Raw genomic sequence first — 107,534 nt, 5'->3', positions numbered from 1 at the left:
AAGAGACAGCCCCCATGACGTCCACGGCGTGCTCGATGTGCCGGACCACGTCATCCACGGTGTCACCGCCCAGATAGACGGGGGCGAAGATGATGCCCACCACCCCGCCCCTGTCTGCGATGAAGCGCAGGGATTCGTCGGAGAGGTTGCGCCAGCCGCCGCCCGCCGCGCGAACGCCCGTGTGCGAGCAGAAGAACCGGACCGAGGGGTGAGTGAAGAGGTCCTTGAGGGTGGACTCCGAGGCATGCGCCACATCCACGCTCATGCCCAGCCGGGCCATCTCCTCCATGACATCCCGGCCCAGCGGTGTGAGGCCCCGGTTGCCCATCATCGGAAAGGAGGATCCGCCCAGGTCGTTGTTGGACAGGTGGGTGAGGCCCATGAAGCGCACCCCACGCTGGTGAAGCTCCGTCAGGCGCGCCACCTGGCCTTCGATGGCGTGCCCCCCTTCCACACCCAACACCGCGGACAGCCGCCCCTGCGCGAGGTTGTCCTCCAGCATGGCGCCGGTCGTGGTGATGCGGGCGGCATCCCCGGAGCGCGCACAGAAGGACGCCATCTGTTCAATCTGCCAGAGCGCCCGGGTCCACTCGCTCGCCCGGGCCTCCCGGGGCCACCCACGCCACGCTGCGAACACCGGGAAGCCTCCGATGAAGGGGAAGCCCCGGGTGACGATGGTGAAGCACTGAAGCTTCACCCCCGCCTCCCGCAGGCGGGGGAAGTCCACATGGCCCTCTTCAGAGCGTGCACACAGGTCGCGGTTCCACATGAGGGAATCCGCATGGCCGTCCGCGATGCACCACCGCTGGTGGAACTCTTTCACGTCACCCATGCGCGCAAGTCTGCCCACCCGCGTGCGCGAAACAAGCACCACCCGCGTCCCAGGGCTCACTCAAGGTCCCTGCCCCGACCCCTTCGCCCCCGCAGTCCCTCAAGGCCCCGACCCGGATGTCGTGCGCGGCGGGGCCTCCGGACGCACGGAGTCCTCCCACCGCAGCACATCCGCCATCTGCCGGCGGCAGCGGGCGTCGCGGCGGACCTGGGTGGCCTCCCGCATGGCTTCGGTCGGTCCGTAGGCGTACCCCTGACCGGCCAACACGGCGCGCAGGGCGTCCGCCAGTTCCTGCCCGGACTGGAAGCGCTCTGAAGGCTCCCGGCGCAAGAGCCGGCCGAGGATGGCCCGCATGGCCGGGGACAATCCCTGGGTGGCGCGTTCCACATGCGCCGGAGCCAGACACGCCATGCGCGCGGCCATCAAGGGCGCGGGCAGCCAGGTGGGCACCTCCGCCAGCAGCACCTCCGCGTCAGGCAGCGGCCCCGCAGCAAGCGCGGCCCGCTCCACGTCCTCCAGATCCAACAGGTGCAGACAGGTGAGCACCTCCAGCAGCACCACCCCCAAGGAGAACAGGTCGGCGCGGCCGTCCAGCGGCTTTCGCGCCAGCGCTTCCGGTGAGGCGTAGGCCAGGTCGCCCCGGACGACATGGGTCTCCGTGACGATGCGCCCCGGCAGCTTCGCCCAGGCCATGGCGAAGTCAGACAGCTTCACATGGCCCCGCGCGTCCAGACGCAGGCTCCGCGGCGACACATCCCGGTGGACGATGCCCAACGGACGGCCCCGGGCGTCTTCCAGCGTATGGGCATGGTGCAGCGCATCCGCCACTTCCGCGCCCACGTAGGCGGCGAACGCTTCCGAGAAGGGCCGGCGCCGCAGGGCCGCGTAGCTGATGAGCGTCTCCAGGGACTTTCCGTCCACGTGCTCCATGACCAGGTGGGGCATTCCTTCGTGCACCCGCACCAGGAACACCTGCACGATGGCCGGGTGGCTGAGCCGCATCAGCAGCTTGACCTCTTCGCGCAGGCGCGCGCGCCCCTGCGCGTCTCCGACGTCCTGCAAACGTTTGATGAGCACGAGGTCGCCGGGGACGCCCGCATAGTGCCGCCGGGCGAGCAGCAGCTCTCCGGAGCCCCGTGCCCCGAGGTAGCGGATCAACTCATACGCCGTGGCCCCGGTGGTGAAGAGGATGAATGGCTTTGAAGCGGGTGGCTCTGGGGGGTGAGTGGACATCTCGGGTGATGCCTCCTGAGCAGGAAGTCCTCCCCTGGGTTGGGAAGGCGTGAGAAAACCTCACGCATCCCTCCTACCACCCACGTCCGACACACTCTTCCAACCTCCCAGCACGGATTCAGGGAAAAAAGGAAACGGCCCCCACCGAAGCGGAGGCCGTCCCTGAGCGGTCCATGAGGAAACGAGCCGCCCGCTGCGCTCGACGCGTTGACTACTTCTTCTTCTGCACCGGCTGCGTCACGGTCAGCTCGCGAACCACCATGTCCTTACCGTCCTGGACATACGAGGCGCGGACCTGGGCACCCTCCTCGATGTCATCCAGCTTCAGCGGCTGGTTGTTGTGCAGGATGCGCGTCTGGTCGTTCGTCTTCAGCTCGAGCTGCTTGTTGTTGCTGGTGTCGACCACGGTCAGCTCATCGTTGCCGGTAGAGAGCACGCGGCCGCTGACGCTGCTCGCGGCAGCGGTGGCACCCGCCGCGCCGGAGCCACCCAGGGCCATGTCGTCATTCAGGTCCGTCCGGCGATCAGCCTCGGCCAGGTCCTGGCGCTCGTCCTGGACGTCCTGCTGCGCGCTGGCGACCTCTTCCGCGGCCTCACGCTGCGTCCCAGCGATGTCCTCCTGGGCCTCCATTTGCGTGCTGGCGATGTCCTCCCGCGCGTCCTGACGGATCTCCGCCGTCTCCTGCTGCGCCTCCACCTGAGCCTCGGCGACGTCCTGGCGCTGCGACTCGACGTTGTCGCGCTTGCTGCAGCCAGTGACGACCAACGACATACCCGCAACCGCAGTGACCGCCATCATGAGCTTGCGCATTTGTTCCTGCTCCTTTCACGTGGAAATGGGAGAAGGTTCTCCCCCTCACTCACTTGCGGCCGAGAGAGCGTTTCCCCCGGCGTTGGGCAGAAACTGGGTGCTCCCCCCGCCCTTGAACAGGGGTTGTCTGGCGCACACGGATGCCTTAGGGGCCCACGGCGGACCACGCGGCGCATGGCCGCCTGCCTGCCCTATCAGGGAACAAGGGCAGAAAACGGAGATACCGGGCCCAGCCGCAAGAACGGCTAGAGACCGCCGCCCACGCCACCGTCACCGGGCACCACTTCGGAGCCAGCCTCCGCGCACAGCGGCGCGCCTTCTCGCGCCCACCGCGCGATGCACTCGCGCGCCTGTGCCGTCGGCGTGGGTACCCGGACTCCCCGGCGGCGGCATGTCCTGGAACACGTACGCGCGCGCCTGGATTCGTGCCGGAAGCCACGAGCATGCCCCCGAGTATACCGGTGACGGTAGCGGGCGTACGGGCCTGCGAGCGCGTTGACAGCGCGGAGTCACCCTTGTAGTGCGTGCCCAGGTCCCCGTCGTCGCAAGGAGCCGTGAGGCCATGCAGGTCTGGGTCAACGGAGAGACGCACGAGGTGCCGGAAGGCACCACCCTTTCGGCGCTGCTGGAGTCGCTTCAAGTGGGCGGCCCCGGCGTCGCCGTGGAAGTGAACGCGGAGGTGGTGCGCCGCGCCCGCCACCCCGAACACCACCTCCATGCGGGAGACCGCGTGGAAATCGTCACCTTCGTCGGCGGCGGCTAGCCAGGAGTCCGCACATGAGCATCCAGGACAAGCCTTTCACCATCGCCGGAGTGACGTTCAGCTCCCGGCTCATCCTCGGCACGGGGAAGTATCCCAGCCACGACATCATGAAGCGCTGCCACGAGTCCTCCGGCACGGAGATGGTGACCGTGGCCGTGCGCCGCCTGGACCTCAAGGCCACGGGCGAGGCGTCGCTGATGAACTGGATTGACCGCAACCGCCTGCGCCTGCTCCCCAACACGGCGCTCTGCTACACGGCGGATGACGCGGTCCGCACCTGCCGGCTCGCCGAGGAGCTGGGCATGAGCAAGTGGGTGAAGCTCGAGGTGCTCGGCGACGAGAAGACGCTCTACCCGGACGTCGAGGAGACGGTGAAGGCGGCCCGCATCCTGGTGAAGGAGGGCTTCACCGTGCTGCCGTACACCAGCGACGACCCCATCACCGCCCGCAAGCTGGAGGACGCGGGCTGCGCGGCCGTGATGCCGCTGGCGGCGCCCATCGGCAGCGGCCTGGGCATCCGCAATCCGCACAACATCCGCCTCATCCTGGAGACGGTGAAGGTCCCCGTCATCGTGGACGCGGGCGTGGGCACGGCGTCCGACGCTGCCATCGCCATGGAGTTGGGCGTGGAGGCGGTGCTGATGAACACCGCCATCGCCGGCGCGCAGGACCCGGTGCGCATGGCCGTGGCCATGAAGAAGGCGGTGGAGGCCGGCCGCGACGCGTATCTGGCGGGCCGCATCCCGCGAAAGGCCTACGGCTCCGCGTCCAGCCCGATTGACGGGCTCGTCCACCACTGACGGCCGGGGGCGTACGGTGGTGCCTTCCACCCTTCCCCGGCTCGTCGTCATCACCGACTGGCGCCTGCCGTCCGAACGGCTGAGGTGGGCGCTCACCCGGGCGCTCGACGCCGGGCCCGAGGTGGCCGTCCAGCACCGCCACCCCGAGGCCACCGGGCGACGCTTCCTCGACGAGGCGCGAGAGCTGGCCGCGTTGTGCCACCCACGTGGCAACCCGCTCTTCATCAATGGGCGTGTCGACGTGGCGCTGCTCGTCGGCGCCCATGTCCACCTTCCCGCCCATGGCCCTTCCCCCATGGACGTCCGCCCGCACCTTCCCGCCGGGAGGTGGATCAGCGCCGCCGTGCACGACGTGGCGGAGGCCCATGCGGCCCGAGGCGCGGACCTCGCCTTGGTGAGCCCGGTGTTCGCTCCCGGTTCCAAGCCGGGAGACACACGGCCTTCCCTCGGGCCGGAGGGGTTCAGCGCCCTGGCCGCGGCGTTGCCCTGCCCCGCGCTGGCCCTGGGCGGAATCACCCCCGCGCGCGCGGTGACGCTGCCGGACGCGGCGGGCTTCGCGGTCATCTCGTCCGTCCTGGAGGCCGACGACCCGACGGCGGCGGCTCGGAGCCTGCTGGCCGCGTGCGCCGGGCAGGCTATGCTGCGCACCCCGTGAGCTCCACTCCCGCTGCCGCCGCGCTGCGCCCCCTCGCCATGGGGGAGATGATTGACCGTGCCGCCACCTTCTGGCGCTCCCACCTGAAGCCCCTCTTCCTGCTGAGCTTCGGCTTCACGCTGGTGAACTACATCGTGACCAAGGCGACGTTGGTGATTGGTCAGCGATTAGCGCCGCTGCTCTACATGGGAGACGCGGAGTCGCGCGCCCAATTGGACCCGGCGGTCATTCTGCCGCAAGCGAGCATCACCATCGCGCTGTGGATGGGCCTGTTCCTGTTCCTCGTCTGGGCGTACTGGCTGGCCACCCTGGCCGCGTCCCGCTACGTCCTGACCGCCCAGTTGGGAGAGCCGGTCCGCCCCGCGGATGCACTGCGCCGGAGCTTCTCGCGGCTGGGCACGCTGACCGGGGTGTACCTGCTGTCGCTCGGCTGGTCCGCGCTGGTGACGATGGCGCTCATGGTGCCCGGGCTCATCCTCGCGGTCATCGGCATCGCCGTCGGAGTGGCCTCCGGTTCCAACACCCTGGCCGTCGTGCTGGGCGTGGTCGGTACGGTGCTCGCGTGCCTGGGACTGCTGGCCGCGGCGCTCTGGTACATGCTGCGCTTCCTGCTGGTGCCCCCGGTGCTGGCCATGGAGGACCTGGGCGCCTGGGAGACGTTCCGGCGCTCCGGTCAGCTCCTGTCGGGCCGCGTGGAGCCGGGCTTCATGGGACGGGTGATGGTGCGGGCAATGATTCTCTTCACCGTGGTGAGTCTCATCCTCATCTCCGTCCAGCTCGTCTCCGGGTTGCCCTCGTGGCTGGTGATGATGCCCTACGGCAGCCCCTTCGACCCGGGGACCATGGCCCGCACGCCGCAGCTGCTGCTCGTCCCGGTGGAGCTGCTGCAGACGGTGGCGCAGTCCTTCTTCACGCCCATCAACTTCGTCTTCTGCGCGCTCTTCTACCTGGACATGCGCGTGCGTCGCGAAGCCCTGGACCTGGAGCACCAGCTCAACACGATGACGCCCGCCATTTGACGACGGCCCCCGGACTCCACCGTGCCGAGCCTGCCCCTCCTCCTGCTGCTGGCCTCCCTGCCCTGCGCCGAGCGCGAGGACATCACCCAGGACCTGCGCGAGACAGCCGAACACCGCCCGGCCGGGTTCGCCGATGAAGTGAGCACGCTGTCAGCACGCCTGGGCGGAATCCCGCTGCCTCCCGCCCAGGTTGGGGACACCTCGCCCGAGCGCGCGGAGCAAATTGCGCGCTTCCTGAAGGAGGCCTGCGACGTCCAGGCGTTGGCGAACAATCCCAGCGCCGTCCCGCCCCCACCGACAGAACCCGAGCGGCTGGAGGCCATTCTCGACCGGCCCGAGTTCGCCCGCGCGCGACAGCGACACGGCGATGCCCTGAAGCGCATCATGCGGGAGGTGACAGCGTGGCTGGAGGGCCTCTTCGAATCGAGGGAGGCCCAGGGCTTCGCGGTGGCCACGCGCGCGGTGATGCTGGGGCTGGCGCTCGCGCTCATCCTGTGGAGCGTGCTCCGGCTCCGCGCGCGGCGTGGACGCAAGGCGGCGCATGTCTCCGCCTCCTCCGCAGCGAACGCGGAGCCGTTGGTCCTGGACTCTCCGGCCGAACACCTGCGCAGGGCCCGGGCGGCGCTCTCCACGGATGCACGCGAAGCCATCCGGGAAGGGTTGTTGAGCCTGCTGTCCTCACTGGAGGAGCGGCGGCTGGCCCGGCCAGACCGTGTGCGAACAAACCGTGAGCTGGCGGCGGAGCTGCCGGGTCGCGGCGCGTCCGCGGCGCTGGTGCGCGAGGTGGAGCGGCTGATGGGCTGGTACGACCGGACCTTCTATTCGCTCGCGCCGGTGGCGCCGGAGGAAGCCGCCCGCTTCGTCACCGAGGTTGAGTCGCTGAATGGAACCCTGGCCACGGAGGGCGCACGGTGACGAACTCCCGGACCGTCGTCTTCTTCGGAGTGCTCATCTCGCTGGCCCTGGCGGTGGGCCTGTCCACGCGCAGGGACGCGCCTGACTCACCGGTGCCCACTGTGGAGAACACGGCGCCGCAGGGTGCTCGCGCGCTCTATCTGTACCTCCGCGAGGGGGGCCGAGCCGTGGGCACGCTGCTGACGCCGCTCGAAGCCATTCCCCCTGACACGCGCACCCTGGTGCTCGCGGCGCCCGAGGGGCGGCCCGTGACGACGGAAGAAGTCACCGAGCTGGAACGCTTCGTCCAGGAAGGCGGGACGCTCGTGTACCTGTCGCCCCGCGAGTTGGGGAAACATCAAGCGGCGCTCGAGGGCTGGCTGCATCTGGAGTCCGGGCTGATGCTACCCGCCAGCAGCCGCGGCATGGACTCGACGCTGTCCGACGTGGGCGGAACCACCGTGGACGTATGGCTGCCCGTGGGTCCCCTCCACGGGCTCTCCCAGCTTCGAGTCTCCCAGGACCGGGGCCTGCGCATGGGCCACGATGACGCCGTGCCCGTCGCCGGCATGGGCGGCGCGGTGGCGGTGTGGCGCAGGGCCATGGGCAAGGGCGAGGTGTACGTGCTGGCCGGCTCGGACCTGCTGGAGAACCGGCGCCTGGAGCTGCTGGACAATCTGCGCTTCTGGGAAGCACTGGCTGCCCGCGGGCCCCTGCTGTTCGACGAGTACCACCACCAGCTCGCGCCGCCGCCCCCCTTCTCCCGTGGCATCTGGGTCTTCACGGCGCAGGTGCTGGCGGTGGGTCTGCTCTACGTCGTGTCGCGAGGCACACGCTTCGGAGCGCCGCGCCCGCTGCGCGTGGAGCGGCACCGGTCCGCGCTGGAGTACGTGCGCAGCATGGGCTGGCTGATGCGCCGCGCGAAGGTGGAGAAGGAGTTGCTACCAGAGCTGGACCAGGGCCTGCGCCAGCAGATGCAGGAGCGCCTGGGCATCCCCATGGGCCTGTCGGACGAGGACGCCGCGCGCCTGATGGAACAGGACGGAGGCGTCTCCGCCACCGAGTACCTGGAGGCGAAGGCCGACCTCACGCGGACCCACGCGCAGCCCACCGTGGCACCGGCGGACTACGCGCGGGTGGCCCGCCGCTACGCCCACTTGGAGCGGGCGCTGGCGGGCCGCGAAGCCCGCGCCTAGGCGGGCGGTACGTCAGAGCGCCTTGCCGTCCGCCATGAGCGCCGCGCCCACGTGATGGCGAATCTCATCCACGCGCGTGTCCCAGCTTTCGCCGAAGATGCGCTCGGCGCGCTCGCGGTTCGGACCGGGTTTGTCCGCCAGACACTCGTCCACCTTGCGCACGAAGTCCTCGGTGTCCTTGGCAATCTTGCAGAGCCCCACCTTGCGCACCTCCGGCAGATCCGTGGACACCACGGGCAGGCCGGACGCCAGGTACTCACGCACCTTGAGCGGATTGGCGTTGAGCGTCAGTTCGCTGACCTTGAACGGCATCAGCGCCACGTCGAATGCCTTGCTGTAGCCGGGCAGGTCCGCGTACGGCTTGCGGCCCAGCATGTGGATGTTCGGCTCGGCGCGCAGCGCGGAGTCGTCACAGTCCGGCGTCGTCTTGCCGATGATGACCACCGAGCCTTCCGGATGGGCGCGGGCCGTGGCGATGATGGCCTCCTGGTCCACCCAGTCCGCCACCAGCCCGAAGAAGCCGATGATGGGCTTGGGCAGACGGGCGATGTCCGCGGGAATCATCGTGGCCGGGTCGCACGCCTTCACGAAGTGGGTGAAGTCGGTGCCATGCCGCACCAGCACCGTGCGCGGATTGACGCGGGCCTTTTTCTCACGCAGCCGCTCGGCGGAGGTGATGCAGAGGTCGGCGCGCTTGAGCAGCCGGTCCTCCAGCTCAGCGATGTGACGGCCATTGGTGTCGCTGAAGGCGGAGAACTCGTCCACACAGTGGTAGATGACGAACTCCTCGCCCAGCGTGCCGGACACCGGCGCGGACGCGGGCAGGAAGCTCCAGGAGATGGGCTTCTGGAAGCCCAGCTTCTTCATCGCCCGCAGCACCTGGAGCCGCAGCAACTGCCGGTTGGCGCCGCGCACCAGCTCCGAGCCATAGAAGGGAATGGCCAGCGGCGACAGGACGTGGATGTTGGGCTCCACCTCGCGGACGCCTTCGGTGAAGCGGCCCAGCTTGTCGAAGATGCGCTTCACGTCATGCGCGTTGGCCTTCGGCGCGCGGTTGCCGATGCTGTTCACCCAGAGGATGCGGTTCTCCCGGGAGAGAATCCGCATGATGTGGACCTTCGACAGCGGGTCCCCATCCCAGTCGTTGGAGAACACCACCAGGTCACGTCCGCGCAATGCCCTGCGCGCGAGGTCCAACTCTTCACTGCGCCGCATGTCTCGTCTCCCCCAGGCCTGAACCTTGTTCGTGTGACGACTTCAAACCGTTGTTGGAGGACAGCTCCCCGTACAGCGAGAGCAGCTCCGGCCCCGCATCCACCTGGGGCACATGCATGGGCCCTGCCGCCACGGCCTCGCGAATCACCCGCGCCAGCTCCCCGGCATTGCCCGCGGCGAACACGCGGGTGGGCTCGGGCCGGACGCAGACATCGCTGGCCACGCAGGGCACTCCCAGCGTCAGCGCCTCGCGCACGGAGATGGAGTCCCCGTCATGTGTGGTGGGCCGAACGAAAGCGTCGCTGCGCGCGATGAGCCCCAGCGCAGCGGAGTGCTCGAGTTCCCCCAGCACCTCCAGGTGGCCCGCCACGCGCGCTTCACGGACGTCGCGGATGAACGCCTCGGATTCCAGGCCCGGACCGAAGAGCGCCAGGCCCACGTCCGGCCACGCCTGCGCCAGCTCGCGCAGGGCCCGGAACATCAGCGCGCGCCCGTAGACGGGCGATGGATGGTGCGCCATGGACAGCAGCACCCGCCGCCGGGAGCGCGCGGCCTCCGCCGCCGCTGGAACGGGCCCCGGCCGCACCTGCGAGGCGCAGAAGGCCGGGAGCACGTCGATGTTCACCGCGGGCACGCCGCAGCCCACCAGCGCGGACTTCACCGCGTCGGACACGGCGACCACCCGCGCGTAGCCCGCAAGCGCCACGCGCGCGATGTTCCGACGCGTGCCGGACGCGGCGAGGTAGTCCGGCAACAGTCCGGAGTGGAGGGTGATGACCCGGGGAGACTTCGGCCCGGGCAGGCTTCCAACCATCCCCGCCAGTACCCAGGACTTCGGGTTGTTGCCACTGGTGTGGACGTGAATCGTCCACCCGGTGGCAACGTGCCGCGTGAGCCGCAGGGCGAACGGAGCGGCGCCGCGAGCCGGGATGACATCCGGAGCCGGCCGGCCCCCCTTCCCGATATCGAGCACCTTCACGTCGACCCCGCAGCCGCGCAGGTAGCCATGAAGCTGTTGAACATGAACCGCGACGCCACCATGCGGCGGCGGGTAATCCCCGACGAGGAGAACACGCATCGATGTGACTCCCGCGGACTACTGGCGCAGCGTGGAAGACGACGGCACGGACACCAGCGACACACGGGGCGGCAGCTCCCCCATCTCGCGCTGGTACGTCCCGAGCGGATCCGGGTCCTGTCGGATGACCCGCGCGGGCACCCCGGCCACCACCGCGCCCGGAGCCACGTCCTTCACCACCACCGCGTTGGCGCCAATGACGGCGAAGTCACCGATGTGGATGTTGCCCAGGATCTTCGCGCCCGCGCCCATGCGCACGTAGTCACCAATGACGGGAGCGCCCTCGATGCCCGAGCGCCCGCCGATGGTCACCTGCTGCGAGATGAGGCAGTTGCGTCCAATCCGCGCGGCCTTGTGGATGACCACGCCAATGCCGCCGTAGCCCAGCTGTGTCCCCTCGCCGATCTCCGCGTCCTCGGGGATGTACGAACTGTGCAGATAGTAGATGGCCTTGCGCAGCACGGCTGGCAGCAGGGGCACGCCCCGCTTCTTCAGCCCGCGCGCGAGCCGGTAGAACGTCATCGCGTCGACACCCATCACGTCTCCCAATCCCCTTGTTCCGACCCGCACCAAACTAGGTACCACCCCACAGGGAGGGAAGTGCGCTACCCCGCCCTTCGCGCTCGCAGCCCCGCGATCAGACTGAGCGGTCGCACCCCCGTGAAGTGCAGCACCACCAGATAGCCGATGAAGAACAGTGCCCCGGCCACCGCCAGCGGCAGCACGCGCCACAAGAAGCCCGTGGGCAGGTGCGCCCAGGCCCCGTGGGCACCAGCCCGCAGCACGAACACCGCCGCCGCCGCCGCGCACGCCGCCAGCGTGGCCTTGCCCAGCGACTGCCAGGGAATCACGTCCGCCACGCCCAGCTTCCGCTCCGGCGTGGACAGCGCCGCGGGCACCCGGGCCAGCAGCATGGCCTTGCCCACCACCTCCGCCACCGCCCACGAGCCGATGCCGCCCATCAGCCCGAAGTGCTTCACACCCAGCCACACCAGCGGCACCGTCACCGCCGCCTTCACCGCGTAGGACGCGAAGATGGCCCGCGTCTGCCCCCGGGCGCGCAGCGTCCCGTCCATGGGGAGGATGGAGAGCACCACGCCCAGCACGCTGATGCGGAAGACGGGCACCGCGGGCAGGAACTTCTCACCGAACATCGCCCCGATGAACTCCGGCGCCGCCGAGAAGAGAAACGCCGCGAAAGGCAGGAAGAAGTAGGCCAGCTTCCCGGCCGCTTCGCGGAAGGCCTCCACGCCCTCTTCCAGGCGGCCCTCGCGCTCCAGTTCGCCAAGCCGCACCATCAGCACCTCGCTGGTGGGCGTGTACAAGAGGTCCACCACCGGCAGTTGGAAGCAGCCGACGCGATAGAGCGCGTACAGCGCCGGCGCCACCGCGCCCGCCACCGCGTACAGGTGCGCGTTCTGCTGGGGAATGGCCAACAGCATCGCCGCGCCGAACGGCGCCGCGTAGGTCAGTTGCTCGCGGAAGCGCTGACCGTCCACCCAAGGTCCGGTGGCACCGCGCAGCGACACCACCCACGTCGCCAGGTAGCGGAGGCCCGCGAAGGCCGCCACCGCCATCATCATTCCGTAGAGCGAGGCGCCCAGGAGTGGCGGCACCACCATCACCGAGGCCCGCACCGCATCCGATATCAGGTACACGACCGCGGACGCCTTCGTGCGGCCCTGCGAGGTGAGGGACACCTCCAGCGGGAAGCTCCCCAGCAGAAAGGCGGTGTACGCGGCCAGCGGCAGGCGGTACTCGGCCAGCGCGGGATTGGAGAACCAGCCCGCCACATACCCGAGCAGCGCCCACACCGCTCCCGCGCCCACCAGGCCCATGGCGGACATGAACAGCAGCGTCTGCCCCAGGAAGGGCCGCTTCGCGTCCGCGCGAGGCAGGAAGTAGTAGAGGCTCTGCACCACGCCGAACGGCAGGACGTAGTAGAGCGTCGTGGCGATGAGGAACAGCTGGTAGTACGTCCCGTAGTCGTCCAGGCTCAGCACCCGGGCGAGCACGAGGGGAATGGACAGTGTCAGCCCGGCGGTGAACAGCCGGGCCAACACCAAGGGGCCGGCGCGCCCGAGGAACGAGCCCCCGGACACGGCCGACGTGGAACCTCCTCTCACGGAGCCTCCTGGATGGTCGTGGCGGTCTCCGGACCCACCACGATTTCGTTACTGGTCGCTGGCTTGGGGCTCACCCGTCCCGGGGCATTGCTCAACTGGTTTCCCACGGTGGGGGAGCTGATGAAATGGGGGCGCTTCCCCGACACCGGGCTGCTCATGCCCAGCACCCCGAAGCAGTCATCCAGCTGGCAGCCGGTGAGCGCCGACGAATAGTCGCCGAGCATGCCCAGGCTGAAGTTCTCCCACAGCACCTTGCGCTTGAGGGTGAACGGGTCACCGCCAATGCGGTTGGGCATGTCCTCCGTGGTGACACCGGAACGGAAGCCGTTGGCCGACAGCACGCGAATGACCTCGTCCGAGTACCAGCCGTTGCAGTAGGCGAAGTCGCGCACGGTGATGCCCACCTCGCGCTCGATGGCGCGCTTGGACTCCAGGATTTCGCGCTCCACCACCTCCTGCGGCTCCAGGGTCAGCACCGTGTGGCCCAGCGTGTGCGCGCCGAACTCGAAGCCGTCGCGCACCATGCGGCGCACCTCGTCCCAGTTCATGACGTCGCCCTGCTCCGGCACCAGGTCCGCGCCGCCGCCGAGCTGCTGCTCCAGCGCGTCGATGATCTCCGTCAGCACGCGCGTGGGGTGCTCACCGATGAAGTCGTCCAGCGACGCCGACACCGTCTTCTGCCCGGAGAGGATGGGCCCCAGCAGCTGCAGCGCGGGCGCGGGCAGCGAGTCGTAGAACGGCCGGAAGCGGCGCTCCTGGACACGGCGAAGCAGGTGGAACAGCCGGTCGTGGTTGAAGCGCTTGTCGGTGTTGATGAACGCCGTGGGCAGATAGGTGATGGCCGGAACGCCCATCTCCTTGAGCACCGGATAGGCGTACCGGTAGACGTCGCGGTAGCCGTCGTCGAACGTGACGACGCACAAGTCCTTCTTCGCCACCCGGCGGCCATTCATGACGTCCACCGCGTCACCGATGGGGGCCAGCTCGAAGCCCGCCGCGTGCGCCTCCTCCAGGTGCCGGCGGAAGGTCTCCTGGGAGATGAGCAGCCCGGGAATCGAGCGCTGCAGCTCCCCGGTGAAGTCGCTCACCACGCGGTGGTAGCTCACGATGAGGATGCGCCTCCCGCCAGACTGGGAGCGCCGATACGCGGCCATTGCCCGCCGCATCCCGCTGTAATGGATCATCCCCGCCGCCGCCGCCTTGACCGCTCTACGCAACACCTTGCCCGTCGCCATTCACGCCCTCCGCGCGGATCAGCTGAATCCGCCTCGCCTGCCCGCGCACCGTTGCAGGGGAGGTGCCAGGAGGTTGGGCACCCCGGACCGGGCAGTCGAGAGGGCCATCCGTCCGAACGGGTCGCGTGGTGAGCAGTGGACGTTCCCCTCCGTGGAACCCCAGAGGCCCCCGGCGGGCACCTCCCACCACATGGGGAGGAAAACCTTTCCTCCCGACGGGCTCGCCCTTTCTCCATCCAGGCCACCATCTTGGGTTTCACTGGTGGACGTTCTGGTTTCCGGATACGAACGCCCCCGCCGATGCCTCCCCTCTCCGCCGCCCCCGCGCTTGCCCTGCATGACGTCAGCAAGCGGTATGGCCGCCGGTGGGCCCTGGCGCGTCTCACGTACGCGCTCCCCGCCGGACGCTCGCTGCTGCTCACCGGCCACAACGGTTCCGGGAAGACGACCCTGCTGCGCCTGCTGGCCACCGCCCTGAACCCCACCGCGGGCCGGGTGGAAGTGCTCGGCCGCGACGCGGTGGTGGAGCGCGACGCGGTGCGCCGTGACGTGGCGCTGCTGTCGCACGCCAGCTTCCTCTACGAGGACCTCACCGCGCACCAGAACCTCACGGTGCTGGCCCGGCTTCTGGGACTGCCCTCCCCCGCGGACGCCGCCAGCGCCGAGCTGTCCCGGGTGGGGCTCGACCGCCGCTCCGATAGCCCGGTCCGCAGCTTCAGCGCCGGCATGCGCAAGCGCTTGGCGATTGCCCGCCTGTTGCTCAAGGCGCCGTCCATCGCGCTGCTGGACGAGCCCTTCGGCGAACTGGACCCCGCGGGCATCCGCGACATGGAGGCCATCATCGCGGAGCTCAAGGCCAGCGGCGTCACCGTCATCCTGGCCACCCACCTCATCGAGCAAGGCCTGACGCTGTGTGAAGAACGCCTTCACCTGCAGGAAGGCCGGGCGGTAGCGGCATGAGCACCTCGCGTCCCCGACCCATCGGCCTTTTGACGGCGACCCTGGCGCTGCTGCGCAAGGACCTGCTCATCGAGTGGCGCACCCGCGCGCGCCTCAACGCCATCATCTTCTTCGCGCTGGCCACGCTGCTGATGTTCTCCTTCGCGCTGGGCCCCGACACGAAGCTGCTGGAGAAGAACGCCGGCGGCTACTTCTGGTTGGCCATCCTCTTCGCCAGCGTGCTCGCCCTGGGCGAGTCGTTCCGCGTCGAGTCGGAGAACGCGTGCATGGACGGCATCCGGTTGGCGCCCGCTGACGCCCGCGCCATCTTCCTGTCCAAGGCCCTGGGCAACACCCTGCTGCTGACGGCCCTGGGCGTCCTGCTGGTGCCCGTCATGGTGGCCCTGTACGGGGTGCGCATCGTCACCAGCGTGGTGGACCTGGGGCTCATCCTCCTGCTCGGCAGCCTGGCCTTGAGCGCCCCAGGAACCGTCTACGCTGCGATTTCAAGCAATGCCCGGGCACGGGATGTGCTTCTGCCTTTGCTATTGTTCCCGCTGGTCATCCCCGCCCTCCTCTCCGCGGCCAAGGCGACCACGCTCGTACTTCAGGGAGACCCCATGCGTCAGTTTGACTCATGGGCGGGGCTTTTAGGCGGATTCAATCTGATTTATTGGGGCGTAGGCTTCTTGCTGTTCCCGCGGATCATCGAGGACTGACGGATGGGAAAATTCATCAAGTGGGGCCTGCCGGCGCTGGCGCTGGTCGTTCTCGCCGCGGGGTGGTGGCTGGGCCTGGTGTGGGCACCGCCGGACCGCGAGATGGGTGATGTGCAGCGCATCATGTACGTCCACGTCCCGCTCCAGTGGGTGGCCATGGTGGCCATGGCCATCAACTTCGTGGTGGCCATCAGCTACCTCATGAAGGCGAGCTGGAAGCTGGATGCCGCTGCCGAGGCGTCCGCGGAGATTGGCCTGGTGCTGGGCACCGCGGGGATGATCACCGGCGCCATCTGGGGCCGGCCGACCTGGGGCGTCTACTGGTCGTGGGATCCGCGCCTGACGTCGCAGGCCATCATGCTGGTGACGTACACCGGCTACCTGGTGCTGCGGCGCTTCGTGGAGGACCCGGAGAAGCGCGCCACGTGGAGTTCGGTGGTGGCCATCATCGGCGCCATCAACCTGCCCATCGTGTGGTTCTCCGTGCGGTGGTGGCGCAGCCTGCACCAGGTGCAGTCCACGCCGAAGACGGTGGACCCGGAGATGACGCTGGCCCTGCGCGTGTCGGCGTTCGGCATGCTGTTCCTCACCATCTGGTTCCTGGTGCAGCGCTACCGCCAGGCCCTGGCCGAGCGCCAGGCGGAGGTGGCCCTCCCGGATGCGCTGCCGTCGGACCTCGCCGCCGCGGGTGGTGCCAACTCCTCGAGGGTGGCCTGAACATGATGACGCTTTCCACGCAGATGCTGTGGATCCTCGCGGCGACGCCCGGACAGGTGGGCAGCGGCCGCATCGTTGGCGGCTGGGGCTATGTCTGGGCTTGCTACGGCATTACAGTCGCCATGCTCGTTCTCTACGCTGTGTCCCTGTGGGTTCGTCGGCCCAAAGCCCCCACCGACGCCAAGGAGTGAGTCGCCATGTCCCCCGTCGCTCGCAACCGTCTGATTGCCCTGGGGGCCCTGCTCGTCGCGGGGGCCGGCCTGGGATTCGTGGCCTTCGGCAACATCGGTGAGAACCTCGTCTACTACTGGAGCCCGTCGGAGATGCTGGGCCAGGGAGACAAGGCGTACTCGGCCACCATCCGCCTGGGTGGCGTGGTGGAGGCAGGCAGCATCCAGTGGAACGCCGAGCACACCACCCTGCAATTCCGCGTGGCGGATGACGTCAAGGAAGGCGCGCCCAGCGTGCTGGTGCGCGCCACGGAGACGCCGCCGCAGATGTTCCGCGACAAGATTGGCGTCGTCGTGGAAGGCACCTACGACAAGTCCGGCGTCTTCAGCTCCAACCGGCTGATGGTGAACCACTCCAACGAGTACCGCGCCCCCAAGGAGGGTGAGGATCCGCGTCAGTGGCAGGAGACGCTCTCCGACGCCACCGCCATGGGTGCGAAGTGAACGGAACCGTTGGCTACGGCCTGGTGCTCGGAGGGCTCGCGTTCGCGACCTTCGGAGCGCTCGTGGGCCTGGTGAGCGGCCTGCGTCGAAGTGACGCGGGCTTCCCGTGGGTGCTGCGCGCGGTGTGGGGCTTCGCCGCCTGCATGGTGGGCTCCAACCTGGTGATGGTCCACGCGCTCGTCACGCACGACTTCAGCGTGCGCTACGTGGCGCAGGTGGGCAGCCGGGCCACGCCGCTGGTCTACACCATCGTCTCGCTGTGGAGCGCCCTGGAGGGGTCCATCCTCTTCTGGGGCCTCATCATGGGCGGCTACATCGCCGTCTTCGCCTACATACACCGGCGCGAGCACGCGCGGTACATGCAGCTGGCGCTGGGCACCATGCTGGCGGTGGGCGTCTTCTTCGCCTTCCTCATCGCGGGCCCGGCCAACCCCTGGGGCGCGGTGTCCCCGGTGCCAGCGGACGGCCCCGGCCCCAACCCGTTGCTGCAGAACCACATCCTGATGGTCATCCACCCGCCCATGCTTTACCTGGGCTACGTGGGCATGACGGTGCCCTTCGGTGTCGCGGTGGCGGGCCTGCTGCGCGGCGAGATTGGCGAAGCGTGGATGGCGCCCCTTCGGCGCTGGACGCTGGTGGCGTGGCTCTTCCTGTCCATTGGCATCATCCTGGGCGCCTGGTGGGCCTATGCCGTGCTGGGCTGGGGCGGCTACTGGGCGTGGGATCCAGTGGAGAACGCGTCATTCCTGCCCTGGCTGACGGCGACGGCGTTCATGCACTCCACCATGGTGCAGGAGCGCAAGCGGATGCTGAAGCTGTGGACGCTCAGCCTCGCGCTCGCGTCCTTCGTGCTCACCATCCTGGGCACGTTCATGACGCGCTCGGGCATCTTCAACTCGGTGCACTCGTTCACCCAGTCCGACATCGGGCCCACCTTCCTGGTGTTCCTGGGCTTCCTGCTGGTGCTGTGCGTGGGCCTGCTGGCGGTGCGCGGTCCGCTGCTGGTGCCGGAAGGCCAGCTGGCCTCGCCGCTGTCTCGCGAGGCGAGCATCCTGGTGAACAACCTGGTGTTCGTCGCCATCACCTTCACGGTGCTGCTGGGCACGCTGTACCCGCTCATCTCCGAGGCGGTCCGCGGCGTGCGCGTGAGCGTGGGCGAGCCGTACTTCAACAAGATGGCGGTGCCGGGTGGCATCGCGGTGCTCTTCCTGATGGGCGTGGGCCCGGTGCTTCCCTGGGGCAAGCCGGATCCGGCCACGCTGCGCCGGCAGTTCATCATTCCCTCCGTGGTGGGGCTGGTGGTGACGGCGGCGTGCTTCGCGGTGGGCCTACGCGGCGTGTACCCGCTGATGACCTTCGGGCTGGCGGGCTTCGTCACCGTCATCACCGTGCGGGAGTTGCTGGCGCCGGTGCGGGTGCGCATGTCCGAGCGCAAGGAAGGCTTCGTCGCAGCGCTGACCACCAGCGCGCTCAAGGCCCAGCGCCGCTTCGGCGGCTACGTGGTGCACCTGGGCATCGTGCTCATCATCGTCGCGGTGGCCGCGTCCTCCGCGTACGTGAAGCACACCTCCGGCACGCTGAAGAAGGGGCAGGTCATCGAGCTGGGCGGCTACCAGATGAAGTACCTGGGCCTGGTCAGCGGCGAGGAGCCCCACCGCACCTACGTGGCGGCGCGCATTGAAGTGACGTCTCCGGGCGGCAAGGTCTCCGAACTGAAGCCGCGGCTCAACTACTACGAGCGCAGCACGGACCCCATTGGCACCCCCGGTGTCCGGGAGACGCCGGCCGAGGACCTCTACGTGTCGCTGATGGCCTTCTCCGAGCAGGCCGGCACGGCGAGCATCAACATCTGGGTCTTCCCGCTCGTCGGGTGGATCTGGTGGAGCATCCCCCTGCTGGTGCTGGGCACCCTCATCGCGCTGTGGCCGCGCCGGAAGACCGCCGTGGCCATGGCGGGCGCGCCGACGGTGGGCGCGTCCCCGCTCACGGGTGGTGACGCCGAGCGAGGGGCCGCCTGATGAAGGGCTGGCGCTACACGCTGGGCTTCGTGGTCCTCTGCGCGGGCCTGCTCTTCGTGTTGTTCAAGGGCTTCGGGCGCAACCCGCACGAAGTCCCCTTCATGATGAAGGGCAAGCCGGCCCCGGACTTCGGGCTGCGCGCGCTGGACAGCGGAGAGAAGGTGAGCCTGGCGGACCTGAAGGGCCGGCCGGTGGTCATCAACTTCTGGGCGTCCTGGTGCGGCCCGTGCCGCGTCGAACACCCCGTGCTGGAGTGGGGCGCGCGGCAGTACGGCTCGCAGGCGGTGTTCCTGGGCGTGGTGTTCCAGGACACCGACGACAACGCGCGCGGCTTCCTCCAGCAGTACGGCGCCAGCTTCCCGCAGCTGGTGGATCCGCGTTCGCGGATGGCGCTGGACTACGGCGTGGCGGGCGTGCCGGAGACGTACTTCATCGACCCCAACGGCATCATCAGGGGCAAGCATGTGGGCCCTATCGACCCGCAGACGCTGGCCCTGCGCATCCAGGAGCTGTCCACGCCCTCCGCCCCCACCGAGGCAGCGCGGAAGTAGCCCCTGTCGTCCCAACGAGGTGGCGGTATGCGGTGCCTGGAGTGTGGTGAAGACTCCAATTCCCGGTTGCGGTACTGCGAGAACTGCGGGGCGACCATGCCCGAGCCGCCCAAGGGAACGGGCGCCCGGGCCGCGCTCCGCCCCTCGCGCCCCCAGCGCGACCTGGCGGAGCCCGCCTATGCGGCGGACATTCTCGAGGAGGCGGATGAGCACTCGCGGCCCTATGTCGTGAGTGGCGCGCCCGAGCTTCCGCCCGAGGACAAGACGGACCCGGGCCAGTCCGCCCCGACCTACGACGGGCCGAAGTGGCTGGCGCACGTGCCGGCCCACTCGCCCACGGTGCTGGGCGTCATCGTGGTGGGCTGCGCCGTCTTCCTGTCCGCCCTGCTCGCCTCCTCTGGCGTGGGCCTCCTCGGGACGCTGCTGGCGGTGGTGAGTGGCACGGTGTTGGTCGCGCGCGAGCTGCGCGCCGCGGAGCAGTCGCCTGGCTTTACCGAGCGAATGCCCGCGGTGCTGATGACGCCGGAGGCCGCCGCCACCGCCACCGCGGTGATGGTGGCGCTGGCGCTGCGCTCACTCAGCCTGGGCTTGCTACCGCTCCTGATGGTGGCGGGCGTGGGGCTGGTGGCCCATGACCAGTACCGCAAGGTCATCGCGGGAGAGGACGGCGTGGGCGTGTACTTCGAGCCCCGGCAGCTCCTGGCGATGCCCCAGTTGGTGGGCCTGGGTGGCGTGGTGGTGTGCCTGCTGGCGCTGTTCGCGCCGTGGGGCACGGTGAAGCTGGACCTGGGCCTGCCGGACAACGCGCCGGTGCCCCAGGGCCCGCCCGAGCTGCGCGTCATCGCCACGCAGCGGCCCACCGACGACATGCTCTACAGCTACGGTGGCGGCGTCACCCACCTGCGGGGCTGGGATTTGCCGGCGTCGGTGGTGGTGGAGCTGGCGCTGCTGGCCGTGCTCGCCCTGCTGGCGCTGCGGCCGGAGGTGGAGCGCCCATCCTGGACGCGCTACCTGCCCGCGGGCGCGGTGGCCCTGTCGCTCGCGTTCGCGGGGCTCAACATGCGCCTGCTGCCCGGGCCCTTCGTCTTCGTCTTCGGCCTGGGCGCGGTGGGCTTCCTCGCGGTGCAGCACCTGCGCGCGGCTCGCGCCGCCGAGCTGCCCCCGCGGCAATACGAAGAAGCAGTCGAAGAGGAAGGCTGAGCCGGGTCAGCCCGCGAAGGGAACCGGCGCGACGCCGCGGACGCCCGGTGTCAGCTCGAAGAGCCCACCGGCCAGCGGCTGGGCCTCGAGTTCCTCCGCGCTGAGCCCATCCCGCCCGGTGGTGACGAACAGCCGGTCCAACGCGTCCCCGGCGAAGGCGACACTGGTCGTCTTCGCCACGGGCAGCCGGTACTCGGCCAGCCACGCGCCGTCCGGAGAGAAGCGGCGCACGCAGCCCCCTCCGTAGAAGGCAATCCACAAGCCGCCCTCCGCGTCGACCGTCATTCCGTCGGGGAAGCCGTGGGGCTCGTCGAAGCGGAGGAACTCCCGGCGACGAGTGGCCGCGCCGTCCGGGCCCAGGTCGAAGGCGTAGGTGACGCGCCGGGGCGAGTCGTTCACATAGAGGGTCCGCCCATCGGGGCTGAAGGCGGGGCCGTTCGTCACGGTGTAGCCCTCATCGATTCGAGCGAGGTGTCCCTGGGCATCGAACCGGTAGAGCCCGCCGGTGGGCGCCTTCTCGCGATCATCCATGGTGCCCACCCAGAAGCGGCCTTGTGGGTCCACCTTCCCGTCATTGCAGCGGTTGTGGGGGCGCTCAGGCTCCGGGTCCAGCAGCCGCTCCAGGCGCGCGCTCCGGGGCTCGTAGAAGGCCAGGCCCCGCTCCGTCCCCGCGATGAAGCCTCCACTCCGCCGGGGCGCGAGCGAGGCGATACGCAAAGGGGTGTCCCAGCTCGCCTGGGCACCGCTCTGGAGCTCCAGCCGGTGCACCTTGCGGCCCGGGATGTCGAGCCAGTAGAGCGCGCCCTCGGTGGCCATCCAGAAGGGGCCCTCGCCGAGCACGGCTCGTGCGGGCCAGATGCACCTGGCTTCGTCGTGCCTGGCAACGTCCGTGGTGCGCATGCGTGGCTCCTCCAAGAAAGCGAGACTCAACGTCCGTGGCCAAAATAAGCACGCCGCACGCACCGGGCATGCACGCGGCGGCGGACCTGGCCTCGTCGCGCAGCGATCACTCCGGCTCGCCCGGCTGGCCATGCATGCGTCCTCTGACTGACCCACCAGGTTGAGGTCCGTTAACCCGACGCACAGAACAGGGTTATCCCAGAACTTCCGGTGATAGAGGGCGCTCCGGGTTCCCGTACCTTGGGCACGCCTTCAACGATGCACAGACACCATCGCGAATCCAGGCACGGGGGGAGCGCGGCATGGTCAGTCCGAGGACGGCACCAATCCGGACAGGAAACACCAGTACCTTCATCTTGAAGCAGCGACGGCTGCACCTGGTCCTGTTGGATCCACAGGAAGTGCCCTACGCGGATACGGAATACGTGCTCACGGTCGGCCGCACCGAGCACTGCGGCAGGACGGCGGCGGATGGCTCGCTGAGCCACGAAGTCCCGGGCCTCGCCGCGGGTGAGTTGCTGGTGCAGCTGTCCAAGCCGCCAGCGCCACCGCCCCGCCGGAGCGTGCCTCCCGCCGCCGCGAAGAGCGTGCCACCGCCCTACCCACCCGCCGTCACCGATGAGGACTTTCCGGACGCCACGCCCGCCGCCGCGTCCGAGCCGGTGACGCTCCGCTGGGCGCTGCAGCTCCAGTCGCTCCCGGGATTCGAGTCCGACGCCCTCCGGGCCGCGCAGGAGCGGTTGCACAACCTGGGCTACGCCATTGAAGGTGAGCGCGGGTCGCCCGGAGCCTCGACGAAGTCCGCCGTGCGAGCGTTTCAGCGCCGCCATGGCCTGCCGGAAACGGGACAGCTCGCGGACATCTCCCGCGAGCTCATCCGCCTGCACGACGCCTGAGGCCCCCACATATGGCACGCATCTCACTGACGGCCAGTGTCGCCCTCGCTGCGCCCGGAGGACGCAACCGCAACCGCCTCCGTCCCGCCAGCCATGGCGTCGCGGACTTCCGGCTCCGCAGCCCCGGAGGTCCCCAATCCCGCTGCCACCGCCCCGTGCCCTTCCCCGCGCTGACAGGGGGTGATGACGGCTTCCACTTCGCGCCCGAAGTCGAGCCGGTGGAGTTGACGTGGCGCCTGCTCAATTCAGGCGGGCTGGTGCGCGCCGGAAAGCTGGAGCTCTTCACGCGCTACCGCAAGGCGCCGCTGTGGTCGCGCGAGCTCAGCCGCGAGGAGCTCGTCCAAGGCGAGCATCGGTGGACATGGGATGGCCGCGTGCCCGAGTCGGAGACATTCCCGGATGGCGTCGTCACGGTGGAGCACTCGCCGTACAAGCTGAAGCTGACGCTCCAAGGCAGTGGACTGGCGCAGGCGCCCATGGCGTGGACGTTCTTCCACGTCCTGGTGGCGGACGTTGACCTGGAGCTGGGTGAGCCTCGGGTGCTCTCGCGACCACGCGACCGTGAGCTGACCCAGTTGTTGAAGCGGCTCCCCGCGCCCGGCGAGAAGGCCGAAATCCGGCTGGTTGGGAACGTCTTCAAGACAAGGCCATCGGAGATGGCCGATGACACGGACCACCAACTGCATCGCAAGCACTGGGGTAACGGACCGGAGATTCCGCTGTTCGCCCGAGCCTGGCTGAAGGACTCGCGAGGCAACCGGGTAGATGCGCCGAAGGCCCTGGGCCGCGTGCGCTTCCTCTGGGACTGGGAGGACGAGACAGAGGCCATCGAGCACCATGCCCCCACGGCCCGGGCCTTCCTCAAACATGCGCTGGACCGTCACTGTTCGACGTCACAACCCAAGGGCGACAACGCGCACCGGGATGTGGGCGGCAAGCGCGGTGCGCCATCGTCGGCGGTGTTTCCCAGACAGGCCGGCTATGCGCCCCAGGCCGAGCCCCGTGACGGCGCGTTCCCCTTCCGCGTCACGCCCTGCAACAAGCGCGGTTGGGCGGCCTACAGCCAGGCCTGGACCACAGGGGCTTTCGCGGGACGCACGGGCGTGGTGTTCCAGCCCTCCAGCATCGCGGGAGACGCCTGGCGAGTCACCGTGCAGCTTGCCTATGACCGCCGCAGGGATGGCGGCGTGGTGCTGGACGTGAACGATGATGGACCGCTGCCCGCCGCCGTGCGCGCCGCCACCGGCATCTTCGAATCCTGGCGCGAGGTCCACATCTCCCGCCTCTTGTGCAAGGACACGGGCGCCTCCGGGTTCTCGCTCTCCACCGTGCAGGGCCATTTCGAACGGGCCTTTCTGCGACTGGAGGACCGCACGGGCGGCGTCTCGGGATGGTGCGCTCGGGAATACAACGCGTGCATCGCAGCGGCCGTGGCGGCGTCCCGGCACTGGGAGCTCCGGGCGGCCATCGACCCTGCGGTGGACCAGTTCGCCGAAGGCGGCCACGCGCTCACCTTCCGCACCCACGAGGAGTTCCTGGCCGAGGTGAAGCGCGTGAAGCACTGCGGCGATGCGGACCTCCCCCGGTGGCTGGCGCCCACGCGAGAGCGCAGGCTGCCCCTGCTGGAGGCACGCGAGTACCACCGGCAGTGCAAGGACTGGGCAAAGGCGCTGCTCACCCGGGCGCTGGACTCGGCGCTGGGGACGGCCGCGGGCATCGCGCTCTTCCAGTTCTCCGGGCTCTACAACCTGGAGACGACGGTCGGCGGCATTCGCGTCAACGGTTTCGCGTCGGAGTTCCCCTCGCGCAAGCGGGACCGCTGCGCCGTCATCCAATGCGCCGCGCCGGGCAACTACCGAAACTCCCTCAACTCGCTGGAACAAACGCTGGCGCATGAAATCGGGCACCAGCTCTTCCTGCCGCATGCCCCCTTCCCCGCGCACCGCGAGATTGGCGGTGCCCAGGCGAAGCGCCACGACGTCGACGGGAATGACTGCCTGATGGGCTACGACTTCACGACGGAGCGGCGCTTCTGTGGGCTCTGTCTCCTGCGCCTGCGGGGATGGAACACCCACGCCCTGGACCACGACGGTGCCCGGAACGCGCGGCCATGAGCGCCTCCGTCCTCTCCGGGCCGTGGCTGCTCGTGCTGACCCTGTCGGCGGCAAACCCCGTCCCCACGCCGTCCCAAGTCAAGACGGCACCGTCCCCACCCTCTGGAGGTGTGCCCATGCGCATCCAACTCAGATTGTCCAAGGCGCAGCTCGTCACCTCAGAAGACATGGACGTGCGCATCGCCCTATCCAACGAGAGCGCCACACCCCTGGAGTTTCCCGACCCCTTCCGGCACTCGGACCAATCCCTGACGTACACCGTCACGGGCCCCGAGTACCCGAAGGGCCATACCGTCAATCACTACACAGTCATCGAGCGTGAGGGCACGCAGCCGCTCGGTGGCGTCGTCGCACCCCAGGTCCGGCTGGGCTCGGGACGCGTACTCGAGTCCGTCGTGCCGCTCCAGGAATGGGCGCCCATCCGCCAGCCCGGCCGTTACCGCCTGACCGCGAGACTTCAGGCCGCGGGTATCGACACGGTGTCCGCGCCGGTCGAATTCGACGTCGTGACAGGACGGCCAGACTCCGCGTCGGCGGGAGTGATGATTGGAGGCGGGGCGTACTCCGGGGTTGGCACCGTGTGGCTCCAGCACATGGAGGAGCAGACCCTGCTGATGCAGGCCGTCTTCGTGGACGAGACGGACGAGGCCGGACGCGGCGTCTCCCGGCGAACCTCGAAAGTGCTGGGAGCGGTGGCGCCAGGTGCATCCGACGCGCTGGCGCCGTGGACGAACGATGCGCCGGGCGGTGAGGCCGTGAGCTGGGTCCTGTGGCGCCAGGGTGCGTCGATTCTCGCCCTGGCTCCGCCCGCGACGCTCACGGAGCCCTTCCGCTTTGACCTGGAGGCGCCGCCAGAGAGGCTCATCCGTCCGCCCCTGGAGACACATGCCGGAGAGCTCTTCGTCCCCATCGTGGAGGCTGGGGGAAGAGGGCTCCGACTCTTGCGATTTCAGTCGAGCATGGATGCCCTCAAAGTCACACCCGGAAAGGAAGTGGGGCGCGTGAAGCTCCCATCCGTGCCCCTGAGCGCTCGCGCCACGCTGCAGCCCGGGTCCGTGGGAAATGGCATCAGCATCGTGCTCGTGAGCGAGGCCGCAGGAGGGCTGGAAGTCCAGCACGTGCGAGCCACGAGCGCCGGTCGTCTGAGCCGAGTGGCGAGCACCCTCCTCCGAGGGCTAAGCGCGCTACCTGATTCCGAGCCGGGCGTCTGGATTGATGATTCGGGCCACGTCCATGCGGCCCTGGTAGCGGCGTCGCTGAAGAACCCTCGACAGCCCATGCTGGCGGAAGTTCGCTTCCATTCCAACGGAAGGCTCGTGGCGCCCCCACGCATGACGCCGCTGCCCGAGCTCCCCACGAGTGCACGCGCCGCGGTGGCGCGACACTGTCATTTCCCCCACTCCGACAGAGCAGGCGAAGTGCGCTGGGCCATTCTCCTGGAAGATGGGAGGTTGATGCATTCGGGGCAACGAGGTCCCCCCTCGTCCCCGAAGCAGCCTGTGGTGGGCCCACTGGAGTTGATTGAAATGCTCCAGGGCACGTTCATCCTCACCACAGACCCCATTCGGGGCCCTGAGTTTGAATGGCTTTAGGCCGCGGGGCGATTCCCAAACCTGCCCGAAGAGGCAGCCACGATTGTCTGTCCTGATGCATTCGACGTGAACACGTCGACTGTGAACGTTTGCCTCAACGATGCACTTCCACCGATACGTTCCCCCGGAACAAGTGAAGACGTCCCACCCGGTTTTCTCCCGGCATTCGTGGTGGTGGACTACCGTCCCGCGTGCTCGGGTCGTCGGTCGACCTGGAATGGGGCCCCTGTGCTTCGCAAGGTTCAGATCTTTGCCGTGGTGGTCGTTGTAGTCGGGTTCGTGGGCACGGCCCTCGCATCCCTGGCCTTTCGTTACTTCGGAAACGGCACGCTACACGTCGTGACGGTGGGAGGCGGCGCCGTGGAGTTGGTCGTGGACGGGCTCCCGACTCGGGAGCGAAGCCGGGAAGATGACCACTTCAACTTCGAGGTCAGCCGGGGCCATCACGAGGTGAAGCTGACGGACTCCACGTCCGGCACTGTCACCGCATACTCCGTCGACGTGGCCAACGGCTTCTCCGAAATCCTCCTGCCGACGCGCAAGGACCAGTGTTTCCTTCGCTTCGACATGACGGATGCCGCATATTCGCGCCAGAGTGCCCGGCGCAAGGATCAGTCACCGCCGCTGGAGGACACCTACCCGAACACCGGCGAGCCCATCACCGTCCCCACCCACACGTACCTCACCTTCGGTGAGCTGCCTGACGAGATCACCTCCAAACAGCGAGTCTACCTGCTGCGCGACATGCCCTGTGCCTTCACGGTCGACGGGGCCAACCCGAGGTTGCTGCGCCTGGCGTTGTCGGAGCGCGCCGACGAGCTGTTCACAAACCCGGACGCGCTCGTCAACGACGACCAGGAATAGCTGCCCGAGCAGGAGACGCCCAACTGGCGGCACATGAAGGCCACCGACGTTGAGGCCTTCTTCGCGTGGATGAAGCGGAAATTCACTTCATCTCCTTCGCGAAGAAAACCGCTGCATTTCTTAGCAGGCCTCGCTCTATCTCGAGCTGGCACACGCGCTTGCGCAGCCTGGAGAGTTCCGCCCGCTCCTCGCTGGAGAGCGCGCCCGGCTTGCCCTGGCCCGTGTCCGTAACACACTTCCATCACATCAGCGATATCCAAGGAAACAGGGGACTCTCATCTTTCCAAGAGTAAGGTCGAACCTCGTTCTGACTGAGGAGAAACCCCCTTGCGCTTTCCCGTTGTAGCAGCGCTGTTCACCCTCATGGCGTGCTCCCGCACCATCGAGGGGCCGACCCCGACCGTCTCCGGAGCCACCAGCCCGCGGCAGCCCGACCTCCTGCCCGCCCGCGTCTGCAACGCGCAGGGAGGCACCACCGGCTGGCGTGTGTCGCTGGCCGGTAGCGGCTTCGCCCCCATGCCCCAGGACGTCCTCACGGACTCACCCCGAGTGGGCCTGTCCGAGGTGACGCTGCGGGGCCCCTCCACCGCCACGCTCCCCAGAGAGCGCGTCTTCTTCGTCAGCGCCAACCAGCTCGGCCTGGACGTGCCCACGCGCGACACCTCGCCCGCTCAGGAGCTGGCGCCCGGCAGCTACACGGTGGAGGTGAAGAACCCGAGCGGCACCACCGGACAGCTCGCCGACGCCCTGCTCGTGGTGCCTCCTCCCACGCTCACCAGCGCCACCGCGCCGGAGGGCTTCACCCAGACGACGCCCTTCTCGGTGGAGCTCGTGGGCACGGGCTTCCGCACGGGCGAGGTGCCCACCGTGGTCATCCGCGGCACCAACCGCCCCGAGGTGACACTCACCGACGCAGCGGTGGTGTCCGCGACCCGGGTGACGGCGAAAGTTCCCCCCAACACCCCCGAGGGCACCTACGACGTGGTGCTCACCAACCCCGACGGCTGTGCCTTCACCTTGCCCCTGGGGCTCGACGTCAGCTTCGCGCGCCTGGGCACGCTCAACATCGACCCGCGCTTCGGCTGGCGGCGGCAGAACCAGCCCATCACCCTCTTCAATACGCCCTCCAACAATGACGAGCAGCCCTTCTCCGGAGGCCTGCCGGAGATCGCCCTGTTCGCGCCGCTGAAAGCGGCCCCCACGAAGCTCGTGGAAATTCCCCTGCGGCGCGCGGCCTTCGTCAACGGCAATACCGTCACCGCGGTGGTGCCCACCTGCTCAGGCGACGCGGCGCTGCCCCTCACCGACCCCGAGTGCCCCAACGGCATCGTCCCCGGCGGCCCCTACACCTTGCGCGTGAAGGACCCGAGCGGAGCCATCGGCGAGGTGTCCGCGGAGAACGGCTTCACCGTGTTGGAGGACCCGCCGCCCTCCATCTCTTCCATCGCGCCGAGCGCCATCACCACCAACGGCCTGACCGACTCCGCCAACCCGCTGGTGGTGACGGGCAGCAACTTCGGCGCCAACGCCAAGGTGCAGCTCCTCCTCAAGCCCATCGGCAGCCAGAACATCCGCGCGTGTGAGCTCACCGCCACCGGCACGGCGAGTACCACCGAGCTGCGCGCGCTCGTCACCAACGTGGCTGCGGACCAGTGCGTCGAGTACACCCCCATCGGCACCCAGGTGGCGGCCACCGGAGGCTTCAGCCTCTCCGAGGGACTCTACGTGGTGCGCGTGCAGAACACGAACAACCCGGCCTACGCCAACTACTCGGGCCTCATCGTCACCGACCCCTCCGCCAACCCGACGAACGAGGCGAGCAAGGTCGCGCCCCTCACGACGAAGCTGACCGGACCGCGCGCCAGCTTCCCCCTCGTGGTCGCCACGGATGACCTCGGCCAGCCGTACCTGTACGCACTAGGCGGAACCAACGGCACCACCGCTCTCGCCTCCGTCGAGATGGCCCCCGTCACGCTCTTCGGTGAGCTCGGCGGCCAGTGCACCGGGCTCACCTGCACCTTCCGCACGCTCGGGCGCTCACCGCTGGGCGCGGGCGCGGCCCCGGCGCCCCGGAGCGGCCACACCGCCGTCGTGCGCACCGTCCCCGGAGACACCTCCTACCTCGTCGTCATCGGCGGCATCCGGGACGCAGGCACGACGATGGACACCGTGGAGCGCGCCCAGGTCCTCAAGGTGGCGGATGCCCCCGCGCTCCTGCCGCCTACCCCGGGCACGGGCGGCTCCCTGCCCGCGGGGGCCTTCTACTACCGCGTGTCGGCCCTCCGCGCCGCCGATGACCCCAAGAACCCGGGCGGAGAGACGCTGCCCTCGGACGAGCACCCGGTGAAGATCAATGCCGCAGGCGGAGGCTCCACCACGCTCGCCTGGCCCTGCATCCCCGGCGCCGCGAGCTACCGCGTCTACCGCACTGTGGCCGCCAACGCGGTCTCGGGCAGCGAGCTGCTGCTCGACGAGGTGCCCGCCGCGGCCTGCACGGGCTCGCCCCTGCCCGAGGTGAGCTACACCGACAATGGCTCGAAGACGCCAGCGGGCGATGCGCCGCTGCCTCCCGGAGCCCTCGGCAAGTGGGCCAGCGTGGCCCCCCTGTACCAGGGGCGCGGCAACACCGCCGCCCGGCTCGTGGACGACACCGTGTACGTGGTCGGCGGCTTCTGCTCCCCGGCGGGCCCCCGCTGCCCCAGCGCCGGCGCGAGCCTGACGTCCCTCGAGTATGCCACCTTCGCCGCCAACACCGCGGACCTGAGCTCCTTCGGGCCCGTGGGCCACCTCAGCCGGGCGCGCCAGCGGCACTCGCTCGCCGTCGCCAGATCGCTCACCGCCCCCGATGCCTTCCCCACCACCTCGCCGGAAAACAACCATGACGCCTGGCTCCTCGTGGTGGGAGGCGACGCGGGCGGCGCTCCGCTCACGGGTGCCGGCATCATCGAGACGACCCAGGTGAAGATGCTGGGGTTTCCCAGCCCCGCGCCCATACTCTTCACCCAGGCCACCTACAACACCACCAGCACGCACGGAGGCTGGACCGAGGTCGTGGCCAACTACCTCTTCCAGGCGGGCGCCACGGGCGGCACGGGCTTCGCCGTCCACTCCAACCTCGTCTGCGGCAGGGCTGGGCCAGTGCCCGCGAAGTGCACGGAGTCCACCAGCTTCGACGGCCCCCTCGACGCCGCCTCGGTGTCCTACCTGAGCGGCGGTCCGCGCTACCTCTCCGGCAACGTCCTCTTCCGCGCCTTCGTCTACGCCGCGGGCGGCTTCCCCAATGACGCGGGCGGCACACCCACCGACACCGTCGAGCGCCTCGTCTACTAGGCCCCCGGGAGCGCACCACCATGAACGCCCTTCCCCTTCTCACCCTCCTGGCGCTCGCCCAGACGCCCGCGCCGTCGCAGGCGCCCCCCACGCCCACCCAGGAGAGCGCCGCCACGGCCGCCCAGGAGCCCGGAGGCCGCCTCCTCCTGGCTCCCAAACTGGGCTTCTTCAAGACGACCACCCCGCTCAGCGGTGCCGTCTTCCTTGGCGCCGAGGCGGGCTACATCACCCCTCTGCTGGGCAACCGCCTGGCCATCGTCGCCGAGTTCAACTTCCACCAGCCGCAGGTCAGCGGCACGCTCGGCGACCCGCAGCTCCCGGCGGACGCCCCCTACACGCTCACCGAGCGCGAGATGGCCATCCTGCTATCCGCCGTCTACCGCTTCGATGGAACCCTCCTCGAGGGCACCCTCACCCCCTACGTGGGCGCCGGCCCCGGCCTCTACCTACATCGCGCGGAGACAGAGGCCTTTGACAGCACGTACACCGAGTCCGAGGCCACCGTGGGCTTCCAGTTCCTCGGCGGCGCCGAGTACAAGCTCGGCCCCGGTGGCATCTTCGCCGAGGTCCACTACCACTTCACCCGCGTGGACTTCCTGACCACCGGTGACACCAACCTCGGCGGCTTCCTCGCCGCGGGCGTGGGCTACCGGCTGCACCTCTGAGCCCACCTCCGAGCCCATGGGACGCTGGAGGGCCCAGGCCACGCGCCGAGGCCCTCCAGTTGGAGACGAGCCTCTCAGGCTACGCCGCACCTCCTGAAGATCGTCTCGACGTCCACCTCCGTCCAGCGCAGCCGCGATTTCGGCCGGAGCCTCGGCCTGCGGGTGTCCACCACGCCCGCCTACTCCCCGGAAAGCAACGGCATGGCCGAGGCGTTCGTGAAGACGTTCAAGCGCGACAACTGGTTTGACGACGACAACCACTGCCACCCTCATCGCGCATTGAAGATGATGTCACCCCGCGAATTCCGTATTGCTAACTCCCAAGCCTGAGCTGTCCGATTTGACGGGGGCAACTCCAGGGGCTTCCGGCGAGCTGAATCAGAGAGCTGCTTTGTAGCATCCCGTCTGCTGATAAATCTGGGAACCGCAGTCGCTCGTGTGAGCAGGCCGCTCGCGCTCACGACGAAGCTCGGCGAGGCAGTCGGACGGTGAACGTCGTGCCATTCTCCCTGCTTGAGAACACCTGGATGGTGCCTTCGTGAGCACGCACGACCTGATTGGCGATGAAAAGGCCCAGCCCAATACCTCCCTGGGGCTTGCCCGGCACGCGGGGCCCTCGCGACAGTCGCTCGAACAGGTACGGGAGTTCACCGGGAGGAATCGGCTCGCCCCAGTTGTGGACCTCGATGTCCACGCTGTCATCAGCGTCCCCTCGGGTTATCAGTCGCACGGGGCGGTCACGCGCTCCATACCTCAGCGCATTGATGAGGAGATTGACGAGCAACTGCGCAATACGGTCCAGGTCCCAGTCCCCCGTTCCATCACCGCTGTGTTCCATCTGTACTTCTCTTCCGGGATTGCTCAGGCGCACCTCTTCCACCACCTGCAGGGCAAGCCCTTGAAGGTCGGTGGGTCTTCGATGGATGGCCAAGCCATCCCCGAGGCGAGCCTGGGTGAAGTCGAGCAGGTCGCCAATCAGCCGCGCCGCTCGCTCCGCCGATGAGACGATTCTGACGAGGCCCCGGGCCTGTAGGGCGTCGATGCCCTGACGACGCAGGAGCTGGGTGGCGGAGAGCAGGATCGCGTTAAGGGGACTGCGCAGGTCGTGGCTCACGATGCCAATGAGTTCCTTCTCGAATTCGATGCGCTTTCGTTCGGCCTCCTGGGCTCGTCTGCGCTCTGTGATGTCCCGGGTCACCTTGACGAAGCCACGAGGTTGGCCGGCATCGTCCAAGATGAGTCGCAGCGTCACCTCCGCATCGAAGCGAGAGCCATCCTTCCGGACGCGTACACCCTCGCCCATGTAGACGCCTCGTTCGAGCGCCAAGCGCATCTCGCGCGCGGGTTGCCCGCTCTGGATGTCCTCGGGCGCAAAGAGAATGCTGAAGGGCTTGCCGACAACCTCCTGCGCGCTGTAGCCCTTGTTTCGCTCCGCGCCCGCGTTCCAACTCGCGATGCGCCCCTCAAGGTCAACCATGAAAATGGCGTAGTCCTTGATGTCATCCAGGGCGAACTGGAGCGACTCTCCATCCGTGACTTGCGCGGCCATCGTGCCCATTGTCATCGCTCAACCCATCCTCCGGACTTGCGTCGCACCTTCGTCACGCCCAGTTGATGGCGATGAACGTAGGACGCTAGTGACAACGATGACGGCCTCGTGCCACGGGACGGTCCGAAAGCGGTGAGTCATGCACGGCCGGTCGCGTTCTTCACTCAACGAAAGGCGCGGGAGATGTGCACTGGCAGCGTCGGCATCTGCCTTCGAAGACCCGTCCCCCCAATCGATTCAACGCTTCGCCGCTCGCGCCTCTCTCGAACCAACCACTCCTCCAGAATCTTCCGCGGCACCCACGTCCGCCCAGACAGCGCGATGCCGAAGGCTGGTTTCCGCGCTGCGGCCCCTGGGCTCCGTGCAACTGAGCCGGGCTAGCGTCCAGCCCCCATGCTTCGCGGCGCAGAGGGCGCCGTCACCCACACTCCACGTAGACTCCGGGGGATTGTGGCCCCGTGCGCTTGTAGCAATAGACCACTTCGTTCGAGGCCTCGGAACATTCATCGTGATACTGCACCGCACCGGACGGGAGCGTGACCTCCTTCCCACAGTTCCGAGCCCGCTCCCTGAGCCTGAGTCGGCGAGGGAACTCCTTCCCCTCCGCGCTGATGCTCATCTCGACGGAGGTACTGACCACGGCTGATGCAATGCCGGTCAGCACCCCTAACTTAAAGATCTCCTCCAGGGTGCCCTTTTGCGCCTCCCAATATGAAATCACGGACTCCTCCGTTCGAGAGGACTCCCGATAGAAGTCGACCTTGAAGACCTGACGTACGGGGTCGGTGAGGTTCTCGAACGCGAAGACGACCCTGGGGGGAGAGCTCGAGTACGAAGTGTCCAGCCCCGGCAGGAAGGGCATGCCCGTGAGGCAATAGACGTTCTTCTCCGCGAGCGGATGAAGCACCGCGCCAGCGAGCAACGGCAGGTATTCACAAACATTCCCTCGCACCTGGAGAACGACATCCACCGTCTCCGAGGACATGATGCGCGCACGGAAGACATCGAGCGTCACGGCCGCAGGGGCGCTCTCCGCCTTGCACGAATCGGCCTGGTCCCACCCGAGCTCGAAGTGCAGTGGCGCGAGCAGCTTCTTCACCTCGGCGGTCGTCGTCGCGGCGCGCAACTGCTTCTTCAACGTGTCAGGAGACACCGTGACGCGACGTTCGGCAGGGCAGATCGGTGCCTGCAGTGGCGGAACCACGGGCACCGTCGTTCCCGCATCGCCACCTCCCTTGCCGGCAGGAATGGTCGGTGGCGTCTGGGCGAAGCCCGCCAACGGGCCCACAGCGACGAGGAGGGGCAGCAGGAGATGATGCGCCGCGCGACGAGCCAGTCCCGAACCTCGGCCGCAAGACGGGGGGGCGCCGTCCGCAGATGCGTCCCTGTCCACAATAATCTGAAAGGAATCACCCATGAGAGGCAAGGTATCCGCACAACCAGTGCACGGGCAATCCCTCTCTGCCAACGCAAGTGAGACAGTTCGTACCCAGCAGTTTAGTGTGCAGGGCGCCCCAGGCAGGGACGATGAGCGCAGTGGTGGAAGAGGCTCCGGCTCGGGCACGGTTGCCGCGACGAACACCACGAACGAGCGGTACGCAGATTGGGATGGCCGCCTGAGCGCGCCGGACAACCAGGGGCCCACGCACCTGCCGCGGCTCGCTGAGCATTCTCCTCGGGAACCACGGGCTCACCTCTGGAGAGGGCCAGGAGCGCGAGTGCGCCCTCATCCAGGACGACGTGCCTGGCCAGCGCTGTCAGAACCGGGCGTTCTACAGCCTCGCGCACGCGGGGTGGGACCAGTCGACGGGGTGGACTGGCGTGCCCGAGCGATGGGCGAACGACATCGTTGGGAGCACACCCCGGGGGCGGGTGACGGGCTTCTACCTGAGCTTCCAGGGCGAGGAGTCCGGCACCTTCGGAGAGTCCCACGAGCGGATCTGGCAGACGCAGCCCATGGACCACAATTTCGTGGACAACCTATTCATCCCCCCGTTCGACTGGCTTCACGAGGAAGGACTCACGTAAATCGCCACCCGTCACCGCGAGCGACACGTCCTTCCCGTCCGACAGATGCCGCGCCGCATCACATCACCAGCCCCCTCCGCGACATCCGCCTGGATGTAGGTGATGAAAGCCAACCAACACTCCGCGCGCGGGATGTCAGGAATGTTAAAGTCCTTCCATGCTCGTCATTCGGGATGTTCAACTCGCAGCACTGGCCGAGCCACGGCTGGGGGCATTGCGCGCGTGGCTTCATCCTCATCTGCGCAAGCATTTCGGGGAGCGACTGCTCGAGACAGACGACGCCGCGCTGAAGGACTTCATTGACGCCAGCGTCGCGCGGGCCATGGAACACGGCGTGAGGAGTTCACAGGGCATCGTCAGGTTCGCTCACCTGCGAGTGCTCTTTGGCGAAGGCTTCGAAGCGCTGCCATGGGCGGCGGAGACGCTGTCGCGAACCGACATCCCCACACCGGAGAGCAAAATCGAAATTCTCTACGGGAACGCGCGCCGTGCGCTCACTGCGAAAGGGGGCGCATGATGAAGCGCAGCAGAGACCCGATTCAGGATGGCGAATCCGAGGAACTGGCTTGGCTCGACCTCCTGCGACTCCACGCCGCCGAGCAAGACCTGGCAAACGCGCCGGAGGTCTCCGTCGTCGTGCCGTGCGAGCAAGCGGTCACGAACGACGTCACGGCGAACGTCGCCGTCGCACATGTACCAGGCTGGTTCGACGACGCAGGGCAAGGGACACGCCCGGCAAGCGTCATGCTGTCCATCATGGAGACGCATCCGGACCTGCCCTATCAGGGGACCGGGACGGTGAGCGTCACAGGGGACGCCGACCTGTTCGGCGATAGCAACTGCACGACTCCCGCAGCGGAAGCGTTCACGGCGGAGGCACTTCGCGCGGCTCTCCCGCTCTTCGTGCGGGGCAATTCAGCCGGCAACGTGACGGTGACGCTCACCCTCACTCCAGACGCCAACCCAAACGTTCGCGTCATCGTACCGTCCGCGACAGAAGCTGTCGGCATTCAGGCCATCAACGTGGTGAGCCCGACGGTGACGGTGGGCGAGGCCGTCGCGTGGCACCATGCGGAGCAGTTCGCGGCCGCGCAGATTACGCTGGGCCTCGATGAGAGCACAGGTCAGCCGCCGTACGCGGGACGAGGACGGCCCACCGTGGCGGGCGGCTCGCTCTACACCGATGCGACCTGTGAGACTCCCGTCGACGCCTTCGACGCGGACGCCCTACGTCACGGCGTCACCGTCTATGTCAAAGGGGCGAACGTGGGCAACGCAAGCGTCCAGCTCGCGCTCGACGCCGTCGACTCTCCGGGCATCCGCGTCGCGCCTCCTCAAACTGGAGACATCCCTGTCCAGGCCATCAACGTGGTGAGCCCGACGGTGACGGTGGGAGAGGCCATCGCGTGGCACCACGAGGAGCAGTTCGCAGCCGCGCAGATTACGCTGGGCCTCGATGAGAGCACAGGTCAGCCGCCCTACGCGGGACGAGGACGGCCCACCGTGGCGGGCGGCTCGCTCTTCACCGACGCGACCTGTGAGACTCCCGTCGACGCCTTCGACGCGGACGCCCTTCGTGGTGGTGTCACCGTCTACGTCAAAGGCGAGAACGAGGGCAACGCCAGCGTCCAGCTCGCGCTCGACGCCGTTGACTCCCCGGGCATCCGCGTCGCGCCTCCTCGGACTGGAGACATCCCAGTCCAGGCCATCAACGTGGTGAGCCCGACGGTGACAGTAGGCGAGGCCATCGCATGGCACCATGAGGAGCAGTTCGCGGCCGCGCAGATTACGCTGGGCCTCGACGAGAGCACAGGCCAGCCGCAGTACGCGGGACGAGGACGGCCCACCGTAGCGGGCGGCTCGCTCTACACCGATGCGACTTGTGAGACTTCAGTCGACTCCTTCGACGCGGACGCCCTACGTCGCGGCGTCACCGTCTACGTCAAAGGCGCGAACGTGGGCAACGCCAGCGTCCAGCTCGCGCTCGACGCCGTCGACTCTCCGGGCATCCGCGTCGCGCCTCCTCAAACTGGAGACATCCCTATCCAGGCCATCAACGTGGTGAGCCCGACGGTGACGGTGGGCGAGACCGTCGCGTGGCACCATGAGGAGCAGTTCGCGGCCGCGCAGATTACGCTGGGCCTCGACGAGAGCACAGGGCAGCCCCCATACACGGGGCGAGGACAACCCACCGTAGTGGGCGGCTCGCTCTTCACCGATGCGACCTGTGAGACTCCCGTCGACGCCTTTGACGCGGACGCCCTACGTCACGGTGTCACCGTCTATGTCAAAGGGGCGAACGTGGGCAACGCCAGCGTCCAGCTTGCGCTGGACGCTGGCGACTCTCCGGGCATCCGCGTCGCGCCTCCTCGGACTGGGGACGTCCTTGTCCGCGCCATCAACGTGGTGAGCCCATCCATTCGCTGCGATGAACTGGTGCTCGTCCATGGCAACCATCACAACCGCTCAACAGATCCCTCTCGACTGATCCTCGGAATAGATCAGACGGACCCAACACATTCATGCGGAGACCTCCAGCTCCGGCTGGAGTACGAAGCGCGGATTGCGTGCTTCAGGGACCAACTGTGTACAAACGCAGTGGCTTCTGGGACGTCTTTCGCGGCCAATCAGCTACCCGTGACGCTCTATATGCGCGGACTGACGGCCAGTAATTGTGACGTGAGTGCTGAAGCTCGCGGAACGGCGGGCTCCGCCTGGCGGCTTGCCGCCCGCGCGTCGAAGACGGTTTGCGTCGAGAAGCTCGAACTGCAAGTCCCCACTTTCGCTGCTGGACTTTCCCTCAATCCCGACCCCCTGCTCAACGCCCCCAAGCAACGCGAACTCCACGCAAAAGACAACCAAGCCTTCACATTCGCCAAGATGACGGTAGTCGCCCCAAGCAATGCGTTCTGGCAGAAGGCCGACCAATTATCGTTGGAGCACACAAACCTGGACGTCTTCGATGACGCGGCTGGAGCACTTGCGGGGACCGATCTCCTCAGTCAGGCCCACTTCAGCGGCCCTCCTGTCGTTCGCTACTTCGCCACGCAAGGCAACAACCCAGCATGGGATGCAATCCCAACGCATGGGCACGGCATTCCCGCCACGCGCAATCCGGTCAAGGTTGTCACAGCCAGGTACGTCTCGTGCGCCGCTCGGATAAGTGCAGCCTCATCCGCCGACGGCATCCCGCGAACACTGAACCATGGGGACGTCGTGCGCCTTGATACCTTCAGCTTCGATCAGCACCTCGATAGATTGACAGGCAACGAGTGTCGGACCCGAGTCCTGGCCGGTCCCGCCAACACGGATGTCGCGCTCGCGCTCGCCGCGGCGCACAAATACTACGACCGACGAACCGCTTTCTGGGTCAACCGCAACTATCGAGCCGTAGGGGGATCGCCATTCGGTCAATTCCTCCATTCGATGTCCAATCCGCACGGAAACAACAACACCTGGGCGACCGCTGGTGCGAACTGGGTTGAGAACTTCCTCCTGAACGACCACGGCATCGTCCTCCATGCACGGATGAAGACCCGGATCCGCAACCACATCTTCGCGGTCATTTCGGGAGCCACGATCATTCCACATGGTAAAAATGACGCCTATGGCTTCGCCGCCTTGTACGGAGTACCCGGAGTTCATGCGGAGTGCCTCGCGACCAATCAGCTCCTCGCCGCGGGCGTCGCAGCGGCAGACGTCACGGTGGCCACCTACATGCTACAGGACCAGAATCAACGCCAGGGGCGCCCCTTCGTGGCCTGTCCAAACTGCTCCGGCATCCTGGTCGCACCCGGCGATTTCCGGGTGATTACGGGATGAGGGCAAGACCATGACCATGGAACCCATGCGACGTATCCGCACGAGCACCCTGACCACCGACGACAACGGCCGCTTGTCCTACGAGGGGGCACGCTTTTCGGGCCTCGCCTATCGCGTCGAGGACGACGGGGTCGTTCACGAGCTCCTCGCTGTCTCGGAGGGAAGCGTCTCGGGCACATCGGACGACTGGTTGCCCCAACTCGAAGGTGCGCGGTTGGATCGAGCGAGCCTCGAACTCGCTGACGCCTATGGACCGTTGCTCTGGCGCGGTGCGCCAGTCGACGGCATCGTGTACACCTTCAACGGTCAGGGACTGTGTCTCGTCGAAGAGGCGTATGCCTCCGGCCAGCCCGCAGACACGGCGCGCAGAGAATGGTACCCATCCGGAGCGCCGAAAGCGGACATGCGGAACGGTGACGGTTGGGCGTGGTTCGAGGACGGGCGGGTGCGGGCACGGGCCACCCCCGAACAGACGTTGCTCAATCTGCCGGTCCGTGACGACGGAAGCCTCAGTGGCATCGTACTGCACGACCCCAGCCTGCTCGACGTGACGTCCGTCAAGCCGATGGCGTTCTCAAACGAGTTCCTGCTCACCGGACGGGGCGTCGATGATCGCCTTCTTCAAACACTGCGCGATGAGACCGGGCTTGGAACGGTGCTACGCCTCCATTTGATCGACACGGCCGTCACTCCTGCCAGTGTTGAAGTCCTGGCGTCGCTCAAGAGCCTCAACGAGCTCTGGCTGCGCAGGAATCGCGCGCTCGGCCCAGGGCAAGTGGAAGCACTGAGGGCGCGCCGGCCTGATGGGGTGGTCCATTATGAGGAGGACCCCACCACCTGATGTAGCGCCCTCGCTCTCGCGTCCACGGCGATTGGTAGGGCCCCAGAAGAACGGGGCAATCAGGGAGCCGTGGGCGCCGTGGAACTCGGCCACGTCGAAGCCGCTGACGCCTGGCGTCAGCGGCGGCGCGGGCGAACTACCAGCGCCCACTCGAGCCACCGCCCGACGAACGCCCGCCGCTTGAAGAGCTGCTCCGGCTGGATGAGCTCGACGACGTGGACCGCGTGAGCTTCGGCGTCGAGTGACGGGAAGTCGCTGAGTGGTGACAGTGCGTGCAACGCACCGTGACCTCGATTTCTCCGCCAGAGGAGTACGTCGCGCTGCGAATCGTCCGGCTCGTCTTGTTCGCGGTCACATAACGGCACTTCTTGCACCGGACATGACGCGTGAAGAGCGTTCCATAGCGCTCCACGACCGCGTCCTGGCACGGCTCGCACCACCACACGTCGTAATCCACCGAGCCCAACTGCTCCTCACGAACCTGCCCGGCCATCAGGTGGGCATCGTCGGCATCCTCATCGAGCCGCGTCCTCTGGTTGCGGCACTTCTGGCACCGGCGCGGTCTGCGACGAAGCAGCGCCCGGCCCGCTACCCCCACGGCCCCCACGAACCCCGCCCCTCCCGCCAGGGCGGGAACGTTCAGGGCACCTTCCGGCTCCCTCGGTCCTTCAGACTCGATGGTGACGGCGGAGCCCTCCGACCATGCGGACTCCGCGAGCCTGGAATCCCATGCCGATGCGGCCTCCTGGGCGTTGTGAGGCTGATTGAGCTCCGAGGTCACGATGAGCTGATACAGCCCGCGTGCGCCTTCCAGCACCGCGTCGTCCGGACTGCCCCGTTTGAAGGCGGGAACCACGTCGTTCGCCATGATGGCGTCACTGCGAGCCTGCTCATTCGGGCCATCCACGCCATCACCCAGGATGATCTCCGCCGCGCGGTCCTTGAGCGCGATGAAGAGCAGCGCGCCGTCGTCACGACCGGCCGTGCCCAGCCCCCACCGATTGAAGAGCTCCAGCGCGAAGGCGCGCGGCGGCTGGCTCCCCGTCGTGTCGACCACCACCACCGCGAGCTGGCCTTGGCCATCACGGACCAGGGCATTGCCGAGCTGATCCACCTCCGCAAGCGTCTGCGGCGTGAGCGTCCTGGTCATGTCCACAGACCATGCGCTGGCCGCGAGCCGCGGTACTTTCTCCACGGTGACACCCAGGGCTGGAACGCCAAAGGCCCAACAAGCCAGGAACACCCAGCACGTCCAAGTACGCATGGGTGTCGACGCTATCCCTTTCAGGGGCGGCGGGTAAGAGGCAACCATGTCCCTGCGGTCGAAGCGCTCATGACGCAATCATGAGGCTGCGGTGATGATGCGCTCCCACCAGTTCCCTACCTTGTTCCCATCCAACACAGGAGGGAGCAAGGCCATGCTCTGGCAGCGAGAGTCGTGTGCTTCGTGGGTCAAATCTCAATGGGGCGTCATTCTCTGCACCATGCTTTGGCTCGTCGTCCTGAGCCCCAGTCGCGCCGCGGCGGAACTCCCGCTGCTCTCGCTCGGAGCCAAGGCCGATGACGAGATGCTGACCGACATGCTCGTCGGCTCCCATCAAATGGGGATGGGCATCGTCCTCCCCTTCCCTTGCACCGAGGAGACTGACGGTCTCGCCCTCGAGACCCGCCAGCGCTACGACAACGCCGCCATCAGTGTCGACGCGGCATACTGGACGCAGTTCTCGCATCAGAACCGGAAACGCCCTGTCGGCGTCTCCGCCCAACTGGGTCTCCACGTCCGTACCGCCACACGCACGACCGAAGACGCGGGCCTGGGCCCCTCTGTTGGCCTCACCGTCTCACGCGAACTCGTCCCGCCCGAATGCATGTGCTTGCAAGAGCTCCGCACCTTCGTGGGTGTGCAGGGCACCACCGTGATGTCGCCGTCGACGGGCCAGCTCCAGGTGCCCCTGCGCGCGAGTCTCGGCCTCCAGACGCGCCTTCACATGCTGCACTTCATGCTCGTCGGGCGCGGTGGCTGGGATGACATCCGGCTTGGGTTCAGCCCCAGGCCGGTCGTCGAGGTCACCCTCGGTATCGGGCTCATCCGCTTCCTCTGAGCAGCGGTCGCGCATCAACGCCGGTATATTCGGATGAACGTCATCGGGCGACGGCCCGGAAACCTACGGGCCGTCCCCCTGGCGTTCGTCCGAATCAACTCCGCCGGCGACAAAGCCCCGTGCCAAGCATTGAGCGCGTCATCGAGGACGTCGACGTCTCATCCCTCGATCCCAACCATGTGCTGCCCAATATCGCGCCGCCGGCCTTCTACGCTTCACGAAACCAGGCGGAGGCACATGACAAGGCGACCTATGCGCCCGTGCCCGTCGCCGCCGTCTCAACCAGAATCGGCACGAAGCCGCCGTGGGCCCGGCGGCCCTCGTCGTAGGGCACGCTGTCCGGGTGCATGCGCGGATCGGCCATGGCCTTCCCCCACCCGGCGTTGCGCGCCTCCATCGACGGCCACTCAATCCAAGCGAAGACGACCTGCTCATCCGCGGTGGCCTTCACCGCGCCCTTGAAGTCAGTGACCTTCCCGTCGGGGACGTCGTCTCCCCACGCGTCGACGACGCGCGTGGCACCATGCTCCAGCAGCACCGCCGCGAGACGGGACGCGATGGCATGGTAGGCCTCCTTGTTTCCAACCGGCACCGGCACGAGGGAGCCATCGACATAGCCGGGCCTGCCCGCTCCGCCCTCATGGAGGCTGGGAACGAAGCCTCCGAAGATCATCCGCTTCCCATCGAAGGGAATGTTCGCGCCCATCTCCTCCATCCTTGGGTCACGCATTGCCTTCGCGTTCGCTTCGTCGCGCACCGCCTTGCTGGGGTACTCAATCCAGGAGAAGACGATGACCTCATCCGGCTCGGCCTTCACCGCGCGCCGCAGGTCGGTGACCTTGCCTTCGGGGACGTCGTCCCCCCAGTTCTCAACGAAGCGCGTCGCACCAAACTCCTTGTACAGCGGCGCGGCGGCAATAGCGGCCTGCCGGTACGCTTCCTTGTTCGCCGAGGGGACTGCGATCACGAATCCGTCGATGTAGGCCATGGCAACTCTCCAGCGGGGGCAATCTTGCTTTGACAAGAAGAGTTGATATCAACATAATAACCCCTGTCAATGTCCAGAGCCGTCCCATTCGCCACGACGCTTCACGTCCGTGACCACTGCCTGTGCCTGGTGGTCCAGCAGGCCGCGCGCACCCTGGCGCGGCGCTTCGATGAAGCCCTGCGCCCCGTGGGCCTCACGCATGGACAGTTCTCGCTGCTGATGTCGCTCAATCGCCCCCAGCCGCCATCCATCGGCCCCGTCGCGGAGCTCCTGGCGATGGACCGGACCACGCTGACAGCCAACCTGAAGCCGCTCGAAAGGCGCGGGCTGGTGAAGACCACCGTCGACCCGGCCGACCGCCGCGGGCGATTGCTGACGCTGACGGACGCTGGGCTCCAGCTCCTCCAATCCGCGCTGCCCTACTGGGAGCGGATGAACGAGGAGACGGAGCGATTGCTGGCGCAAACCGATGTCGATGCCCTTCGGGCTGGGCTGCGGGCGCTCTCCTGAGTCCTCTTCCGGCCACCGGAGCGATGATGCGCCCGGAGGCAGCAGCTCCAGACTCGGTCGCCTGCGCCATGGTGCCCTGGCGCCGAAAGCGCGCCGCACGTTCTGCTATAGGGGGCCCGTGAGCATCGCGACCCACGAAGAAGGCCCGCTGCGAGGACCGAGCTTCTTTTTCAGCCGCACGGCGCTCCGCTCGCTCGCGCTGGCCCATCGCGCCAGCTACGGCGCGGCGCGGCCTCATCCCCACGCCGTCATCGATGGCTTCCTGGGGGGGCCGCTGGCGTCCGAACTGGCCGGGGTCTTCCCGGGCGCGACCGAGGCCAGTTGGAAGCGACGCGACCACCCCGAACAGGCGGCTCGACTGGGACAGCTTCAGCGCAAGGCGTTCGAAGACGTCCCCGGAGCGCTCCGGCACCTGCTTTCGGAGTTCTCCGGCATGGCGTTCATCGACTTCCTGGAGTCGCTCACCGGGGTGCAAGGGCTCATCCCGGATCCGCATTTCCGGGGCGCCGGGCTGCACCTCACGTTGCGTGGGGGGCATCTGGCGCTGCACGCCGACTTCAACCGCGATCGCTTCCGCGCGCTCTCCCGCCGGCTCACCGTCCTCTACTACCTGAACCCCGGCTGGGAACCCGCCTGGGGAGGGGACCTCGAGCTGTGGAGCGCGGACCTCTCCCGGTGCGAGACGCGAATCGCCCCCCTCCTGGATCGCCTGGTCGTGATGGCCCACGGCGACGACCACTGGCACGGACACCCCACCGCGCTGGAGTGCCCCGAGGGACGAGGGCGCGCCGCGGTCGCGGCCTACTTCTACACCGCGGAGGAAGCCCCCAACGCGCCGGAGCCCCACAGCGCCATCTGGGCACCACCGCGCTCGTAGCTGGCGCGTCGATACGCGGCACGGCGCTCGCCCGCGCTGGCGCCACCCCTCAAGCCGTGGGAGCCACGGCCTTCCCCGCGGCTTCCGAATGCGTGAAGCGGTCCTTGAGACGCAGCAAGGGCTTCTCGAAGAAGCGCCACGACACGAGCGTGAGCGCCAGCAGCACCGCGTACTCGAACAGGATGCCCACCGCGGTAGCAACGAAGGTCGAGGGAATGAAGCGGTAGAACAGCGGTCGCGTGTAAATGCCGCCAGCGGGGATGACGAGCGCATGGAACAGGTAGAGCCCGTAGCTCACCTGCCCCACGAAGCGCAGTGGCCGCCATTGCAACACGGCCTGGAGCACCCGCGCGCGCCCGGAGAGTACCCACCCCAGCAGGCTGGCGAAGCCCACCGCCCAAAGCGTGTAAAGGCCCGCCACCAGCAGCACGCGGACCTGCGGGCCGCCCGGCCCCGTGAGCGCCGTTGCCATGTGAATGGCGGCGCCCTGGCCGAAGAAGACGAGGGACAACCCGCAGGCCACGAGCAACGCGGGCACCGCGAGCCGCGCGCCCCACCGTGACAGGCCGTCCGCCGTGGCGCGGCCATCCACCACGCCCAGCGCCAACAATCCACCGAGCGCCAGTCCATCCAGACGGAACAGCGTGAAGGTGTAGACCTGGATGGGCGCCGCGCCCTCCCACAGGGCCGCGAGGCGCGCCACGGGGGACAGCAGCACGCACGCCCACAGGAGCGCGCGGAGCTGCCCGTTCCGGAGGAAGAACACGAGCAGCGGCCACACGAGGTAGAACTGCTCCTCGATGGCCAGGGACCACGTCACGTTGATGGGCGCGGGACCGAAGTCCGTCATCCAGAGGTTCTGGAGGTACAGCGCGTAGGTCGTCCAGGAGTAGCGCTGGGTATCGAAGGCCAGGGCCGGTAGCAGCCGCCCCATGATGCCAAAGGTGAAGGCCAGCACCAGGAAGTACAGGGGCCAGATGCGCAGCGCCCGCCGCGCGTAGAAGGTACGGAAGTAGCCTCCACGCTCACGCGTCTGCACGAGGATGCGCGTAATCAGGAAGCCAGAAAGGACGAAGAAGAGGTCCACGCCCGCCCAGCCCACCTGGAAGAGCGAGCCCAGCGACGCACTGCGCAACCCTGTCAGTGAGTGATAGGCAATCACCATCAGCACCGCCACGCCGCGCAGCCCGTCCAACGCGGGAAGGTACTCCGGCAGGTGCAGCGGCTCCGAGGGTCCGGTCTTCATCTTGGGGCGGACCATAGCTGGAAACGGTGGAGGCGCCCCACCCGAGCCCTTCAGGACCTGTACACCGAGGCAAATCCTCGCACATCGCGGCAGGCAAGCACGTCAGGCCATGGCCTTGCAGTCGTCGTGGCACTTCCCATATGAAGCGCGCGCTCATGCTCCGATTCGTGGCAATCATTGCCCTCCTGACCACCACTCCTACGCTCGCGAACGAGGAGACGGAAAGCCCCGCCCCCATCGCCGAGAGCGGCCCGACCCTCAGTCCTGAAGAAGCGCTGGAGCAATATGAGCTCCGGCACATCGGGTTCGATGAGTACATCGCCGTGACGCTTTCGTATTCGCCACTGGCCGTCAGAAGCCCACCGAGCCGCTGGACCGTCCCGTATGAGGGGAAATACAAGAAGCCACTGGAGGGTGAAGCGTTCTATCAGAAGCTCGGCCGAAACGACCTCGTTGCGGAGTATCAGTCGAGAAGTGCCACGAAGCTCACCCTGAAAATCGTCGGGGGAATCGTGATGGTTGGCGGGCTCGTCTACGGAATCGCCTCGCCAGGCGTTCGGACCGAAGACTGCGAGCTCGGCCCAGACTTCTCGGCCTGCATTGACCGCGACCTCGCGGCTGGCAACCGGAAGCAGAACATGTTCCTCGTGGGAATGGGCGTGAGCCTGGTAGGAGTAGGGCTGCTGGGGTGGGGCATCTTTTACGACCCCCATCCCATCAGCTCCAGCGAGGCCCGCGAACTGGCGGATGGCCACAACAAACGCCTTCGCCAGGAGTTGGGCCTGTCGGATGTCCCCGCTCCAGCCCCAGGCCCACGAAAGCGGGCACACGTCATCCAGGCCCGCCTGACGCCTGTCATCGGCCCGAACTCCGGGGGGCTGCTGGTGGACGGGCGCTTCTGATTCCCGGCCGCGATGTCAGGAAGAGTGCCCCGGCCGGGTCGGGGAGCCTCACTCATGGCCCGCCAGAGTCCGTCTCCCTGGCGACCGTGCTCCCCCCGAAGCCGTGGCCCGCGCGGTCGGCGTGATGACCGTGCAGGCCTGAAAGGACGCCCTGGATGCCCTCCGCCCCGAAAGATGCCCCCCAGATTGTCGAGCTCGCCGACCACCACGGATTGAAGCTCAAACCCGACACCCTGTCGGTCAACGAGGCCGGACTGGACTATCGCGTCGTGATGGCGCGCGACCTCGAAGACACCCAGTGGGTCCTCCGCATCCCCCGGCGTGAAGACGTCTCCGCGAAGCTCCCGGACGAGAAGAAGATTCTCGACTTCGTCGGTCCCCGGCTCGGCGTGGCGGTGCCCAGGTGGCATGTCGCCCATCGGGACCTCATCGCCTATCCGGCGCTCCCGGGCAGGCCCGGGCTGACGTTGGACTCCGTCTCGGGCGAGCCCGTGTGGCACTTCGACCGCGAGTCCCCCGTCTATGCCCGCCAGTTCGGCCAGCTCCTGGCCCGGATGCATGCCATCGACGTCGAGGATGCCCGGCGAGCGGGCCTTATCGTCGAGACGCCCGACCAGGTCCGCGCCAACTGGGCCTCCGACATCGCCCGCATCAAGCAGGCCTTCGACGTGGCGCCCGCCCTCCTCCAGCGTTGGGAACGCTGGCTGGGCGACGACTCCTACTGGCCCCGCTTCGTCGCGCTGACGCACGGGGAGATGTACCCCGCCCATGTCCTGCTGGCGCCGGACGACACCATCACCGGCGTCCTCGATTGGACGACCGCGAAGGTAGGAGACCCGGCGCGCGACTTCGTCTTCCAGAAGATGCTCGGCGTGGACGCCGTGTTCGAGGCCACCGTGGACGCCTATGTGAAGGCGGGCGGACAGGTCCCAGACCGCCTGGGCGACCACTGTGTGGAACTGCTCGCGGCGTCACCCGCCGGCTACGCCCTCTTCGCGCTGACCACCGGCCTGCCAGAGCACCGGGCGGCCGCCCAGGCGCAGTTGAACCCCGAAGCGGCCATGTAGGCACAGCGAGCCGGGCGGCGGGCCAGCTCCCCGCCGCTCAGGTTTCACTGTCCAATCACGGCCTGGGGCGCTAGGTAGGGACGGCTCGATGGAGCTTCGATGACCGCTGCCCTCCTGTCCCTGTCCCTCGCCTTCACGCTCGTCACCGGCCAGTTCGCGCCCCAGCAGGCGGGAAGTGACCCGCTCGCGCCGGAGCTGGAGGCGCGTGCCCAGACGCTGGGCAAGCAGCTCCGGTGCGCCGTGTGCCAGGGATTGTCCGTGGCGGACAGCCCGTCCTCCATGGCGCGCGCCCAGCTCGACATGATTCGCGAGCTCGTCTCCGAGGGGAAGAGCGACGCCGAAATCGTCGAGTACTTCGTCGCCCGCTACGGTGAGTGGGTGCTGCTGTCCCCCCGCGCGGAAGGCTTCAACTGGTTCGTGTGGCTGGGCCCGGTGGGGCTCGTCGCCGTGGGCGCCTTCGTCATCTGGCGGCAGCTCCAGCGCAGCGCGGCTCCCCCGGAACAGACCCCGCCCGCGGCCACGACTTCGGAAGAAACGGCGGCCCCGGCCGCGCCCGCTGGAACGCCTCCGGCGGATGAAGAAGACCCGTACCTCCAGGCCGTGCGCCGGGAGCTCGAGCGCTAGGAGCGCCAGGCCATGCAGCCGCAGACGACGAATTGGTTGCCCGGAATCATCGTGCTCGCTGTCACCTTCGTGTTGGCGGCGGGCTGGATCCTCTTTCAGCGCCGCAAGGGCTCTCTGGCGTCGGCGGAGCCCCGCGACGGCGTGCTCGATGACTTGACCCAGCGCGCGCAGTCTCTCATCGACCAGCTCCGCGCGCTGGAAGCGGAGAAGCACAACCAGAGCGCCGAGCAGTATGCCGCCGAGAAGTCCCGCCTGGAGCGCGAAGCCGCCGCGGCGCTGCGCGCGAAGGACGAGCACCTCAAGCGCAAGTCCTCCGGCGAGGGCGTCCGCGCCCGTCCCCAGGCTCCGGCCCCCACCGGGTGGGCGTCTCGCAATCCGCAGCTGGTGGGCGCGCTGTGGGGCGCGGGCATCGTGGTGTTCTTTGGTGGGCTGGGCTACCTGCTCGTCTCCGAGCAGCAGACGCGCACCGACGGCATGGAGGCCACCGGCCGCATGCCCCCGGGCGGCGCCGCCGCGCAGCAGCAGGGCGCGGGCATGGACGAGCAGATGCAGGAAGGGCCGGAGATGCAGGAGGCTCGCGCGCGGCTGAACGCCAACGCCGGAGATGTGGACGCGGCGGCGCTGCTGAGCCACGAGCTCATCCGCCGTCAGCAGTTCGACGAGGCCGTGAAGGTCACCGCGAAGGGCCTGGCGGCGGACCCCTTCAACGTCGAGCTGAAGGTCCACCGCGGCGTGCTTCGCGCCACCCAGGGCGACATGGCCGGCGCCGAGGCGGAGCTGACGGAGCTGGTGGACACCTGGCCGGACGCGCAGGAGGCGCTCATCTTCCTGGGCAGCCTCGCCCTGCGCCGCGGCGACAAGGCCGCCGCGCTGGCCCACTTCGAGCGATTCTCCGTGGAAGTGCCGCGCAACATGCAGCCGCCGCAGCTCGGCCCCGCGATTGCCCAGCTTCGCGCGGAGGTCGCTGGCGGCATGCCCTGACGCCCAGCCCCCTGCCCTCACCGGCAAGCACCCGCGGCGCCGCCCCAACCACCCGGAGTGGTCGAGGCAGGCGCCGCTGGCGTTTTCGACGCTCAGTTCACCGCGGCCCGCCGACGGCGGAAGCGCCGCACCTTCTCCACCAACGTGTCCGGCATCGCCGCCTTGGCACCGTTGCGCAGCAGGCGTGCCAGGGATTCGGACTGGGAGAACCAGCGCCCCTCCCACGTCCCGGCATGGACCCGCACGGACAGCGTGCGCCGCTGCTTGGACACCCAGTCGGATTTGTACGTCTCGGTGCCCCGGAGGAAGTCGTACTCCGTCTGGCCGGCCTCCATCGCGTCGCGGAACGTCTCGCCCACCAGCACCAGGCCCACGCTGCGATTGCGCCACGCCGGGTCATAACCGGACTGGAAGTACACGAACGTGTCGCGGTGGAGGATGCCGTACACCGACGCCACGGCCAGGCCGCCCACCTTCATCGTGTAGAGGCGCAGCCGTCCCCGCTCCGCCAGGAACTGCGTGGCATCGCGGTGGAACGCCTCCACGCCCGAGCCCTTGATGCCCTGCGAGCCCCCATCCGCGGCCCACCGCGCCGAGTGCAGGCGGAAGAAGTCCGTCAGCGGCGCCGCCAGCTCGCCCGGGGCGTCCGTGCGCTCGATGCGGTAGCCCTCCTGCTTCTCCAGCCACTTGCGCCGCCGCAGGAAGTTGTCGCGGCGTCCCGTGCGCTTGAGGAACGCGTCGAAGGGCTCGTCCGGCGTCAGCGTGTCATACGGACACACGTAGCGCGGCGCCACGCGGACGTCCTGCCTGGAGAAGGTCTCCCGGAGCACGTCCACGGTGGGCGAGTCCTCACGCAGGTCCGACAAATCCAACACGTCCCATTCGTCGCGCAGCGCGTGCAGCATCCGCGCGAAGGCGCCCGCCACCTCGCGCTCACGGCCCCGCCGCGCCACGACGTCCAGGTAGTCACTGCCGACGTGTGTCTCCCCCAGGAAGCTCAGCCGCCGCACCGGCACGCCGGTGACGCCCAGGTACTCGACGCCCAGTGGCATCAGGCCCACCAGCGTGCCCGCCACGTCGCGCGCGGTCAGCACCAGCGGGCGCCGGCCCGTGGCGATGCGCCGGCACCACGGGTACACCCACTCCCAGGCGTTGAAGGGCCCCGCGTCGCTCGCATCCATCAGCGCGGCCCATTCCTCCCGCATCCCCGCCAGCGTGGAGAGGCTGCCCACGGCGCCTACCTCCAACGGGTGCGTGGCCCACGCTCCCTGCGACAGCTCATCCTCCCGAATCAACGCCCGTCCTCCCGGAGGGGCAGCCGCCCCGTCCCTGTTCCCCGAATGAACTTCACCCCGCGCGCTTCTTCGTCCGATGGTCCGACTTCACGGCCTCGCGCACCGCCTGCGCCACGTCCGCCATGACCTCCGGCGTCAGGTCCTGGTGGCACGGAATCTCCACGATGGAGCGACGCAGCTGCGCCACCTCCGGGAAGGCCGATGCGTCACAGGCCGGGTGAAAGCGCTTCCAGAAGTCGATGGCGTCGATGCCCTGCGCGCGCAGCCGCGCCAGCACCTCCGCCTTGTCCTGCACCAACAGCGGGTAGAACAGCGGGCACGCGCCCGGCGGCAGCTGGTTGAACAGCGGCGCGGAGATGTCGCGCAGCCGGCCCAACAGGAAGAAGTAGTTGCGGCGCCGCTGCTCGACGATGGATTCCAGGTCCTGGGCCAGGGCAATCCGCTTCGTCAGCGGGCTCATGCCCAGGTCCACGTGCTTGCGGTCGAAGTGCTGCGTCCCCGTGGCCACGCGTTCGATGCTGGCCACCTTCACGGTGCCATGCCCCAGCGTGCGCACGGCGCTGCGCAGGGCCCGGCCGGCCAGGCCGCCGCGCAGCTCCAGGTTCTGCAGCAGCGCGGACACCGTGTGGCTGAAGGTGGACACGGACGGCGGCGCGGGCGGCTCCGGAAGGCTGTACTGGCGCGGGCCGTTGACGACCAGCGCGCCCCCATTGGGAACCGGAAGCGTCTTGTAGAGGCAGAAAATGCCCACGTCTCCCGTCGTCCCCAGGGGCACCGCGCCGTCGGAGGACAGCAGCGACAGCGCGCAGTCCTCGATGAGGATGAGGCCGTGCTGGTCCGCCAGCTTGCGCATCTCCGCGACGGGGCCTGGGAAGCCCGCGTAGTGCGTCAGGTACAGGGCCCGCGTCTTCGGGCCGATGCGCCGGGCCACGTCGTCCAGGTCCACGTCCCAGCGGCTGCCCACGCGGTAGAAGCGCGGCGTGGCGCCGGCGTCCACCAGGGCCTCCACCTCTACGCCGTGGTGGTAGGCGGGCATCAACACCTCGCCCGAATCCAGCCCCAGCATCTTCACCGTCAGCCAGATGGCGTTGCGGGCGAAGTAGAAGTAGCGGACGTTGGGCGAGGAGAACGGCGGCAGCGCGCCGGGCTTCGGCCGAGCCAGCAGCATGTGCGGCCACAGCGTGGGCAGTGACGGCACGAACAGCCGGCCAGAGTGCTTCATCGTCTCCATCGCGACACCACCTCTTTCACCGCGGGCCCCCACCGGAACTTGGCCGCACACAGCGCCTGGCCGAAGGGGGAGTCATTGAACACGTAGAGCCAGGTGTGGCGCCGGACCTCCTTCGTCCAGTCGCGCTTCCACACCATGTCGGGCCCCAGGAAGTCGAACTCGTGCAGGCCCCGGTCGATGCAGGCCCCGATGACCTCATCCACCAGGAGCTGGCCCGGGCTGCACTCACGCAGGCTTTCGTCGTAGCCGAGCTTCAGCAGGAAGTAGCGCCCGCCGTATTCCAGGCCGTAGTGGAACGCCACCGGCCGGCCGTCCAGCCTCAGGAAGTACAGCGCCAGCCGCTGGCGGTAGGCGGAGTCCCGCGCCAGTTCCGTGTAGAAGCCGCGCGTGCGCGCATCCTGCGCCATGGCCGTGCCGCGCGCGCCCTTCCAGCCGCTCTGCTCCAGCAGGAAGCCTTCCTCCAGCGTGCCCTCCAGGCCGAGCCCGCTGTCCACCCGCTCGAAGGTGAGCTGGCCCTTCTCCTCCAGCTTGCGGCGGCGACGACGGCAGTTGGCCTTGAACTTGGACTGCAGTGTCTTCTGAAAGGCATCGCGGGTCGCCGGCAGCGGCACATACGGGGAGCACAGGGACTCCCACTCGCCCACGGGCAGGCCGGACTCGCGCGCCGCCGCGTGCAGCCACCAGGCGGCCCCACCGTCGGGGACATCCGTGAGCCGCAGCACATCCCAGCCACCAGCCGAGCGCAGGTGGGACACGAAGGCCGCCGCGGCGACCTCCGGTTCCTTCGCCATCAGGTCGAACCGGCAGGAGTGGGCGTTGGCCGCCGCGGACAGCTGCCGCACCGGTACACCCAGCAGCGTCGTGCGCTCCTCCCGCAGCGGGAGCACCGCGCCGAGGCGCCCGTCCGTGTCCCGCAGCGTCAGCACGCGCGGATTCACACCGGGTACGAAGTTGTCCATCCAGATGCGGATGAACTCATGCCGGTAGAACAGCTCGTTGGAGGTGGCCTCCACGAGCGCGTTCCACTCGGACTCCAGGGACATGAAGGCCGCGCGTCCCGTTACTTCGGTGACGCGCGGCGAGGCAGAAAGGTCTCTTGCTTCCATGAGGTGTCGGGTGCCCAAGGTGGTGATGGAGGTTCGCGGCTACAACCCGCTGCGGGCCATCTTCAGCAGGCAGGCGGCGACCTTGCGGCTGTCGTGTCGGATTCTGGACCCTGCCTTGAGCAGGTCCGCCTGCACCGGCACCACGCCCGCGCCAATCAAGTCCCGCGGGTTGGCCGACACCACGAACGAGCCGCGACGGGCATAGCGCCGGGTCGCCTCTTCCGTGGGCAGCGTGCCGTTGACGAGCACCGCGTCCAGCACCGGCCCCACGTGGTCCGTGACGGCCTGCACGTGGTCCAGGCAGGACATGCCATCCGTCTCCCCCGGCTGCGTCATCAGGTTGGCCACCATGACCTTCAGCGCGCGCGTCTCCTTGAGCGCCTGGGCCACGCCGTCCACCAGCAGGTTGGGCAGCACGCTCGAGTACAGCGAGCCCGGACCGATGGCGATGAGGTCCGCCGTGTAGATGGCCTCCAGCAGGCCCTCGGTGGGCGGCGGCGAGCGAGGACTCAGCGTGACGCGGCGCACCCGGCCGTGCGCGCGGCAGATGTTGCGCTCCCCCACCACCTCCGTGTCGTCATGCATCTGCGCCACCAACTGCACGGACGCCAGCGTGGACGGCAGCACGTGGCCCCGGGCGCCCAGCAGCTCCCCGGACATGCGCACCGCTTCCATGAAGTCCCCCTTCAGCTCCGCGAGCGCGGCGATGAGCAGGTTGCCCACCGCGTGGCCCGCCAAGCCGCGCGCCCCGCCGAAGCGGAACTGGAAGACGTCCTTGAGCGCGTTCTTTCCACCCGCCAGCGCCACCAGGCAGTTGCGGATGTCGCCCGGAGGCAGCGCGCCGTGTTGGCGCCGCAGACGGCCCGAGCTGCCGCCGTCGTCGCTCATGGCCACCACCGCGGTGATGTCGATGCCGGGCTCCCGGGCCTTCGGTGTCGCGCGCCGGGCCAGGCCGCGCAGCACCATGGGCAACCCCGTGCCTCCGCCGATGGCGACGATGCGCGTCGGCCGGTCCACCCGCCCCTGAAGCACCTCGTTGCCCTGGCGCTCCAGCTCCAGCCTGCGACGGGCCTCCGCCCACTCCGCGGGCAGCGGCGCTTCCATGTCCATTCCCACCATGACGCTTACCCCCATCCACAACGCCCCAGCCCGCCTCCCCAGGCGGGCCCACCTCCCGGCCTCCCTCAGCGGAGGCCGGGAAAGCGAAATGCCCTACCGCGCCCCACGACCGAGAAGCACATGCCTCACGGTGTGGAAGATGATTCCCACATCCAGGAACAGCGAACCGTTCTTCACGTAGTACAGGTCGAACTCCAGCTTGTTCCTCGCATCCTCCACCGACGCGCCGTAGGGGTAGCGAATCTGAGCCCACCCCGTCAGGCCTGGCTTGACGGCCTCCCGCAGGCCGTAGAACGGAATCTGCTGCTTCAACTGCTCGACGAACACTGGCCTCTCGGGGCGGGGCCCCACGAAACTCATGTCTCCCGTCAGGATGTTGAAGACCTGGGGAATCTCGTCGATGCGCGTGCGGCGGATGAAGCGGCCCACCCGCGTGACACGGTCATCGTTCGCCTTCGCCCACACCGCGCCGTCCTTCTCCGCGTCCGTGCGCATGCTGCGGAACTTCCACAGGTGATACGTGCTCCCGAACAGCCCGGTCCTTTCCTGCCGGTAGAAGATGGGGCCCTTCGAATCCAGCTTGATGGCCACCACGACCAGCAACAGGAAGGGCGCGGACAGCATTAGCAGGAGGGATGCCACCGCGATGTCGAAGCCCCGCTTCAGCGTGCGGCGCAGCGGGGACACGGTGAGCTCGTCCGCGAAGGCGAAGTCGCTCGCCCTCAGGAACTGCACCGGAATCCGGCGCAGCACCCGCTCGCAGAAGCCCGAGGCCTCATACACCCGCCGGCCCTGGAGCCGGCAGCGCAGCAGGCCGTCCACCCAATTGGCCCCGCGCATGTCATCCGCGGCCTGCACCACATAGGCCGCGTTCAGCCGGGCTGCCGTCTGCTCCAGCACCTCGCCCGAGGTGCGGGGGTCCGTCAGGCCCACGATGCGGTAGGTGCCCTCCCCGCCCGCATCAATCGCGCTGGCCACCGCGCGAGCCTTGGGCCCTTCGCCGACGATGAGGACCGAGTGCGGCGCTCCCACCAGGGCGCGGATGGACACCCGCACCATCAACGTCCCGGCCAGGGCGCCCATGGCCCCGCCCAGCAGCGTGCCCGGCGGAAGCTGCATCGGCACCACCAGCGGGGTGACGAGCATGACGCCGCCCGCCACCATTGCCGTGACACCCGCGGCCTTGAGGAACCGGTATCCCCTCACCCGGTCCTCCGCGGCCACACGGAGATCGTACAAGTCCAACAGGTACAGCGTGAACTGGAAGGTGATGACGAACGCCGCGCCCATCCACAGCAGCGTGGGCCACAGCTGCGACAGCGGCGTGTGTGTCCCTTCAGGCGCGAAGAGTGCCGCGCAGGCCGCCGCGCCCATCACGCAGGCCAACGCGATTGCCGAACTCTCGGCGAGGAAGAACGTCAGCTTCTTTGCAGAGAAATAATGGTGAAAAACGCGGAGCACGTGCCCCTCCAACCTACCCGCCCGACCCTCTTCCACCTCCGGGCCCGCCCCCTGTCACCAGGAGGCGGGAAGCGGAACCCAAGCCACCCGCCGCTACTTCTTCTCGTAGTTCTTCAGATACGGCACCGAGTGGACCTCCGCGCCATTCAGCACGCACCCGACGATGGGCGCGCCGCCCAGGCTCTCCACCGCCTGGTGCACCGCCTTGCCCGACGTCACGTTGGCGCGGATGACCATCAGCACGCCGTCCGCCTGATGGCCCAGGATGGCCGCGTCCGCGAAGGGCAGCGTGGGCGGCAGGTCGACGTAGACCTCGTCGAAGCCATCACGCACCGCCTTGAGGAACTGCTTCATCCGGCCGCTCGCCAGCACCTGCGCGGTGTCCTCGGGCGCGACGCCCGCGGGGATGAGGGCCAGGCGCGTGGAGTTGAACCGCCGCACCACGTCCCGCACCTCACAGTCCCCCGCCAGCAGCTCCGCCAGGCCCGTCTTGTTGCGCATGCCCAGCATGGCCGCCACACCGCCCCGGCGCAGGTCCGCATCCACCAGCAGGATGCGGCGCTCCGGGTTCGCCCGGGCCGCGGCGAGCGCCAGGTTGACGCTCGTCACCGTCTTGCCTTCCCCGGGCATCGCCGAGGTGAGCGCGACGACCTTCATCGGCCGCAGGTCCCGCATCCGCTCGAGCCTGTAGTAAAGACTCCGGTATTGCTCCGCCGCGGCCGATGCCGGCGCCGTCAGCGTCACCACCCGGCGGTCCACCGCGTTGCCGCCCGTCGGGTTGTCATCCACTCGGGGGAGGAAGTTGCCCGCCCGCTCCATCGTCTGATCCATGTCTGTCCTCCGTCCTTTTCCGGCAAGACTCAGTTCAACGACGTGGGGTTAGACACGCTGTTTCGAGCCCCCGAAGCCGGCATCAGAATCCGCCGCTCCGTCTTGCCCTGCATTTGCGGGACCACCGCGAGCACCGGCAGCGTCAGGCGCTGGCGAACCTCGGTGCCATCGCGCAGGCTGTCGTCACGCATCTCCAGCACCGCCCCCGTCAGCACACCCAGGCCCAGGGCCAGGAGGAAGACGATGAGCATGCCCGTCATGCGGTCCGGCCGGGCCGGGGTCGCCGGCACGCCCGCCGGGGAGATGACGTTGAACAGGCTCTTGGCGCTCTTGGCCTCCAGCTCCTGCGCGATCTCCGCCTCCACCTTGCGGCTCACCACGCTCTGGTACTTGGTGCGCGCGATTTCGTAGTCGCGGTTCATCACCGCCAGCGCGTGCGCCCAGCGCGGGGTGTTGTTCAGCCGGCCCTGGTACGCCTCGGCCTGCTTCTGGAGGTCCTGAATCTCCTGCTGGATGTTGCCAATCAGCGTGGCCACGCGGGCGCGCTCGGCGCGCTCGGCCCACAGCCGCCCTTCGGCCTCCTTGCGGCGAGTCGACATGCCGTCGAGCTCCGTCTGCAGGCGCTTCACCTCCGGGTGGTCCTCCGTCCAGGTGGTGCGCGCGTTGACCAGGGAGCGGGTGAGCCCGTTCTCCGCGGCCTCGAGCCGGCCGGCCTCGCTGTCCACCGCGTTGCGAGCGCGGGCCAGGTCGGAGCGGCGGCCCTCGGCGACACGCAGCTCCTCGGACTTCGTCTGGAGCTGGTGCGACACGCGCTCCAGGCCGCGCATGTTCATCTCCATCTGCTCGGGCAGCTCGCCCAGGTGGTCCACCTTGAACTGGGAGATCTTCGCCTCCCAGTTGCTGACCGCCTTGCCCAGCTGAACCATCTCCTCGTTGAAGAGGTCGGTGGCGCGAGCCGCCTGCGCCTGGCGAATCTTCAGCGTCTCATCGGAGAAGAGGGTCGGCAGGCGGTTGGCCACCTGCGCCGCCACCTGCGGGTCGCGGTTGGCGTAGGTGAGCTCGAAGGCCGTCTCACCCTCCACGCGCACCGTGAGGTCCTTGCGCATCTGCGTGACCGCGGACTCCATGCCCTTCTTCGAAACGATGTCCGGATAGAGGTTCATCTCCTCGATGGCCTTCTGAAGCACCGGACGCGCCAGCAGCTCCTGGCGAACGGTGAGCAGCCGCTGCTCGATGATTTCGCTCACCGTGCGCTGCACCATCTCCTCACCCGGCCGCTGCGGCTCCACGCGGACCACCACTGAACCCTCATACATGCTTGGCCGGGTCATCACGATGGCTGCGCCCACCACGAAGACCACTGCTGCGATGGCACCGACCAGGGCCTTGCGCCGCCACAGGGCTCCCAGAAGCTGGTCTGCCGTCATCCCTCGCTCCATGTTCCGCTCCTCCTCCATCCCACGCGCTGTAGCTACCAAGGCGTCACCACCAGACGGACGGCGAACACATTGCGCGTCAGGTCCACCGCGCTCGCCGAATCCGCCAGCCCAACCTGAGCGATCCGATCCACCGCCCCCTGCGCCGACAGGCGCCGGTCAATGCGGTACTCCACACCACCACTCACCGCGTAGCCCTGCGACACCCGCGGCGCTCCTCTGAACACGGCCCAATCCAGCGACGGGGCCTGCCCGTTGCGGAAGAAGCTGGCCGCGCCAAAAAGCGAGAACTTCTGGGTGAACCGGCGCGCCAACATCACCGACGCGTAGTCCGCCCACAGCGCGTTGGTGAAGCCGTTCGCGCCCACCAGGTCGTGCCCCGTCGACACGCCCACGTCGAACATCTCCCCTTCGCGCTGCAGCTCCACGTGCACTCGCGGAACCCAACCACCCTGCTGGCCCACCGGCGCCAGGTACCGCACGGGGCCCGCTCGGACGGTGAAGGTGGTAGGCCGCGTCAGCCGATACCGCAACCCCAGCGCCGCGCCGTGCGACTGGCTCAGCGACCCCTCATAGAGCAAGCCCTGGTACCGGTACTCCAAGCCCAGGCTGAGCCGGCGCGTGGCGCGGTACCAGCCTTCGATGGAGGGCGTGTGCGCGTACCCCGCGCGCTGCCCCACGTCGATGATGCGCACCGCCTCGAAGCGGTAGCCCGCGCGCACGTCCAGCCGCTCCGCCACGCGGTTCGTCACGCCCAGCGTCGCCTGCGTGAAGAACGTGGGCAGCGTGGAGCGAGCCAGGCCGTCACGCGGCAGCGAGCTGGGGTCCGTGACACGGAACACCTGGATCGCCGTGTCCAGCCGCAGGCGACGCGTCATCTGGTGCCGGGCCTCCAGCCCGCCCCGGTGGTCCAGCGTCGTCCTGCCCGAGCCATGCCGCATCAGCAGGTCGGCCGCGTAGAAGCTGTCCAGCGTGAGCCGCGCGTCCTTCGCCTCCAGTCCCAGCCGCGGCGTCACCTTCGTCATCAACTGGCCGGTGCCGCCACCGCCCAGCCGCAGGTCGTCGTCGAACCGCTCCTCGGCCGTCAGCCGGAGCCTGGGCTCCCATACCGTCGCGGCCTGCGCAGCAGGTGCACCGAACATGAGGCCCGCGAGTAGCCACTTCTTCCAGTTGCCCTTCACCGTCGCCCTCCGTCCCACACGCCAACCCCCACCCACGTCCACGACGCCCACTGCGTCATCACCCTTCACGGAACGACGACGGTGTCACCCGGCCGGAGCATGACCTCGTGTCCGCCATCCGGAGAGATGAGGTCGCTGTAGCGCACCGGAATCTGGCCGCCCTTGCTGTCGGTGCGGATGACCACGATGCCGTCCGAGTTGGCGAAGTCCGTGAAGCCCCCCGCCAGCGCGATGGCCTGCAGCAGCGACACGCGGCCGCGCAGCGGATAGGCGCCCGGGTGGGCCACCTCGCCGGTGACGAACACGCGGCTGCTGTTCACCTCGCGGACAATCACCGTCACGCGCGGCTCCTGCACGTACGGCTGGAAGGCCTCCTTCAGGGAGTCGGCCAGCTCCGTGGGCGTCTTGCCCGCGGCATGGACCTCGCCCACCATGGGCATGGAGATGTAGCCATCCGGACGGACCGGCAGCGTCCGGGACAGCTCCGCGTCACGCCACACCGCGACGTCCAGCACGTCCTCGCGGCCAATCCGGTAGGGCTGCTCCGTGTTGTCCACCTTCACCTGCGGCTGGTGCGCGCAGCCCCCCAGGAGCACCACGCCCAACACCGTCCAGACCCCCGCGCTCGTCTTGCCCATCGTCAGCTCTCCCTCAAAAGCGTGTGTCGCGCTTCCGGCCCTACCGCGGCCGGACGTTGCTTCCGGCGGCGTTGCCTTAGCAGCGCGTGTGCCACGTACTGGAGGGAGGGAAAGCCCTTGGATAGCAGTGGGTTACGAAGTGCCCTCCTGGGAGACCCCATGGGGTTCAGGAAATTTTTCCGGCATCGTACCCGCGTCCCACCCGGTGCTTTCTTCAGGCATTGCTCTGAACAGGGAACGACTTTTCCCTCCGCGGCCCCTCCCGCTTCCCATTTCCCGGGGCAGGAGGCTGGCACGCGTCTTGGACCGAGGTTCGTGCGAGGCAATGAAGTCCACAACGCGTGATGAGTTCGCGAGAACGGGGGATGGTCGGATGAGGAAGGCGGCTGGGGCAGCGGCGGCGTCGTTCGCGATGGGCACGGGAGCCATGACCCTGATGGGTGTGGCCTTCGCAACGCAGATGGAGGCCGCGGTGGTCGCGGTGGTGGGCCTGGCGTTGTACGCGAGCAGCGCGCTGCTCACGAACAAGGCGCCGGCGACGGCGGCCACCAGCGTCGCGAAGCAGGCGTAGTCCGGATGTAACGAAAGAGGCCGGGCGCCCGCGCGTGGCGCCGGCCTCTTTCATTTGGCGCGCGCGGTTTCGGACCAATAAGGTGCGCCGCCATGGCCAAGCAACAGTTCTGGCTCATCAAGAGCGAGCCCTCCGTCTACGCCTACGCCCAGTTGGAGAAGGACGGGAAGACGGAGTGGACCGGCGTGCGCAACTTCGAAGCGCGCAACAACATCCGGGCGATGAAGCCCGGGGACCTCTGCCTCTACTACCACTCCAACGAGGACAAGGCCGTGGTGGGCGTGGCCCAGGTGCTCACGCCGCCGGGACCGGACTCCACCGTACCCGATGAGGACTGGGCCGCCACCTTCATGGGGCCTGTCGTCCCCTTCACGCAGCCGGTGGACCTGGCCACCATCAAGGCCACCGCCGCACTGAAGGATTTTCCGCTCGTCACCCGCGGCCGGCTGAGCGTGGCCCCCGTCACCGCCACGCACTTCAAGCAGGTGTTGAAGATGGGGAAGACAGTACTACCGAAGTAGTACGGTGACGCTGGTGGGGCGCCACCCCCGAAGGCATACTCCGGCGCCGTGAGTGCCACTGACATCCGCAAGATTCCGGCGCGGGAGACGCGCGGCCTTCGCCACGCCATCCTCCGTCCCAACCAGCCTCCGGAGATGGCCGTCTACCCCGGGGATGACGACGCGGACACGCTCCACCTGGGCGTCTATACGGAGGGCCGCCTGGTGGGCGTGGCCTCCCTGTATCGGGAGCCGCCGCCGGACGCGCTGCGCGCCACCACGGCCTGGCGCCTGCGAGGCATGGCGGTGGATGCCACCTTGCGTGGGCACGGCCATGGCGCCGCCCTCCTGAAGGCCTGCATGGAGCATGCGGCGCGGCAGGGCGGTTCCCAGGTGTGGTGCAACGCGCGGATGACGGCCTCCGGGTTCTACCGCGCGCAGGGCTTCGCGCAGCGAGGCGAGCCCTTCGACCTGCCCGGCATCGGCCCGCACCACCTCATGTGGCGCAACCTCGGAGCCTCGTGATGACCACCCTCCCCGACCTCGACCTCATCCGGACCTCCATCGAGCGCATCGACGAGGAGATTCTCGATGCCCTCCGCCGCCGAATGGCGCTGGCGGACGACGTCGCCCGGGCGAAGCTGGCCGCCGCCGCGCCCTTCCGGGACCAGCGCCGCGAGGACCTGCTCCTGCGCCGCATCCGCACCCGCGCCGCGGAGCACGGCCTGGACCCGCACGAGGTGGAGCGCATCTGGCGGCTCTTCATCGACATGTCCGTGGCCCGGCAGCACGAGCTCGTCACCCGCCTGGACACCACGCCCCTGCGCGTGGCCTACCCTGGCGTGGAGGGCTCCTACAGCCACCTGGCCGCGCGCCGCCGCTATGGGCACCGCGCGGGCGGCGTGCTGCTGTCCGGCTTCGACCATGCGCGAGAGGCCGTGGAGGCGCTCCGCCGCGGTGAGCAGGACCTGGTGCTGCTGCCCATCGAGAACACCACCGCGGGCAGCATGAACGAGACGTACGACCTGCTCGCCGAGGGCGGCGTGGTCATCACCGCGGAGCTGGTCAGCCAGGTGGACCACCGCCTGCTGGGCCTGCCGGGCGCGAAGCTGGAAGGCCTGCGGGAGGTGCTGTCCCATCCGCAGGCGCTGGCGCAGTGTGAGACGTTCCTCCGGGAGAAGGTACCCTGGGCCCGCGCGGTGCCGGACGTGGACACCGGCGGCGCGGCGCAGAAGGTCCGCGAGCGCAACGACGCGTCGGTGGCGGCCATCGCCAGCGAGACGGCGGCGCAGCGCTTCGGCCTGGAGGTGCTCGCGGGCGATTTGCAGCCGGCCTTCGACTACACGCGCTTCGTGGAGGTGGGCCGCGAGGCCACGCCCCTGGCGCCCGGCGTGCCGTGCAAGACGTCCCTGCTGGTGGTGCTGGAACACAAGCCCGGCACGTTGGGAGAGATGCTCCAGCGGCTCACCCTGCGCGGCGTGAATCTGAGCAAGCTGGAGTCGCGCCCCATCCCGGGGCAGCCGTGGCAGTACCGCTTCTACCTGGACGTGGAGGGCCACGCCGCCTCCGCGGCGGTGACGGCGGCGCTGGACGACATCCGTCCGCTCACCTCGTCGCTGCGCGTGCTGGGGACGTATGCGCGCGCGGAGTCGCCTCATGCCTGAGTCGCCGCGGCGCATCGCCTTCCAGGGCGAGCCTGGCGCCTACGGAGAAGAGGCCCTGCGCGCGCTGCATGGCGCCGACGTGGAGGCCGTCCCCTGCCTCACCTTCCGCGCCGTCTTCGAAGCCGTGGCCGAAGGCCGAGTGCACGGCGGCGTGGTGCCGGTGGAGAGCTCGCTGGGCGGGCCCGTGGCGGAGACGGTGGACCTGCTGCTGGAGCATGACGTGCCGGCGACGGGCGAGCTGTCCCTGCGCATCCGCCACTGCCTGCTGGCCCCACCGGGCCTGGCACTGGACGACGTCCAGCAGGCCCTCTCCCACCCGCAGGCCCTGGCGCAGTGCGCGGGCTACCTGCGCCGGCGGGGCATCACACCGCTGTCTGAGACGAACACCGCCATCGCCGCGCGAAAGGTGGCGGAGGAGAAGCCTCCGCACACGGCCGCCATCGCCAGCCGCATGTCCGCGGGCCTGTACGGCCTGGCCGTGCTGGAGGAAGGCGTTGAGGACTCGCCGGACAACTTCACGCGCTTCATCGCCCTGGGGCCCGCGCCCGAACGGACGTGGACGCGGCGGAAGACGGCGCTGGCCTTCACCGTGGAGAACGGGCCGGGCGCGCTGTTCCGCGTGCTGAGCGCCTTCTCCTCGCGCGGCCTCAACGTGGCGCGGCTGGAGTCCCGGCCGCAGCGCCGCGCCTGGGAGTACGTGTGGTGCCTGGACGTGGACGGCGCGCTGGAGGACCCGCGGGTGCGCGAGGCGGTGGCCGCGGCCCAGGCCGCCTGCGTCACCCTGCGGGTGCTCGGAAGCTACGGCGTGGTGTGAAGCCCGCTCAGGCGCTGGTGGCCTGGAGCCCGTCACCGTTCTGCACGGCCGTCTCGTACGCGGAGCGCACCAGCTGGACGTAGCGCTGCAGCGCGGGGAGCTGCTCCATGCGCAGGGCCTGGGGGCCGTCACACAGGGCGGCCTCCGGGTGCGGGTGGAAGTCCACCAGCACCATGGACGCGCCCGCGATGAGCCCCTGGCCAATGGCGTGGAAGATGTCCGGCAGTCCGTCCGGCGGCGGCGCGGCCTGGCCAATGGCGTGCGACGGGTCCACGCACACCGGCAGGCGCGTCAGCCGGCGCACCACGGGCACGTGGGCGAAGTCCACCATGTTGCGGTGCGGGTCACCCAGGTGCGTCTTCACGCCGCGGAGGCAGAAGATGATTTTCGGGTTGCCCTCGCTCGCCACGTACTCACACGCGTTGAGCGACTCCTCCAGGGTGATGCCCATGCCGCGCTTGAAGAGCACCGGGAAGACACGCTGCTGGCCAATGCTCTTGAGCAGCTCGAAGTTCTGCGCGTTGCGCGTGCCCACCTGAAGCATGACGCCCGTGGCGTTGCCGGAGCGCTCCAGCGCGTCGCGAATCTCGTCGATGTGACGCGGGTGCGTCACCTCCATCGCGATGACCTTGATGCCGTGCTTGCCCGCCGACTCGAACACCCAGGGCAGGCAGGCGGCGCCCAGGCCCTGGAACTCGTAGGGGTTGGTGCGGGGCTTGTAGGCGCCCATGCGCGTGGTGCGGATGCCGCAGCGAGCAAGCGCCGCCATCATCGTGTCCACGTTCTCCGGGTTGTCCACGGCACACAGGCCAGCGAACACATTCACGGAGCGCTCGTCGAAGGTGACGCCGTTGTACTCGAAGCCGGCGGACGTCCGCTGACCCTTGTGCCGGCCGATGACGCGGTACTTCTGCGACACGCGCACCACCTGCCGCACACCGGGAATCTGCTCGAAGGGCTCCACGGGCACCTGCGCGGTGGAACCCAGCAGGTAGACCTCCGTAATCGTGTACTCGGCGCCACCGATGACGTGCGTCCGAGGCGTCACTCCCTTGTACTGGGAAGCAACCTGGAGGACGGCGGACACCACGGACTCAGGCGAGTCCGGCTCGAGCATGACGATCATCTTCAGTTCTCCCGGGCGGCGCTGTCTGACTTTACGCGAATTGCGTGAAGTGTAACGGAAAAAGGCCGCGGCAGATGTAACACTTCGAACCGCATTGCCGCGTCCGGACTTGAAACCGGAGTGGGGATTCGTGTCGTCCAGGCCCCGGCGGGCCGCCTGCTAGGCCGGCACGGGGCGGAGCCGGGTGGCGAGTTGGGCGTAGTGGTTTCTCTGAGCAGTGTCGCCCAGGTGCTCCCACACGTCGGCCAGGGCCCGGGCGCACTCGGCGGAGCCGGGGGACAGCGTCAGCGCCAGTTCGAAGACGTGGCGGGCCTGACGGTAGCGGGCCTTGTCCGGGCGACGGGAGCCCCGCGTCAGCAGCGAATTGCCCAGGTTGTAGATTTGAACGGCGGCGGACTCGCGGTAGCCCGGCGTGGGGTTGAGCTGCATGGCGCGCTGGAGCAACTGCGCGGCGGCCTCTGGCTCTCCGAGCTCCAATTGGCAGAGGGCGGCGTCGCGGTGGGCCTCGGCCTCGGTGGGGTCCACTTCGATGGCGCGCTCGAAGCAGCGCAGCGCCTCCTCGAAGCGTTCCAGCGTGGCCAGCGAGGCCCCCTTCCCCGTGAGCGCGGGGACGTGCTTGGGGTCCACTGCGAGCACCTTGTCAAACGCGAGGATGGCCGCCTCGTGATTGCCCGCCATGGACAGGCTCACGCCGTCATTGAATGCCGCGAACAGCAACTTGGACATCTCTCCCCCAGCGAAAGGGTGACACCGGCCACGCTCTCGGGCCGGAGGGTCAGCCTCTCACCGGGGAAGTCCCCATGGAAAGACGTCATTCCTGGGCGCGCTTTCGCCCCGCTGATGGGAGCCATTGGCCCCTACTTCAGATGCGCAGGCCCACCTGTACACCGGGCCACAGGAGCACGCCCCCTGCGTCCAGGTTCGACAGACGGCTCAGGTTCGACACGGGCTCACCGTTGGAGTCGTGCAACACGTTGAGCGTGGGCCCGCCGATGATGGCCAGGTTCCGCGCCACCTGGAACCCCGCCACCAGCCGGAGCTGGTGCAGGCGGCGGTTGCCCTCGAAGGACATGTTCCAGTCGTAGAGGGTGTTCGTCACCGCGTCCACGTCCAGGAAGAAGCGCTCGGAGACCAGGATGTGCGCGCCGAGCCCCAGGCCCAGCGACCAGTGGCTGGGGCCACGCGCGCCCTCCATGGTGCCCATGCCCAACACGAGCGTCGTGTAGAGGTAGCGGCTGCCCACCTTGATAGCGGTGTTGGCGTAGTTGAAGTCATTACCGAAGGCCTCGACGTGAAACTGGCCGTTGCGCGCGATGCTCACCAGGCCCACCGGAACACCGGAATCCAGCTCCCGCGACACGTTCACGAGCCCGAGTTGGAGCCCGCTCATCCGCCCCGCCACGTTGACGATTCCCACCTGCGCGCCCTTCACGTCACCGCCCACATTGACGAGGGACAGCTGCGCGCCCCGGGCCTCCGCCGCCCAGTTCAGGCCCACGGCCACCTGGAGGCCCGTCATCCGGTCCCGCGTATGGTTGAACGCCACCGCGCCCTGCACACCGTCGACGTTCCCCGCCGTCCAGTTGCCGCCCACGGCCAGCTGCGCTCCCACCAGCGACGTGCCGGACACGTTGGCGCCCACCGCGAGCTGCCCGAGCGAGCCGCTGGTCCGCGCCACGTTGAGCCCGATCGCGGCCTGGATGCCCTCCGCCTTTCCGTGCGTCCAGTTGCCGCCCACTGCCAGCTGCGTGCCCGACATGTCGCCCCGCACCACGTTGGCGCCCAGGGCCAGCTGCAGCCCGTCCACCTTGTCCGTGGCCACGTTCGCGCCCAGGGCCATCGCCACGCCGTCCAGCCGCGCCATGCGGGACACGCCCATGGACAGGGAGAGGTGGTTGTCCACGGGCACGCCGGAAGTCATGAGGTCATTCGTCTGGAGGCCAGGGAACAGGCCCACGTTGACGAAGCGCGACCGGCGCCCGCTGCTCGCCGCCGCGACCTCCGATACGCCAGCGCCCGCGGAGAGCGTCTCAGGCAGGGGCCCACCGCCGCGCATGGCCGTCAGCTCCCCCTGCACCGCACGGAAGGCGGAGGCCGCCAGCACCGTACGGCCGCCCTCCCCCAGCTCGAACTCCGCCTGCGAAGTCTGGTCCAGCACCTTGCGCATCACCGAGTAACGGCCCTTCTGCAACCCCAGCTCGGTGGTGCGGCCCGCGTACTTCTTCAGTTCCACCACCAGACGTCCCTGGGAATCGCGGACGTAGAGCCGCCCATCCACCAGGTCCCCCAGGACGAGCACCGCGGCGGTGGAGCGCAGGTCCGTCATCACCAGGTCGCCGGTGCCCGCCAGTTCGATGTCATACGCGGGGTGCTGCGCCCCGGCCCGCGTCTCTTCCGTGCGGGCCAGCGTCTCGTGGAAGGCGAACTGGTAGGCCTCGTGCAGCGTCACCCGGCCGTCCCCTGAGACGTCCGCCGCGCCGCGCAGGCCGGACACCAGGTTGTGGGTGAAGAACGAGCCGCCGATGCGGTCGGACTCCTGGGATACCTCATCCTCGGAAGACGACGTGAGGATGGCATGGCCTCGCACCGCGGAGGACGCATCCACCATGAAGGCCGGACGCCGCACTCCGCCCTTCTGGCGGGCCAGCGTGCCGGACGCACACGAGTCCAGGATGGCGATGCGCACGTCGGCGGGAAGCGACTCCAGCGCCTTGCGCAGCTCGCGGTAGCCGAAGCGGTCCTTCTGGAGGAGCAGCCCCTGCTCGTCGGAGTGGCCCGAATAGTAGATGAGCGCCTCGATGCGCGTGCCCGGCGTGGTCGCCGCCGCCAGCATCGCCTTGAAGCGGACCAGGGCGGACTCCAGCGCCGCGCGGTCGCCCTCCATCAGCAGCAGCTTGTCCTGCGGCTGCACCCCTCCGAGTTCCTCCAGCACGTCGCCGAACGAGCGCGCATCCGTGACGGCGTACCGGAGCCGGGCACGTCCCTCACCCCCGTCGTTGACGCCCACCAGCAGCGCGAAGCGGCGCACCGACGCCTGCGGCGCCGAGGACGAGGGAGCCGCGGCGGCCAGGGCGGGCACGAGCAGGAGCGAAAACAGGAGGGACCGCGTCATCACCGCACCTTTTCCAACGTGAAGGACGTCTGGCCCAGGGTATCCGGAAGTGTCAGCGGCAGGGTGCGCGCGTCGGTGGGCCGCCGGGCAAGCGCGCGCGCCGCCTCCAGGACCGACGCCACCTCCAGGGGTGCATCGGACGTGACGAAGAGGAAGCGCTCGAAGTCCGGCGCGTCATCGAGCTCGTAGGCATGGGCCAGCGGCACCGCCTCGCCCGGGCCCAGCGCCGTGTCTCCCGTCAGCGTCGAGGGATGGTGCAGCGTCACGGCGCCGCGCCCATCCACCGACACCACGACACCATGGCGGCTTCCACCCGACACGTAGCTGAGTTGCAGGACGTCACCGCGGCGCGCCCGGGCCTGTTCGCCGAGCAGCTCCGGCTCGCCCGCGCCCTGCCGGTGGACCCGCAGGCGCGGCCCACCCTTGATGCGCACGGTGTCCAGCATCACGATGAGCGGCACCGGTGACTTGGACTGCTCCGGCTGCTCCTCCGGCGCGGACATGAAGAGCAGCGCCAGCGAGGCGGCCACGGGGACGCTGAGTGACAGCCCATGCCACCCCTGCGAGTTGTCGCGCCGCGCTGTCTCCGTGCGGACCTGGGACTCGCGCTCGCGCCGGGCCACCTCGGCGGCGACTTCGGCGGGCGGATGACGCGCCAGCGTCTGGCGGGAGTCCGCTTCCAGCCGGGCCAGCCTCGCGGCGCCACCGGGCTCACGCTCGATCCGGGCTCGCGCGGCGGACAGCGCCTCTGGCGGCAGCTCGCGCAGGATGATTCGCTCCAGAAGCCAGTCAGGGGTGCCAGGTGCCATGCGCAGTGCGTCTCCAGCGCGGCGAAAAGCCCTCGGTTCCCGTGTCCTGCCGCCTCCGGCCTCGCGCGTCTCCTGGAACACCGGCCCCTCAAGAATCTGTCACCCGCCTCGGCTCACAGGGTGAGGACCATCAACTCCTCGTCGAGGAACGTCTCCCCCACCTTCAGCGCGTTGGGCTCCACGCCATAGGTCCGGAACCCCAGCGAGCGGTACAGAGCGTGCGCGGGCGCGTTCCCCACCGAGACTGCGAGCAGCAGGCACTTGAGGCCGCCCATCTTCCGCGCCTCGTCGATGAGCGCGGTCAGCAGCCGTCGGCCCACGCCCCGTGAGCGGACCTCCGGCGCCACGTACATGCCCCACACCACCGCCTTGTGCGCCAGCCGGGCCCGGGACTCGCGATTCAGCCCCAGCGCGCCCACGAGCTGCCCACCGTCAAAGGCGCCCAGGACACACTGGGACGCCCCCACCAGCCAGCCGCGAACGGCCTCCAGGGACTGCGCCGAGTCCTCCTCCACCGAGGCCGCGAAGGACTCCGGGTTGTCCCGCAGCCCCCGCAGCCGCAGCGCCTTGAACGCCTCCGCGTCCTCCGCCACCAGCCTGCGGATGACGAGCTGCGTCGGTCCGGCGCCGTGGCCCTCCGCCTTCAGGAGCGCCGTGTACCCCGAGATGAAGTCCGGGTAGCGCGGTGCCCAGCCCAGCGACTTCAGGCGCGCGTTGGAGATGTCGCGGTCGCCTCTCACTGTCTCGTTGAGCTGCTCCAGGGGAATGCGGGGTGGCATCGGCACGCCCAGGCGCTGGCTGAGCCAGGCCACTGGCTCCTCGGAGGGCGCGGAGCGGTCATCCGCGACGCAGTACAGGGCGCCGGGCTCGCCGCGCGTCAGCACCACGCGAATGGACTCCACCAGGTCATCGACGTAGACGCGGGAGATGCGTCCGCCGCCGCCTTCGGGCAGCCGGAGCGCGCCCGAAAGCAGGCGCGTGTGAATGCCGCGCCCGGGCCCGTAGATGCCGGCGATGCGCATCACCATGGCGCCCAGCGGGAGGTAGCGCGACTCCGCCTCGATGCGCTCTCGCGACGACGGCGTGGACAGCTCCACCGGGGTGTCCTCGTCCACGTGGCCCCGCGCGCGGCCATAGACGCCGGTGGAGGACAGGTAGACGAGCCGCGCTGGAACCTGGCCGGCCAGCGCCGAGGCGATGCGCGTGTCCAACCCCGCGTCGGGCGGCACCGATACGACGACGTGAGCCCCCGCCGTGCGCGTCAGCGCGTCTTCCAGGTCGGTGACGCGGGCCCCGGCGCGCTCCAGCTCGGCGCGGCGCGCGGCGTCACGCGTGGCCGCAAGCACGTCGCGCCCGGCGCGGGCCTCCGCCACGGCGAGCCGCGTGAGCGTGTACCCAGACCCCAGGAGGACGAGAGGAGGCGTCATGTCCCCGCGATAGCGAGACCGCGGGGACAGTGCAAGCGACGGTTACGGCTCGCCTACAGCTCCGCGCTCGCGCGCGGGTCGATGATGCCGCACTCCTTGATTTTATAGAGGAGCGCCTTGTAGCTGATGCGCAGCTTGGTGGCCGCGCGCCGCTTGTTCCATGCGGTGCGTTGGAGCATGGCGAGAATTGCCTCGCGCTCGGCCAGCATCGCCGCCCGTTTGCCGATGTCCTTCAGCGACAGTTCCCCGGTGGGCGCGGGCGGCGGCGGCGGCTGCGGCACGTCGAAGGGATTGACGTAGCGCGGCGCGGGCACCACCGCGTTCGCGGACTCCATCACCATGGGCGAGTGCGCGGGCGGAGACAGTGGCGCGACGGACGCCAGTCCGAAGGCGGCGCCGCGCGACGGCATCTCCAGCACCTGCACGGCGGGCGGCGGCGTGCGGAAGCCCTCGTCGTGCGCGCGGCCGAAGGGGCCACCGTCGTCACCCGCGTAGGACGTGGGCAGGGACGGCGCGCTCGCGGGAGCGCGGACCGCGGCCCGCAGCTCGTCGAGCACCAGCGTCGGGTCCTTCAGCACGCACAGCCGGCGGACCATGTTCTCCAGCTCGCGCACGTTGCCCGGCCAGTCGTAGTCCGCGAAGGCGTGCAGCACCTCCGTGGGCAGCTCGGACACGCCGCTGAGGTAGCCGCGGCCGTACTTCTTGAGGAAGTGGTCCGTCAGCGGAACCACGTCCTCGCGGCGCTCGCGCAGCGCCGGCAGGCGGATGGCCACCACGTTGAGGCGATAGAAGAGGTCCTCGCGGAAGTTGCCCAGCGCGATTTCCTTCTCCAGGTCGCGGTTGGTGGCCACGACGACGCGGCTGTCCACGCGCACGCTCTTCTTGCCACCGACGCGGAAGAACTCCTCGTCCTGGAGCACCTGGAGCAGCTTGGCCTGGAGCCGGATGGCCATTTCGCCAATCTCGTCCAGGAAGATGGTGCCCTGGTCGGCCAACTCGAACTTGCCGGGCTTCTCGGCGGTGGCGCCGGTGAAGGCGCCGCGCTCGTGGCCGAACAGCTCGCTCTCCAGCAGTTCGCCGGGCAGCGCCGCGCAGTTCACCTTGATGAACGGACGGTTGCGCCGCTGGCTGCGCGCGTGAATCTCCCGCGCGATGACCTCCTTGCCCGTGCCGGACTCCCCCAGCAGCAGCACGGGGACGTCCGTGTCGGCGATGCGCTCCACCAGCGCACGCGCGCGGCGCATGGCCGGCGAGGTGGAGATGAGGACGCGCTGCTCCTGCGCCGAATCCACCACCGGCATCACCGTGCGCGAGGGCAGGACGGGCGCCACGGCCTGACGCTCCGGCGCCCGCGTCCCCAGGGCCCGGGCCAGCGCGTCCTGGAGTTCGTCGTTGCCGAACGGCTTGGCCAGGTAGTCGCTGGCGCCCATCTTCATCGCCCGAACGGCGTCGTCCGCCCCCGCCAGCGCGCTGAGCACGATGACGGGCGCGCCGCCGCCCATGGACTGGTAACGGCGCAGCACTTCCAGGCCGCTCATCTCCGGCATCACCACGTCCAGCAACACCGCGTCGAAGGAGCCCCCTGAGAGCATCTCCAGCGCCTGGGTGCCACTCGCGGCACAACGCACCTGGTACCCCGCGCTTCCGAGCAGCTCGGACAGAAACGTGCGCACCGCCTCTTCGTCATCCACCACCAGCACCGCGATCCGGTCCATCCCCTCGCCTCCACTCGCCCGCTGCATCGAAGTCCTACCCACCCTCACACCGACAACCGGGAGGTGCTCCCGACCATCCGGCGAAACTCACGCGCGCGTCGCATGTCCTGCTGCGCCGCGCTCAACAGCTGCGTGGGCGTGCCCACCGAATCCGGGAAGCTCACCGTTCCCAGCTCCAGTGACGTGCGCACCACCTTCCCCTCCACCTGGAAACGGGCCGTGTCGAAGCGCGCAGCCACGCGGGATACCACCTCCTGAACCGACTCCGCGGGCGTTCCCGGGAGCATCAGCGCGAATTGACAGTCCCCCACCCGTGCCACCGCGTCCGCGTCGCGCACCGTCTGCCCCAACACCACCGCGCTGTACACCAGCAGACGCTCCGCCATGCCGCGTCCAAACTCCTTGCGAAAGGCCGACCAGCCACCCACTTCCGTCGCCACCACGGAGAATCCGCCGCCGTAGCGCTCCGCCCGCCGCGCCTCCAGGCTGATGAGCTCCAGCAGAAAGGGCCGGTTGTAGAGCCCCGTCACCGGATCATGAAGCGCCTGGGCCGTGCCGGCCTCCTCCCCCGCGGCGGCCCGCAGCACCGCGTCCTTCAGCTTCAGCTGGGCGTGAAGCTTCGTCGCCAGCTCCGAGCCACTGCCCGAACGAGGCACCAGGTCCACGCACTGCCCCCGCTCCAGGCAGTACCGCCGGGCCTCGGCGTCCCGCTCATCCACCAGGTAGAGCAGCGGCACCGCGCCATGGCTGAGCTGCCGCAACCGGCGCGCGACCTGGACGGCCGAGAAGTCAGGCGCCTGCGCGGCCAGCAACACTGCGGCCGGGCGGATGACCTCGAAGAGTGGCACCGCCGCGTCGAAGCGCGTCACGGGCACCACCCGGAAGCCGGCCTCCGCCAGGAGCAGCCGGGTCCGCTCCAGGTCTGCTGCTCGTGGCTCCACGACGAGCACGGTGGGCGGCTGTCCGGCCTTTCCCACTCGCTTCCTTCGCACACCCACCGTTCCACCTTCCCGCGTGAACTTTTCTCTGCCGCTTTTCGAGGCCCACCCCGGATTTACAGCCTCGAACCCCATCCTGACTTCGTCATCCCCTCGGATTTACTAGAGAAGGGAAGCTGGCTACCCATTCTGGGCAGCGGATTTAGCAATGGTTGTGCCACCTTTGACCTCATGCAGCCGCGCCTCGAACTCCGCGGCGTCCACGCGGTGCTTGAAGGCAGGCACCCCCTCGATGACGACCACGGGGATGTCGTAACGCCAGGCGGTGAAGGCCTCCGCATCCTCCAGGATGGAGATGATCCGTAGCTCGAAGGGGATGCGAGCGCGCACGGACTCCACGACGGCGGCCGCCTTGTCACAGAGAGAGCAATGGGGTTTCGAGTAGATATCGACGCGCATGCGGGGCAGGATGAACGGTTAATGCGTGGCTTGTCTGGCGACTTCTCGACGATGCCTCTCAAGGACCTCGTCGTCTATCTCGGGAACCGGCGAGCGACGGGGTCCCTGAAGGTGGAGCGTGGGGACGTGCGCAAGCAACTCGAACTGCGCGAAGGCCATGTGGTCAGCGCCAGTTCCAACCAGCCGCGCGAGTTCTTCGGTCAGTTCCTCATCAATATGGGGCACCTGACCGAGGACCAGTTGGAGAAGGCATTTTCGACCCAGGCGCAGACGCGCATCTTCCTGGGGAAGATCCTGGTGATGACGGGGCTGGTGCCGGAAGCCACCGTGCGCGGCACGCTCAGCCACAAGTTCCGGGAGATGATTCTCGACGCCTTCCACTGGGAGGACGGCGACTTCCTCTTCGAGGCGGCGGACACGGCGCCGGAGGTCGCGGGACTGGAAGTCAGCGTGGACCTGCTGGACGTCCACCGCGAGGGCGAGTTCCGGGAGACGGCCTGGCAGGCCATCCACGCCGTCTTCCCCTCCGGCGCGGTCCGCCTCTCGGTGGACGAGCGCAAGCTGCCCGAGCGAAAGCCCGGGAGCATGGACGAGCGCATCGTCCAGCTCATCAAGGAAGGCCTCACCATCGACGGCATCGCGCTGGCGCTGCACGCCACGGACTTCTTCCTCTACCAGCGGCTGTATGCGCTCTACCGCCTGGACGCGGTGAAGGTGTCCGACGAACCGCCCGAGTCCGAGATGTCCGTGGTGGAGGAGGAGAACGGAGAGCGGGGCATCATCGGCTCGGAGACGTCGTCGGACGAGGTGCTCCAGGCCGCGCAGCTCTTCCTCGACGCGGGCAACGCGCGGGACGGCGAGGCGCTGGCGCGGCGGGCGCATGAGATGTCGCCCTCCCCTCGCACGGCGGAGTTCGTCAAGGCGGCCCAGGAGAAGCTCCTGGTGCACCTGCGGCGGGAGCTGGCCGACCCGCCCAGGGTCCCCACGCTCCAGGTCGCGCCCGGGCACCTGAAGACGCTCCAGCTCTCCGCGCCGGAGCGCTACCTGCTGTCGCGCATCGATGGACGGCGCGACGTGGCCGCCATCGTCCACGTGTCGCCGCTGCAGGAGCTGGATGCGCTGAAGTTCTTCGCCGGCTTCGTGGACGCGGCGCTGGTGAAGCTGACGCCGCGCTGACGGAAGCGTCAGTGCTTGCCAGCGGCGGAGGCCGGGGCCGTCATCTCCACCGGCGCGGGCATCCGCTCCAGCCCCAGGCGGAGCGCCTCGCGGCCCAGCCAGGTGCCCCGGATGCGCCACTTCGGGTCATTGACGATGATGGCGGCCACGGCGACACGCGGTTTGTCCTTGGGCGCGAAGCCCACGAACCACGAGTAGTCGCGGAAGGGCTCGCGGTCCGCCAGTGAGCCCGTCTTGCCCACGGCGTCATCCACGCGGAAGCCACGCTCGCGGAACACGGCGCGCGCGGTGCCGCTGGTGACGGTCTCCTCCAGCAGCGCCGTGAGGTCCTTCGCGACCTCCGGCGTGAGGACGGGCTCGCCTTCCACCGGGAGCAGCGGCGCCGGGCCCTCGGGCTCGAAGAGGATGGGGTCCACCCAGCGGCCCTCGTTGGCGGCCACCGCGGCGACGAGCGCGCCGTGCAGCGGGGACAGGTACACGTCCCCGAAACCCGCGCCCGTGTTGGCCAGGCTGAACGTCTCCTCGGGGATGGCGGCGAGCGACACATCCGTCGGCACGGGGAACTCAATCTCACGGTTGAAACGGAAGCGGGCCGCCATGCGGCGCAGCGAGTCCACCGTGAGGTGCTTGTTCGTCAGCTTGGCGAAGATGACGTTGGCGCTCTTGCCCATGGCCAGCGCCAGCGAATAGCAGGAGCTGTCCCGCTCGCTGTCCTGCAGGTGCTTCTCGGAGATGCGCCGCTTGCCGCCGTGGAAGCACTCTTCGGTATCCGGCGTGACGCCGGCCTCCAGCAGCGCGCCGCCGGTGATGACTTTGAAGATGCTGGCCGCGGGGAACACCGCGCGAACCGGCAGCCCTCGCAGCTCCGGCCTCGCCGCCGAGTGCTCCGCCAACGCCAGCACCCGTCCGGTGGACGGCTCCAGCACCACGGCCGCGCCGTAGGGCGTCTCGTAGTTGCGGAGGATCTGCGTCAGCGACGCTTGCAGCACCGGGTCGATGGTGAGCTGCTTCTTCTTGCCGCCCTTCTCCTTCACCACCAGCTTCCCGCCCTCCAGCGTCGCACGGCCCATGAGGTCCGCGGACCTGGGAAGCGGCTTCACCGTGGCGATGGGCGGCGCCTTCTCGCGCGAGGGCACGGGCACGGGGGGCACCATCCCCGGCTCCGCGGCAAGCGCCGCCAGTCCGCCGTCCGGCGACTCGCCCCCGAGCACCGCGGCGGCGGAGACGGCGGCGGATCCTGAAATCCCCGCATCGGTCTGGGCGCCCTGGGACGCCGTGGCCGTCCCGGACGTACCCGCGTCCGTCTGGGCGGCCTGCGACGCCGTGCCAGGGGCGGCGACCCCCACCCCCACCCCACCGTCTTCAGAGACACCGGCGGACGCGGGCTGCTCCGGCTCGGTCGCTCCAATGACGAGGACCAGGGGGAGCAGCGCGGCGGCGGACAGGAGACGGCGGTGGAAGCGCATTGCTACGGGGGGCTCCGGGGGGTGAGCGACGGCTGGATCCTACCGACTGGGGGCGCGCTGTCCACGGATGCCTCCCTGGTCGCTTCCGTCCCTCGGTGAAATCAGAAACTTGGCGGAGGGGTGTGCAACTCCGCTAGGTTCGCCCACACTTTGGACGGATTGAAAGAAACGGTGGTCATCTGGAGCGCCGAGCTCCGCCGGGCCGTGCGCAGTGGCCGGACGGTGGTGCTGCTCGGCCTCTACAGCATGTTCTCCGCGTTGGTGCTGCTGGTGGTCGGCTGGCTCGCGGGCGAAGTCCGCAGCGCCGTCGCCAAGCAGTTGGAAGGCGCGGGCGCGGATGCGAGCGCCTCCGTGCAGCTCAACGAGGAGATGCGCAAGGGCGTGCTGGGATTCCTCACCAGCAACGACTCCGCGATGATCGAGGCCCTGGCGCAGGTGCCGCTGGAGGTGTTGATCGTCTTCAAGATCACCCTCTTCTTCCTGCCCGCGTACATCGCGCTGATGGGCTTCGATCAGATCAGCGGTGAAGTGGGCCCACGCTCCATGCGCTACCTCACGGTGCGCGCGCGGCGCTCGTCGGTGCTGCTGGGCAAGTTCCTGACGCAGGCGACGCTGCTGCTCGGCCTGGTGCTCATCATCGACCTGGCCATCTTCATCTACGCCCGCGTGGCCAACCCGGACTTCGGCTTCGCCGCCATGGCGCTCAACCTGCTGAAGTTCTGGCTGGCGGCCATCGTCTTCTCGCTGGCCTACGTGGCCCTCACGACGCTGTGCTCCAGCCTGTTCCGCTCACCAGCGGTGAGCCTGGTCTTCAACTTCATCCTGCTGTTCGTCTTCTGGCTGATGGACACCATCGGCCGGGCCTCGGGTGACACGGGCAACCTGCGCTTCCTGCGCTACCTGTCCCCGTCGTACTACGCCAGCGATCTGCTGCATCCGGGCCTGGCGCAGTTCGGCGCGAGCGGAGCCGCCTACGCGGTCTTCGCGTTCGTCTTCCTGATGGCGGCCTACGGCATCCTGCGCGCGAGGGACCTGTGAGCGACGTGGCCATTGAACTGTTCGGCGTCTCCAAGCGCTTCGGCCCCAAGGTCGCCGTCAACGGCGTCAGCTTCTCCGTGCCCAAGGGCGCGGTGTACGGGCTCATCGGCCCCAACGGCGCCGGCAAGACGACCACCTTCTCCATGATGTGCGGCTACCTCTACCCGTCCGAGGGCTCGCTCAAGGTCATGGATGTGGACCCCACCACCCCGGGCGCCCTCAAGGGCCGCCTGGGCGCGCTGCCGCAGGACGCGGTGCTGCCGCCCGGCTGGGAAGTGGGCGCGCTGCTGACGTACTGGGCGCGGCTGTCCGCCCTGGCCGAGCCGGAGCGTGAGGCGCGCGAGGCCCTGGACAAGGTGGGCCTCATGGAGGCCTGGAACGTCCAGACGCAGGCACTCAGCCACGGCATGGCCAAGCGCGCCGCCATGGCCCAGGCCCTCATGGGCAGCCCGCCGTTGGTGCTGCTGGACGAGCCCACCGCCGGGTTGGATCCGCGCATCGCCGCCCAGGTGCGCCAGGTCATCCGCGACATGAAGGGCCGGCAGACGGTGGTGGTCTCCAGCCACAACCTCCAGGAGCTGGAGGAGCTCTGTGACGCGGCCGCCATCCTCGACAAGGGCACGCTCGCCCAGGCGGGGAGCATGAATGAGCTCACCGGCCAGGGCGCCGAGTTCCGCGTCCAGATTGCTCGCGGCAGCGTCATCATCCCGGAGCTCACGGCGATGCCCCACATCACGGACGCGCGCATGGAGAGCGACACCGTGCTGCGCGTGCGCTTCAGCGGCGGCGTGGCGCCCGAAGAGGTCATCAGCCAGGTGGTGCGTCACCTGCTGCAGCACGACGTGCTCATCCTGGGCGTCAGCCGCGGCCAGCGCCTGGAAGACCGCGTCCTGCAGATGCTCTGAAGCAAAGCGTGGGCTGGCGGCAGGCGGCTCACCCCGCCTTGCGCACCCAGCCCACGTAGAGGGTCTCCCGGCGCTCCATGCGGACCAGTGGATTCCCCGTAGCCTCGCACCACGCGGGAAGGTCCGCCTCCAACCCGCGATCCGTGGAGACGAGCTCCACGAGCGTCCCTGGCGCCAGGGCTCTCATGGCCTTGGCGAGTTCCAGGATGGGCATGGGACACAAGGCCCCCCGAGTGTCGATGCGCACGGCGGCGTCCATGATCGGGACTCTGACGGAATTTTTCCGAAGTCTCCCAAGTTTTGGGGCCCCTGAGGGGGCGCGGCTCCCTGGAAGGCCAGAGCGGCTTGCTTGCGCGTCTGGAATTCCCTCTGTTAAGACCGCCGCCCTCTGCCCTCGTTGAAAACCCGCTCGGGCCCACAATGCCGGCCCCATGGCGAAGGAGCAAGACCCACTCATGAAGCCCAATGTCATCGTGGCCCTGCTGGTCGGCCTGGTGCTCGGGTTCGTTGGCGGCCGCGTCACCACCGGCCCGTCCACGAAGTCCGAAGTCGCCAAGGCCGCACCGAACTCTCCCGCCGCCGCCCCAGCGCCGGGTGGACGCCGTCCGGTGGATCCCACCGTGTTCAAGGTGCCCATCGAGAACTCACCCACCCACGGCAGCGCTGACGCGCTCATCACCGTGGTCGAGTTCTCCGACTACGAGTGCCCCTTCTGCAGCCGGGCGAACGTCACCATCGAGAAGCTCCAGGAGCAGTACGGCAAGAAGCTCCGCGTGGTGATGAAGCAGAATCCCCTCTCCTTCCACCCGCGCGCCAAGCCCGCGGCCATCGCCGCGATGGCGGCCGGCGAGCAGGGCAAGTACTGGGAGTACCACGCCAAGCTCTTCGCCAATCAGAAGAAGCTGGATGACGTGTCCCTGGAGCAGTACGCCAAGGACCTGGGCCTGAACATGGACAAGTGGAAGGCCGAGCTGGCCAACCCCAAGTTCCAGGACATCATCACCCGCGACCAGGCCCTGGCCAGTCAGTTGGGCGCCAGCGGCACCCCGGCCTTCTTCATCAACGGCCGCTTCCTGTCGGGCGCGCAGCCCATCGCCAACTTCCAGGGCCTCATCGACGAGGAGCTGGTCAAGGCGGAGAACCTGGTGAAGGGCGGCGTGCCCGCCTCGCAGGTGTACGCGAAGATCATCGAGAAGGGCTCCGAGCGCGCCGCGCCCAAGGCGCAGCAGCAGCAGCAGCCCGCCGCCACGGTCCGCAAGGTGGAGATCCCCTCGGACTCGCCCTCCTTCGGCCCGGCCAACGCCAAGGTGACCATCGTCGAGTGGTCTGACTTCGAGTGCCCCTTCTGCAGCCGCGTGGGCCCCACCCTGGCGAAGATCAAGGACGGCTACGCCAAGGACGTGCGCGTGGTGTTCCGTCACCAGCCGCTGCCCTTCCACCCGAACGCGAAGCTGGCCGCCGAGGCCTCGCACGCCGCGCACGAGCAGGGCAAGTTCTGGGAGTACCACGACAAGCTCTTCGCCAATCAGAAGGCCATGGATCGCGCCTCGCTGGAGAAGTACGCGCAGGAGCTGGGCCTGAACGTCGCCAAGTTCAAGGCCGCCCTGGATTCGGGCAAGTTCAAGGCGAAGGTCGAGGCCGACATGGCCGCCGGCAACGCCGTGGGCGCCAACGGCACCCCGACGTTCTTCATCAACGGCCGTGAGTTCGTCGGCGCGCAGCCCTTCGAGGCCTTCAAGCGCGTCATCGACGAGGAGATTGCCAAGGCGGACAAGCTGCTCGCCGCTGGCACCAAGCCCGAGGAGCTCTACGCCAAGCTGAACGCGGAGAACGTCGCCAACGCCCCGACGGCGCCCGCCGCGGCCCCTGGCGCTCCGGCCGAGCCCCCGGTCCAGAAGGTGGACGTGGGCAACGCCCCGGTGAAGGGCAACAAGAACGCGCCCGTCACTATCGTCGCCTTCTCCGACTTCGAGTGCCCCTTCTGCAGCCGCGTGGTGCCCACGCTGAAGCAGCTGGAGGACCAGTACGGAGGGAAGATCAAGGTCGCCTTCAAGAACCAGCCGCTGCCCTTCCACGCCAACGCCAAGACGGCCGCCGCCGCCGCGCTGGCCGCGCACGAGCAGGGCAAGTTCTGGGAGTACCACGACAAGCTCTTCGCCAATCAGCGCGCGCTGGACCGCGCCTCGCTGGAGAAGTACGCGCAGGAGCTGGGCCTGAACGTCGCCAAGTTCAAGGCCGCCCTGGATTCGGGCAAGTTCAACGCGCAGATTGAAGCCGACATGGCGCAGGCGTCCAGCGTGGGCGCCTCCGGCACCCCGACGTTCTTCATCAATGGCCGCACGCTCGTGGGCGCCCAGCCCGTGGACGCGTTCAAGCGCGTCATCGACGAGGAGCTGAAGAAGACCGGCGGCGCGGTGGCCGACTCGAAGTAGTTCCCGCCGGGGCCCAGGTGCCCTGACGCGACAAAGGCCGTCGGACTCCTCTGAGTCCGGCGGCCTTCGTCTTTCCAGCCCTTGCTTCAGGAGACGGCGATGGCGTCAATCTCCACCTTGGAGCCACGCGGCAGCGCGGACACCTGCACGGTGGCGCGGGCCGGCGGCGCGCCGGTGAAGTAGCGGCCATAGACTTCGTTCACCCGGGCGAAGTCGCCCAGGTCGATGAGGAAGATGGTGCAGCGCACGACGTGGGAGAAGTCCAGCCCGCTGGCGGCGAGCACGGCCTTCAGATTCTCCATCACCCGCTCCGCCTGCGCGACGACGTCGCCCTGCACCATCTCCATGGTGGCGGGGTCGAGGGGAATCTGGCCGGAGAGGAAGGTCATCTTCCCGGCGTCCACCTGCACCGCCTGGGAATACGGGCCAATGGCCTTGGGGGCCTGGTCGGAGTGGATTGCCTTGCGAGCCATGCGGCGCACCTCGGGGTGAGAGCGGCCCGAATCGGGCCGCCGGGGTTTCCGGGCGCTCTACCACGAAAGGCGAAGGCGGTTAGATGCGCTCGACCGAGTAGACGCCCTGGAGCCGCTCGATGGTTCGCATCAGGTCGGTGAGCTGCTTGAGGTCGGAGATGATGACCTCGAAAGTGTTCACCGCCCGGTCATCTCCGGTGGCCCGGCAGTTGGCCTGGGAGATGTTGACGCCCTTCTTGGAGAAGGTGTTGGTGATGTCCGCCAGCAGGCCCGGCCGGTCCGCGGTGAGGACGCGCAGGGTGACGGGGCGCTTGAAGTCGCCCCGGACGTCCCACGACACGTCCACGCGCCGCTCGGGGTCCGTGGCCAGTGCCTTTTCACAGCCGACCGTGTGAACCGTGACGCCCCGCCCCCGGGTGATGAAGCCGGCGATGGGATCTCCGGGGACGGGGTTGCAACACCGCCCGAAGCGCACGAGGACATCATCCACGCCGCCAATCTGCACGCCGCTGCGGTTGCTGCGGCCCACCAGCCGCTTCGCCAGGTCGGTGACCCGGGACAGGCCCGGCAGCACCGAGTTGCCGGTTCCACCGGAGGTGGTCGCGGCGGCGGTGTTGACGTCCGCGCGCCCCCCGGCCTCCGCGGCGTTGAGCTTCTCCTGGGGGACGAGCCGGTGCGACAGCTGCTGCGGCGTCACCTTGCCGTAGCCAATGGCCACCAGCATGTCGTCTTCCACGCGGAAGCCCAGGTCCACGGCGGCCTTCTTCATCTCGCCGGACTTGAGCAACCGGTTGAAGTTGAGCTGGAAGCGCTTGAGCTCGCGGTCCGCCAGCTCGCGTCCCAGCTGCAGGCTCTTCTCGCGCTGCTGCTGCTTGATGAAGCCGCGGATGCGCTGCTGCGCCCGGCTCGTCTTGACGAAGGTGAGCCAGTCCTTGGACGGGTGCTGCTGGGGGCTGGTGAGCACCTCCACCGTGTCCCCGTTCTTCATCTTGTAGCGGAGCGGGACGATCTTCCCGTTCACCTTGGCGCCCACGCACCGGTTGCCCACGTCCGAATGGATGGCGTAGGCGAAGTCCACCGGCGTGGCGCCTCGAGGCAGAGAGCGCACGTCGCCCTTGGGCGTGAAGACGAAGACCTCGTCGGTGAAGAGGTCCACCTTCACCGTCTCCAGGAACTCCTTCGGGTCCTTCAGGTCCTGCTGCCACTCCATCAACTGCCGCAGCCAGGCGAACTTCTCGTCATCCTTGGAGATGACGGCCTTGCCCTCCTTGTACTTCCAGTGCGCGGCGATGCCTTCCTCGGCGATCTTGTGCATCTCCGAGGTGCGGATCTGCACCTCCACGCGCTCGCTGAGCGGACCGATGATGGTCGTGTGCAGCGACTGGTACATGTTGGGCTTCGGAATCGCGATGAAGTCCTTGAAGCGCCCCGGCACCGGCTTCCACATCTCATGCACGAGCCCCAGCGCCTCGTAACAGGAGGGCGCGGTGGGCGCGATGATGCGAAAGGCGATGATGTCGTGGATCTGATCGAAGTCGATGCCCTGTGACTTGATCTTCTTGTAGATGCTGTAGACGTGCTTGAAGCGGCCGCTCACCTCGCCCTTCAGCCCGCGCTCGGCCAGCTTGGAGCGGATGACGTCGCACGTGTCCTCGATGTACTTCTCCCGCTCCTTCTTGCGCTTGTTCAGCTTCGCCTGGAGCGCGAAGAACTCCTGCGGTTTGACGTAGCGGAAGCTCAGGTCCTCCAGCTCCGTCTTGATCCACGAGATGCCCAGCCGGTTGGCCAGCGGCGCGTAGATGTCCAGCGTCTCCTGCGCGATGCGGGCCTGCTTCTCCTCCGACATGTGATCCAACGTCCGCATGTTGTGCGTGCGGTCCGCCAGCTTCACCAGGATGACGCGGATGTCCTGCGCCATCGCGATGATCATCTTCCGGAAGTTCTCCGCCTGCTTCTCCTCCTGCGACAGGCTGGCGGATGCGGAGAACTTGGACAGCTTGGTGACGCCGTCTACCAGGTGGGCCACTTCCGAACCGAAGAGCTCCGTCAGCTCCTCCGCGGTGGCCAGCGTGTCCTCAATGGTGTCGTGAAGGAGTCCGGTGACGATGGACGCCTCGTCCAGCTTGAGCTCGCCCAGGATGCCGGCGACCTCGAGCGGGTGGACGAGGTAGGGCTCGCCTGACTTCCGGAGTTGACCCTGATGGACCTTGGCCGAATAGACGTAGGCCTTCTTGATGATGTCCAGGTCGGGGTCGGGGTGGTACTGGGAAACCCGTTGGAGGATGTCGTTCAGGCGAATCATCGAATGAGGAGCAATCGTAACTTTGCACCAACGGAGGGGCAACGTTGCCCCACACCAAGACGTCACCTCCCTCTGGGACACCCCAATTGGTGCGTTCGCTTTCGTTGACCCGGTGTTTTACGGCCCCGTAGATTCGCCTCCGCACATGTCACAGCTCCTGCTGTCCTCCCTCGCCGTGGTCTGCCCGAACTGTGACGGGTACAACTCGCCTCGCTCGGCTGCATGTGTGCTCTGCGGCCAGGCGTTGGGCGAGCCCGCTGCCGCGCCCCGCCCCGCCGCCACGAAGCCGCCCCTGGCCGTCGCCCGGCCTGGTACGCCGCCCGGCAGCCGGCCGGTCGCGGTATCCAATTTCCCCGGCGGCAAGGTGGCGGAGCCGGTGGTTCCGCCCGCTCCCAGCGCCATTCCGCCGGGCCTGCGCCCCTCTGCCCGGACGCCGCCCCCCACCGCCGCGGGCCTGACGGTGGAACGGCCGCCGCAGCAGCGCACCCCCACGGCGCCCCCGGGCATCATGGCCCGCACGGGTGGCGCGTCAGGCCCGGCCACCACCCGTCCGCCCCCGCCGGTTCCGGACAGTTCGATGCCCGGCCGGGCCGGCGTGGCGACCACGCCGCCGCGCCCTGCCCCTCCGGCCGCCTCCCGGTTCGGGCTCGCGGTCATCGCGGGCTCCACCCGGGGTCAGCGCTACAAGCTGCCTGTCACCGGTTGCGTCGTGGGCCGCCAGCGCGGTGCCATCCTGTTCGCGGACGACGCCTTCGTGTCGCCGCTACACGCCACCTTCCTGGTGAAGGATGGCGCGCTGTACGTGCGAGACGAGTCTAGTGCCTCGGGCGTCTTCGTCACTGTAGGGGGCACGGAAGCCCTCACCCCACGCACCCACTTCAGCGCGGGCCAGCGCCTGTTCCGTTTCACGGGCCGACTGGAGCCCCAGCCCCCCGTGACGGGACGACCCGCCATCTACGGCGCCCCGGTGCCACTGGGGCAGGCCGTCTACGGTGTGGAGGAGATGCTCGTCGGTGGCCGGGCGGGGCGCGCGGTGATGACGGCGGCGCCGCTGCTCACCATCGGCCTGGCCCACTGTGACTTGAGCTTCCCCGGCGACGAGGGCCTCGCGGGCCGCCACTGCGAGCTGTCCCCAACGCCCACCGGTGCCCTGCTGAGGGACTTGTCCGGGGGCCTGGGCACCTATGTGCGCCTCGCGAGCGGCATCGAGCGACCGCTGCGTCCGGGAGACCGCGTCCGCCTGGGGCAGCATGTGCTACAGGTGGAGACGCTGGGCTGACGCGGGGCAGGCTGCGCCCCGGTGCCCTGAAGGCATGAAGCTTCGTGTCCCGGGGCGGCACGCCGACACCGCCCCTTGAGACTCGCCCGTCAGGGCGACGTGGGCTGCGCCACGGTGCCGCTCAGGCGCTGCTCGATGAGGGCACGCGCCTTGGAGGCGGGCTGCTCGCGCAGGTGGCGATTCCACCAGCCCCGGGCCTCTTCCTTGTCCGGGTTCTGCCGGTGCCAGTAGACCTCGCCCAGCTTCAGGGCCAGCTCCGGGTCACCACTGCGGCTGAAGGCCTCGCGGTACTTCGTCGCCGCCAGCCCCACGTCCGCACGCTGCAGTGCCTTGTCACCCTCTCGCGCCAACTCCAGCGCGCGCTCGACGTTGCGCGCGCCTGCGACAATGGCCCGGTCGTAGAGCGGCACATCGGGGCTCGCGCCCACGGCGGAGTTGTTGGCCCCCGCCGGCACCGGCGCATTCGTGGGCAGCGCGTAGGGCAGGTCCTGCGCGCCCCCGCTGCCCGCACCCGTGAAGAAGTAGTAGGCGAAGAAGCCCAGCGCGGCGACCACCAGCAGGATGGTTAGCGATTTGAAGAAGAACGCCACCCCGCTGCTGCCGCCGGCCCCCGGCTGCGTGTGGACCAGCGAGTCCGTGTGCTCACGCGTGGCGGCCATCGCATCGGCGTTCGCGGGCAACGGCTCGAGCACACCCGGAAGGGCGCGCACCGTGGCCTCCATGGTCACTTCGTTGCCCCACCCGGTCAGCTTGGAATCCCGGACATCACTCTGCGGACCGGCGGTGGACTTGCGCGGCAACGGCGCCAGTACCGCTGACGAGTTGGCCGAGCGCCGCGGCGCCGAGTCCATCCGGCGGCGTTCCTTGTCCACGGCCTGCAGTTCGGCCTTGAAGGCCTCGGCGCTGGCGGGCCGGTCCGCCGGGTTCTTGGACAGCGCCCGGAGGATGAGCCGCTCCATGGCCGGAGAGATTCGCGCATCCGGCCGGCGGCGCGTGGGCGGCGGCGGCTCCTCGGTCAGGTGCTTGGTGGCGAAGCCCACCGCCGAGTCCGACTCGAAGGGCAGCAGGCCCGTCATCAACTGGTAGAGGATGACGCCCACCGCGTACAGGTCCGAGCGGTGGTCGAGCTGCGAGCCCCGCGCCTGCTCGGGCGACATGTATTCGGGGGTGCCGCACACGAAGCCCGCGCGGGTGAGCGCCGGACCGTCGTCCGTGGAGTCGGTGATCTTCGCGATGCCGAAGTCCAACACCTTGACGAAGTCGGGCTCGTTGCGCCGCGGCTCCACCATGATGTTCTCTGGCTTGAGGTCGCGGTGGATGACGCCGGCGCCGTGCGCGTCCGACAGCGCGCTCAGCACCTGGCTGACGATGCGCACCACGCGCCCCTCATTCAGGGGCCACTCGCGGCTGAGAATCTGGTGCAGGTCCTGCCCCGCCACGTACTCCATGGCGATGAACAAGGCCCCGTCCTCGGCCTGGCCGAAGTCGAGCACGCTGATGGAGTTGGGGTGGTTGAGGCGGCTGGCGGCCTTGGCCTCGCGCTGGAAGCGCGCCACGGTGCGCTCGTCCGACAGGAGCGTGTGCCGCAGCACCTTCAGCACCACCACCTTGTCCAGGGAGAGCTGCCGGGCACGGAACACCTTGCCCATGCCGCCCTCGCCAATGAGGGCTTCGACCCGGTACTTGTAGGCAATCGTCTTGCCGACGTACTCGTCCGTATCGGGCGTACGCACGAGGGTCGCGCCACAGGCGGGACAGAAACGGGAAGATTCTTGGGCGTCAGCGCCGCAGGAGGGGCAGTGCAAGGAAACGATCCCCAAAGGGGTGGGACACCGACTTCATCACGCCGCTCGGGTGGGGGGCAAGCCGCGTGCAACGCAAGTCGAGCAACCGCGCCCCGGCCCTGGTACAACCCCTAGCCCTCCATGGACGCGATGGAATACTGCCCCCGCTGTGACACCGAAAATCCTCGGGACGCCTCCGTCTGCCGGGCTTGCGGCTCGCCGCTGCGCTCCGGAACGATGGTGATGGCCGTCGCCAGCGTCGCGTCGCGCCCGCAGGTCTCCATCCGCGTGGTGCGCGCCGATGGCGGCCCCGAGTCCGTCGTCCGCATGCAGCGCGACACCCTCACCTGCGGCCAGCAGGCGGACATCTCGCTCACGGACGACCCCTTCATCATGCCGCTCCAGGTCCGTTTCTTCTTCTCCGGCATCCGGCTGGCCGTGGAAGACGTGGGCGGCGCCAACGGCGTCTTCGTCCGCCTCCGCCAGGAGCGAGAGCTGCCCCCCGGCGGCGAGCTGCGCCTGGGACGCCAGCGGTTGGTGCTGGAGCCCATTCCCACCGCGGCCACTGGACCGGGCGGAACCCAGGTCTGGGGTTCACCGGATCCCGGCTACCGGCTGAGGCTGGTGCAACTGTTGGAGGGAGGCCTGCGAGGCGGCGCCTTCCCCCTGCGCGAAGGCGACAATCTCCTGGGCCGCGAGCAAGGCGACCTCACCTTCCCCACGGACGGCTTCGTGTCCGGGCGGCACGCCGTGCTGCAGGTGCGGCAGGACCGGCTGCAGGTCCGGGACGTGGGCTCGTCCAACGGCACCTTCATCCGCCTGTCGGGCCCCACCTTCGTGGACAACGGGGACCACTTCCTCATTGGCCGTCAGCTGCTGCGCGTGGAAATCCAAGCGCCAACGGCCTGAAATGCCAAGGGCCGCACGGGGGTATCCCCCGCGCGGCCCTCACTGCCTAGGTGATCAGCCGTAGGATTTCTCCTTTTTCTCCTGCTCTTCCTTGCAGCGGATGCAAAGCGTCGTCACCGGGCGCGCATCCAGGCGCTTGGGCGAGATGTCCTCTTCGCACCGCTCGCAGACGCCGAAGGTGCCGTCCTCGATGCGGACCAGCGCCTTTTCGATCTTCTGCAACAGGAACTTCTCCCGGTCCCGCAAGCGGAAGACCATTGACTGCGCATACTCGGAAGACGCCAGGTCGATCTCATCGGGAAGGTCGTCCGTGTCGAAACTGGACTCCTCCACCAGGGTCTTCTTGGCGCTCTCGAGCAGGCTCGCCTTGCTGTCCTCGAGCATCTTCTTGTAACGCTTGAGATCTTTCTGGTTCACAGCCTTCGCTCCAGTTCAGCGAGGTTTTGGGGCCCTGCACCCCAAAAAAAGGGCCCGAAAGCTTCATTCATGAGGTCTTCAGTGTCAAGCTGACGTGGGTATGACCAAGGGTGAAGGGAGGGGCGTTTGACCGAGAACACGAAGTTTGATCGGGAGTTCCTGCGCTCGGCTCTCTCGTTGGCCGGCAAGAACGAAGTCGATCACTTCCTATATATCTGCGACACGCCCATTCCCGCTGAAGAGTTTCGCGGCCGGCCTGCGCGCAAGAAGCTCGTCTACGCCGTCACGATGCCCAAGCTGGCGGAGGAGCACCTCGCCAAGAAGGTCCGCGCGCTCGTCATCCCCGCGTACGACTACTCCCGCACCGAGCGCGTGAAAGTGGCGCTCGTGTCCGCGCTGTCCCAGGGAGCGTTCAAGGAAGGCGACCTGGTCCTGTGCATGACGGGCAAGGTGGGCCGCGCGCCGGACACGCTGATGCAGACGCGCATCGGCGGCTCGCTCGATGACCGCGTCGCCATCGAAGGCGTGAAGCTGGGCGACGAGTTCAACTCCCAGGTGGTGGACGCCCTCATCCAGCTGGCGCTGCAGATTGGCCAGGAAGGCTTCGAGGGCCACCCCATTGGCACCATCATCACCATTGGCGCCCACAACACCGTGATGGAGAAGAGCCGGCAGATGACCATCAACCCGTTCCAGGGCCTCTCCGAGGCGGAACGGAACGTGCTCGACCCGAAGATTCGCGAGGCCATCAAGAACTTCTCCGTGCTCGACGGCGCCTTCGTCATCCGCGAGGACGGTGTCGTCCTGGCCGCGGGGCGCTACCTGTCCGCGGCGGATGAGGCCGTGAAGATTCCACTCGGTCTGGGCGCGCGGCACGCTGCCGCCGCCGGCATGACGTCCACCACGGGATGCATCGCCCTGGTCGTGAGCCAGACGTCCGGCGCGGTGCGGCTCTTCAAGGGCGGCAACATCGTCCTGGAGCTGCACCAGACGGCGCGCCGGACCTGAAGCCGCGCTCACTCCTCCTGCGACTTCTCCTCGCGGTAGATGTCCGCCAGTGCGTGCGCGCGCTCGATTTCATCCCGAGCCGCGTCCACCACCAGCGCCTGGTCGAAACGGGCCACGCGCTCGCGCAGGGACTCGGTGACGAGCCCGCCCATGGTGAGCCGCGCGGACGCGCTCTCCCGCTCGTGGCGCAGCTCCATCACGCGATCGCCCAGCTCGCTCGCGGCCTCCAGCAACAACCGCCCGTCCGACTCGGCTCGCTCCAGCGAATCACGCGTGCCGGCCAGGAGGTCCTCCGCCTGCGCCTGGTCCTTCTCCAGCACGCGCACCGCCCGAGCGTCACCGCGCTCCTTCGCGGTGGCACGCCGCGAGGTGAGCTCCAGCAACCGGCGCGCGTAGCGCTCCTCCGCGCGCACTAGGTCCGCCTTGAGCGCCAGCAGCGTGGCCGCGGACTTACGGACTTCGGCGGCCTGTCGCTCCAGGTTCTCGATGAGCTGGTCGAAAGCAGCCAGCGGGTCCGCTGGGCGTGACGGCTCCTTCTTTCGTCTCCTCAGCAGGCCGAAGAACATGGGCGTGGGCGCAGCCTACCCGAAGGGCCGGCACAACAGCCGCACGCGCTGCAATGCCTCCTGCGTGGCCTGCCCACCCGCGGACAGCGCGGACAGGTAGCGCGCCGGGGTCAATCCGTACACACCCAGCAGGTGTTGAAGCAGCAGCAAGCTCTCCGCCGAGCGCCGGTCCGCGGGGGCCAGCGACGCCGCCTCCACCAGCGCGCCCAGGATGTCCGCCACACGGTGCGTGACGTCCTTGCCAGTCGGCTCGGCCCCGGGGGGCAGCGTGGGATTCTCCGGGAAGAGCGCATCGAACGAAGCGTCCACCGCCACGGTCCGCGGAGCGGCCCGCCCGGCGGCGACAGCCTCCAGCGCCTCCAGGTGCGGCGTGAGCTGCTCCAGCGCATCACCGGACGCCGGCACGTCACGCGGCAGCAACGTGCGCCAGGGCGTGTCGAACTCCGTGCGCGCCCACAGAATCTCCTCGTCGGAGAGGTGGTGGTAGAAGGCGCGGCCTCCGGCGGCCCGCTGCTCCCGGACGAGGAGGCGGAGGTCCGGGTTCTCCTCGCCCAGGGACACGAAGCTCAACGCGATGTCCAGCGCGTCCATGGGCGCGCGGGTGCGGCGGATGAGCTCCAGGTCCACGCGGTCCTCGCCATCAGTGATGAGCACCACGGTGGCCCGAGCGAGGTACGGGTCCCTCCCCTGCGCGGCGCGGATGGAGTCGAACGCGGACATCAGCGCGAGCGTGATGTCCGTCTGCCCCTCCGCGGGTGACTCGCGGAAGAGCTTCTCCAACTGCCGGGTGGCCTCCAGCGCGGAGTCCACCCGCGCCAGCTCGGTGGGCACGTCATTGAAGAAGCTGAAGTACAGCGGGTCGAATTGCTCGCCCCGGCGGGCCTTGACGCGCAGGTTGTTGAGCTCCGCGATGACAATGGCATCCCGGAAGCGGGCTCGCGCGCCGTGCATGGAGCCCGACGCGTCGCAGACGTAGACCCGCACCGCGGTGCGCTTCACCTTCCGGGAGCGCGGGGGCGGCTCGTCGTCCAGGTACGCGCGCACCAACTGATGGCTGGCGGCCAGGTCGCGCAGCAGCATCCGCGGGTCCGTCAGGACGAAGTTGTTCACCTCATGGAGGCTGCCCGTCGTCTCGTAGGTCATCGTCTGCGTCGGGTACGGGACACGCCGGGACACCGCCCGCGCGGTGCGCGTGTCCGCCAGGACGATTTCCTCCGACAGCGCGTCCTCCACGTCGAAGTAGCGGGCACAGCCCGCCGCCAGCTCGAACGTGGAGAGCTGCTCGGGTTCCAGTGAGAAGGCCAGGTCCGTCAGCAGCTCATCGGCCTTCGGAGGGCCCGGGACTTCGTCAGGCGCCGTGGGCGCTTCGCCGAACCAGTGCGACAGGCCATCGAGCTCCGCGCGCTCCATCAGCGACGACAGCTGAGGAGGTGCCGGCAACATCGGTGTCAGCGCCGCCCGGGCCGCGTCCGCCAGCGCCGCGTCCCCTGCCTCCAAGGCCCGCTCGTAGAGCCCCTTCAACGAGCGGTAGGCCACCTGGGGCTCGCGCCGGGCCGTGTGACGCACGTGCCGCAGCAACTCCTCCATGGAGCGCACGGCCGGAACGGCCCGCACCCGCTCGCGGGCTTCGGCCACCTGGCGCCGCAGCACCATGCCTCGCTCGCGGTCGTGGTCCGCGCCCAGGCGGATGAGCAGTTCGTGCGCCACGTCCAGGTCCCGGCGCTTCTGAATGACGTCCGTGGGGTTGGCCCGGGCCCGCTCCGCGAAGAACTCCGCCACGGCCAGACGCGCACTGGAGGGCGCAAGACGCGGGGTGCGCCCATCGGTGCGCCCGTAGATTTCCAGCGCCGCGTCGTCATCCTCCGGCTCCGAGGGAGGACGGGCGAAGAGGTCCGCCACCTTCACCACGCGCGCCAATTGGATGAAGCCCTTCTCCAGCACCGCGACCGCGCCGGGAAGCGGCTCTCCCATGCGCCAGGCCCGCTCCACGAGCACCAGACACGCCTCCACCTCCTCGAGTGCTCGATGGGCCCTGTCGAGCAGCCCCTGCGCCAGTGTCCCCGCCCTGCCCTTCCGCAGGCCCAGCTCCTTGAGGAGCCGTGCGTCCGCCGACGTGTGCACGCCCACCCGGTCCAGGTCCCGGTCCAGCGAGGCCAGCATTGGCAGCGCGACATCCCCGGGCCCGCGAGCACGTCGCCCCAGCAGCGTCCACGCCCGCCAACCGCCGTGAGCGGGCGCGGGCTGGTGGAGCGCATCCAGCCGCTGCCGGAGATCCGCGAGGCGCCGGGCCAACACGCTCAGCGCCCCCTCTCCGCTTCAACCTGTCGCTCGCGGGACAGCCGGGTCATGGTGTGGACCGCCGCGCCAGCACCTGCCGGCTGAAGCGCCCGAAGTCCTCGTCGATGCCGCGCAGCTGCCCCTCCAGCCGCCGAGCCCCCTCGCCCAGGTCCCCGGGCATGGTCCCCAGCAACGCGAGGACACCCCGCAGCCGAACCAGCTCGCCTTCCTTCAACGCGAGCATCGGGAAGCGGCTGCGCACCAGCCGGTCCACGGTGCGTTCGGCATCCGCGCGCTCCGTCATGGATTCGGGCGGTGGAAGCGACGTGAGCAGCTGGGTCAGCCAGCTCCGCAGGTATTTGACGCGCGTCTGGACGAACCCGAGCTCCGCCTGGGCCACCGCCGAACGCACGGCCTCCGACAGGAAGCCGGGCGCTGCGCCACCGTGGTTCGCGGCCAGCTGCCCGTCCAACCCCAGCAGCGCGGCCAGCTCTCCATCAGGCGCCTTCGCCGCGAAGTCGCCCCGGTAGAAGACGTAGGCGTCCCCGTTGAGCACCGACGTGGACGCGGGCGGCGGGCTGGGCACATCGCGCGTGAGGAGATGGGCATGCTCGCGCAGCCGGGACTCGATAATCTCCCGGCACTCGGCGAACACCGCGTCGATGGACACCCCCTCTCGCCGGAGGTTCTCCGCCACCGACTGCACCGCGCGCCCGTACTGCTCGATGCGTTCGAAGGGCGTGGAGGACAGCACCTCCCGGGCGTAGGCAATGCCCAATGGGAGCAGCAGCTCCTGCTTGAGGCCCTGTTGCGTGGGGTCCAGGACAGCCAGGGCGTTCTCCAGCTGCGTCAGGCGGCGCGAATCTCCCGCCAGCGCTTCGAGCGGCTCCCGACGTCCCCGGGCCAGGTTACCCTGGAACGAGAACACAGCGCGCCGGCGCAGCGCGGACACGACCCGGCTCCGGACCTCAGCCTCGGCCGTGAGCAGGCGCTCCGATGCGGCGGGGGCGCCGTCCGACAGCTGTCCCGCCAGATCCCCCGTCTGGGAAAGCTCCTCCTCCAGGTTGTCCGCCAGCCCGACCAGGCCCTCCAGCTTGAGCCCGTCCTCGAAGTCCACGCTCTCCGCGGACAGGGCGATCATCTCCTGGGCACCTTCCAGAAAGCGGGCCGTTGCCTCGCACAACGCCCCGTAGCCGGGCCGCAGCTCGGGGACGCCGCGACAGAGCGTCAGCACGTCGCCGAACGACACCAGCAGTGCGATGCCGCCCCGCCCCTCACCGTGCCCCGCCATGCCACGCGCCAGCCGCTGCTCCTGCGCCGCCACCAGGGCCCGCGCCGCCGCCACCAACGGTATCCGGTTCTGCGCATGGCGCGGCCCGGGCACCAGCTTGGCCAACAAGGCCCGCGCCGTGGTGGAGACAACGCCGGGCTGCCAGTTGCGGCTCACGGACTCGACGGAACTCACCTCTTCGGAGGACCCGAGCGCTTGCGCCTCGCGCTCCACGCCGCCCCCCAGCTCCCGCTGTATCTTGGCCAGCGCTTCGTCGAAGGCGCGCTGCTCCAGGCGGACGATTTCGAGCTGCGCCCGCTCCCGAGGGTCCACCACGGACTTGAGCAGCGCCTCCGTCTCCCCCGCTGGCGGCCCTCCCAGGAGGAAGAACCAGCGCAGCGAATCCAGGTCCTCGACGGTGGCCTCCAACGCCCGCTCGGGGCGCCGGTAGATTTGATCCCGCACCACCGCGGCCTTCAGCGCCCACAGCGCCTTCACCACTGAGCGCTGGGAGAAGTACTTCGTCGGCACGTAGTCCGGCAGCTTCGCCACCTGGGCCGCGAGCGCGCGCTCCAGCGCATCCGCCAGCAACTCCACGCCTTCCATGACGTGGCTGGGCACCACCACCCTCGTCACGGCGTCCTGCAGCAGGTCCACCTGCTGCAACGACAGCTGCGCGCGCAGGTCCGGCCGGGCGTAATGGGAGAAGCGTTGCAGCATGGCCGCCCGGCTCTCCCGGCGAGCGAACGACTTGGGCACGAAGCAGATGAAGCTCAGCCGGTCCGCGAAGGCCAGGAGCAGCTCCGGCGAGCGCGCCAGCACCTCGGAGAGATACCGGTTGCTCGTCATGACGACGCATTCGATGCGCCCCGTCGTCACCCGGCGGCCGTGCTTCAGCTCCCGCTCATGCAGCACGTTGAGGATGGAGCGCAGCAGCATGTCCCGGCCGTCGAAGACCTCGTCCAGGAAGGCGTGCTCGGAGCCCAGCATGCCTTCGTCGGTGAGGTACTCGGTGCGTCCCGTCTCCGTGAGCACCTTGAAGTCCACCGGGCCGATGAGGTCCGTCTGCACGGTGGACTCGGCCAGCTGCTTAGAGAAGAGCGACGGCAAGCCCGTGCGCTCGTCGATGATGCGCCCCAGGACGGCGCTGGCGATGGCGCTCTTGGCCGTTCCGGGCGGGCCCACCACCAGCACGTGCTCGCGCCCCAGGAGCGCCAGCTCCAGTTGCGTGAAGAGCGTCTCTCGCTCCAGGTAGGCATCCCGGAGCTCGGTGAAGAAGTGCCGGAAGGCGCGCGCGGCCTGGAGGTATGTGGACGGTGGAGATTGCACGGACGAACCCGAGGTGGCGGGGAAGCGCCATGCTATCCGCCACGCGCGTCCTATTTGAAGTGGACCACGCACGCCCCGTCTGGACATTGACGTCCCGCGATGCGGAAGCGATAGCGGGCCACGACGCGGTAGAGCGCATCCAGTAGCTGCCGCAGGCCCGGCACGTAGTACACGCGGAGCAGCCGTCCCAGCGGCCGTCGGCCCAGCGCCAGGACAATGGCCTCCAGCCCCTCCACCACGGCCCCATCCGGGAGGACCAGTTGCAGGGCCCGCTCACAGCGGTCCGCCGTGACACCCGGGAAGGCTGCCAGCACCCCGTCCTCCCGAAACGAGCGCAGGCGCGTCCCCCTCCCGCCCAGCAGCCGCTGGAGCTGCCGGGCCGACCCACCGCACAGGCGACAGTGCCCGTCATAGAGAATCACGTCATGCCCGGGAGGCGTCGTCCGCAGCACGGGCGCCATCAGCGAGGCCTCAGCGTGTCATGCAGGTGCGAATGCACCGCGCGCCAGATGTCGTGCTGCCGCTCGATGGGGTCCATCAGCGTCATGCCCACCGACGTCGCGGGCGAGCTGCCCTGGAAGGCCGAGTACTGACGCACCTGCGTGCCCCCCGCGCCGTCCTCGGCGAAGACGAAGCGATTCGTGCCGCGCAGCGGGTGCCCATCCAGCGTGGTGATGTGCAGCGTGTTCGCGCCCGGCTCCAGGCGCACGGTGATGGGCGCCCACACGGGCGGAAGACCCTTTTCCTCCAGGAACAACTTCGCGCCATCCACCAGCGCCGCCGTCGCCGGGCGGACGCGGATGCCGGCGGCCTCGAACACCGCCGATGGGTGACGGACGAAGTAGGCGTAGGCCTGGGCGGGCGCCACGTCCGGGATGCTGCTGGTATAGTCCGTCAAGGACGTGGGCGCGCCGGGGATGGGCGGACTGGGCTTCAGGTGGTCCAGGTGGATGCGCGCATAGCCATCCATGACGGCACCATCCCCCATCAACCGGCTGGCAGCCGCGGCTTCGGATTGAGCGGCCGTGAGCGCCCCCTGCCGCACCTGCTCCATCAGGTTGCCCGTGGGCTTGGGCGGAAACGCGCCGCCCACGCCGAAGTCGAACTGGTTGTCGGCGCCCGTGCGGGGCCCCGAGCGCGGCCCGGGCACAGACAGCGCCGGTGGATGCCCCGAGGAAGGCCCCCGGTAGGGCTCCACCGTCGAGGACGCCATGGCGGAGGCCGGCCGGCACTGCGCCGTGCGAGTGGGAGGAGGAACAACCGCCGGCGCGGCGGCACCCTCGGAGGGAGCGGTACCGGGCGGGAGGAAGGACGGTGACGACTGGATGCGGGACATGGAACGCCAGCCCCTGCACCCCTGCCGCCAGTCCTCGCCCCAGTCCCATCAACCCCTTGGCACGGCCCGACGTCCCGCTTCCCGTACGCCCATCCTCCCTTTCGGAACCCCCCTCCGCCCCGCAAAGCAGAAGGGCCGGCCCCACACTCGCGTGGGAGCACCGGCCCTCTGCGTTACTTCAGCGGCTTACCGCTTCCGAACTAAGACTGGCGGAACTCGGCGTCCACCACGTCGTCCTTCTTGGCGCTGGCCTGCGAGCCCGGCGCCGCGGAAGGACCAGCACCCGGAGCGCCCTCGGCGCCCGGCGCGCCGCCCGTGGCGCGGTACATCTCCTCGGCGGCCTTGTAGCTGGCGGCCTGGAGCGCATCGAGCGCCGTCTTGATGGCGTCCTTGTCCTGGCCGTCGCGGACCTTGTTGAGTTCCGCCACCGCGTCCTCGAGCGCCTTCGCCGTGTCCGCGGACAGCTTGTCCTTGTTCTCCTTCAGCAGCTTCTCGGCCGCGTAGGACTGGCTCTCCGCCTGGTTCTTCATCTCCACCAGCTCGCGGCGGGTCTTGTCGGCCGCCTCGTTGGAGCGGGCGTCGGCGACCATCTTCTCCACCTCGTCCTTCGCAAGGCCGGACGAGTGGGTGATGGTGACCTTCTGCTCCTTGCCCGTGGCCTTGTCCTTGGCGCTGACGTTGAGGATGCCGTTCGCGTCGATGTCGAACGTCACCTCGATCTGCGGCACGCCACGCGGCGCCGGCGGCATGCCCGTCAGGTGGAAGCGGCCGAGGCTGCGGTTGTCGCCCGCCATCTCACGCTCGCCCTGGAGCACGTGGATCTCCACCTGCGTCTGGCCGTCCGCGGCCGTGGAGAAGGTCTCCGACTTGCGCGTGGGGATGGTGGTGTTGCGCTCGATGAGCTTCGTCATCACCCCGCCCAGCGTCTCCACGCCCAGGCTCAGCGGCGTCACGTCCAGCAGGAGGATGTCCTTCACCTCGCCGGAGAGCACGCCGGCCTGCACCGCGGCGCCCACCGCGACGACTTCGTCCGGGTTCACCGAGCGGTTCGGCTCCTTGCCGAACAGGCGCTTCACGGCCTCCTGCACCTTCGGGATGCGCGTGGTGCCGCCGACGAGGACAATCTCGTTGAGGTCCTTCGGCTCCACGCCCGCGTCCTTGAGACACTTGCGGCAGGGCTCCAGCGAGCGCTCGATGAGGTCGTCGATCATCGCCTCGAACTTGGCGCGCGTGAGCTTGACGTTGAGGTGCTTCGGACCCGTCGCGTCCGCGGTGAGGAACGGCAGGTTGATGTCCGTATCCATCGCGGCGGACAGCTCGATCTTCGCCTTCTCCGCCGCCTCCTTCAAGCGCTGGAGGACCATCTTGTCCTTGCTGACGTCGAGCCCGGTGTCCTTCTTGAACTCGGTGATCAGCCAGTCCATGATCCGCAGGTCGATGTTGTCACCGCCCAGGTGCGTGTCACCGTTGGTCGCGAGCACGTCGACCACGTTCTCGCCCACCTCGAGGATGGACACGTCGAACGTGCCACCGCCGAAGTCGTAGACGGCGATCTTCTCGTCCTTCTTCTTGTCCAGGCCGTACGCGAGCGCCGCGGCGGTCGGCTCGTTCACGATGCGGCGCACGGTGAGGCCCGCGATTTCACCCGCGTCCTTGGTGGCCTGGCGCTGGGCGTCGTTGAAGTACGCGGGGACGGTGATGACCGCCTCCGTCACCTTCTCACCCAGGTAGTTCTCCGCCGCGCGCTTCAGCTTCAGCAGCACCTGCGCGCTGATCTCCGGCGCGCTGTACTGCTTGCCGTCGATGTCCACGCGCGCATCGCCGTTGGGCCCCCGGGCGACCTTGTAGGGGACCAGCGTGGCCTCCTCGGACACCTCGTCGTGCCGCCGGCCCATGAAGCGCTTGCTGGAGTAGATGGTCCGCTCCGGGTTGGTGATGGACTGGCGCTTCGCCACCTGACCGACCAGACGCTCCCCGTCCTTCGTGAACGCGACCACCGAGGGCGTGATGCGGCTACCTTCCTCGTTGACGATCACCTTGGGCTCGCGACCCTCCATGATCGCGACCACACTGTTCGTGGTGCCCAGGTCGATCCCGATAATCTTGCCCACGGTTCCTATCCTCCGGAAAAGACTGCGTTTTCTCTGAAAACTTCTGATGTACGCCCAACGTAACCACCCACCCCTCGCTGTCAAACGCGAGGGGCCACCGGGCCGCACACCTGAAGGTGGCACTCCTCGCTGCGTAGCGCAGTGCGCAGGCCCACACGCACCGCGTCACAGTCGTGCCACCCGCACGCCACGGGTGCGTAACGCGCTCTACACCGCCGTCACCCCGAGGTAGCAACCGGGCGGGCTTCTGAACAGCAGGGAACGATTCAACCCCTTGGAATCTCAAGCTCGCTCGCCCACTGACGCCTCGCGTCATGACTTGGCGAGGATTGTGCACTGGGTACGGGTGTCGCCGCCCGGTCCCCCACCGGCGCAACCTTCGGAGCCGCCCTCATGCTGGTCCAGCCCCTCCGCTCTCCCGATCTCCGCCGTGCGCCCACATCGGACGTCACCGCCGAGCCCAAGGTCGCGGTCCTGCTGAACGCCAACGCCCGGAAGGTCGACGCTCGGGTGGTGAAGTCCCTGTCCCATGTGGTGCCGGAGCAGGACCTGTTCCTCTCCCGCTCGCCGCTGGACGCCCGCCGCATCATCCAGACGGTGCTGGAGCGTGGCTACCCCATGGTGTTCACGGGCGGCGGTGACGGCACCTTCATGGGCTTCGTGAACGAGGTCCTCCATCAGGTGGGTCCGCGCGGCCGTTTCGCGGGGAAGACGGCGCCTCGCTTCGGCGTCCTCAAGCTAGGCACCGGCAATGGCCTGGCCGCCTACGTCAACGCCTCCGGCACCCGGAGCGACGGCATCCTCAATGACGTGCTGCGCGCCCGCACGGGCGAGGTTCCGGGCTACCGCCCCATGGACCTGCTGATGGTGGACGGGCAGCGCGCGCCCTTCGCCGGGCTGGGCGTGGATGGCAAGGTGCTCAACGACTACATCTGGGTGAAGGAGAACCTGGGCAAGGGCTTCTTCAAGAGCGTCCTCAGCGGCACCGGCGGGTACTTCTCCGCGGTGGCCTGCAAGACGGTGCCTCACTATCTCACCCACTCCCACTGGGTGGAGTGTGAGGTCGTCAATGGCGCCTCCGAGGCCTACCGGCTGGGGCCGGATGGCGGCGCGATGGGCGAGCCGCTGGCCCCGGGTGCCACCCTCTTCCGCGGCCGGCTGATGATGGCGGCGGCGGGCACCATGCCCTTCTACGGCTACGGCTTCCGCATGTTCCCCTTCGCGGGCCAGCGCCCGGGCTTCATGCAGCTTCGCCTGGGGCAGGTGACGCCCACGCAAGTGCTCACCCACCTGCCCAAGCTATGGAACGGCCGCTGGTTCCCCGAAGGCCTGATGGACTTCCACGCCCGCGAGGTCACCATCCGCTTCGCCAACCCCATGCCCTTCCAAGTGGGTGGCGACGCGGCCGGCTACCGCGAGCAGGTCACCATGTCCGTGGCACCGGAGTCCGTCGAGTTGGTGGACTTCACCGGCGCGCTGAACTGAGCGCCCGCCGGGTGCCGCCCCTGGCTACCCGCGGTCGCGGGACGCTGGGGGCTTCTCGCCCTGCTCCTTGCGGCGGCCCACCACGAAGGCGTAGCTGACGCTGGCCTTGCCGTTGCTCTCGCGGTGCAGCGCCAGTTCCTCGCGGAGCGCGGCGGGTTGCGAGCCAGGGACGGACGACAGGAACGTCTCGATGTCCCGGTAGTGCGCGTCCAGCTCCGCGTCATGGAGCGATTCGGCGGACTCGGGCTCGTAGCCGGCGCCCTCCACCACCTGCAGCAGCTCGCGCGGCAGCAGCAGCGGCCCGGCGACGCGGCGCTCCCAGAAGTCGAGCGCGGCCTTGGGAGCAAAGCGCCCCACCCGCGCGGGGAATGTGAAGCCCAGCCGCCCGCGCTTCGACAGCAGACCGCGCATGTTCGCGAGCGTGGCCTTCAACGGGTAGAGCACGCGGCCCTGGATGAGGATGCCGTTGAACTCCCCGTCGGACAGGCCCAGCGCGTCCAGCGACACGCGGCGGACTTCAATCTGCTCCGCCAGCCCCTGCGCCCGCACGCGCTCACGCACCGGGTTGAGGAGGGTGTCGTCGGTGTCGGCCGCGACGACGGTACAGCCCATCTCCCGGGCCAACAGCAGCGCGGCGCTTCCATCGGGGCCACAGCCGAGCACCAGCACGCGCGAGCCGGGCTCCAGCTGGGCCACCTTCGCGAAGCGCCGCGTTGCGTCATCCGAGCTGAAGGCGCGCCGGACATCCGCGGGGTGATACAGCGGGAAGGGCTCAGGCGGGCTCATGGCTCCCCATATACCCGCCTCCTCCAGAGACTTCCAGCCACGGCCCCCTACAAGTAGTAGATGACCCGCTCGTCCTTGTGGAGCCCATCGTAGATGGCGCGCCGCTGCTCCTCGGACAGCAGGTACACGGACACGCTCAGGGAGACGTACTTGCCCTTGCTGCTGGGTTGCTCGTGAATGGAATCCGGCGAGAGTTCCGTGCCCAGGAACCGCTTGAACAGCTCACGGACATGCTCCACGAAGCCGGCCCCCTGCGCGCCCATCACCTTGAAGGTGTAGACGGAGGGGTACTCGATGAGGGGCTTCTTCTCCCCTTCGCCGGCGGGAGGGCTTCCTGCGTCTTCCTTCGTCATGTCTCGTACCAGAGGCTACAGCAGGTTGGCGGCGAGCTCGGCCAGGGCGCTGCGCTCACCCTTGGACATGGTGATGTGCGCCGCGATCTTCTCGCTCTTGAAGCGGTTGACCACGTGGACCAGGCCATTGTTCGTCGCGTCCACGTACGGGTTGTCGATCTGGAACGGGTCTCCCGTGAGGATGATCTTCGTGTTGTCGCCCACGCGGGTGATGATGGTCTTCACCTCGTGCGGCGTGAGGTTCTGAGCCTCGTCCACGATGATGAACTGATTGGGCAGGCTGCGGCCACGGATGTACGTGAGCGGCTCGATCTCCATCAGCCCCAGGTCCAGCAGTTCGTGGTAGCCGCGCCCGGCCTTCTTGTCCGCGCGGCTGAGGTTCATCAGGAACTCCACGTTGTCGAAGATGGGCTGCATCCAGGGGTTCAGCTTCTCCTCGACGCTGCCGGGCAGATACCCGATGTCCCGGCCCAACGGGAAGATGGGACGGCTGACCAGCAGCTTCTGGTAGAGCCCCTCCTCCGTCACCTTCTGCAGGCCCGCGGCGATGGCGAGCAGCGTCTTGCCCGTGCCCGCCTTGCCGACGATGGTGACCAGCTTGATGTCGTCGTTGAGCAGCAGGTCCAGGCAGAAGGCCTGCTCCATGTTGCGCGGGCGGACGCCCCACGTCCCGTCCTTGATCTGCCGCACCAGGGGCACCAGGCGGCCCTTGGGCCCGTTGAAGCGGCCCATGGCGGTGTGGGACGGATTCGTCTCGTCCTTGAGGAGCACCACCTGGTTGGCGAAGAGGGACTCGGCGTCCGGCAGCTCCACCTCGGCGCCCTGGCGGTACATCTGGTCCACCAGGTCCTTGGGGACCAGCCGCTCGGCGAAGCCGGTGTACAGCTCCGTGATTTCCACCCGCTCGGTGTCGTAGTCCTGGGCGATGAGGCCCAGGGCGTCGGCGCGGATGCGGAGGTTGGTGTCCTTGGTGATGAAGACGGCCTGCGTGTCCGGCTCCGCCTCCATCAGGTCGAGCGCCACCCCGAGGATGCGGTTGTCCATCAGGTTGCTGTCCGCCATGGACGGCGGCAGCGCACGTTCGGTGAAGCTCACCCGCAACAAGCCACCGTGCGGCAGAGGCACCCCTTCCTTCAGGGAGCCCTCGGCGCGGAACGAATCCAGGTAGCGCGCCACCAGGCGCGCGTTGCGGCCCAGCTCGGAGAGATCGCGCTTGAACTGGTCGATCTCCTCGATGACGTAGATGGGGATGATGACGTTGTTGTCTTTGAAGCCGTAGATGCTGCGGGGATCGTGAAGAAGGACGTTGGTGTCGAGAATGAAGTTCTTACGCATCGTGGGTTGCGCGACCTGAAGGTTCGGCTGCGACCGCGAGGGACCGTGCGACGGTGAGTCTCCTGACCACTATAGGCACCGGCTTCAGGGGAAACAGCCTGCTTGTCGCCAGGACGTGCGGCTGTCCGAAACCCCACGCCCCAGACGCCGGGGATGACGGCGGTCCGCATGGCGCCTTTCGGCGAGTCACCATGGATGAACCCTGTAGCACGAGCGGCCGTCCGTTCAGTGCGCCACGACAGGCGCGAGCGGATCATATCCGAGCAGCTCCGCCACCCGCTCGGGCGGCGGCCCCGGGGGCATCCGCTCCCAGGGAAAGCGCCGCTGGAGCGTCTCCTCATCGAGCGTGAGCTGCCGCCGGGCCTCCAGTTGGAGCGCGTCATCCCACGTGTTCGCATCGAAGTGCTGCCCCAGCCGCGAGCTCAGCGGAGACACCATGGGCGAAGGCTTGAAGGCCACGGCCTCTCCGTGCTCGTCCCGCATGCAGTGCAGCTCCACCGCCCACGCATGGAGCCAGCGCGGCAGGTACCGCCCCGCCTGACGAAGCGCGAGGAAGCGGCCCTGCGCGGCGCCATCCACGAAGAGGAAGCGGCGGTCATAGACGCAGGCGGCAGCGAAGGTGGACGGCGTGAGGGCCAAGGCCTCGGTGCCGATACGGCGGGCCATCAGCAGGAGCACGTCCAGGATGTGGCCGGCGAGCTTGAGCCCGGGGTGGTTCTGCCCGGGCAGCGGCGGCCGGTTCCAGTCGAAGGCGCGCCCCGGGTTCTGGAGCAACAGCGAGTCCAGGTACAGCAGCGGCGTGGTGGCGAGCGCGTCACCGAGCCCCACCTCGGCCCCGGTCGTCCGCCGCAGGTCCAGGTCCGCCACGGGAACGTAGAACCGCCTGCTCCAAAGGATGATGCGTGGCCGGTACGGGTCCGTGCACACGACGCGAAGCTCCAGCGGCCCCACCCGCTCCTCGACGCGCTGGAACAGCCCATAGGCACGCAGGGCCCGCTCCAGGCCCTGGGGGCTGTAGGTGCCGAAGACGAGGTCCCCGCGGGAGGCTTCGGCGCTGCCCAGCCCCAGGTCTTCCAGGGTCATCCCCGCGCTCTCGGAAACGGCCAGGTCCGGCCCGCTCAGTGCCTGATAGATGCGACGGTAGCGGGGGTTGATGGGCTGAATCCGAGGCATGGCTTCCACCTATTCGTAGCGGATGTCCACCACCGTGAGTTCGATGTCCCCGCGTGGCCGCCGCACCTCGACCGAGTCACCCACGGCCTTGCGAAGGAGCGCCCGCCCCATGGGGGATTCGACGCTGATGCGCCCGCCCGAGGCGTCGATCTCGTCGGAACCGACGATCTGGTAGGTGCTGCGGCCGCCGTCCTCGTCCTCCAGGCTCACCGTCGCCCCGAAGAAGACGCGGGAGCGGTCGGTCTGCTCGGCGGGCGTGACGATGGTGGCGGTGTCCAGGCGCTTCTGGAGGAAACGGAGGCGGCGGTCGATTTCGCGCAGGCGCTTCTTCCCGTAGATGTACTCGGCGTTCTCTGAGCGGTCGCCCTGAGCGGCGGCAGCGGAGACCTCGGCCGTCACCTTGGGGCGCTCCTCGTTGAGAAGGTGGACGAGCTCGCGGTGCAGGCGCTCAGCGCCCGCTCGGGTGAGGTAGCGGCGGAACGGGGCCCGCTCGGCGTCGTCCTCGGTCTCCTGTTCATCCGGATGTACGTCCTGGGACATGGTTCCTGTATATCGCCACGGGGTGACACGCGGCGAAGGGCGCTGGCCCGGACGTTCACCGGAAATCGGTCGGGGCGCTGTCAGAAACGGTCCCATGCGCTCGCCAGTGGAAAGCGTCGCCGAGTGCTGGTAGGAAGCGCCTGCCCCGGGGGCTTCCGGGGTGCTGGCGAAAAATTTAAAAAAGAATAGTGCGAGTCGCTAGCTCAGCTGGTAGAGCACCGGCCTTTTAAGCCGAGGGTCGGGGGTTCGAGCCCCCCGCGACTCATGTAGTTGAAGTGAAGGTGTGCTGTCCCCGTCGTCTAGAGGCCCAGGACGCTGGCCTTTCAAGCCGGTAACACGGGTTCGAATCCCGTCGGGGACATGTAAAAACGCGGGGTTGGACGGGTCAAACCGTCCAACCCCGTTCGTTTTTGGCCGTTCAGTGCTGTTAGCGCGCTGTTAGCGCGCCCCTCTAACATCGGGCAGCGCGCCGCACTTTCAGCCGTCCAGGTCTCCCCTCTTCTCTACAACCTGAACAACAAGACCCATTGGTGTTGCGACACGCTCCGAAGCAGCCGTCGCTCAGAGCGTCGTCACGTCATCCGGCTTGCGCTTGCCGCGACCACGAGGCGGCAGGGTCGCCATCGAATCCAGCGCCTCTTCAGCCTGAGCTGCCCGCGCTCGCACCTCTGCTGCGGCATCGGCCTTCGTGAAGGTGCCGCCAAGCCAAGCCGTCAGGTCGGCCGCCAACTCCCCCGCCGACTGGTAACGTTCCCGAGGGGCAACCCGAAGGAGCCGGTTCAGCGTCACGCGCAGCCCCTGGGGGAGCCCCTCGGTCATCGTGTCTACGTCCGCAGCCGTCAGCGTCGCCGCGCGCCAGATCGCGTCGGCCACCAACGGCGGCGCCCCCGCGAGCGTAGCCCGCTTGACCGCCCGAGCCACCCGCCGACGCTTCTTCGTGGGCAACGAGCCCATGACTTCGGGCGTGATGTCGTCTGGGCAGAAGAGCAGATTCTTCCCCGTCGCCAGTTCGAGCAGCACGACGCCCAGCGTGAAGAGGTCGGAGCGCGCGTCGACGCTCCCTCCAAGCAGCATTTCCGGTGACGAGTAGAAGTGGTCCCCCAAGGGGCCGCGCGCGGACGATGCCATTCGCCCCGGTGGTCTGCCCCCGATTTTCAGACCTCTTCGAACTTGCCGCCAAAGATGCCATTCGCTTCGAGGGCGTCCTTGATCTCTTCGTCGACAATTATCGGCGAGTGCCAACCCCACGCTCGAAACACGCGAGCTGTACCTACCTTAGACTTGTCGATCCGAAGCCCCATTACTGAGCGGTACTCCCCTACCCTCTCCGTGTATTCATCCGCGGTGCGTATCTTAACCTCTTTGCACGCAGCATCATCAATGCATCGAACAGTCCGGGCTATATTGAGCAGGAAATAAGACGCGGACTCGCTTTCTACATCGACAGGAAATAGCTGCACATCGTCAGGAGCCATTTCACGCAACACCGCGGCCACACGCTCACTTACAATCGGAGTCCGCCCGGCTCCCGCCGTCGTGAAGTCCAATGCGCGACCAGGCCGCGAGAGTGGGACACGCAGCCGCTCATTAAGCTCAACCGGCCGCCCCTCCGTAAACTGCCAAATATCCCCTATCTCTTCACCTGCCGGGCTCCTGGGGTCCGAGAAGTACCAACGTTCAGGCACATAAACGTCGATGCCCAAATCATAAAATCGGCGTCCTCCTGACATCTCTTACCGCTCCTTCGTAATGAGCCGTCTCAATTCGGAATTCGGGGACATAAGCTCCCGGGCAATCTTCGGCAGCTCTTTGACAAGCTCAGCACGACACTGCGAAACGCCCCGACATCCGCGCGTTGCATCGTCAATGCGCCTGAGAACCACGCTATGATACTCGGCAGGATGGGGACCCTGGTGCCCCTTAATTCGCACGAGATTTGCGACGTCATTGAGCGCCATCTTAGCGCGATTGAAAACCTCCTGGAAGAGAGGTGTCCACGGCCCGCCGGTCGCGTCCGAGATGGAATTCTTGTCCGTGCAGATGTGATGCACGTTGCCGTCGGGGTCACCCCGGATTCCCCCGACAGCTCCCACCGCAGCCCCACCGCCCTCGCCTGCGCCCATCGCGACCGCCGCGACCGCCGTCGGTGCGAGCGTCACGTTCAGCACCCCAGCCGACGAAATCGAGATCGCCTGAACCTCCCCAGCCAGCGCGCCCGATAGCTGGAAGCCCCCCCTCCAGTTGAGCCCGAGACGCGGCCTGGGCGAAGCCCGGCATCTTCGGCCCCTGTGCCGCCATCGCACTCTTCCCGCCCAGCGCGGACAGCGCGACGATCCCCAGGACGCGGGCCCCGTTGTCCCCCAGCACCTTCCCGAAGCGATGCCCAGCCCGCTCCAGGTCCGCGAGGCCCGCCGCGTCACGGGACTCGTCGAGCAAGCGCAGAAACCCCTGCCCGAGATTCCACACCGGCCCCGTCCCAAGATAGGCAATCAACGAGGCCGTCAGGGCAATCGCGATGACCTTTGTAATGGGCTCAGGCGCGACCAGCATCACGAGCGCCACCCCAATCATGCTTGTCACCATCGCTCGCAGGGCGGCAGGATTCACCATGTCGCGAATCGCGTCCTCGACGCCCTCCCACACCGTGTCGAGCGCGAAGTAGAGCGCGAGCATTCGCCGTTCGGAAGGGCCCAGCGAAAACCCACCGGCAAGCATGCTCAGGCAGCTATGGGGCTCGTCCTACCGCTGGCAAATGCGCTCGTATGCCGAAGGGACCGATCTGCCTCGCGCGCCGTCAACGAAGCCCTCGGACGATGCGAGCAACGAGCGGCGACCGTCCTCTTCAACTTCCCTGAAGGCGACGTCGAGCCTCATGTCTAGCACGAGCTGCGCGACAGCACGCGTGAACTCGTCGTTGCCTATCTCGACAGGGTCGGACTCAACTGGAGTGAAGGCGATTGGCTCTCCACCCCCAGTGTGCAGATGCACGACACGGGTCGACGCGCACCCGCTCGCAAGCAGCAACAGTGCAGCAATTACTAAAGCTCTCATGTAGCCCCCGGGTCAGCCGCCAGCACATCGGCAAGCAAGGGGCCACATACCAGCCGAGTCTGACAATCTCCATGGTCCTACGAGACTAAGCCAACTGCCATGACTCTCGAACAGGCATAGGAGGAGGCGAGCGTAGATGAGGCGGAAGAAATAGAGCGGGCCCCTCGCTTGGCTCTGGAGTGACGTGTCAGCTCCACACTGACACGTCACTGACGTGTCAAGATTTCGCTGCCACCGGGTCGCCATTTCTTCCGAGGGCCAATTTCTGGCAACTTACGGCGCGGGGGCATCCGGCATAGCACTTGCTTAGCCACAAACTACCACGCCGCTGGCGTGGCTCGTCCCATTCAAAAGGAGGAGATGGATAATCAGACACTGCGAACCTGGCCCGTCGACAAGACAGATATCACAAGCAACGCACACTGGTAGGGATTCGCATTCCGCTGCAGGGACACAACCTCACGCACTGAGTGCCTCTAAGACAGACTCTAGTTCACAGAACAGGCGCGACATCCACCTAGCTTCGCGGCATGAACTGTCGTGGAGCGCACGATGCGAAACTTTACAAGCGCGCATCATCACCGAAAGCAAATCACCCATGACCATCCAGAAAAGCGTTTCCAACGGCAACTCCGACACGTTCAGGACAGTGCCAAATAGACCAACGACACTCATCGCAGTAGCCAAGGGGTCTCGTGCCGTGACGGGCTCATTTACTTGGCCCAACAACAAAACCACATCATTCAGCATTCCGAAGCAGAGTCGGGCTGTCCTTCTCTCAAGCGTGGCTGGGAATGGCGAAGACATCATCGTCAGGAACACGGCACCTACCACCGAGCCCATGACACTCATCGAGTTCACTTTCTCGGAAGGCCGGTGACGCGCGGGCTGCGCGCAGGGCTAGACTCCTGACATGAAAACCATGTCCCGCGAGAATCTGACTCCCACGCAGCAACTCTTCGCGGCAATCATTGGTCATTGAATCACCCAGGTCATCGGCTCCGTGGCCCGTCTGCGGAGCGCGGACCTGCTCGCGACAGTGACTCACTGGCGGCCGCGCTCGGCGTCCCCCCAGACACCTTGTTCCGACTGATGCGCGGCGGCATCACCGTCGGACTCTTCGAGATCGCCTCTGAGCGGCCCTTTGCCCTGACACCGATGAGCGAAGGGCCGCACTTGGTCAAATCAACTCCGCCGACTTCGCGTCCGCGACGAATGCAGGGACGATGTCCACTTCGGCTTCATTGTCCTCGGCTGCGGCATCACGCGCCTGCGTCGCCGCTGTCCTGACATTTGTTAGAGGCGGTTATTCGGCCTTCAAATTAAAGCTGTGGACCCACCCCTTCCGCTTCGGCTTGATGGCCGTCTCCACCTCGTAGCGCACACCGACCTTGCCGAAGTCCTCATACCCAACCACGACCACCGGGACGTCGGGCTTCAGTTCCGCCAAGATGTCCTCTTCGAGCCACCGGTTTGCCTTGCGCGACAGACTGATGGTGTCCGAGAACTCGGATGAAAGAACGAGGGTGGCGCGTGTCCCCTTGGCGAGATACGTCCTGTGCTCGAAATAGTACTCGTCAAGGCTGATCTTCGCCTGCCACCCGGAAAGAGGCACGCCCGGGTCGGCTGCACTCCACTGCCCACCGGGGGCAAACTCGCCGAGTGCGGCGTCGGCCCCCATGCTCATTCGCTCCGAGACATACGCAGCCACGCTGACGGCTCCGAGCCTCACGGGTGCGCTATCATAGGATTTGAGTAGCGCATGCCGGACGTTCAATTCCAGCTCCTCTCGAGAAAGCCCACGTGGTACGCGCACCCTCACGACTAGGCGCGGCGCCCCAGCAATGTCGGGGCGATCCATGTCTATGATCTCATAGCGGGGAGTGAAATCAGGCTTGACGCCCAGCACCTCCGCGGCCGTGGGCTGCTTCGCGAGCTCCTTCGGCGCCGGCTCGCTGCAGGCCAAAATCAGGACCACAACAGCCAAGAGCTGCAATCGGAGAGCGAGCATGCCCAGGAGGCTACTGGCGCCCGGCTTGGCGGAGCAACCGCCCCACACGGCTGATCAGGAGAAGTGTCGGCGTGTCATGCGCAACATGGACGACAGGAGAGGGCTCTGCCGCTGCGCTGGGAACCGTAACAACCCACTTTCTCCGCATGCGGACTGCGGCTGAAGGTTCAGCCTGCACAGCAGCGCCCCACACGAGCGCGAGCGGGGCAAGTCCCGAATCGTGTGTAGTTGTTGGCCCGGAGGGGGTACGGGGTTACCGAGTTTGAATCCCCCGCGCACGAAGAGGTGCAGGCCTACCTGCGGGCGCTGTGACGTGGTGCCATTCGGATGGCGCTGGAAGCCCTGCTGGAGGAGATACGGGAGTTGGTGGGGGCTGGAAGGTGGCAGCGGATGGTGGGGCGCGTGGACGTGCTCAATGGCAGCTACCTGAGCACTCGCCCAGGCTAAGCACGCGCGCAAGGAGAGCGAGCTGCCCGCCCTCGACGGACACCGGGCGGCGACTGACGGCGCTCTTCCGTCCACGGATGGCCCACGACCGCATGCAGGTGCGTATCGGCGTGCAGGGAGAACGTGCAGGGAGAATCCCTCCAGGAACGCCGGGCGCGCAGGCGCCTACACGATTCGTCAGGGGCGGAGCGTGCGCTTCAGTGATAGGCCATGCTGCCATGTCCGGCGACTCACCCGTCCCCACCCCCGGCGGCTTGCCCACCCTGCAC

Annotated in this window: 95 protein-coding genes, 2 tRNA genes and 4 pseudogenes; 48 read left to right on the top strand and 53 right to left on the bottom strand. The window is 68.3% G+C overall.

Going from position 1 to position 107,534, the window contains the following annotated elements; translation table 11 throughout:
* The 3 genes from F8M74_RS11010 to F8M74_RS11000 form a co-directional block, all read right to left on the bottom strand.
* The coding region (locus tag F8M74_RS11010) for a dipeptidase (protein WP_163884381.1) at positions 1-832 on the bottom strand (832 nt) is incomplete at its 3' end.
* A gap of 99 nt (positions 833-931) precedes the next feature.
* Positions 932-2,065 carry a serine/threonine-protein kinase gene (locus tag F8M74_RS11005; protein WP_141255029.1) on the bottom strand — a complete coding sequence of 378 codons (1,134 nt, stop codon included), beginning with the start codon at positions 2,063-2,065 and terminating at the stop codon, positions 932-934.
* 211 nt (positions 2,066-2,276) lie between these two features.
* Positions 2,277-2,876, bottom strand: a complete 600-nt coding sequence (locus tag F8M74_RS11000; RefSeq protein WP_141255030.1) for a hypothetical protein — start codon at positions 2,874-2,876, stop codon at positions 2,277-2,279.
* A gap of 562 nt (positions 2,877-3,438) precedes the next feature.
* Here F8M74_RS11000 and thiS point away from each other — a divergent pair.
* The 6 genes from thiS to F8M74_RS10965 are packed head-to-tail and all read left to right on the top strand — an operon-like array spanning position 3,439 to position 8,203.
* A complete protein-coding gene (gene thiS / locus F8M74_RS10990; RefSeq protein WP_141255031.1) occupies positions 3,439-3,639 on the top strand; it encodes a sulfur carrier protein ThiS in 201 nt (66 codons plus the stop codon).
* Between the two features lie 14 nt (positions 3,640-3,653).
* On the top strand, positions 3,654-4,439 hold the full coding sequence (locus F8M74_RS10985; RefSeq protein ID WP_011553313.1) for a thiazole synthase: 786 nt from the start codon (positions 3,654-3,656) through the stop codon (positions 4,437-4,439).
* A 16-nt stretch (positions 4,440-4,455) separates the two neighbouring features.
* The gene (locus F8M74_RS10980; protein WP_141255032.1) at positions 4,456-5,094 is read left to right on the top strand and encodes a thiamine phosphate synthase; all 639 of its coding nucleotides are present in this window, start codon (positions 4,456-4,458) and stop codon (positions 5,092-5,094) included.
* Positions 5,091-6,113 carry a hypothetical protein gene (locus tag F8M74_RS10975; RefSeq protein ID WP_141255033.1) on the top strand — a complete coding sequence of 341 codons (1,023 nt, stop codon included), beginning with the start codon at positions 5,091-5,093 and terminating at the stop codon, positions 6,111-6,113. The genes F8M74_RS10980 and F8M74_RS10975 overlap by 4 nt, the downstream gene beginning before the upstream one ends.
* Positions 6,114-6,134: 21 nt before the next feature.
* Complete coding sequence (locus F8M74_RS10970) at positions 6,135-7,028, top strand: DUF4129 domain-containing protein (RefSeq protein ID WP_141255034.1); 894 nt, start codon at positions 6,135-6,137, stop codon at positions 7,026-7,028.
* Positions 7,025-8,203, top strand: a complete 1,179-nt coding sequence (locus F8M74_RS10965) for a DUF4350 domain-containing protein (protein WP_141255035.1) — start codon at positions 7,025-7,027, stop codon at positions 8,201-8,203. The genes F8M74_RS10970 and F8M74_RS10965 overlap by 4 nt, the downstream gene beginning before the upstream one ends.
* Positions 8,204-8,215: 12 nt before the next feature.
* On the opposite strand, the gene exoP is transcribed toward F8M74_RS10965, so the two are convergent.
* The 5 genes from exoP to exoL all read right to left on the bottom strand — a co-directional run bounded on the left by exoP (position 8,216) and on the right by exoL (position 13,776).
* Positions 8,216-9,418 (bottom strand): spore coat polysaccharide biosynthesis glycosyltransferase ExoP, encoded by a 1,203-nt coding sequence (exoP, locus tag F8M74_RS10960; RefSeq protein WP_141255036.1) that lies wholly within the window; start codon positions 9,416-9,418, stop codon positions 8,216-8,218.
* On the bottom strand, positions 9,405-10,496 hold the full coding sequence (gene exoO, locus F8M74_RS10955) for a spore coat polysaccharide biosynthesis glycosyltransferase ExoO (RefSeq protein ID WP_141255037.1): 1,092 nt from the start codon (positions 10,494-10,496) through the stop codon (positions 9,405-9,407). Before exoO ends, exoP begins: the two co-directional genes overlap by 14 nt.
* A gap of 18 nt (positions 10,497-10,514) precedes the next feature.
* Positions 10,515-11,033 carry a serine O-acetyltransferase gene (locus F8M74_RS10950; protein ID WP_141255038.1) on the bottom strand — a complete coding sequence of 173 codons (519 nt, stop codon included), beginning with the start codon at positions 11,031-11,033 and terminating at the stop codon, positions 10,515-10,517.
* Between the two features lie 68 nt (positions 11,034-11,101).
* Positions 11,102-12,622, bottom strand: coding sequence for a spore coat polysaccharide flippase ExoM (gene exoM / locus F8M74_RS10945; protein WP_141255039.1), 1,521 nt, complete (start codon positions 12,620-12,622; stop codon positions 11,102-11,104).
* Entirely contained in the window at positions 12,619-13,776 is a 1,158-nt protein-coding gene (exoL, locus tag F8M74_RS10940) for a spore coat polysaccharide deacetylase ExoL (RefSeq protein WP_141255070.1), read from the bottom strand. The genes exoM and exoL overlap by 4 nt, the downstream gene beginning before the upstream one ends.
* A 381-nt stretch (positions 13,777-14,157) precedes the next feature.
* Here exoL and ccmA point away from each other — a divergent pair, with 381 nt between their 5' ends.
* The 8 genes from ccmA to F8M74_RS10900 all read left to right on the top strand — a co-directional run bounded on the left by ccmA (position 14,158) and on the right by F8M74_RS10900 (position 20,675).
* Complete coding sequence (gene ccmA / locus F8M74_RS10935) at positions 14,158-14,817, top strand: heme ABC exporter ATP-binding protein CcmA (RefSeq protein ID WP_141255040.1); 660 nt, start codon at positions 14,158-14,160, stop codon at positions 14,815-14,817.
* Positions 14,814-15,515 carry a heme exporter protein CcmB gene (locus F8M74_RS10930; RefSeq protein WP_140791112.1) on the top strand — a complete coding sequence of 234 codons (702 nt, stop codon included), beginning with the start codon at positions 14,814-14,816 and terminating at the stop codon, positions 15,513-15,515. The genes ccmA and F8M74_RS10930 overlap by 4 nt, the downstream gene beginning before the upstream one ends.
* 3 nt (positions 15,516-15,518) lie before the next feature.
* Positions 15,519-16,232: a cytochrome c biogenesis protein CcsA gene (ccsA, locus tag F8M74_RS10925; protein WP_141255041.1), complete on the top strand. Its 714-nt coding sequence runs from the start codon at positions 15,519-15,521 to the stop codon at positions 16,230-16,232.
* A 2-nt stretch (positions 16,233-16,234) separates the two neighbouring features.
* Positions 16,235-16,423 (top strand): heme exporter protein CcmD, encoded by a 189-nt coding sequence (locus F8M74_RS10920; RefSeq protein WP_141255042.1) that lies wholly within the window; start codon positions 16,235-16,237, stop codon positions 16,421-16,423.
* 6 nt (positions 16,424-16,429) lie between these two features.
* Positions 16,430-16,906, top strand: a complete 477-nt coding sequence (locus F8M74_RS10915; RefSeq protein ID WP_011553299.1) for a cytochrome c maturation protein CcmE — start codon at positions 16,430-16,432, stop codon at positions 16,904-16,906.
* Positions 16,903-18,924: a heme lyase CcmF/NrfE family subunit gene (locus F8M74_RS10910; RefSeq protein WP_141255043.1), complete on the top strand. Its 2,022-nt coding sequence runs from the start codon at positions 16,903-16,905 to the stop codon at positions 18,922-18,924. The genes F8M74_RS10915 and F8M74_RS10910 overlap by 4 nt, the downstream gene beginning before the upstream one ends.
* Positions 18,924-19,475, top strand: a complete 552-nt coding sequence (locus tag F8M74_RS10905; RefSeq protein ID WP_011553297.1) for a thiol:disulfide interchange protein — start codon at positions 18,924-18,926, stop codon at positions 19,473-19,475. The genes F8M74_RS10910 and F8M74_RS10905 overlap by 1 nt, the downstream gene beginning before the upstream one ends.
* 96 nt (positions 19,476-19,571) lie before the next feature.
* Positions 19,572-20,675: a zinc ribbon domain-containing protein gene (locus F8M74_RS10900; protein ID WP_228560028.1), complete on the top strand. Its 1,104-nt coding sequence runs from the start codon at positions 19,572-19,574 to the stop codon at positions 20,673-20,675.
* Positions 20,676-20,681: 6 nt separating this feature from the next.
* Here the strand turns inward: F8M74_RS10900 and F8M74_RS10895 are convergent, their stop codons facing one another.
* Positions 20,682-21,575 (bottom strand): SMP-30/gluconolactonase/LRE family protein, encoded by an 894-nt coding sequence (locus F8M74_RS10895; RefSeq protein ID WP_141255045.1) that lies wholly within the window; start codon positions 21,573-21,575, stop codon positions 20,682-20,684.
* A 356-nt stretch (positions 21,576-21,931) separates the two neighbouring features.
* On the opposite strand from F8M74_RS10895, the gene F8M74_RS10890 reads away from it, so the two are divergent.
* From F8M74_RS10890 to F8M74_RS37480, 7 genes and pseudogenes are all read left to right on the top strand, one after another.
* Positions 21,932-22,471 (top strand): peptidoglycan-binding protein, encoded by a 540-nt coding sequence (locus F8M74_RS10890; protein WP_228560030.1) that lies wholly within the window; start codon positions 21,932-21,934, stop codon positions 22,469-22,471.
* 11 nt (positions 22,472-22,482) lie between these two features.
* Positions 22,483-24,585 carry a hypothetical protein gene (locus tag F8M74_RS10885; protein WP_141255047.1) on the top strand — a complete coding sequence of 701 codons (2,103 nt, stop codon included), beginning with the start codon at positions 22,483-22,485 and terminating at the stop codon, positions 24,583-24,585.
* Positions 24,586-24,701: 116 nt separating this feature from the next.
* Positions 24,702-26,177: a hypothetical protein gene (locus F8M74_RS10880; RefSeq protein ID WP_228560032.1), complete on the top strand. Its 1,476-nt coding sequence runs from the start codon at positions 24,702-24,704 to the stop codon at positions 26,175-26,177.
* A gap of 228 nt (positions 26,178-26,405) precedes the next feature.
* Positions 26,406-27,041, top strand: a complete 636-nt coding sequence (locus F8M74_RS10875) for a hypothetical protein (protein ID WP_141341627.1) — start codon at positions 26,406-26,408, stop codon at positions 27,039-27,041.
* A 327-nt stretch (positions 27,042-27,368) separates the two neighbouring features.
* The gene (locus F8M74_RS10870; RefSeq protein WP_141255050.1) at positions 27,369-30,371 is read left to right on the top strand and encodes a hypothetical protein; all 3,003 of its coding nucleotides are present in this window, start codon (positions 27,369-27,371) and stop codon (positions 30,369-30,371) included.
* Positions 30,372-30,391: 20 nt separating this feature from the next.
* A complete protein-coding gene (locus F8M74_RS10865; protein ID WP_141255051.1) occupies positions 30,392-31,036 on the top strand; it encodes an outer membrane beta-barrel protein in 645 nt (214 codons plus the stop codon).
* 150 nt (positions 31,037-31,186) lie between these two features.
* Positions 31,187-31,380 (top strand): annotated as a pseudogene (locus F8M74_RS37480) (IS3 family transposase); the annotation flags it as partial.
* A gap of 113 nt (positions 31,381-31,493) precedes the next feature.
* On the opposite strand, the gene F8M74_RS10855 reads toward F8M74_RS37480, so the two are convergent.
* Together F8M74_RS10855 and F8M74_RS10850 are read right to left on the bottom strand one after the other, a co-directional pair.
* Complete coding sequence (locus tag F8M74_RS10855; protein WP_141255052.1) at positions 31,494-32,600, bottom strand: PAS domain-containing sensor histidine kinase; 1,107 nt, start codon at positions 32,598-32,600, stop codon at positions 31,494-31,496.
* A gap of 403 nt (positions 32,601-33,003) precedes the next feature.
* Positions 33,004-33,738, bottom strand: coding sequence for a hypothetical protein (locus F8M74_RS10850; protein WP_141255053.1), 735 nt, complete (start codon positions 33,736-33,738; stop codon positions 33,004-33,006).
* Positions 33,739-34,325: 587 nt separating this feature from the next.
* On the opposite strand from F8M74_RS10850, the gene F8M74_RS10845 reads away from it, so the two are divergent.
* The 4 genes from F8M74_RS10845 to F8M74_RS10830 all read left to right on the top strand — a co-directional run bounded on the left by F8M74_RS10845 (position 34,326) and on the right by F8M74_RS10830 (position 39,276).
* On the top strand, positions 34,326-34,613 hold the full coding sequence (locus F8M74_RS10845) for a hypothetical protein (RefSeq protein WP_141255054.1): 288 nt from the start codon (positions 34,326-34,328) through the stop codon (positions 34,611-34,613).
* A 157-nt stretch (positions 34,614-34,770) separates the two neighbouring features.
* Positions 34,771-35,130 carry a hypothetical protein gene (locus tag F8M74_RS10840; RefSeq protein ID WP_141255055.1) on the top strand — a complete coding sequence of 120 codons (360 nt, stop codon included), beginning with the start codon at positions 34,771-34,773 and terminating at the stop codon, positions 35,128-35,130.
* A complete protein-coding gene (locus F8M74_RS37795; RefSeq protein ID WP_228560034.1) occupies positions 35,127-38,435 on the top strand; it encodes a hypothetical protein in 3,309 nt (1,102 codons plus the stop codon). The genes F8M74_RS10840 and F8M74_RS37795 overlap by 4 nt, the downstream gene beginning before the upstream one ends.
* Positions 38,436-38,445: 10 nt before the next feature.
* Positions 38,446-39,276, top strand: a complete 831-nt coding sequence (locus F8M74_RS10830) for a hypothetical protein (RefSeq protein ID WP_141255056.1) — start codon at positions 38,446-38,448, stop codon at positions 39,274-39,276.
* 136 nt (positions 39,277-39,412) lie between these two features.
* Here the strand turns inward: F8M74_RS10830 and F8M74_RS10825 are convergent, their stop codons facing one another.
* Positions 39,413-40,426: a YgcG family protein gene (locus F8M74_RS10825; RefSeq protein WP_240462283.1), complete on the bottom strand. Its 1,014-nt coding sequence runs from the start codon at positions 40,424-40,426 to the stop codon at positions 39,413-39,415.
* 268 nt (positions 40,427-40,694) lie between these two features.
* Here F8M74_RS10825 and F8M74_RS10820 point away from each other — a divergent pair, with 268 nt between their 5' ends.
* Entirely contained in the window at positions 40,695-41,378 is a 684-nt protein-coding gene (locus tag F8M74_RS10820) for a hypothetical protein (protein ID WP_141255057.1), read from the top strand.
* Between the two features lie 250 nt (positions 41,379-41,628).
* Here the strand turns inward: F8M74_RS10820 and F8M74_RS10815 are convergent, their stop codons facing one another.
* The gene (locus F8M74_RS10815; RefSeq protein ID WP_141255058.1) at positions 41,629-42,366 is read right to left on the bottom strand and encodes a DUF1428 domain-containing protein; all 738 of its coding nucleotides are present in this window, start codon (positions 42,364-42,366) and stop codon (positions 41,629-41,631) included.
* Between the two features lie 69 nt (positions 42,367-42,435).
* Between F8M74_RS10815 and F8M74_RS10810 the strand changes: the two genes are divergently transcribed.
* On the top strand, positions 42,436-42,876 hold the full coding sequence (locus tag F8M74_RS10810) for a MarR family winged helix-turn-helix transcriptional regulator (RefSeq protein WP_141255059.1): 441 nt from the start codon (positions 42,436-42,438) through the stop codon (positions 42,874-42,876).
* A 118-nt stretch (positions 42,877-42,994) separates the two neighbouring features.
* Entirely contained in the window at positions 42,995-43,753 is a 759-nt protein-coding gene (locus F8M74_RS10805) for a 2OG-Fe(II) oxygenase (RefSeq protein WP_141255060.1), read from the top strand.
* Positions 43,754-43,802: 49 nt separating this feature from the next.
* Here F8M74_RS10805 and F8M74_RS10800 read toward each other — a convergent pair whose 3' ends face one another.
* The gene (locus F8M74_RS10800) at positions 43,803-44,999 is read right to left on the bottom strand and encodes an acyltransferase (protein WP_228560505.1); all 1,197 of its coding nucleotides are present in this window, start codon (positions 44,997-44,999) and stop codon (positions 43,803-43,805) included.
* Positions 45,000-45,139: 140 nt separating this feature from the next.
* On the opposite strand from F8M74_RS10800, the gene F8M74_RS10795 reads away from it, so the two are divergent.
* The 4 genes from F8M74_RS10795 (at position 45,140) to F8M74_RS10780 (ending at position 48,573) form a co-directional block, all read left to right on the top strand.
* The gene (locus F8M74_RS10795; RefSeq protein ID WP_141255062.1) at positions 45,140-45,901 is read left to right on the top strand and encodes a hypothetical protein; all 762 of its coding nucleotides are present in this window, start codon (positions 45,140-45,142) and stop codon (positions 45,899-45,901) included.
* 155 nt (positions 45,902-46,056) lie between these two features.
* Positions 46,057-46,968 carry a macrolide 2'-phosphotransferase gene (locus tag F8M74_RS10790; RefSeq protein ID WP_141255063.1) on the top strand — a complete coding sequence of 304 codons (912 nt, stop codon included), beginning with the start codon at positions 46,057-46,059 and terminating at the stop codon, positions 46,966-46,968.
* A 99-nt stretch (positions 46,969-47,067) separates the two neighbouring features.
* Positions 47,068-47,592, top strand: coding sequence for a cytochrome c-type biogenesis protein (locus F8M74_RS10785; RefSeq protein WP_141255064.1), 525 nt, complete (start codon positions 47,068-47,070; stop codon positions 47,590-47,592).
* A 12-nt stretch (positions 47,593-47,604) separates the two neighbouring features.
* On the top strand, positions 47,605-48,573 hold the full coding sequence (locus F8M74_RS10780) for a tetratricopeptide repeat protein (RefSeq protein ID WP_141255065.1): 969 nt from the start codon (positions 47,605-47,607) through the stop codon (positions 48,571-48,573).
* A gap of 92 nt (positions 48,574-48,665) precedes the next feature.
* Here the strand turns inward: F8M74_RS10780 and F8M74_RS10775 are convergent, their stop codons facing one another.
* The 9 genes from F8M74_RS10775 to F8M74_RS10735 form a co-directional block, all read right to left on the bottom strand.
* Positions 48,666-49,868, bottom strand: coding sequence for a GNAT family N-acetyltransferase (locus F8M74_RS10775; protein ID WP_141255066.1), 1,203 nt, complete (start codon positions 49,866-49,868; stop codon positions 48,666-48,668).
* A 52-nt stretch (positions 49,869-49,920) separates the two neighbouring features.
* The gene (locus F8M74_RS10770; protein ID WP_141255072.1) at positions 49,921-51,090 is read right to left on the bottom strand and encodes a DegT/DnrJ/EryC1/StrS family aminotransferase; all 1,170 of its coding nucleotides are present in this window, start codon (positions 51,088-51,090) and stop codon (positions 49,921-49,923) included.
* On the bottom strand, positions 51,087-52,205 hold the full coding sequence (locus tag F8M74_RS10765) for a GNAT family N-acetyltransferase (RefSeq protein WP_141255067.1): 1,119 nt from the start codon (positions 52,203-52,205) through the stop codon (positions 51,087-51,089). Before F8M74_RS10765 ends, F8M74_RS10770 begins: the two co-directional genes overlap by 4 nt.
* A gap of 39 nt (positions 52,206-52,244) precedes the next feature.
* On the bottom strand, positions 52,245-53,324 hold the full coding sequence (gene yvcK, locus F8M74_RS10760) for a gluconeogenesis factor YvcK family protein (RefSeq protein WP_141255068.1): 1,080 nt from the start codon (positions 53,322-53,324) through the stop codon (positions 52,245-52,247).
* Between the two features lie 93 nt (positions 53,325-53,417).
* A complete protein-coding gene (gene exoE, locus F8M74_RS10755) occupies positions 53,418-54,785 on the bottom strand; it encodes a polyisoprenyl-phosphate hexose-1-phosphate transferase ExoE (RefSeq protein WP_141255069.1) in 1,368 nt (455 codons plus the stop codon).
* Positions 54,786-54,878: 93 nt separating this feature from the next.
* Complete coding sequence (locus tag F8M74_RS10750; protein WP_141257570.1) at positions 54,879-55,616, bottom strand: CpsD/CapB family tyrosine-protein kinase; 738 nt, start codon at positions 55,614-55,616, stop codon at positions 54,879-54,881.
* Positions 55,617-55,645: 29 nt separating this feature from the next.
* On the bottom strand, positions 55,646-57,073 hold the full coding sequence (locus tag F8M74_RS10745) for a Wzz/FepE/Etk N-terminal domain-containing protein (RefSeq protein WP_141257571.1): 1,428 nt from the start codon (positions 57,071-57,073) through the stop codon (positions 55,646-55,648).
* 14 nt (positions 57,074-57,087) lie between these two features.
* Positions 57,088-58,233, bottom strand: a complete 1,146-nt coding sequence (locus F8M74_RS10740; protein WP_171410345.1) for a hypothetical protein — start codon at positions 58,231-58,233, stop codon at positions 57,088-57,090.
* A gap of 65 nt (positions 58,234-58,298) precedes the next feature.
* Positions 58,299-58,871 (bottom strand): polysaccharide biosynthesis/export family protein, encoded by a 573-nt coding sequence (locus tag F8M74_RS10735; RefSeq protein ID WP_141257573.1) that lies wholly within the window; start codon positions 58,869-58,871, stop codon positions 58,299-58,301.
* 373 nt (positions 58,872-59,244) lie between these two features.
* On the opposite strand from F8M74_RS10735, the gene F8M74_RS10730 reads away from it, so the two are divergent.
* The 5 genes from F8M74_RS10730 to pheA all read left to right on the top strand — a co-directional run bounded on the left by F8M74_RS10730 (position 59,245) and on the right by pheA (position 62,420).
* Positions 59,245-59,442 carry a hypothetical protein gene (locus tag F8M74_RS10730; protein ID WP_228560503.1) on the top strand — a complete coding sequence of 66 codons (198 nt, stop codon included), beginning with the start codon at positions 59,245-59,247 and terminating at the stop codon, positions 59,440-59,442.
* 92 nt (positions 59,443-59,534) lie between these two features.
* Complete coding sequence (locus tag F8M74_RS10725; RefSeq protein WP_141257575.1) at positions 59,535-59,963, top strand: EVE domain-containing protein; 429 nt, start codon at positions 59,535-59,537, stop codon at positions 59,961-59,963.
* Positions 59,964-60,011: 48 nt separating this feature from the next.
* Complete coding sequence (locus F8M74_RS10720; protein ID WP_141257576.1) at positions 60,012-60,467, top strand: GNAT family N-acetyltransferase; 456 nt, start codon at positions 60,012-60,014, stop codon at positions 60,465-60,467.
* On the top strand, positions 60,467-61,606 hold the full coding sequence (locus tag F8M74_RS10715; protein WP_141257577.1) for a bifunctional chorismate mutase/prephenate dehydratase: 1,140 nt from the start codon (positions 60,467-60,469) through the stop codon (positions 61,604-61,606). Before F8M74_RS10720 ends, F8M74_RS10715 begins: the two co-directional genes overlap by 1 nt.
* Entirely contained in the window at positions 61,599-62,420 is an 822-nt protein-coding gene (pheA, locus tag F8M74_RS10710; protein WP_141257578.1) for a prephenate dehydratase, read from the top strand. Before F8M74_RS10715 ends, pheA begins: the two co-directional genes overlap by 8 nt.
* 7 nt (positions 62,421-62,427) lie before the next feature.
* Here the strand turns inward: pheA and F8M74_RS10705 are convergent, their stop codons facing one another.
* The 8 genes from F8M74_RS10705 to F8M74_RS10670 form a co-directional block, all read right to left on the bottom strand.
* On the bottom strand, positions 62,428-63,546 hold the full coding sequence (locus F8M74_RS10705; protein ID WP_141257579.1) for a 3-deoxy-7-phosphoheptulonate synthase: 1,119 nt from the start codon (positions 63,544-63,546) through the stop codon (positions 62,428-62,430).
* Positions 63,547-63,705: 159 nt separating this feature from the next.
* Positions 63,706-64,272 (bottom strand): tetratricopeptide repeat protein, encoded by a 567-nt coding sequence (locus F8M74_RS10700; protein ID WP_141257580.1) that lies wholly within the window; start codon positions 64,270-64,272, stop codon positions 63,706-63,708.
* Between the two features lie 136 nt (positions 64,273-64,408).
* Positions 64,409-66,658 carry a caspase family protein gene (locus tag F8M74_RS10695; protein WP_141257581.1) on the bottom strand — a complete coding sequence of 750 codons (2,250 nt, stop codon included), beginning with the start codon at positions 66,656-66,658 and terminating at the stop codon, positions 64,409-64,411.
* A complete protein-coding gene (locus F8M74_RS10690; protein ID WP_141257582.1) occupies positions 66,658-67,467 on the bottom strand; it encodes an ActD protein in 810 nt (269 codons plus the stop codon). Before F8M74_RS10690 ends, F8M74_RS10695 begins: the two co-directional genes overlap by 1 nt.
* Positions 67,468-67,580: 113 nt before the next feature.
* Entirely contained in the window at positions 67,581-68,894 is a 1,314-nt protein-coding gene (locus F8M74_RS10685) for a GNAT family N-acetyltransferase (protein WP_141257583.1), read from the bottom strand.
* Positions 68,895-68,947: 53 nt separating this feature from the next.
* Positions 68,948-70,609 carry a sigma-54 dependent transcriptional regulator gene (locus F8M74_RS10680; RefSeq protein WP_141257584.1) on the bottom strand — a complete coding sequence of 554 codons (1,662 nt, stop codon included), beginning with the start codon at positions 70,607-70,609 and terminating at the stop codon, positions 68,948-68,950.
* A gap of 44 nt (positions 70,610-70,653) precedes the next feature.
* Positions 70,654-71,682 carry a GGDEF domain-containing protein gene (locus tag F8M74_RS10675; RefSeq protein WP_141257585.1) on the bottom strand — a complete coding sequence of 343 codons (1,029 nt, stop codon included), beginning with the start codon at positions 71,680-71,682 and terminating at the stop codon, positions 70,654-70,656.
* 45 nt (positions 71,683-71,727) lie between these two features.
* Entirely contained in the window at positions 71,728-72,006 is a 279-nt protein-coding gene (locus F8M74_RS10670) for a glutaredoxin family protein (RefSeq protein WP_141257586.1), read from the bottom strand.
* 21 nt (positions 72,007-72,027) lie between these two features.
* Between F8M74_RS10670 and F8M74_RS10665 the strand changes: the two genes are divergently transcribed.
* Positions 72,028-73,182: a DUF4388 domain-containing protein gene (locus F8M74_RS10665; RefSeq protein ID WP_141257587.1), complete on the top strand. Its 1,155-nt coding sequence runs from the start codon at positions 72,028-72,030 to the stop codon at positions 73,180-73,182.
* Between the two features lie 8 nt (positions 73,183-73,190).
* Here the strand turns inward: F8M74_RS10665 and F8M74_RS10660 are convergent, their stop codons facing one another.
* The gene (locus F8M74_RS10660; RefSeq protein ID WP_141257588.1) at positions 73,191-74,648 is read right to left on the bottom strand and encodes a penicillin-binding transpeptidase domain-containing protein; all 1,458 of its coding nucleotides are present in this window, start codon (positions 74,646-74,648) and stop codon (positions 73,191-73,193) included.
* A gap of 120 nt (positions 74,649-74,768) precedes the next feature.
* Between F8M74_RS10660 and F8M74_RS10655 the strand changes: the two genes are divergently transcribed.
* Entirely contained in the window at positions 74,769-75,686 is a 918-nt protein-coding gene (locus F8M74_RS10655) for an ABC transporter permease (RefSeq protein WP_141257589.1), read from the top strand.
* Positions 75,683-76,591, top strand: coding sequence for an ABC transporter ATP-binding protein (locus tag F8M74_RS10650; protein WP_141257590.1), 909 nt, complete (start codon positions 75,683-75,685; stop codon positions 76,589-76,591). The genes F8M74_RS10655 and F8M74_RS10650 overlap by 4 nt, the downstream gene beginning before the upstream one ends.
* A gap of 28 nt (positions 76,592-76,619) precedes the next feature.
* Here F8M74_RS10650 and F8M74_RS10645 read toward each other — a convergent pair whose 3' ends face one another.
* On the bottom strand, positions 76,620-76,850 hold the full coding sequence (locus F8M74_RS10645) for a sulfurtransferase TusA family protein (RefSeq protein WP_140790985.1): 231 nt from the start codon (positions 76,848-76,850) through the stop codon (positions 76,620-76,622).
* A 196-nt stretch (positions 76,851-77,046) separates the two neighbouring features.
* On the opposite strand from F8M74_RS10645, the gene F8M74_RS10640 reads away from it, so the two are divergent.
* Positions 77,047-79,023: a thioredoxin domain-containing protein gene (locus tag F8M74_RS10640; protein ID WP_141257591.1), complete on the top strand. Its 1,977-nt coding sequence runs from the start codon at positions 77,047-77,049 to the stop codon at positions 79,021-79,023.
* Between the two features lie 86 nt (positions 79,024-79,109).
* On the opposite strand, the gene F8M74_RS10635 is transcribed toward F8M74_RS10640, so the two are convergent.
* Positions 79,110-79,496, bottom strand: coding sequence for a RidA family protein (locus F8M74_RS10635; RefSeq protein ID WP_140790981.1), 387 nt, complete (start codon positions 79,494-79,496; stop codon positions 79,110-79,112).
* Positions 79,497-79,575: 79 nt separating this feature from the next.
* The gene (locus F8M74_RS10630; RefSeq protein WP_141257592.1) at positions 79,576-81,798 is read right to left on the bottom strand and encodes a bifunctional (p)ppGpp synthetase/guanosine-3',5'-bis(diphosphate) 3'-pyrophosphohydrolase; all 2,223 of its coding nucleotides are present in this window, start codon (positions 81,796-81,798) and stop codon (positions 79,576-79,578) included.
* Between the two features lie 145 nt (positions 81,799-81,943).
* Here F8M74_RS10630 and F8M74_RS10625 point away from each other — a divergent pair, with 145 nt between their 5' ends.
* Positions 81,944-83,077 carry an FHA domain-containing protein gene (locus F8M74_RS10625; RefSeq protein ID WP_228565831.1) on the top strand — a complete coding sequence of 378 codons (1,134 nt, stop codon included), beginning with the start codon at positions 81,944-81,946 and terminating at the stop codon, positions 83,075-83,077.
* Between the two features lie 89 nt (positions 83,078-83,166).
* On the opposite strand, the gene F8M74_RS10620 is transcribed toward F8M74_RS10625, so the two are convergent.
* Positions 83,167-84,882, bottom strand: a complete 1,716-nt coding sequence (locus F8M74_RS10620; protein WP_141257723.1) for a serine/threonine-protein kinase — start codon at positions 84,880-84,882, stop codon at positions 83,167-83,169.
* A 120-nt stretch (positions 84,883-85,002) separates the two neighbouring features.
* On the opposite strand from F8M74_RS10620, the gene F8M74_RS10615 reads away from it, so the two are divergent.
* Positions 85,003-85,770 carry an FHA domain-containing protein gene (locus tag F8M74_RS10615; RefSeq protein WP_141257724.1) on the top strand — a complete coding sequence of 256 codons (768 nt, stop codon included), beginning with the start codon at positions 85,003-85,005 and terminating at the stop codon, positions 85,768-85,770.
* Between the two features lie 54 nt (positions 85,771-85,824).
* Here F8M74_RS10615 and F8M74_RS10610 read toward each other — a convergent pair whose 3' ends face one another.
* On the bottom strand, positions 85,825-86,187 hold the full coding sequence (locus F8M74_RS10610) for a TraR/DksA C4-type zinc finger protein (RefSeq protein ID WP_011553247.1): 363 nt from the start codon (positions 86,185-86,187) through the stop codon (positions 85,825-85,827).
* A 126-nt stretch (positions 86,188-86,313) separates the two neighbouring features.
* Here F8M74_RS10610 and F8M74_RS10605 point away from each other — a divergent pair, with 126 nt between their 5' ends.
* Entirely contained in the window at positions 86,314-87,195 is an 882-nt protein-coding gene (locus F8M74_RS10605) for a diadenylate cyclase (RefSeq protein ID WP_020478587.1), read from the top strand.
* 8 nt (positions 87,196-87,203) lie between these two features.
* Here F8M74_RS10605 and F8M74_RS10600 read toward each other — a convergent pair whose 3' ends face one another.
* From F8M74_RS10600 to dnaK, 6 genes are all read right to left on the bottom strand, one after another.
* Positions 87,204-87,761 carry a PspA/IM30 family protein gene (locus F8M74_RS10600; protein ID WP_141257725.1) on the bottom strand — a complete coding sequence of 186 codons (558 nt, stop codon included), beginning with the start codon at positions 87,759-87,761 and terminating at the stop codon, positions 87,204-87,206.
* 15 nt (positions 87,762-87,776) lie between these two features.
* Positions 87,777-90,056 carry a vWA domain-containing protein gene (locus F8M74_RS10595; RefSeq protein ID WP_141257726.1) on the bottom strand — a complete coding sequence of 760 codons (2,280 nt, stop codon included), beginning with the start codon at positions 90,054-90,056 and terminating at the stop codon, positions 87,777-87,779.
* Between the two features lie 49 nt (positions 90,057-90,105).
* Positions 90,106-92,637 (bottom strand): AAA family ATPase, encoded by a 2,532-nt coding sequence (locus F8M74_RS10590; protein ID WP_141257727.1) that lies wholly within the window; start codon positions 92,635-92,637, stop codon positions 90,106-90,108.
* Positions 92,638-92,687: 50 nt separating this feature from the next.
* Positions 92,688-93,098: a thiol-disulfide oxidoreductase DCC family protein gene (locus F8M74_RS10585; protein WP_141257728.1), complete on the bottom strand. Its 411-nt coding sequence runs from the start codon at positions 93,096-93,098 to the stop codon at positions 92,688-92,690.
* Complete coding sequence (locus F8M74_RS10580) at positions 93,098-93,973, bottom strand: hypothetical protein (RefSeq protein ID WP_141257729.1); 876 nt, start codon at positions 93,971-93,973, stop codon at positions 93,098-93,100. Before F8M74_RS10580 ends, F8M74_RS10585 begins: the two co-directional genes overlap by 1 nt.
* 200 nt (positions 93,974-94,173) lie before the next feature.
* Positions 94,174-96,084, bottom strand: coding sequence for a molecular chaperone DnaK (gene dnaK / locus F8M74_RS10575; RefSeq protein WP_141257730.1), 1,911 nt, complete (start codon positions 96,082-96,084; stop codon positions 94,174-94,176).
* A gap of 393 nt (positions 96,085-96,477) precedes the next feature.
* Between dnaK and F8M74_RS10570 the strand changes: the two genes are divergently transcribed.
* Positions 96,478-97,569 carry a diacylglycerol kinase family protein gene (locus F8M74_RS10570; RefSeq protein ID WP_141257731.1) on the top strand — a complete coding sequence of 364 codons (1,092 nt, stop codon included), beginning with the start codon at positions 96,478-96,480 and terminating at the stop codon, positions 97,567-97,569.
* A 24-nt stretch (positions 97,570-97,593) separates the two neighbouring features.
* Here the strand turns inward: F8M74_RS10570 and F8M74_RS10565 are convergent, their stop codons facing one another.
* The 5 genes from F8M74_RS10565 to greB form a co-directional block, all read right to left on the bottom strand.
* A complete protein-coding gene (locus F8M74_RS10565) occupies positions 97,594-98,355 on the bottom strand; it encodes a cyclopropane-fatty-acyl-phospholipid synthase family protein (protein WP_141257732.1) in 762 nt (253 codons plus the stop codon).
* A 47-nt stretch (positions 98,356-98,402) separates the two neighbouring features.
* The gene (locus tag F8M74_RS10560) at positions 98,403-98,708 is read right to left on the bottom strand and encodes a YbeD family protein (RefSeq protein ID WP_140862407.1); all 306 of its coding nucleotides are present in this window, start codon (positions 98,706-98,708) and stop codon (positions 98,403-98,405) included.
* A gap of 15 nt (positions 98,709-98,723) precedes the next feature.
* Complete coding sequence (locus F8M74_RS10555) at positions 98,724-100,043, bottom strand: PhoH family protein (protein WP_141257733.1); 1,320 nt, start codon at positions 100,041-100,043, stop codon at positions 98,724-98,726.
* 225 nt (positions 100,044-100,268) lie between these two features.
* A complete protein-coding gene (locus F8M74_RS10550) occupies positions 100,269-101,216 on the bottom strand; it encodes a deacetylase (RefSeq protein WP_171410476.1) in 948 nt (315 codons plus the stop codon).
* Positions 101,217-101,225: 9 nt separating this feature from the next.
* Positions 101,226-101,756, bottom strand: coding sequence for a transcription elongation factor GreB (gene greB / locus F8M74_RS10545; RefSeq protein WP_011553233.1), 531 nt, complete (start codon positions 101,754-101,756; stop codon positions 101,226-101,228).
* Positions 101,757-101,948: 192 nt separating this feature from the next.
* Between greB and F8M74_RS10540 the strand changes: the two genes are divergently transcribed.
* Positions 101,949-102,021, top strand: a tRNA-Lys gene (locus tag F8M74_RS10540).
* A gap of 23 nt (positions 102,022-102,044) precedes the next feature.
* Positions 102,045-102,117: transfer RNA gene (locus tag F8M74_RS10535), tRNA-Glu, on the top strand.
* 200 nt (positions 102,118-102,317) lie between these two features.
* Here F8M74_RS10535 and F8M74_RS10530 read toward each other — a convergent pair.
* The 5 genes and pseudogenes from F8M74_RS10530 to F8M74_RS10510 form a co-directional block, all read right to left on the bottom strand.
* Positions 102,318-102,893 (bottom strand): annotated as a pseudogene (locus F8M74_RS10530) (protein kinase); the annotation flags it as partial.
* Positions 102,894-102,910: 17 nt separating this feature from the next.
* Positions 102,911-103,486, bottom strand: a complete 576-nt coding sequence (locus F8M74_RS10525; protein ID WP_141257735.1) for a DUF1629 domain-containing protein — start codon at positions 103,484-103,486, stop codon at positions 102,911-102,913.
* Positions 103,487-103,489: 3 nt separating this feature from the next.
* Positions 103,490-104,807, bottom strand: a pseudogene (locus tag F8M74_RS10520) (AHH domain-containing protein).
* 1,306 nt (positions 104,808-106,113) lie between these two features.
* Entirely contained in the window at positions 106,114-106,818 is a 705-nt protein-coding gene (locus F8M74_RS10515) for a hypothetical protein (protein ID WP_141257736.1), read from the bottom strand.
* A gap of 10 nt (positions 106,819-106,828) precedes the next feature.
* Positions 106,829-107,011 (bottom strand): DUF2381 family protein, encoded by a 183-nt coding sequence (locus F8M74_RS10510; RefSeq protein WP_228560746.1) that lies wholly within the window; start codon positions 107,009-107,011, stop codon positions 106,829-106,831.
* 92 nt (positions 107,012-107,103) lie between these two features.
* Between F8M74_RS10510 and F8M74_RS10505 the strand changes: the two are divergent.
* A pseudogene (locus F8M74_RS10505) lies at positions 107,104-107,247 on the top strand (IS256 family transposase); the annotation flags it as partial.
* Between the last annotated feature and the right edge of the window lie 287 nt (positions 107,248-107,534).

Source organism: Myxococcus sp. CA023 (assembly GCF_010998615.1).
In the GTDB taxonomy this organism is placed as follows: Bacteria; Myxococcota; Myxococcia; order Myxococcales; family Myxococcaceae; genus Myxococcus.
This window is presented reverse-complemented; position numbering and strand designations above follow the sequence as displayed.

What these genes read in the sequence shown, in the direction of transcription:
- F8M74_RS11005 (WP_141255029.1), bottom strand. Translation starts at nt 2,065, where the DNA reads ATGTCCACTCACCCCCCAGAGCCACCCGCTTCAAAGCCATTCATCCTC.
- F8M74_RS11000 (WP_141255030.1), bottom strand. Translation starts at nt 2,876, where the DNA reads ATGCGCAAGCTCATGATGGCGGTCACTGCGGTTGCGGGTATGTCGTTG.
- thiS (WP_141255031.1), top strand. Translation starts at nt 3,439, where the DNA reads ATGCAGGTCTGGGTCAACGGAGAGACGCACGAGGTGCCGGAAGGCACC.
- F8M74_RS10985 (WP_011553313.1), top strand. Translation starts at nt 3,654, where the DNA reads ATGAGCATCCAGGACAAGCCTTTCACCATCGCCGGAGTGACGTTCAGC.
- exoP (WP_141255036.1), bottom strand. Translation starts at nt 9,418, where the DNA reads ATGCGGCGCAGTGAAGAGTTGGACCTCGCGCGCAGGGCATTGCGCGGA.
- exoO (WP_141255037.1), bottom strand. Translation starts at nt 10,496, where the DNA reads ATGCGTGTTCTCCTCGTCGGGGATTACCCGCCGCCGCATGGTGGCGTC.
- F8M74_RS10950 (WP_141255038.1), bottom strand. Translation starts at nt 11,033, where the DNA reads ATGGGTGTCGACGCGATGACGTTCTACCGGCTCGCGCGCGGGCTGAAG.
- exoL (WP_141255070.1), bottom strand. Translation starts at nt 13,776, where the DNA reads ATGGCCGCGTATCGGCGCTCCCAGTCTGGCGGGAGGCGCATCCTCATC.
- ccmA (WP_141255040.1), top strand. Translation starts at nt 14,158, where the DNA reads ATGCCTCCCCTCTCCGCCGCCCCCGCGCTTGCCCTGCATGACGTCAGC.
- F8M74_RS10930 (WP_140791112.1), top strand. Translation starts at nt 14,814, where the DNA reads ATGAGCACCTCGCGTCCCCGACCCATCGGCCTTTTGACGGCGACCCTG.
- ccsA (WP_141255041.1), top strand. Translation starts at nt 15,519, where the DNA reads ATGGGAAAATTCATCAAGTGGGGCCTGCCGGCGCTGGCGCTGGTCGTT.
- F8M74_RS10920 (WP_141255042.1), top strand. Translation starts at nt 16,235, where the DNA reads ATGATGACGCTTTCCACGCAGATGCTGTGGATCCTCGCGGCGACGCCC.
- F8M74_RS10915 (WP_011553299.1), top strand. Translation starts at nt 16,430, where the DNA reads ATGTCCCCCGTCGCTCGCAACCGTCTGATTGCCCTGGGGGCCCTGCTC.
- F8M74_RS10905 (WP_011553297.1), top strand. Translation starts at nt 18,924, where the DNA reads ATGAAGGGCTGGCGCTACACGCTGGGCTTCGTGGTCCTCTGCGCGGGC.
- F8M74_RS10900 (WP_228560028.1), top strand. Translation starts at nt 19,572, where the DNA reads ATGCCCGAGCCGCCCAAGGGAACGGGCGCCCGGGCCGCGCTCCGCCCC.
- F8M74_RS10895 (WP_141255045.1), bottom strand. Translation starts at nt 21,575, where the DNA reads ATGCGCACCACGGACGTTGCCAGGCACGACGAAGCCAGGTGCATCTGG.
- F8M74_RS10885 (WP_141255047.1), top strand. Translation starts at nt 22,483, where the DNA reads ATGGCACGCATCTCACTGACGGCCAGTGTCGCCCTCGCTGCGCCCGGA.
- F8M74_RS10880 (WP_228560032.1), top strand. Translation starts at nt 24,702, where the DNA reads ATGCGCATCCAACTCAGATTGTCCAAGGCGCAGCTCGTCACCTCAGAA.
- F8M74_RS10865 (WP_141255051.1), top strand. Translation starts at nt 30,392, where the DNA reads ATGAACGCCCTTCCCCTTCTCACCCTCCTGGCGCTCGCCCAGACGCCC.
- F8M74_RS10855 (WP_141255052.1), bottom strand. Translation starts at nt 32,600, where the DNA reads ATGACAATGGGCACGATGGCCGCGCAAGTCACGGATGGAGAGTCGCTC.
- F8M74_RS10840 (WP_141255055.1), top strand. Translation starts at nt 34,771, where the DNA reads ATGCTCGTCATTCGGGATGTTCAACTCGCAGCACTGGCCGAGCCACGG.
- F8M74_RS37795 (WP_228560034.1), top strand. Translation starts at nt 35,127, where the DNA reads ATGATGAAGCGCAGCAGAGACCCGATTCAGGATGGCGAATCCGAGGAA.
- F8M74_RS10830 (WP_141255056.1), top strand. Translation starts at nt 38,446, where the DNA reads ATGACCATGGAACCCATGCGACGTATCCGCACGAGCACCCTGACCACC.
- F8M74_RS10825 (WP_240462283.1), bottom strand. Translation starts at nt 40,426, where the DNA reads ATGACCAGGACGCTCACGCCGCAGACGCTTGCGGAGGTGGATCAGCTC.
- F8M74_RS10820 (WP_141255057.1), top strand. Translation starts at nt 40,695, where the DNA reads ATGCTCTGGCAGCGAGAGTCGTGTGCTTCGTGGGTCAAATCTCAATGG.
- F8M74_RS10815 (WP_141255058.1), bottom strand. Translation starts at nt 42,366, where the DNA reads ATGGCCTACATCGACGGATTCGTGATCGCAGTCCCCTCGGCGAACAAG.
- F8M74_RS10810 (WP_141255059.1), top strand. Translation starts at nt 42,436, where the DNA reads ATGTCCAGAGCCGTCCCATTCGCCACGACGCTTCACGTCCGTGACCAC.
- F8M74_RS10800 (WP_228560505.1), bottom strand. Translation starts at nt 44,999, where the DNA reads ATGAAGACCGGACCCTCGGAGCCGCTGCACCTGCCGGAGTACCTTCCC.
- F8M74_RS10795 (WP_141255062.1), top strand. Translation starts at nt 45,140, where the DNA reads ATGAAGCGCGCGCTCATGCTCCGATTCGTGGCAATCATTGCCCTCCTG.
- F8M74_RS10790 (WP_141255063.1), top strand. Translation starts at nt 46,057, where the DNA reads ATGCCCTCCGCCCCGAAAGATGCCCCCCAGATTGTCGAGCTCGCCGAC.
- F8M74_RS10785 (WP_141255064.1), top strand. Translation starts at nt 47,068, where the DNA reads ATGACCGCTGCCCTCCTGTCCCTGTCCCTCGCCTTCACGCTCGTCACC.
- F8M74_RS10780 (WP_141255065.1), top strand. Translation starts at nt 47,605, where the DNA reads ATGCAGCCGCAGACGACGAATTGGTTGCCCGGAATCATCGTGCTCGCT.
- F8M74_RS10770 (WP_141255072.1), bottom strand. Translation starts at nt 51,090, where the DNA reads ATGAAGCACTCTGGCCGGCTGTTCGTGCCGTCACTGCCCACGCTGTGG.
- F8M74_RS10765 (WP_141255067.1), bottom strand. Translation starts at nt 52,205, where the DNA reads ATGGAAGCAAGAGACCTTTCTGCCTCGCCGCGCGTCACCGAAGTAACG.
- yvcK (WP_141255068.1), bottom strand. Translation starts at nt 53,324, where the DNA reads ATGGTGGGAATGGACATGGAAGCGCCGCTGCCCGCGGAGTGGGCGGAG.
- F8M74_RS10750 (WP_141257570.1), bottom strand. Translation starts at nt 55,616, where the DNA reads ATGGATCAGACGATGGAGCGGGCGGGCAACTTCCTCCCCCGAGTGGAT.
- F8M74_RS10745 (WP_141257571.1), bottom strand. Translation starts at nt 57,073, where the DNA reads ATGGAGGAGGAGCGGAACATGGAGCGAGGGATGACGGCAGACCAGCTT.
- F8M74_RS10735 (WP_141257573.1), bottom strand. Translation starts at nt 58,871, where the DNA reads ATGGGCAAGACGAGCGCGGGGGTCTGGACGGTGTTGGGCGTGGTGCTC.
- F8M74_RS10730 (WP_228560503.1), top strand. Translation starts at nt 59,245, where the DNA reads ATGAGGAAGGCGGCTGGGGCAGCGGCGGCGTCGTTCGCGATGGGCACG.
- F8M74_RS10725 (WP_141257575.1), top strand. Translation starts at nt 59,535, where the DNA reads ATGGCCAAGCAACAGTTCTGGCTCATCAAGAGCGAGCCCTCCGTCTAC.
- F8M74_RS10715 (WP_141257577.1), top strand. Translation starts at nt 60,467, where the DNA reads ATGACCACCCTCCCCGACCTCGACCTCATCCGGACCTCCATCGAGCGC.
- pheA (WP_141257578.1), top strand. Translation starts at nt 61,599, where the DNA reads ATGCCTGAGTCGCCGCGGCGCATCGCCTTCCAGGGCGAGCCTGGCGCC.
- F8M74_RS10705 (WP_141257579.1), bottom strand. Translation starts at nt 63,546, where the DNA reads ATGATCGTCATGCTCGAGCCGGACTCGCCTGAGTCCGTGGTGTCCGCC.
- F8M74_RS10700 (WP_141257580.1), bottom strand. Translation starts at nt 64,272, where the DNA reads ATGTCCAAGTTGCTGTTCGCGGCATTCAATGACGGCGTGAGCCTGTCC.
- F8M74_RS10695 (WP_141257581.1), bottom strand. Translation starts at nt 66,658, where the DNA reads ATGACGCGGTCCCTCCTGTTTTCGCTCCTGCTCGTGCCCGCCCTGGCC.
- F8M74_RS10690 (WP_141257582.1), bottom strand. Translation starts at nt 67,467, where the DNA reads ATGGCACCTGGCACCCCTGACTGGCTTCTGGAGCGAATCATCCTGCGC.
- F8M74_RS10685 (WP_141257583.1), bottom strand. Translation starts at nt 68,894, where the DNA reads ATGACGCCTCCTCTCGTCCTCCTGGGGTCTGGGTACACGCTCACGCGG.
- F8M74_RS10680 (WP_141257584.1), bottom strand. Translation starts at nt 70,609, where the DNA reads ATGGACCGGATCGCGGTGCTGGTGGTGGATGACGAAGAGGCGGTGCGC.
- F8M74_RS10675 (WP_141257585.1), bottom strand. Translation starts at nt 71,682, where the DNA reads ATGGGGTTCGAGGCTGTAAATCCGGGGTGGGCCTCGAAAAGCGGCAGA.
- F8M74_RS10670 (WP_141257586.1), bottom strand. Translation starts at nt 72,006, where the DNA reads ATGCGCGTCGATATCTACTCGAAACCCCATTGCTCTCTCTGTGACAAG.
- F8M74_RS10665 (WP_141257587.1), top strand. Translation starts at nt 72,028, where the DNA reads ATGCGTGGCTTGTCTGGCGACTTCTCGACGATGCCTCTCAAGGACCTC.
- F8M74_RS10660 (WP_141257588.1), bottom strand. Translation starts at nt 74,648, where the DNA reads ATGCGCTTCCACCGCCGTCTCCTGTCCGCCGCCGCGCTGCTCCCCCTG.
- F8M74_RS10645 (WP_140790985.1), bottom strand. Translation starts at nt 76,850, where the DNA reads ATGGACGCCGCCGTGCGCATCGACACTCGGGGGGCCTTGTGTCCCATG.
- F8M74_RS10640 (WP_141257591.1), top strand. Translation starts at nt 77,047, where the DNA reads ATGAAGCCCAATGTCATCGTGGCCCTGCTGGTCGGCCTGGTGCTCGGG.
- F8M74_RS10635 (WP_140790981.1), bottom strand. Translation starts at nt 79,496, where the DNA reads ATGGCTCGCAAGGCAATCCACTCCGACCAGGCCCCCAAGGCCATTGGC.
- F8M74_RS10630 (WP_141257592.1), bottom strand. Translation starts at nt 81,798, where the DNA reads ATGATTCGCCTGAACGACATCCTCCAACGGGTTTCCCAGTACCACCCC.
- F8M74_RS10625 (WP_228565831.1), top strand. Translation starts at nt 81,944, where the DNA reads ATGTCACAGCTCCTGCTGTCCTCCCTCGCCGTGGTCTGCCCGAACTGT.
- F8M74_RS10615 (WP_141257724.1), top strand. Translation starts at nt 85,003, where the DNA reads ATGGACGCGATGGAATACTGCCCCCGCTGTGACACCGAAAATCCTCGG.
- F8M74_RS10600 (WP_141257725.1), bottom strand. Translation starts at nt 87,761, where the DNA reads ATGTTCTTCGGCCTGCTGAGGAGACGAAAGAAGGAGCCGTCACGCCCA.
- F8M74_RS10585 (WP_141257728.1), bottom strand. Translation starts at nt 93,098, where the DNA reads ATGGCGCCCGTGCTGCGGACGACGCCTCCCGGGCATGACGTGATTCTC.
- F8M74_RS10580 (WP_141257729.1), bottom strand. Translation starts at nt 93,973, where the DNA reads ATGTCCCGCATCCAGTCGTCACCGTCCTTCCTCCCGCCCGGTACCGCT.
- F8M74_RS10570 (WP_141257731.1), top strand. Translation starts at nt 96,478, where the DNA reads ATGCTGGTCCAGCCCCTCCGCTCTCCCGATCTCCGCCGTGCGCCCACA.
- F8M74_RS10565 (WP_141257732.1), bottom strand. Translation starts at nt 98,355, where the DNA reads ATGAGCCCGCCTGAGCCCTTCCCGCTGTATCACCCCGCGGATGTCCGG.
- F8M74_RS10560 (WP_140862407.1), bottom strand. Translation starts at nt 98,708, where the DNA reads ATGACGAAGGAAGACGCAGGAAGCCCTCCCGCCGGCGAAGGGGAGAAG.
- F8M74_RS10555 (WP_141257733.1), bottom strand. Translation starts at nt 100,043, where the DNA reads ATGCGTAAGAACTTCATTCTCGACACCAACGTCCTTCTTCACGATCCC.
- F8M74_RS10550 (WP_171410476.1), bottom strand. Translation starts at nt 101,216, where the DNA reads ATGCCTCGGATTCAGCCCATCAACCCCCGCTACCGTCGCATCTATCAG.
- greB (WP_011553233.1), bottom strand. Translation starts at nt 101,756, where the DNA reads ATGTCCCAGGACGTACATCCGGATGAACAGGAGACCGAGGACGACGCC.
- F8M74_RS10525 (WP_141257735.1), bottom strand. Translation starts at nt 103,486, where the DNA reads ATGTCAGGAGGACGCCGATTTTATGATTTGGGCATCGACGTTTATGTG.
- F8M74_RS10515 (WP_141257736.1), bottom strand. Translation starts at nt 106,818, where the DNA reads ATGCTCGCTCTCCGATTGCAGCTCTTGGCTGTTGTGGTCCTGATTTTG.